Consider the following 92,225-nt stretch of genomic DNA (forward strand, 5'->3'; position numbering starts at 1 on the left):
GGGCCTGCCGCGCGACAAGGTCAACGTCAACGGTGGCGCCTGTGCCCTTGGTCATCCGATCGGTGCCTCAGGTGCACGCATCATGGTGACGCTTCTAAATGCACTCGAGAAGCGTGGCCTGAAGCGCGGAGTGGCCGCGATCTGCATCGGAGGCGGCGAAGGCACCGCAATCGCGATCGAGCGGGTTTGACGCTTTGGCATTTTGCCATTAGCTGAACCGGGCCGCAGAGGTTGCGGCCCGGTTGCACATTGGAAATGACCCCATGAAAGCTGACTACGCGCTCTTGTCCAAAACCATCGAAGCCCTGACGGAAGGTGAAACTGACCAGGTCGCTCTGATGGCCACCGTCGCCTGCGAGGTGCATCACAGCGACGACCGCTTTGACTGGACAGGGTTTTACCGTGTGACCGAGCCGGAGTTGTTGAAGATCGGACCCTATCAAGGCGGGCATGGGTGTTTGGTCATTCCGTTCTCGCGCGGGGTCTGCGGGGCGGCAGCGCGGACCGGAGAGGTTCAGCTGGTCCCGGATGTGGATGCGTTTGAGGGGCACATTGCCTGTGCCTCGTCGACCCGGTCCGAATTGGTTCTGCCGGTGCGGGACTCTGCGGGGCAGGTCATCGGGGTCTTTGATATCGACAGCGATCAGCCCGATGCGTTCGAGCAGGCCGATGCCGATGGGCTGTCGCGTATCCTCGCGCAGGTTTTCGGGCGTCTGTAGAACCTTTATTCCGGTTCGATTCCCGAGGCTTTGAGCTGAGAGTCCGGCTCCACGTGAATGATGGTCCGGGCCTCGGGCAGCTTTTCGGCGATTGCATCTTCGATCGCGTCACAGATGTCGTGGGCGTCACCGACTGTCATGTTGCGATCGACGACCAGATGAAATTCGATGAACACGGCTTTGCCGGCCCGTCGGGTGCGCAGATCGTGGATCTGCAAGGCTCCCTGAGACGAGTTCCGAACGGCGGCCTCGATGATGTCCGTGTCCTCGGTGTGGGCAGCTGAATCCATCAGATCTCCGGCCGAATGGAAAATGACCTTCCAACCTTCGCGCAGAATATTCGCGGCCACCAGAATGGCCAGCAACGGGTCAAGAACGGCCCAGCCTGTGAGCAATACCAGGATCAGTCCCAACAAGACCCCGGCCGAGGTCCAGACGTCGGTCATCAGGTGGCGCCCATTGGCGGTCATGGCCGGCGAGCGCCGTTTCTGACCCGCCGAGATCAAGACGCGGGCCCAGACCAGGTTCAGGACCATGGCCGCTGCGTTCACGGCCAGTCCGATCGGTCCGAGCTGGTCCAGGTGAGGCGCGAACAAGGCGCCCCAGGCTTCCTGAATGATCAGGATTGCGGCGAGAACGATCAGGGTCCCCTCGGCGATGGCCGAGAAGTTCTCGGCCTTGTGATGTCCGAAAGGGTGATTGCTGTCGGCAGGACGCTCTGCCATCCGAATGGCAAACCACGCCAGCAGCGCGCCGACCACGTTGACCAAAGACTCCATTGCGTCGGAATACAGAGCGACCGACCCGGTCAAATGCCATGCCAGGACCTTGAGCAGCAGCACCAGCAGGGACACCGCCACTGACCCGATGGCCAGCGCCTGGGACGAAGTTCTGTCAATCATGTGCAACCATTGCCCGATCGCACTGCCAAATGCCAGTTTCAAACAGAACTGTAGGTGAGGAACAGGTAGATCGCGCCCGCCTGCAGAGCCGCAATGGCATACAGCAGAGTCGTCAGCCGCTTTTTTCGGGTCTTGTGCCCGAATATCCAGCGACCCAACAAAGCTGCGGGGCTGCCGCCCAACAGCGCCAGTCGCAAAAGCCACTTCTCCGGGACACGCCGCCTGCGTCGGATCGCCCGCAGCTTGTCCCAGCCGAACACCAGCAAAGTCAACGCGTTGATGGCCCAGAAATACAGAATGACGATCCACATTCCGCAGCCATAGCGTGGAAGGATCAGGATCGGTAGTGAAAAATCTCTTGGAATTTTCACCGATTCGGGACATCGTGAAAAATGTGACGTAAATTTCATGAATCGGGGGTGGTAGCGTGAACGACCAGGCCCATATCGCTGCGACGCTGGGGGCGGACATTCGCGCGCTGCGCAAGGCGCGCGGGTTGACGCTGACCGATATCGCTTCGCGGTTGGACCGGTCCGTGGGCTGGCTCAGCCAGGTCGAGCGCGATTTGTCTGCTCCGTCGATCTCGGATCTGCGCCTGATCGCGGAATGCCTGGGTGTGCCGATGTCGATGCTGTTCGCCCATACCGGCGTTCTGGCCGAGGAACAGGGCTATGTGGTGCGCGCCGGTTCGCGCCGGCCGATGGGGTCGGGCGAGGAAGGGCTGATCGAGGAATTGCTGTCGCCTGACCTGACCGATGATTTCGAGATGGTGCATTCCACCTTTGAGCCCCACTCCCGGATGCAGACCCCGGCCAACCGTCCGACGCAGGAGGTTGGATACATGATCTCGGGCCGTCTCGACCTTACGATCGGAGGGCGAAATTTCACCGTCGGCGTCGGGGACAGCTTTCGGATCAAGCACGAACCCTATCAATGGGCGAACCCTTACGACGAACCCGCCGTGGCCGTCTGGGTGATCGCTCCGCCGGTGTACTGATGAGCTTTGAGGCCTGGACCATATTCGCGCTGTTCTGGGTGGTGTTCGTGACCACGCCGGGTCCGAATGCGGTGAATTGTATCTCGAACGGGATGAGCCTGCCATTTCCCAAGGCAATGCTTGGGGTTCTGGCGATCCTGACCCAGGCCAGCGCCTTTCTGATCCTGTCGGCTCTGGGGGTGACAGCCCTGATCGCGGCCTCGCCAACCGGGTTTTTTGTGGCCAAGCTGATCGGGGCGGGGTTCCTGATCTGGATGGGACTCCGGGGGTGGATGAACGCCGCGCGTCCCGCGCCGGCCAGCCAGCGCCCGGCCCGCCATGTCTATCTCCATGCCTTGGCCGTCGCCACGATCAATCCAAAGAGCGTCGCAGGTTACCTGGCCGCGTTTTCCCAGTTCGTGCAGCCTGATGTGCCGATCTGGCAGCAAATGGCGATCATCATGCCGACGGCGCTGATCATCACGACGCTCAGCTACACCGGGTTCACACTGTTGGGTGCGGTGATGGGGCGGGCGGCGCTGGGCGCCGTGTTCAACGTCTGGGTGCGCCGCGTCATGGCCACCTGTTTCATCATTTATGGCGTCCTGCTGGGAACCAGCGCGGCACCTGCAGGAAAGGGATAGAGCCATGCAAAAAGGATCGTGCCTTTGCGGTTCGGTGGCCTTCACGATCAACGGAGAGCTGTCACCGCCCTCGGCCTGCCACTGCGGGCAATGCCGTCGGCAGTCTGGGCATTATTGGGCCTCGACCGCGACCCACCAGGACAACCTGACCCTGAACAGCAGCGATACACTGGGATGGTTTCAGGCTTCGGACACGGCCCGGCGTGGTTTCTGCAAGGCATGCGGAAGCTTTCTGTTCTGGCAGCACAAGGACGAAGACACGATTTCGGTTTCGATGGGGGCTCTGGACCAGCCCACTCAGTTGAAACTGGCCCGCCACATCTTCGTGGCGGACAAGGGCGACTACTACGACATCACGGATGAACTGCCCCAAAGGGCACAATGACAGGGATCTAGAAACATGAGCGATTTTCCGACCAAGGCCCGCGTGGTCATCATCGGTGGCGGCGTCGTAGGGGCGTCCTCGCTGTACCATTTGGCCAAAAAGGGCTGGACCGACTGCGTTCTGCTGGAAAAGAACGAGCTGACCGCAGGGTCGACCTGGCACGCGGCGGGCAACGTGCCGACATTCTCGACCTCGTGGGCGATCATGAACATGCAGCGCTATTCGACCGAGCTGTATTCACGTCTTGGCGAAGAGGTCGACTACCCGATGAACTACCACGTGTCCGGCTCGATCCGTCTGGCGCACAGCAAAGAGCGGATGCAGGAGTTCCAGCGGGCCATGTCGATGGGCCGCTACCAGGGAATCCCGATGGAAATGTGGACGCCGGAGCAGGCCAAGGAACGCTATCCGTTCCTGGAAACTCATGATCTTGAGGGCGTTCTGTATGACCCGACCGATGGGGACATCGACCCTGCGCAGCTGACCCAGGCGCTGGCCAAGGGCGCACGCGACATGGGGCAGAAGATCATCCGGTTCTGCCCGGCCACCGGCGTGACCCAGCATGACGACGGCACCTGGACCGTCCACACCGAAAAAGGCGACATCGACTGCGACTACGTCGTCAACGCGGCCGGCTACTACGCGCAGCGCGTGGGCGAATGGTTCAAACCCTTTGGCGGCCGCACCGTGCCCGCGATGGTCATGAGCCACCAGTACCTGCTGACCGACGAGATCCCCGAGGTCGAAGCCTGGTCCAAGGAAAACGGTGGCAAGCTGCCGCTGCTGCGCGACGTGGATATCTCCTACTACCTGCGACAGGAAAAGCACGGCTTCAACCTTGGCCCATACGAGCCCAATTGCAAGGGCCACTGGATGACCGAGGACGACCCGATGCCTGAGGATTTCAGCTTCCAGCTGTGGAACGACGATCTGGACCGGATCGAGGACATCGTCACTGACGCAATGGAGCGGGTGCCGCTGATGGCGACCTCGGGCGTGGGCCGCGTGATCAACGGGCCGATCCCCTATGCGCCCGACGGCCTGCCGCTGATCGGGCCGATGCCCGGCGTCAAGAACGCCTTCGAGGCGCATACCTTCACCTTCGGCATCGCCCAAGGCGGCGGTGCAGGCAAAGTGCTGGCCGAATGGATCGTGGATGGCGCCACCGAATGGGACATGTGGGCCGTCGATCCGCGACGCTACACCGATTACACCGATCAGGACTACTGCAACCAGAAGGGCATGGAGGTCTACGGCAACGAATACGCCATGCACTTCCCCCATCACGAATGGCCCGCCGCGCGCGACAAGAAGCTGTCGCCCGTGCATGCCAAGGTCAAGGAACTGGGCGGCGTCATGGGGGCCTACAACGGCTGGGAGCGCGCCAACTGGTTCGCGCAGCCGGGCGACGACACCTCCGAGGAAAGCACCCACACCTGGGGCCGCTCGGGTCCGTGGGAGCAGCGGATCAAGGAAGAATGCGAGGCCGTGCGCGACCATTGCGGCGTGCTCGACCTGCCGGGTTTCTCGCGCTTTGTCGTCAAGGGCGAAGGCGCGGCCGAGGCGCTGCGCGGGCTGGTCACCGGCGGCCTGCCCAAGGTGGGGCGGATCAACCTCGTCTACATCGCCGACAATCGCGGCCGCATCCTGACCGAGATGTCCTGCATGCGCCTGGGCGAGGATGAGTTCGTGATGATCACCGCCGCCACCGCGCAATGGCACGACTGCGACATCCTGATGAACGCAATGCCCGCGGGCGTCACGGTCGAGGACGTGACCACCACCCGCGACACGCTGATCGTGACCGGTCCGAAATCGCGTGAGATCCTGTCGGGTCTGACCGATGCCGACCTCTCGCTGGGTTGGCTGACCCATCAGGCGGCCACCGTGGCCGGACAGCCCGCCCACCTGATCCGCGTGTCCTTTGCCGGTGAACTGGGCTGGGAGGTGCATGCGCTCAACGAGCACATGCCCGCGATCTATGACGCGATCCTTGCCGCCGGGGCCAAGCCGTTCGGCATGTATGCGCTGAACAGCCTGCGCATCGAAAAGGGATACCGCGCGTGGAAGGGAGATCTCAGCACCGACTACTCGCTGCTCGAAGGCGGGCTGGAGCGCTTCGTCAAGTTCGACAAGCCGCAGGATTTCCCCGGCAAGACCGCGTTGCTGGCGGAAAAGCAGCGTGGAGTGAAGAAGTCTTTCGTCACGCTGGTCGTCGAGGCCGGTGACTGCGATGCGCCTTACATGTCCTGCATCTGGCAGGGCGACCAGATCGTGGGCGAGACCACATCGGGCGCCTGGGGCTATCGTGTCGGCAAGTCCGTCGCGCTGGGTATGATCAAGGCCGATCTGGCCAACCCGGGCACCGAGCTTGAGGTGGAAATCTACGGCGAAAAGTGTCGCGCCGTGGTACAGGAGGATCAGCCGCTGTGGGATCCCGCAAACGAGCGGCTGCGCGCCTGAAACAAGGAGGCCCATATGCGCCCGCGATATTCCAAGCAGGGACCCGGTGAGGGTCCCAACTATGACTGGGAGAATGACCATACCTTCGTGAAGGTTTCGGGTCAGGACACGGGCGGGGCCTACACCCTGATGGAAGACAACTTGAAGGCCAGCTTCGCGCTTGGCCTTCATCGCCACGACAGCCACGCCGAGACTTTCTATTTCCTCGAGGGCGCCGTGGATTTCTACGTCGACGGAGATTGGCACCTGTGCACGCCGGGCACCACCATGCATGTTCCGCCGGGTGTGCCGCATGCCTGCCGCGTCGCCGACAACAAACCGGCACGAATGCTCATGATCTTTCAACCCTCCGGGTTTGACGGTTTCCTTGCGGAACTGGCAACCATGACCCAGGCAGATTTTGAGGACGAGGCCAAGATGGCCGATCTGAATGCCCGCTACGACATCGTGCCGATGGGGCCGGTGCCGCCCCATCCCGACGACCAGACCTGAGAAGCCAGCGAAATGAATGCTCCAAAGACGATGTGCGGTGTCTATCTGACAGGTCACGGTGGTCCAGAAGTTCTGGAATGGCGCGAGGATATTCCGGTTCCAGTACCCGGGCCCGGGCAGGTTCTGGTCCGCGTGGTCGCGGCAGGCGTCAACAACACCGACATCAACACGCGGATCGGATGGTATTCCTCGGACGTCACCGGCGCGACGGACGCGGTTGACCAAGAGGTCGAAGCCGGCGGGTGGGGCGGCGCGCTGTCCTTTCCCCGCATTCAAGGCGGAGATCTTTGCGGCATAGTCGAGCAGATCGGGCCGGGTGCCGGCGTCAAACCGGGGCAACGCGTGACCTGCCCGATCAACCTGCCGCGCCCGCGCCCGGGTAACCCGACAGGCTTCATCGCGCTTGGGTCCGAGATCGACGGGTCTTTTGCGCAATACTGCCTGCTCGAGGCGGATGACCTCTACGACGTGACCGCCTCACCGTTGTCGGACGTGGAAATCGCCGCCATCCCCTGTGCGTTTGGCACGGCCGAGAACCTGTTGACCCGCGCGGGCGTGACTGCCGGGCACAAGGTGCTGATCACCGGCGCCTCGGGCGGCGTCGGGCTGGCGGCCGTGCAATTGGCAGCCTTGCGGGGAGCAACCGTGTGGGGGGTGACCAGTGCCGCCAAGGCCGAAGTGGTACGGGCGCAGGGTGCGGCTGGTACGTTCGAGCGCGACGCGCCGCTGCCTCAGGACAGCTTTGACGTGGTGATCGACGTGGTCGGCGGCCCGGCCTTTCCCGGCCTGATCCTGGCACTGAAGCCGGGCGGCCAATATGCCGTGTCCGGGGCCATCGCCGGCCCGATCGTGCAGGCTGATCTGCGCGAAATCTACCTGCGCGACATCACGATCCACGGCTGCACTCACCAAGCCTTCGAAGTTTTTGGCCGACTGGTCGAGTTGATGAACGCGGGTCGGATCAAGCCGTTGATTTCCAAGACTTACCCGCTGCGCGAGATCGTCCAGGCGCAGACGGACTTTCAATCAAAGACCCTGCCCGGAAAGCTGGTTCTCATACCGTAAGGAGGCACCGAGATGGCAGACATCACGCTGTTGGATGGTTCGATCGGTCAAGAGCTGGTCAAACGTCGTGGCGAACAGCCAACCGCCTTGTGGTCAACCCGCGTAATGATCGACGAGCCGGGGTTGGTCGGAGACATCCATCGGGATTATTTTGACCGCGGGGCAACCGTCGCGACGACAAACACCTACGCCGTGCACCGTTCTCGCCTCGTACGAGCAGGGATCGAGGACCAGCTGGAGCAACTTATTGATGCGGCTCTGACACAGGTCGAACTGGCGCGCTATGGGCGGGCGGGGCGTATCGCCGGTGCGCTGGGCCCCTTGCTGGCCACCTATCGCCCCGATCTGAACCCCGATCCCGACGAGGCCGCGCAGAAATTCGCGGAACTGGTGCGATTGATGCAGAACCGGGTGGACCTGTTTCTGATCGAAACCGTCTCGTCCGTGACCGAGGCCGAAGGCGCGCTGCGTGGAACTGAAGGCTGTGGCAAGCCGGTCTGGCTGGCCCTGTCGGTCATGGACGAGGACGGTACGCGGCTGAGGTCGGGCGAACCGCTGGGCGCGATCGCGCCACTGGTCGAACGCTTCGATCCCCAGGCGGTTCTGATCAATTGCACCCGACCCGAGGCGGTGCCCGCGGCGCTGGAAATCCTTGCGGAACTTGAAAAGCCCTACGGTGCCTACGCGAATGGTTTCACCCGGATTTCCGACGGCTTCCTGAAAGACGCTCCGACAGTCGACGCGCTGGAGGCGCGCCACGATCTGGACCCGTCGGCCTATGCCGTACATGCGATGAGTTGGGTTGACCAAGGGGCCACGATCATCGGTGGATGCTGCGAAGTGGGCCCTGAGCACATCGAAGCTTTGGCCAACGCCCTGCGCTCGGCCGGGCACAGGATCGTGTGAGTGGCGGGTATGGCGGAGAAACCGGACCCTGGAAAACCCGAAGGCGTCAAGGCGCAGTGGCATTTTGACATCATCACCGCGCCGGGCTTCGTTCTGCTGGAACTGGCGTCGGTGGTGGATGTGCTGCGTCTTGCCAATCGGGTTTGCCCGCACCCGCCGTTCACTTATGCCTATCGGTCGCTCAAGGGAGGGACCATCGTCAGTAGCAGCGGCGCCAGCATTCCGACCCAGCCCGTTACGCGCCAACCGGACGCCGACTATCTGTTCGTGATCGGCAACACCGACCCGGACCAGCCCGAGCTGTCGCTGGGCCGGGTTGTGTCCGACTATACCTATCGCGGTGCGCAGGTCTTTTTGCTGGCCGAGGCCGCCAGCCGATACATCGACGAACACGGAACGCCCGACATGGCAACACATTGGGAAAACGCGTCGATCTTCCGCGAACGCGGTGCCCGGTTCGAGGCTAAGCTTTCGATCGCGACCGAGCAGGGCCCGGTCGTGACCTGCGCGGGAATGGGGGCCACGGCCGATATTGCTTTGGCGGTTATCGGGCGTCACATCTCGGGGCCGGCCAAGATGACGGTGGCTGACATCATGCTGCACGAACATATCCGCGACTTTTCGTCGTTGCAGCCGTTTTCGGGCGCCAAGACGACAACGACCGGGGACGCCCGACTGGATCAGTGCATCAAGTTGATGCAGGCCAATATCGAAGATCCATTGCCCATCAATCAACTGGTCGAAGAGCTTGGAATGTCGAACCGCTCGCTGGAGCGCAAATTCAATACATTCTTCGGCACCACGCCGAACGGGTTCTATCGGGAGATGCGGTTGGCCAAGGCCAACAACCTGCTTTTGAATACCACTATGAGCGTGCGCGAAATCGGCCTCGCCTGCGGCTTTCCCAACGGGTTCTCATCCGTCTACAAAAGCTTCTTCGGGATCACGCCATTCGCTCTGCGCCGCCAGAAACGCCAATCGGCGCTGCGGTGATTTTTGTGCTGCAGTTGACGTTTTTGCCGCATTTTTTGTCGCCTGTTCGTGGCACTCTGACGCCGACTCGAGATTGGAGACTTTGGAATGGTTGATCTTCCCAGCAAGGCCCGCGTGGTGATCATCGGCGGCGGTGTGATCGGATGCTCGGTGGCCTATCACCTGACCAAGAAAGGCTGGAGCGACGTTGTTCTGCTGGAGCGCAAGCAGCTGACCAGCGGCACGACCTGGCACGCGGCCGGCCTGATCGCCCAACTGCGCGCCACCGCGAACATGACCAAACTGGCGAAATACAGCCAGGAACTCTATGGCGCGCTCGAGGAGGAAACCGGCGTCGCCACGGGCTTCAAACGCTGTGGCTCGATCACCGTGGCGCTGACGGATGAGCGCAAGGAAGAGATCTACCGGCAGGCCGCCATGGCCCGCGCCTTCGGAGTCGAGGTCGAGGAGATCTCGAACGAGCGGGTGGCCGAGCTTTATCCGCATCTGAATCTGGATGGGGTCAAGGGCGCCGTCTATCTGCCGCTGGACGGCCAGGGCGACCCGGCCAATATCGCGCTGGCGCTGGCCAAGGGTGCCCGTCAGCGCGGCGCCTTCGTCAAGGAACGGGTCAAGGTCACCGAGATGGCAAAGAAGGGCCGCAAAGTTACCGGCGTCGACTGGGTGGCGGATGATGGCAGCGCCTCGGGCCATATCGAGTGTGACATGGTGGTCAACTGCGCCGGCATGTGGGGGCATCAGGTGGGGCGCATGGCGGGCGTGAACGTTCCGCTGCATGCCTGCGAGCATTTCTACATCGTGACAGAGGGCATCGACGGCCTGACCCAGCTTCCGGTTCTGCGGGTGCCGGACGAATGCGCCTATTACAAGGAGGACGCCGGGAAAATCCTGCTGGGCGCCTTCGAGCCCAACGCCAAGCCCTGGGCGATGGACGGCATCCCCGACAGTTTCGAGTTCGACCAACTGCCCGAGGATTTCGACCATTTCGAACCGATCCTCGAGGCCGCCTGCAACCGCATGCCGATGCTGGCCGAGGCGGGCATCCATACCTTCTTCAACGGGCCGGAATCCTTCACTCCCGACGACGCCTATCACCTTGGCCTTGCGCCCGAGATGGACAATGTCTGGGTCGCCGCCGGGTTCAACTCGATCGGGATCCAGTCTGCGGGCGGCGCGGGAATGGCGCTGGCGGAATGGATGGACTCGGGTGAAAAACCCTTTGACCTGGGCGACGTGGACATCAGCCGGATGCAGCCATTCCAGGGCAACAAGCAGTATCTATTCGAGCGGTCCAAGGAAACGCTGGGCCTGCTCTATGCCGACCACTACCCCTATCGGCAAAAGGCCACGGCGCGCGGCGTGCGCCGGACGCCGTTCCACCACCACCTGAAAGAAAACGGGGCCGTCTTTGGCGAGCTGGCCGGCTGGGAGCGCGCGAACTGGTTTGCCAATGAGGGGCAGGAACGCGAATACCGCTACAGCTGGAAGCGCCAGAACTGGTTCGAGAACTCGGCCGCCGAACACCGCGCAGTGCGCGAGAACGTGGGCATGTATGACATGTCTTCCTTCGGCAAGATCCGGGTCGAAGGCCCCGATGCCCAGGCTTTCATGAACTATGTCGGCGGCGGCGACTACGCGGTTCCAAACGGGAAGATCGTCTACACCCAATTCTTGAACCGGCATGGCGGGATCGAGGCAGACGTGACCGTGACCCGCCTTTCCGAGACCGCCTATCTGGTCGTGACCCCGGCGGCGACGCGACTGGCCGACCAGACGTGGATGATGCGTCATTCGGGCAATTTCAACGTGGTCATCACCGATGTCACGGCAGGCGAAGGCGTTCTGGCGGTGATGGGTCCCAACGCGCGGACGTTGCTTGAAAAAGTTTCGCCCAACGACTTCTCGAACACGGCAAACCCATTCGGCACCGCGCAGGAAATCGAGATCGGAATGGGCCTGGCACGGGTTCACCGCGTGACCTATGTGGGCGAACTTGGGTGGGAGGTCTACGTGTCGTCGGATATGGCCGGGCACGTTTTCGAAACACTGCACGAGGCTGGGCAGGACATGGGCCTGAAGCTGTGCGGTATGCACATGATGGACAGCTGCCGGATCGAAAAGGGCTTCCGTCACTTCGGCCATGACATCACCTGCGAAGATCACGTTGTGGACGCCGGTCTCGGCTTTGCCGTCAAGGTGGACAAGGGATGTGATTTCATCGGCCGAGATGCGGTGATTGCCCGCAAGGACAGCGGCCCCCACAGCCGGCTGGTGCAATTCAAGCTGACTGACCCTGAACCGCTGCTGTTCCACAACGAACCGATTATCCGAGATGGCGAATATGTGGGCTACATCAGCTCAGGAAACTATGGCCACACTTTGGGTGGCGCGATCGGCATGGGTTATGTCCCCTGCAAGGGCGAAAGCGCGGCCGACGTGCTGTCCTCGACATACGAGATTGACGTCTGCGGAGTAAAGGTCCGCGCCGAGGCGTCGCTCAAACCCATGTACGATCCGAAATCCGAACGTGTGAAGGTCTGATGGCGGGTTGGGGGCGTTGCTCCTATGCAATTGTATAGCGCCGGATGGAGGTTCTTGACGAGGCCTCCATCTGGCCAAGACTTTACCGGAAAACCAAGCATAGCCGAACATGGTTCTGCCGGTCGCACACCGGACGATAGGGCCGCCGACCCATCACAATTCGTTATGAGCGTCTTCAAGCTTTTCTGAGTTTCAATGGCAAGGGACTTTGCCTAAAGACGGGGGGTATCAGCTGGAGACCATTCATGGCCGAGCGCCCGACCCAAGCCCAGAACACGGATTCGCCAAAAGGCCTTGCGCTGGCTGTTACGGCGTATGTCCTTTGGGGTTTTCTGCCGCTCTACATGAAGGCAATGGCGCATATCGGTCCCGTCGAAATCGTGGCGCATCGCATCATCTGGTCGGTTCCGGTGGCCGGGCTGTTGCTGGTCGCGCTGGGGCGAACCGGTGATCTGAAGGCGGCGCTGCGCGATCCGCGCATGTTGGGAATGGCATGCCTGACGGCGGCCCTGATTTCGGTGAACTGGGCTATCTACGTCTGGGCGATCGCCAGTGGCAACGCTCTGGACGCGGCGCTGGGGTATTATATCAACCCGCTGTTCAGCATAGCGCTGGGAGCGATCCTGCTACGCGAGTCCCTGACCCGAACACAGTTGATTGCCGTGGGGCTTGCCGCCTTGGGCGTTCTGGTTCTGGTGGTCGAGGCCGGCCGTCTGCCATGGGCGGCGCTGGGGTTGATGGTCAGCTGGGGATTTTACGCGTTCTTCAAGCGCTCGTTGCCCATCGGACCAAACCAGGGATTTCTGCTTGAGGTTCTGATTTTGCTGGTTCCCGCGCTGGCTTATGTGACCTGGTTGGGCGCGGAGGGTACCGGACATTTTGGAGGCGCCGCAACAGATACCATGCTGTTGGCCGGGGCAGGTATCGTGACCGCCGTTCCGCTTCTGGTCTATGCCAACGGGGCCAAGCTGGTGCGGCTTTCGACCATGGGTATCCTGCAGTACATCGCGCCGACCATGATATTCATCACGGCGATCACGCTGTTTGGTGAGCAGATCGACCGCGGGCGCATGATTGCCTTTCCGCTGATCTGGGCCGCACTGGTAGTGTATTCAGTGCCCATGATCCGTCAGGTGCGCGGTCAGACCTGATCGAGGATCATTCGCGCGGCCTGCTCTGCCCAAAGCCGATAGGCTTTGGGGCTTGGGTGATAGCCGTCCACAGCCGCCAGGGCCGGATCGTCGGGCAGGTGCAGCGCCAAATGCCGGGCCTTTGGGAAGCTCGCGATCACCTCTCTCTGCCCTTCGTCAAGGCGCGCGGATTGGCGTCCCAAAATCCATGCCAAGGGCTGTGGTAGCGCCGGGAACCGATCCATCTGCGGGACGCCCGTCACGATCACAGTCCGCACGCCCAGATCGACGGAAAGCAAGCGCATCAACTCGGCCTGTTGACGTTTGAACCGGTTGCAGGTCACGGCTCGGGTGACGTCGTTGACGCCCAAGGCCGTAACAGCCGCGTCAAACTGGCCTTCGATCCTGCGCAGGTCTTCGATCGCGTTACCGGTCGTGTGGCCGGTCGTTGCGACAAGGCGCCACTCAACGCTGAACTGGCGGCTGAGCAGTTTCACCAACTGGCCCGACAGCGCCTGTTCCTGAGTGCCAGCCCCAACACCTGCGGCGGAACTGTCGCCGGTGATCAGCAGGCGCAGTCTCGGCCCGCGGCCTTGCCGGCCCTCACGCGCACCAGCAGGTTCGGGCAGCTGCACGGCCCCTCGTCGCACCATCAGAGCCTGTGCCGCCAGCACCGGCAGCAGCGGAACTCTCAGAAGCTGATCGGCGGCAATGGGCACGGGTGGCTCAGCTCAAAGCGTTCCGAAATTCCAGGAACCGGGGATCTTTCATGACGCGCGCCATCATGGCCTCGCGCAGGGCGCCAACGGTCTTGTAGGGACGCATGGCGACTTCGAATGTCTGAATCAACCCGTCATCGTTGAGCTTGATCAGGTCAACGCCAACAGCGTCCAGTTCACCCACCTTGCATTGAAACTCCAATGCCCAGTCTTTGCCATCGCCCATGATCCGGCGGTAGCGAAACTCGGAAAAAACCTGTCCAACATGACCCAATACCGCCGCCACCGGGGCGCGGCCTGTCCAGGTGCTGTAGTAGGTCGGCGGAAGGAACTGCACGTCTTCGGCCAGCAATTCATGGATCAGGCTCTCGTCGCCCTTGGCGACCACTTCCTGCATTCGTTCGATCGTCGGGTGCATGTCATCTCCTCTGCCTGGCGCGAGAGTTGCCGAGAAGCCTTCTCATCGCAAGGACGACGTTGCGAGAGGCGGCGCCCTGCGATAGGCAGCCCGCATGAGCGATACCTATGATCCCCCCAAAACGCCGCTGGACGTGCTGCACGAGGATGCGCAGGTGATCGTGGTGAACAAGCCGGCGGGCCTGCTGTCGGTGCCTGGCCGGGGAGAGCACCTGGCCGATTGTCTGCTGGCCCGTGTGCAGGCCGCATTCCCGCAGGCCTTGCTGGTCCACCGGTTGGACCGCGATACCTCAGGCGTCATGATCTTTGCCCAGACACCGCACGCCCAACGATATCTGGGACAGCAATTCGAAAACCGGCAGACACGAAAAACCTACGTCGCCCGTGTGTGGGGCCGGTTGGAACCAAAGACCGGCACGGTAGACTTGCCGTTGATCGTGGATTGGCCCAACAGGCCGCGCCAGATAGTGTGCCACGAGACTGGAAAGCCGGCGGTCACGGATTGGCGGGTTGTCCGGTACGACGGGGACACCACCCGCGTTCGCCTGTTTCCAAAAACCGGTCGCTCGCACCAGTTGCGGGTCCATATGCAGGCACTGGGCCATCCGATCCTGGGCGACCCGTTCTATGCCGAAGGACCGGCGCGCGATTTCCCCAGGCTGATGCTTCATTCCGAGGAATTGCGCGTCAAACACCCCGAGGATGGCATATCGATGAAATTTCGCGCTCTGCCGGATTTCTGAGCGCCTTGGGGGCGGCGGGTATTCGCCGATCTCACGTTTTTGTCGCTTGAGCCTGTTTGTGTCAGGCGTGCTATAATCACGTCAAACACGTAACCCGGAAAAACGGGTGCAGGAGCAGAAGGTGAACCCATGAAAATTTCCAGATTCTTGCCGCCGGTCGGGCTGAGCGCCGCATTTGTGCTGGGGGCCTGTACCGACCCCGGTACGTTGCGGGTTCAGGACGACCCGAACCAGAACGCCAAGCAGGGAGCGTTGCTGGGCGGTCTGATTGGCGCCGGTGTTGGCGCCATCGCCAATGACTCGAACCCTGGGCTGGGTGCCGTTGCCGGTGCGGCCATCGGTGCTGCCGGCGGCGGGTTGATCGGCAACCAGTTGGACCGGCAGGCAGCCGAACTGCGTCAGCAACTGGCCAATGACGGTATCACGATCGTCAACGCCGGAGACCGGCTAATCGTCACGGTCCCGAATGACATCACCTTCGACACCGACAGCGCCACGGTCCGGCCTGCGCTGAGAGCGGATCTGGTCCGCGTGGGGCAAAACCTGGTGAACTATCCCAACTCGAACGTACAGATCATCGGGCACACCGACAGCGATGGTGAGGCCGGCTACAATCAGATCCTGTCCGAACGCCGCGCCAATGCGGTGGCGGATGTTCTGCAGGCCAATGGCGTCAGCTATGCGCGCATTGCCACGATCGGCCGCGGTGAAAACCAACCGATCGCCTCGAACCTGACGCCCGAGGGCAAGGCGCAGAACCGCCGGGTCGAGATCGTGATCGTGCCAAGCGGCAACGCCTGAGCCGATCATCAGCCAACTGCCGGGGGCCGCCGCGAGCGGCCCCTTTCTTTTTTGCACATTGACTGCGCGTCAGGCGGGCTATGGTTTGCGGTCGGGATGACTAAACTGCAGCCGAAACACATGACGGAGATATCCTGATGTCCGAACCGATCCTTCTGGGCCTGTCCGGCTCGTTGCGGCAGAACGCCACCAATCGACGCCTGATCCGTGAAGCGGCGCGCCTGTTCGGCGCGGGAACGTTCATCGAAGCTGATCTGAATCTGCCACTCTATGATGGAGATGCTGAGGAGGCCGAGGGGATCCCGGCCGAAGTTCAGATCCTGGCGGATCAGATCGCCGGTGCCCATGCGGTGGTCATTTCCACTCCGGAATACAACAAAGGGCCGTCAGGCGTTCTGAAGAACGCGCTGGACTGGGTCAGCCGGACCAAGGGCAATCCCTGGGCCGACAAACCGGTTGCGGTGATGTCCGCAGCGGCGGGCCGGGCCGGAGGCGAACGGGCGCAGATGATCCTGCGGTCTTTCATGGTGCCGTTTCAGCCGCGCATCCTGCAGGGCCCCGAAATTCATCTGGCCGACAGCTCGAACGAGTTCGACGATGCAGGTCGATTGCGCAGCGACCGGTACGAACGGACGCTGGGCCAGTTGATGGAGAAGCTGCGGGCCGAAGCAGGTTTCTGAGCCTTGTCGGGCTGGCCGAGCCTGCTTAGGGTGCGGCCATGACGGATCAAGTTTCCTCGGAAATTCAGCACGACGTGATGGACCCTGCCCGGGCGGCGGCGTTTCAGGTGGCGTTGGGGCAGGCACCTTCGATCGGGATGGGCACGTCGCTGCCGCCGTTCTTTCACCAGCTGTATTTCTGGTCGCCGCGCCCGCCCGAGGGCTTGGGGCGCGACGGCCATCCCGTGGTGGGCGAAGGGCTCGTCCCCGACCTCGGTCTTCCGCGTCGGATGTGGGCCGGTGGGCGATTACGGTTCGCCGCTCCGCTGATTGCTGGCACACCAGCCGAACGCCGCTCGACCTTGAGCAATGTGAGCACCAAAACTGGACGGACCGGGCCCTTGGGGTTTGTGACCCTCAAGCACGAAATCTGGCAGGACGATACGCTGTGCCTGACCGAATGGCAGGACCTTGTCTATCGCGAGGATCCGTCGGCCGATGCACCAAAACCAGAGGCCTCGGTTGCCCGGACGGACGAAACAGACCTGCGCCAGGTCGCGTTCGACACCACGCTGCTGTTTCGGTACTCGGCGCTGACTTTCAATGGCCACCGCATCCACTATGACCTTGACTATGCCCGCGATGTCGAAGGCTATGCCGGGCTGGTGGTTCATGGACCGCTTCTGGCGCAGCATCTGATGCTGCTCGCCACTGATCTCATGGGGCCGCTGGCCGAGTTTTTCTTTCGCGCGGCCTCTCCGCTGATGCATTTCGAGCCTGCCACGCTGTGCCGAAACGGAAACGATTTTTGGGTCCGCGGTTCTGACGGGCGGCAGTGCATGCAGGCCGTGGCCCTTCCACGGTCACAGTGACGCCTCGGGGCGGAAGCCTTCGGGGATCGAATCCTGTCCGTCCAGTACAAGGTCTGCCATGACCTCGGCCATCTTTGGGGCCATGCCGAACCCGATCTTGAAGCCGCCATTGGCAATGAACTGGCCCTTGTGCAGCGGGTGTGCGCCCAGCATTGGCGCTCGGCTCTTGCTGCGGGGGCGGACCCCGGCCCAACGCTCGATCACCTCCGCGCCGTGTAGAACAGGAACCGCCTGCAACGCGCGCTGGATCACATCGTCAAGCGCAGCATCGGTGCCGGTCGGGTCGTCATAGTCCCGCTCGGACGTCGAGCCGATGGCCAGTGTCCCGTCGGCGTGGGGCACGAAATGGATCGACTCCGCAAACAGCTGCGGCACTTGGCCCGCGTCGAACCGCAGCAGTGCCGCCTGTCCCTTGACCCCGTTTCCGACCGCCTTGCCGAAAGCATCGGACAGTTCCAACAGGCCGGACACCCCGGTCGCATGAATGACTGCCCCGGTGTCCGGGGCCTCGGGCACGACCTCAACCCCCATCACGGCCAGCGCGGCCACCAGCGCGGCGCAGGCCCGGCGTGGATGCATGCGTGCACTCAACGTATCGTGGATGACGAATCCCGTTGCGCTGGGCGGGCACCATGATCCGACCGAGCGCGCCTCGACCACGGTCCATTCAGCCCGACCCTGCCAAAGGTCGCGGGCCGAGGCCGCACGCTGATGCGCCAGGTCGAGGCTCTTTGGGTCGTTGATGGGCTGGATCCGCCCCAGACGCGCATAGCCGGGCGAAACGCCGCCGGTGGCCTCCACCTGTCGCCAAAACGGTTCGGCCATCAGCAGGCTTTCAAATTGAAATGCTTTCTTGTCGTTCCAGTTTTCCGGAACGTGCGGGGCAAGGGCACCCACCAGCCCGCCGCTGGACCCTGAACCAGCGCCGTAGGGATCGACGACCCGGACCCTGGCGCCACGTCGCGCACAAGTCCAGGCGATGGACAGGCCAAATATACCAGCCCCGCGGATCGTCACATCGACCATTGCCAATCCCCTTTTCCTTGTTCAGTGTCGCGCCGCTTAGCTACAGGAATTCCCGATGGCAGACCAGCGCGCCAAATTGTCGTGGAGGGATGAGACAGTCCCTGTTTCTGATCGTTTCGACGACCCCTATTTCAGCCTTCAGAACGGGCTGGAGGAGACCCGTCATGTCTTTTTGCAGGGCAACGATCTGCCCGCGCGCTTTGCCCCTGGTTTTCACATCGCCGAGTTGGGGTTCGGAACCGGACTGAACATGCTGACCGCTTGGTCGGAATGGGAGAAGTCCGGGCAATCGGGTCCGCTGACGTTTACCAGTTTCGAAGCCTTTCCGATGGCCCCTGCCGATATGAAACGCGCGCTTGCGGCCTTTCCCGAGCTGGCGCCCTGGGCCGACCGGTTCCTTGACCGATGGCAGGGTGGCGGCTGTGATTTGGACACGCTGCGTCTGACCGTGATCGAAGGTGATGCCCGCCATACCCTGCCTGTTTGGGACGGGCTCGCCGATGCCTGGTTCCTGGATGGGTTCTCGCCCGCCAAGAACCCTGAGCTGTGGCAGCCGGAACTGATGCGGCAAGTGGCGGTCCATACAGCGCCCGAAGGGACGGCTGCCACCTACACCGCAGCCGGGTTCGTGCGGCGTGGGTTGCAGGATGCCGGGTTTTCAGTATCCCGCGCGCCGGGATACGGCCGCAAACGGCACATGACGCGGGCGACCAAGGCATGACCCAGACAAACAACGTGCGGGCGGGTATTGCCCTGATGATCGCGGCCACGATCGTGTTTGCGCTGCAGGACGGCATCTCGCGCCATCTGGCAGGCACGTACAACACCTACATGGTGGTCATGCTGCGATACTGGTTCTTTGCGGCTTTCGTGATTGCCTTGGCGGCGCGTGCACCCGGTGGTCTGGCGGCCGCCGCCCGGACGCGGCAACCGGGCCTGCAGATCCTGCGCGGCCTGCTGCTTGCCGGCGAGATCTGCGTCGCCGTCTACGGCTTTACCATTCTCGGCCTGATCGAGAGCCAGGCGGTGTTCATCTGTTATCCGCTTCTGGTCGCCGCGCTCAGCGGCCCTGTGCTGGGCGAGAAGGTCGGCTGGCGGCGCTGGTCGGCCATCGGGGTCGGATGCGTTGGCGTGCTGATCATTCTGCAGCCCGGCATGGGCGTTTTCAATCCGTGGGCAGTGATCCCCTTGATCTCGGCGCTGATGTTTGCGTTCTACGGTCTGCTGACCCGCTATGCTGCACGTCAGGACAGCACCGCAACCAGCTTCTTCTGGACCGGGATCGTCGGGGCATTGGTCATGACCTGCATCGGCCTGTGGTTCTGGGAGCCGATGGTGCCGCGGGATTGGTTCTGGATGGGGCTGCTGTGCATTACCGGCGTTCTGGGGCATTGGCTGCTGATCAAGTGCTACGAGATGGCAGAGGCCAGCGCGGTACAGCCCTTTGCCTATTTCCACCTGATGTGGAGCGCAATTCTGGGCATCACGATCTTTGACGAGACCCTCCGCCCCGCGGTGGTCGCGGGGGCGGGGCTGGTGGTGGCGGCGGGTCTGTTTACCCTATGGCGCGAACGCCGACAGGGTTGATCCGACCAGCTCCTGCGAGAAGGGGATCGGCAGCGCGGGTTTGCCCAGCCTTGCGCGGTAGACAGGCAGGCTCTCGGTCACCCGCATCACATAGTTGCGGGTCTCGTTGAAGGGGATCGTCTCGATCCAGTCGACGATATCCACCGCGCCGGTTCGCGGGTCGCCGTAGCGGTCCATCCATGAGTTCGGGCGATTGGGGCCGGCATTGTAACCTGCGGCCATCATCACGACGTTGCCGTTGAATTCGGCAGCCAGCCCGGCCAGATAGTTTGCCCCCAGTTTGGCGTTGTATCGCCAATCCGAGGTCAAACGTCCCGTCTGATGACCGCTGAGAATGCCCAGTTCCTGCGCGACCAGCTTGGCGGTCGCAGGCATCACCTGCATTAGGCCGCGCGCGCCGGCACCGCTGATCACGACCGGGTCGAATTCGCTTTCGCGGCGTGCGATGGCCAGGGTCATTTCCTTGGCCATGGGCAATCCGATATCCGCAACGGGATGGACCGGGTAATACGCCGCGGGCAATACGACTCCATTCGTCGCGGCCCGTTTGGCGATCATCACCGCCAGATGCGGCTCCTTCAACTCGACCGCCAGATCACCCAGCTGGCCGGCCTGCACCGGATCCAGGCTTTCGACCAGGTGCGTCAGGAACCGTTCGCCCAATTCCGGCTCGCCAGCTCGTATCAGCAGCAGCCCCGCCTCAAGCACACTGGACTTGGCGAACTCGGCCTGTTTCCAATGGGGCGCCCGGCGCGGGTTGGCCAGGTCGCTGTCAAATGGCCGTCCGATCTGTTCTGCAGCCAACAGGCCATAGAACGAGGTCTGGTAGTCGGCGCCGATTGCATAAGCCTCGTAGGCTTTCTCGGCGTTTCCGGTTGCGGCGTAGGCCCGGCCCAACCAATACCCGCCCCGACCCATCGAGATCGGAGACTTCACAGCCCCCAGGAAGTTCTGGAAATGCCGAACGGCTGTGGCCGGGTCGTTCAGCTTGCGCAAAGCCAGGAAACCCGACAGCCACTCGAGGTCGGCATATCCATACCCCATCTCGGGTGTCATGTGGTGATTGGCGGCGATGGCATAGGCCCGGTTCGCATCACCCTGACGCATTTCCAGCCGAGCCAGCCTGCGTCGCCCTTCGGCCCACTTGTCGGGTTCCCCCAGTGCCTGCGGGCTGGTCGAGCGCGCCAGCATCAGATCAATGGCGCTGTCGTCCAGCTCTTTGCGGTCCCGCCATACGAACCGGTCAAAGGCCAGCCCCGGATCATCGGCAAGCGCCTTCGGAACGGCGGCAACCTTGCCATCCACGCCGGGTTGGCGCTTTTGCAGGGCGATCCGCGCTTCGGCCAGTTTGCGGTAGTCTTCGCTGACCAGCGGCAGCATCTGGGCCGAGCTGATCAGATGACCATCCCACAGCATTCGGTCCAGACGAGCCTCGTGATGCGGTTTCAGCAGTGACCCGAAGTTCTGAACGTAGTCCTGCTGCAAGCCCGAGCCCATCGGCATCGTCCGCCAGGCAGTGACGATATCCGCCTCGGCCTCACCGGTGCGGCCTTTGGCCTTCAGTGCCACGGCATAGTTCAGAGCTCCTTCGGCAGTCTGTGGGGGGGTGTCCTTGTAGAACTTCAGCACCCGGTCCGGGTCCGCGCCGGTAAAGGACGGCTCGCTTTTGCGGCGCAGCCAGGCAAGGCCCGGCCAATCGGGCCGCCGGTCCAGAAAGACCAGAACATCGCCCGAGCTGCCGAACCCTTGGCGCAGCCAGTGCCACACGATGATGTCGCGCGCGACCGAGCCGCGGGTGCCGGCCACGCGCAAGGCGGCGTTCCAGTCGCCTTTGCGCATTTCGGACATTGCGGCCCGAAGATCGGAGACCGCATCGGCCCGCACGGCCTGAGTTTGAAGCGTCAAAGCTAGAATCATCGTCGCGATCAGCGACAGAATCCGTGTCATCCCTTGCATTTCCCGACCAACCGAGGATACAGCCATTCAGGATAAACCTTGCGCCGCCGGGATCAACTCAAGAAACCTAAATTCGTGTCGGCCCGCGACGCACATCACACGATTGAACCTCAAGGAGCGTTCCATGTTCAAAGGCTCGATGCCAGCTCTCGTCACCCCGTTCCGCAACGGCGAGTTGGACCTGGATACGCTCAAACAATTGGTGGAATGGCAGATTGCCGAAGGGTCGACCGGTCTGGTGCCCGTCGGCACGACCGGCGAAAGCCCGACGCTGAGCCACGAGGAACACGAAACCGTAGTGGCCGAGGTGGTCAAGGCCGCCGCGGGGCGCGTGCCGGTCATCGCCGGGGCCGGGTCGAACAATACGGTCGAAGCCATCCGGTTCGTGCGATTCGCACAGAAAGTGGGTGCGGATGCGGCATTGGTCGTCACGCCCTACTACAACAAGCCGACTCAGAAAGGCCTGTTGTCCCATTTTCGGGCGCTGCATGACTGTGCGGATATTCCGATCATCATCTACAACATCCCGGGCCGCTCGGTCATCGACATGAACCCGGACACCATGGGTGCGCTGGCGCAACTGCCTCGGATCATCGGTGTCAAGGACGCCACGGGCGATCTTGCCCGCGTCAGCCAGCAGCGCGCTTCCTGCGGCAAAGACTTCTGCCAGCTTTCTGGTGAGGACGCGACGGCCCTGGGTTTCAACGCTCATGGTGGCGTTGGCTGTATCTCGGTCACCGCGAACGTGGCCCCCAAGCTGTGCGCCGAGTTCCAGCAGGCGACCCTGTCGGGCGACTATGCGACGGCGCTGGAGTATCAGGATCGGTTGATGCCGCTGCACGAGGCCATATTCATCGAACCGGGCCTGGTGGGTGCGAAATACGCGCTCAGCAAACTGGGACGCTGCACCGAAGAAGTGCGGTCGCCGCTGACGACGCTGGAAGACAGCACAAAAGCCGCGATTGATGCCGCGATGGAGCATGCGGGCCTGATCTGATCAGTCGTGTTCCGAAAGAAATCGGGCGGTGTCCGGGAGAACCGGCACCGCCCTTTGCTTGTCTGCAGAGCGACTTAGTGCTTGCCGTAGTACAGCCCGACCACATGTTCGGCCTGGGCAAAGAAAAGCCAGCGCGAAGTGGCGATACCCGCCATATGAGACAGCACCGCCAGCGCTCCGACCAGGTGGTTGAACGGTAGGATCAACAGACCGACGGGAACCACGAAGGCCAAGGCAAAGGAAATGGCTCGCAGCTTGTCTGCGTGTTTGCGTCCGACAACGTGAACGAATTCGCGCAGCAGATAGTTGGTTCCTGTATGCGGCGGTTCAAACGCGCGGACAGAACCCCGGTCGCCAAGACCAGTTGCCGTACCAAGGTTGGTTCCCGAGTTGGCCAAGGCCTGATCGCCCGAACGCCAGTACAGAATTTGAACCAGCGCGGCGATCAACAGCAGCGGGATCGCAAATGCGGTCTGCCCCGCCAAAAGCGCGCCGCCGGCCACGCTGAAGCTCAGAAACATCACAGGCGTCAGTGTCAGGTTCCACCGCGGGATCGTCTTGAGTTGCGTGTAGATCATCGAGGTCGTGAATACGGTCGCCAATGAGAGCAGCGAACCGATCAGACCCAGACCGGACCAGCGCTGGTCCAGAAAGATCGCGCCGATCGCATAGAGCCCCATGACCAACAGGGCCAGAACTGCGCACCAGCCCTCGCGGCTGAGCCAGCTTGTCTTCCATTGGGTGAACGCCTTGAGCGCGCGCTCGGGGTGGCCGAGGTGAAAGGTCGAGGCCATGAGCCCACCCACGGACAGCGCATAGGCGATGGCGAAGAACACGAAGGCCACCCAGCCCGAGACATTCGGAAAGCCGAGGCCCAGGAAAAACAGCAAGCCGAAGCCCAGCCCCGACAGAGTGGTGAACAGGATGACGGAAGGTGCGGGATGCATGTCAGAGCTTCTCCAATGCCTTGTCCAGCCAGCCAAGGAAGCCCTTCGGCTCGTCAGCGACCGGCGCCACCAGGGGCGCCAGGATGTCGATCTGCTCTTCGACCGTATCCTTGGGGCGGGGTGGCAGGTATTTGTTGACCGGTTTGGTGCCCATTTCGGGCATCAGATCCATTCCGCCGCGCTCGGCCACCAGTTGGCTGACCGCGCTGTCGGGGTCGCCCAAGTCACCGAAATGGCGGGCCCCCGCGGGGCAGGTCCGCACGCAGGCGGGAACGCGGTCTTCCTCGGGCAGGTTGTCGTTGTAGATGCGGTCAACGCAAAGGGTGCATTTCTTCATGACACCCTCTGCGGCGTCCAGTTCGCGCGCGCCATAGGGGCAGGCCCAGGCACACAGGCCGCAGCCGATGCAGTCGCTTTCGTTGACCAGCACGATCCCGTCCTCGACCCGCTTGTAACTGGCGCCGGTGGGGCAGACGGTGACGCAGGGCGCATCCTCGCAATGCAGGCAGGATTTCGGGAAATGGATCAGCTGGGCGGCACCTTCGGCCGGCTGCACCTCGTAAGAGTGCACCCGGTTCAGGAATGTGCCCGAGGGGTCCGCGCCATAGGCGTCCTGATCGGACAGGGGGGCGCCGTAGTTCTCGGTGTTCCAGCCCTTGCAGGAGATCACGCAGGCATGACAGCCGACGCAAGTATCCAGGTCAATGACCAGGCCCATTTTTCGCTCGGTGGATTGGGGAAGTTGGGTCATGGCGTCTGCTCTTTGTCGAGGGCCGGGGCCGAAAGGGGGGCAGCCCCCTCTTGAGCCGCTCGGCTCAATCTATCCCGGGGATATTTTGGGCCAAATGGAGTGTGGCGCTGGGTCATTTGCCAACCTTCCATGCAAGATCCTTGGGGCCGGTGCCGACCGGAGATTTGATTGACGGGAATTCCGGCTGGCTTTGGGCGTCTGCCGGTGCTTCGGCTTTTTCGATCTTGACCTTGAGGTCAAACCACGCGGCCTGTCCTGTGATCGGGTCGGAATTGGCCCAGCGCAGACCGTCGCCCTTGGGCGGCAGCAATTCGTGGATCAGGTGGTTGAGCAGGAATCCTTTGGTTGCCTCGGGCGCGTCGGGCTGCAACGCCCATGCCCCTTTGCGTTTGCCGATGGCGTTCCATGTCCAGACGGTGTTGTCGTTCAACGCCGCCATTTCCATCACCGGCACAGTGATTTCTCCGTGCGGAGAACTGACTTTGGCCCAGTCCCCGTCCTTCAGTCCGTGTTCGCACATCAGCTTGGTGGGAACATACAGCGGGTTGCGCCCGTGCAGTTGCCGCAACCAGGCATTCTGGTTGCCCCAGCTGTGATACATCGCCATGGGGCGCTGGGTCAGGGCGTTTACGGTGAAGCCTTCGTTTCCGGTCTGGTCGGTCTCGTACCAGATCGGAAGCGGGTCCATGGTTTCCGTGATGCGGCCGCGCAGGTGGTCGGGGGGCTGGCGGTCACCATGGCCTTCGGCGGCCAGCTGGAACTTGCGCATCGGTTCGGAATAGAGCTGGAACAGGTAGGGTTGCGGGCTGTCATACAGGCCCATTCCCACTGCCCAGTCCTGATAGGCGGCGTTCCAGGGTTTGTAGAACAGGGCCTCGTCCGGGATGTGTTCCAGGTAGAAGCCGCCATTCTCGATATAGCGGTCCAGTTGGTTCGGGTTCACGTCGCCTCGACCCACCTGCGAGCCATCTGCGCCGCGGAATCCAGCCAGTGGGCCGATGCCTGGCTTGCGCTGATGGTTGACCATGTAGTCGGCATAGTCCGTGTATTTGGCCGAGCCGTCCTCATCGGTGAAACCCGGCAGACCCAGCTTGTTGGCCAGCTGGATCAGCACCGTCTGAAATCCGCGCACGTCGCGATCGGGTTCGATCACCGGCCAGCGGATCGCATCTGCGGCACCGTCGGCCTCGCAGATCGGGCGGTCGAGGAGCGAGATGCAGTCATGCCGCTCCAGATAGGTGGTGTCGGGCAGGATCAGGTCGGCATAGGCCACCATTTCCGAGGAATAGGCATCGGAGTAGATGATCCGCGGAATCACGTAGTCTCCATTGTCATCCTTGTCCGTCAGCATCTCGATCACGCCCTTAGTGTTCATGGTCGAGTTCCAGGACATGTTGGCCATGTACATGAACAGCGTGTCGATCTTGTAGGGATCGCCCGCGTGAGCGTTCGAGATCACCATGTGCATCAGCCCGTGGCTGGACATCGGGTTTTCCCAGGTAAAGGCCTTGTCGATGCGCGCCGGGCTGCCATCGGCCTTCAGGGCCAGATCTTCGGGGCCGCGCACGAAACCCAGATGCGGGCCGTCCAGGGGCGAGTTTGGCGTGACCTTGCAATGGGGGGTCGGGTGTGCTTCGACCGGCTTCGGATAGGGCGGCTTGAAGCGGAACCCACCCGGAACTTCGACCGTGCCAAGCAGGATCTGCAGCACGTGCAGCGCGCGGCAGGTCTGGAATCCGTTGGCATGGGCCGAAACGCCGCGCATCGCGTGCATGGCCACCGGCCGGCCGATCATCTTGCTGTGCTTTTCGCCCCGGAAGTCAGTCCATTCCTGGTCCAGCTCGAAGGCCTCGTCAAAGGCGACGCGCGCCAGTTCACCGGCGATGGCGCGGATCCGGCTGGCGGGTATGCCGCATTCTTCGGCCACCGCTTCGGGGGCGTATTCGTCGCTGAGGTATTTTTCCGCCATCAGGTGAAAGACCGGCCGGTGGGTGATGCCGTCCATTTCATAGGTGGCGGTCAGGTCCGGCCGGACGCCCGGTTTGTCGAAGGCCGTCGGTTGCCCCGTGACCCGGTCAATCACCAACGGCTTGCCGTCCGCGTCCCGCAGAAACAGGCCCTTTTCAGGACCTTCGGCGGCATTCATCAGGACAGGGGCGTTGGTATAGCGGCTCAGGTAATCCAGGTCGATCCTGCCGGCTTTCATCAACACATGGATCAGCGACAGGATGAACAGCCCGTCGGTCCCGGGCGTGATGCCGACCCAGTCATCGGCCACTGCGTTGTAGCCGGTGCGGATCGGGTTCACCCCGATCACGCGGGCACCGCGCGCCTTGATCTTGCCGATACCCATCTTGATCGGGTTGCTGTCATGGTCTTCTGCCACGCCGAACAGCATGAACAGCTTGGTGCGGTCCCAATCGGGCTGGCCGAATTCCCAGAACGCGCCGCCCATCGTGTAGATTCCGCCGGCCGCCATGTTGACCGAGCAGAAACCGCCATGGGCCGCATAGTTGCAGGTGCCGAAATTCTGGGCCCAGAAGCTGGTGAAGGATTGCGACTGGTCGCGGCCGGTGAAAAAGGCGAGCTTCTCGGGGTTGTCCTCGCGCAACGGTTTGAGCCAGCCGACGGCGATGTCCAACGCTTCGTCCCAGCTTATTTCCTCGAACTCACCTGACCCGCGCGGACCCACCCGTTTGAGCGGAGCGCGCAGGCGTGACGGGGCGTTGACCTGCATGATGCCCGCGCTGCCTTTGGCGCACAGAACCCCCTTGTTCACCGGGTGGTCACGGTTGCCCTCGATGTAAGCGACCTTGCCATCCTTCATGTGGACGTTGATCCCGCATCGGCAGGCACACATGTAGCAGGTTGTCTTGCGAACCTCGTCCGAGACCTTGGGAGACGTGTCGAGGATTGGCTGCTGATGGGTCATTTGCGGATCCAGTCGTTTGCGTCGGGACGAACTTGTCACTTTCAGCCCGGATTTAGAATACTGTTCTGACGATGGCGCCAGATTTGATGGTCATGTTCCCAATGCCTGCAGCACGGTCACGGCGATCATCTGTTCGACATCCTCGGCGCTGCAGCCGCGGGACAGATCATTCGCCGGTCGGGCCAGACCCTGCAGCACCGGACCGATCGCCATGTATCCACCGATCCTCTGGGTGATCTTGTAGCTGATGTTTCCCGCGTCCAAATTGGGAAAGATCATGACGTTGGCCTTTCCGGCCACTGTCGATCCAGGAGCCTTTTTCTGGCCGACGGGGGGGTGAAAAGCCGCGTCGAATTGCAGCTCGCCGTCGACATGCAGCTCGGGATGCTGTTCGCGCAAAAGACGTGTTGCCTCGGTGACCTTGTCGACACCGGGATGTCTTGCGCTGCCTTTGGTCGAAAAGCTCAGCATCGCCAGCGACGGCTGTTCCCGCAGGATGGCCCGGGCCGACTGGGCCGAGGCGGCTGCGATATGGGCCAGCTCCGATGCGGTCGGATCAATCACGAGCCCGCAATCGGAAAACAGCATCGCGCGCGCATCAGGTCCGCCCGGGTCCGGCGGGTACATCAGGAAAAACGAGGACACCAATCCGGCATCCGGGGCCAGGCCGATCACCTGAATCGCCGTTCGAACTACATCACCGGTCGTGTGGACAGCGCCACCGACCGTTCCCGTGGCGCGCCCTGTCCGGACCAGCATGGCCGCGTAGACCAAGGGCGTTTCGGCGGCGGACCGGGCCGACACCGCATCCACGCCCTTGTGCCGGCGCAGATCGTGGTAGATGGCCGCGAACTCCTCGGTCAGCGGCGACTCGGTCGGGTCATGGATGGAAAGGCCATCGCCCGGTGCGGCGCCCTGCGCCAGCAACTCGGCTTCGATTTCTGCCCGCGGACCGACAAGGATGATGTCGGACAGCCCTGCGGACCGGGCGGCAAGCGCCCCCGCAACGATGCGGGGATCACTGCCTTCGCTCAGAGCAACGACTGGCCGGATTGCCGGAGCTTGCTGACGCAACAACTCGATGGGTGTCAGGGTCATCCGCTCCAGCTCCGTTCCCGCTCAGACCTGCTGCGGCACCATGTCGTCGGCGGAAATGCCGGCCACGGCCACAGGCTTTTTCATCGCGTCGCGGCGGAACGGTTCACCCAGTTCCTGGTTGATCAGGGCTTCGATCAGGGTGGTGATGCCATTCTTCTGGTCTTCGATGGCCTGATTCAGGGCGGCGGTCAGCTCGTCCATGGTGCGGGCGACGACACCCTTCAGGCCGCAGGCTTGGGCGATGCCGGCATAGGACACTTTGGTGTCCAGTTCGGTGCCCACGAAGTTGTCGTCGAACCACAGGGTCGAGTTGCGCTTTTCCGCGCCCCACTGGTAGTTGCGGAACACGATCTGCGTCACGGCAGGCCATTCCTCGCGGCCGATGGCGGTCAGCTCGTTCACCGCGATGCCGAAGGCGCCGTCACCGGCAAAGCCAACTACGGGCACGTCCGGGCAGCCGATCTTGGCGCCGACGATGGCGGGCAGGCCATATCCGCACGGTCCGAACAGGCCGGGGGCCAGATACTTGCGACCTTCCTCAAAGGACGGGTAGGCGTTGCCGATGGCGCAGTTGTTGCCGATGTCCGAGCTGATGATGGCTTCTTTCGGCAGCGCGGCCTGAATGGCGCGCCATGCCATGCGGGGGCTCATCCAGTCGGGTTTGGCCGCGCGCGCGCGCTCGTTCCAGCTGGTACCGGGATCGTCGTCCTCGTGGTCCATGCTGCTGAGCTGCTGGGCCCAACGCGACTTCTTCTCGGCAATCTTGGCCTTGCGCTCGGCGCGGCCTTCGTCTCCGGCCGTGTCGCTCAGCTGCGCCAGGATGCCATTTGCCACCTTGGCCGCGTCGCCGACGATACCGACCGAGACCTTCTTGGTCAGGCCGATCCGGTCGGGGTTGATGTCGACCTGGATGATCTTGGCGTCGGCCGGCCAGTATTCCATGCCATAGCCCGGCAGGGTCGAGAACGGGTTCAGGCGCGTGCCGAGGCACAGGACCACGTCGGCTTCCTTGATCAACTCCATCGCTGCCTTGGACCCGTTGTAGCCCAGCGGGCCGGCAAACAGCGGATGGCTGCCGGGGAAGGCATCGTTGTGTTGGTAGCCGACGCAAACCGGCGCATCCAGACGCTCGGCCAGGGCCTTCGAGGCCTCGATGCCGCCTTTGGCCAGCACCACGCCCGCTCCGTTCAGGATCACGGGGTTCTTGGCGTTCGACAGCAGTTCGGCGGCCTTTGCGACAGCGGTTTCACCGCCTGCGGGACGCTCGAAATCGACGACCGCGGGAAGTTCGACGTCAATGACCTGGGTCCACATGTCACGCGGGATGTTGATCTGGGCCGGGGCGCTGGCGCGCTTGGCCTTCATGATCACGCGGTTCAGAACCTCGGTAACGCGGGATGGATCGCGGACCTCTTCCTGATACGCGACCATGTCTTCGAACAGCTTCATCTGTTCGACTTCCTGAAAGCCGCCCTGTCCGATGGTCTTGTTCGCGGCCTGCGGGGTGACCAGCAGCAGCGGTGTGTGGTTCCAGTAGGCGGTTTTGACGGCAGTGACGAAGTTGGTGATGCCGGGGCCGTTCTGTGCGATCATCATGGACATCTTGCCGGTGGCGCGGGTGTAACCGTCGGCCATCATGCCGGCGCTGCCTTCATGAGCGCAGTCCCAGAACATGATCCCGGCCTTGGGGAACAGGTCCGAGATCGGCATCATGGCCGAGCCGATGATCCCGAACGCGTGTTCGATGCCGTGCATCTGCAGAACCTTAACAAAGGCCTCTTCTGTCGTCATTTTCATTTGGACGCTCTCCAAGCAATGGTGGAAACGGTCAGGCGATACGCCTTGGCTTGCCATTGGTTTTGGCGCAACGGGGGCATCTGGGTTAGGGCCAGACACGGCGCCGGAGTAGGTCCAGTGTGGCCTCAGCAGGCCCGGATTGCGGCCGCAACCCGCTCGATTCCCGCAGGTATCCGGTCAGCCGAGATCGAGGAATACCCCAGGCGGTAGTAGTTCCTGGGCCGATCCGGCCCCGAGAAGAACGCAGCACCGGGCTCGATATGAACACTCTGATTCTGCAGCGTTTTCGCCAGTTCGGCGGTGTCGACGTGGTCCGGTGCCTTCATCCACATCGACGATCCACCAAAGACGCCGCGTCCGGCCACGGTCAACCCGTTCGCCTCGATCGCGTCCTCGATCGTCTTGCGCCGCTGCATCAGAGCCTTGGACATACGCCGTATCTGGGCGTCATAGTGCCCGAGCGACAGGAAATAGGCCGCCGTTCGCTGGATATGGCCGGGTGGGTGTCGGAAAACGAGTGACCGCAGCGCACGAGCCTCGCGGATGAACGGTTCGGATCCGACCATGTACCCCAGCCGCAACCCCGGGAACAACGACTTGGAAAAGCTGCCCACGTAGACCACACGCCCGTCCTTGTCCAAAGACTTGAGCGCCGGGGACGGGGCACCCAGAAAGGCCATCTCGAACTCATAGTCATCTTCGACGATCATCGCGTCCAGTTCGCGGGCGCGTTTCAACAGGTCGTGACGCCGGGCGACGGGCATTGTCGCAGTTGTCGGACATTGGTGGCTGGGCGTGGTGTAGATCACGTCGGTCCCGTCCGGGATGGACTCGGGCGGCAACCCATCCTTGTCCACCCGCAATGGTGTCATCGAGGCATCCGAGCAGCGCATAAGTTCGTGCAGAGCGTAGTAGCTGGGATCCTCGATCGCAGCCATTCGCCCATGGCCCAGAAGAATGCGCGAGGTCAGCCAAAGGGCGTTCTGAGCGCCCAGCGTGATCAGGATTTCCTCGGGCCGAGCGGCGATACCGCGGCGGGGCAAGGTGTGGCGGGCAATGAACTCGATCAGCAACGGATCGTCCTGATCCACGTAGTCGCCGGTCAGCGAGTCGAAATCCTTGTGGCCAAGGGCCCGAACGGCGCAGAGGCGCCAGTTCGCATGATCAAACAGGGTGCGGTCGGCCTGGCCGTAGATGAACGGATAGCTGTATTCCCGCCAATCCGGAGGCTTGGCCAGAAAATCACCGTCAGAAAAGCGGCGGGCCAGTGCCGTGTCCCAGTTGACGGTTTCTTCGCTGCGCTGAACCGGTGTATATTTCGGAGGCACCGGTGCGTTCTGCGACACGTAGTACCCGGACCGGCCTTTGGCCGTCAGATAGTCATTTGCCAGCAGCTCGGTATAGGCCAGCGTCACGGTGATGCGGCTGACACCCAGATGCGCGGCCAGTTTGCGCGACGACGGCAATTTCTCACCGACATGAAAGCGGCCTGACAGGATGCCCTCGGCAATCATCTGCTGGATCTGCGCCTGCAGAGTGCCCTGACCGCCCGGTTTCAAAAAGAAGGTATCGACCGAAATTCCCATGCCTCGTTATATGTTGGACTTAAATGCAGGGCAATCTGGACTTATTCAGGGTCACCGGAATTTTATCCATACGGTTGACACGGGCTTTGCTTATCACTAAAAAACTAGAAATCTAGTTTAATGGAGATAGCCAAATGTGGGAAAAAGCTGCTGCAGGGTTTTCCGCGATGGGATCCGAGGCGCGATTGCAGGTGCTCAAGACCCTTGTGCGGGCCGGACAGGCCGGTCTGACGGTCGGAGAAATCCAAAGTCGGACGGGGATGGCACCGTCCACCCTGGCGCATCACCTGCGATTCTTGGCGGCAGGCGGCGTGGTCGAGCAGGAGAAATCCGGTCGGACCACAATCAACCGAGCATGTTTCGATGAATTGAGATCACTGGCGCAGTTCATCCTCAGCGAATGCTGCGCGGATGAATCCAGAAAGGCCGCAAACGATGGCTGAATTGACCCAATCCCCGAAGGCCGTTGGTCAAACCATGTCCGGTCTGCTGAAGACACCCTGGGCCCTGATCGTAGCGATCCTTGTGCTTGTGGCCATTCTGGACCCAGGCAATTGGGTGAACGTCACGACTTTTGCAGCCAAGGCTCTGGTGCACACCGGTCAGTACATCCTGTTTGCAGTGCTGTTGCTGTCCTACCTCAAGGCCAGCGGGGCCGAGACTATGGTTGCCCGGGCCTTCGAGGGCCGCGAAACCCGGATGATCCTGCTGGCCGCTTTGTTTGGCGGGTTGGCTCCGTTCTGCTCTTGCGAGGTGATCCCGTTCATCGCAGGCCTGCTTGCATTGGGTGCGCCGTTGTCGGCGGTCATGGCCTTCTGGCTGAGCTCGCCGTTGATTGACCCGCCCACGCTGTTGATCACGGCGGGCGCTTTGGGCTGGCCGTTTGCGATCGGCAAAGCGGTTGCCGCCGTGGCACTGGGATTGTTCGGCGGGTTCGCGGTGCGTTTTCTCATGCGTAAGGGTGCCTTTGCCCAACCTCTGCGCCACTATGAACCGGCCGGATGCTGTGGCTGCGGTCCGAAGAAAGACACGCTGCTTTGGCGCTTTTGGGAAGAGCCCGAACGCCGCGTCCGGTTCCGTAGGGAATTCGTGCAGAACGGCCTGTTCCTGCTGAAGTGGCTCGCTCTGGCCTATGTGCTCGAGGCGCTGCTGGTCAGCTATGTTCCGGCTGATCTGATCGCGCGGCTGGTTGGTGGCGACGGTGCGGTGCCGATCGTGATCGCCGCCTTTGTCGGGATGCCGGCCTACCTGAACTCGTACGTCGCGCCGCCGCTTCTGGCCGGCCTGATGGAGCAGGGGATGAGCGCGGGCGCGGCGATGTCCTTCATGATCGCCGGGGCCGTCAGTTCCATTCCGGCCATGGCGGCTGTCTGGTCTCTGGTCAAACCCCGTGTGTTCGCAGCCTATATCGGGCTTGGGATCAGCGGAGCTATTGCAGCCGGGATCCTGTTCCAGCTTTTGTAAGAAGAAAACCGCCCGGAGTATTCTCCGGGCGGTTCTGCATATCAGCTTGCGCCGCAGTTGCTTGGCAATTTGAACCGATACCGCGGTTCGCCGCTGTCCACGAAAACCCGTTTTTCCACACAGGCCGTGGTTCCGACACTGCGCGCGATCGGCGCCTCGGTCGCGGTGATTGAAGTTGCCGATCCGTCCGGCAATCGAACCGACGCGATGACCCCGTTCTTGAGATCACCATTGATTGGCGTAGCCGACAGTACAGGAACGGTCATATACGCTTCGTGTTCGTGTTTCCCATCGCCGCTGAACAGCAGCAGACCGGCAGCTACGGCGATAACGGCCACGCCGCCCAGAATGGCCAGTCCCTTGGTTTTTGCGAAAGCGTAAATCGAAACCGCCCGGTGCGGCCCGAAGATAGACGATAGAATGTTCAGCATGGTCCAGTTCCAAAAAGGCCCCGGTCCATCGGACCGGGGCCAGCACAGTGTCAGTTGCGCAGATCGTCCTCGTCGTCTTCTTCGGCACCGCCCTTGGGCAGGTTGAAGAAGCTGTCGGCATCCACCACTGCTTCGTCTTCTTTTTCCTCGTCGCCGTCATCGGAGAGCGAGAAGGTTTCCAGCCCCTCGATCGCCGTGGGGATCTTGGGAGCGGCATCCATTTCCAGCGACTGTTCGGTCGAGACCAGCTTGCGGCGCTCGTCATCGCTCATGACGCCACCTTCGGCGGCCTTCTTGGCGGCGGCTTTCTGGACGGCGGCATCCAGTTCGGACTGTTTGCACAGGCCCAGCGCGACCGGGTCGATCGGCTGCATGTTGGCGATGTTCCAGTGGGTGCGCTCGCGGATCGACTGGATCGTGGGCTTGGTGGTGCCAACCAGTTTGGCGATCTGGCCATCGCTCAGCTCCGGGTGGAACTTGACCAGCCACAGGATCGAGTTCGGGCGGTCCTGGCGCTTGGACAGCGGCGTGTAGCGCGGACCGCGGCGCTTTTCCTCGCCGGCGGCGGCCGGGTTGAACTTGAGCTTCAGCTTGTGCAGCGGATCTTTCTCGGCCTTGTCGATCTCTTCCTGGGTCAGCTGGTTGTTGGCGATCGGGTCGAACCCTTTGACGCCTGCCGCCACATCGCCATCAGCGATGCCTTGCACTTCCAACTCGTGCATGCCCACGAAATCCGCGATCTGCTTGAAGCTGATCGTGGTATTGTCCACCAGCCAAACGGCGGTTGCCTTGGCCATCAGGGGTTTTGCCATCAGCCCGTCTCCTTTGAATACATCTGTCCCGTCGCCGGAATTCGGCGGCCCCGTGGTCTTGGGGCAGGTTTCCGTTGTCGGGGAACTTGGCCCGTATATAGTCGTGCAGATGCAAGAAGGGAAGAGGCGAATGCGCTGGGCGTTATTGGGGCTGCTGGTGTGGATTTTCGGCGCGATGGCCGCGCTGGCCGATGGCGAGAAGTCAGGCGAGTTCGACTATTACGTCCTGTCGCTGAGCTGGTCGCCCAACTGGTGCGCCCGCGAAGGCGACGCGCGCGGATCCGACCAATGCGATGCGCGCCACGATCACGGCTGGATCCTGCACGGGTTGTGGCCGCAATACCACCAGGGCTGGCCCTCCTATTGCCCGACAGCCAAGGCGCCGCCGTCCCGTGCGATGACCCGACAGATGGAAGATATTCAAGGCAGTTCGGGTCTGGCCTGGCACCAGTGGAAGAAACACGGCACCTGTTCGGGCCTGTCCGCAGCGGACTACTACGCGTTGTCCCGGCAAGCCTATGACCGCATCACCCGACCGCCGGTGTTTCGCAAGTTGGACAAAGCCGTGAAACTGCCGGCGCGCGTGGTCGAGGATGCCTTCCTCGACGCCAATCCGGGGCTCGAGCCGGACATGATCACCGTCACTTGCAAGCACGGTTACATCGAAGAAGTGCGCGTCTGTCTGTCACGTGATCTGGACCCGGTGCCCTGTGGGCGGGACGTGATCCGGGACTGCACCGCTTCGGATGCGTTGTTCGATCCGATTCGCTAGAGCTTCTTGTTCTGGCAGTCCCGCGCATAGTCCAATGCCTTGGCGGTGCCCTTCAGATCGATCGCCAAAACCCGCTCGCCTGCGGGGTTGTAGATCGTCATCGTCTTGTTCTGGGCGATGGCGGCAACAAAGTCGCGGTCGGTGAAGAACACGGTCGCACCAGGCACTCGATCCTGCTTGAACCCGATGGCTGTGGCGTCAAAGCTCTTGCCGTCCAGCTCGAACCGGATCGGATAGGATTTGCCGGGCTCGATGTTGCCCCACCCCTTGTGGAAAACGGTGAAATAGCCCCGATTGTCCAACGCATCGTAGCCCAGGCGCACCACGGACAGGTCCTGATACACCGTCTGGATCAGACAGCCGTTGCCCAGATTGGGGTCCATCATGATGTTCCAGCCTTCGACGAACCCCTTGTCGACCAGTTGCTGTGACCACGCGGAAGTGGCGGTGAAGGCGGCGAAGGTCAGGGCGAGAAGGCGTTTCATGGCGGGTTCCGATATCAAATGGGTCAGGCTAGGGCATAGTACACGGTGCGGGGTCGACGGAAAGATCATTCTAGGCCTCGGCAGCAGTGCATGATGATCTATGTGCATGGAACAACACGGCTTTGCCTTGTGGGGCGGGCGCTTGAAACAAGGACGTTGCAAAATACGTCTTGCCCAATAGACCAAGGAGCAAGCCATGCCTCAACATCCAAGAACATTCTCTCACATCGGGTTGTCCGTCCCGAACGTGGACGAAGCCGTGAAATTCTATTCCGAGGTTTTGGGATTTTACGTGATCATGCCGCCAACCGACGTGGTCGAGGATGACACGGACATCGGCGTGATGTGCACGGACGTGTTTGGCCCGAATTGGAAAAAACTGCGTATCGCGCATCTGGCGACCGCCGATCGTATCGGGATCGAGCTTTTTGAGTTTGATGGAAACTACGCGCCGGAAAACAACATCGACTTTCGCAGGAACGGGACGTTCCATTTCTGCGTCCAGGATCCTGATGTCGAAGGCTTGGTGGAAAAAATCGTGGCGGCCGGCGGGAAACAACGCATGCCTATCCGATACTACTACCCCGGCGAGAAACCCTACCGCATGGTCTATGTCGAGGATCCGTTCGGGATAGTCTTCGAGATCTACAGCCATTCCTATGAATTGACCTACTCGTCGGGTGCCTACACCTGACCGATGGGTAAAGTGGTACCTTGCAATCGGGGAGGGGCGAGAGCGTGCTGCTTGCAGGCAGCACGCGGCGGCTACAGTTCTTTCCGCGCCCGCAGCGCTGCGGTGATGGTCCCGTCATCCAGATAGTCCAACTCGCCCCCGATCGGCACGCCCTGCGCCAGCGAGGTCAGGCGGACCTGTCCTTCCAACTGATCTGCGATGTAATGGGCCGTGGTCTGCCCGTCGACGGTCGCGTTCAGGGCCAGGATTACTTCCGTGATGTTTTCGGCGGTGACGCGGTCGCGCAGGCGGGGGATGCGCAGGTCTTCCGGGCCGACGCCGTCCAGCGCCGAGAGCGTTCCGCCCAGCACATGGTAGCGGCCTTTGAACACGCCCGCGCGTTCCATCGCCCACAGGTCGGCCACGTCTTCGACCACGCACAGCTCACCGGTGGCGCGGTCTTCGGAATTGCAGATGTCGCAGATGTCGGTGGTGCCCACGTTGCCGCAGTTCAGGCATTCGCGTGCGGTGGCGGCGACCTGCTGCATGGCGTCCGACAACGGCGTCAGCAGCAGGGCGCGTTTGCGGATCAGGTGCAGCACCGCCCGCCGGGCCGAGCGCGGTCCCAGCCCCGGCAGCTTGGCCATCAGATCGATCAGGGCGTCGATGTCACTGTTCGAACTCATGGCCTGTCCTGCGTGGCTTTGGCGGCGGGGGTTTGAGGGGCGAAGATCAGAACGGCAGCTTGATGTCCGCCGGCAGGCCCATGCTTTCGGTCAGCTTGGCCATTTCTTCCTGCGACCGCTCGGCGGCTTTGGTCTGCGCGTCCTTGATTGCGGCCAGGATCAGGTCCTCGACCACTTCCTTGTCGTCGCTGTTGAAGATCGAGGGGTCGATGTCCAGACCTTTCAGTTCGCCCTTGGCCGAGGCCGTGGCCTTGACCAGGCCCGCGCCGGATTCGCCGACGACCATGATGGTGTTCAGCTCTTCCTGCATCTGCGCCATCTTGGTCTGCAGTTCCTGCGCGGATTTCATCATCTTGGCCATGTCGCCCAGACCGCCGAGTCCTTTGAGCATCTGTGTGTCTCCTGTCATTCGATTTGCGGCCTAAATACGGGCCGTCTGCGTCCTTCACAAGGGCAGCGCGCCTTCTGCGCGGATGATCAGTCTTCCTCGAACGGGTCCCATTCGTCTTCGACCTCGGGCAGGGCTTCGGTTTCGACCTTGGCCGCGCGGTCCTCGGGTGTTTCAATCCGGGTGATGCGGGCCTTGGGGAACTGTGTCAGAACCGCCTGAACCAAAGGGTGTTCTTCGGCCTTGGCCTTCAGCGCCAGCTCGGCCGCGTCGCGCAGTTCGGCGATGGTGGGCGCGTCCCCGTCCGAGACGATCGAGACCGCCCAGCGATTGCCGGTCCAGCGCTGCAGCGCGGACCCGAGCCGCGCGGCCAGGTCGGTTGGGGCCTTTTCGGTGGGCGTGAACTCGATCCGGCCCGGCTGGTACGAGACGAGGCGGACGCCGTTCTCGACCTCGACCAGCAGCTTCACGTCACGGTTGGAGCGGATCAGCTCGACCACATGCTCAAACGTTGGATAACGCGCCAGCGCGGTCTGCACGTCTTGGGCCAACGCCGCCGTGGGCGCGCCGCCCACACCGCGCGGGGTGGGCGCATGGGCCGAGGCCGTCGCGGTCACGGGCGGGGCGGTGTTGCCGGCAACCGGAACGCCGCCCCCCGGCCCGCCGACGGGCGGCGGAGGGCTGTCCTGAAGGCGTTTGATCAACTCTTCCGGGCTGGGCAGATCGGCCACATGGGTCAGGCGGATCACCGCCATTTCCGCGGCCATCATGGCGTTGGGGGCGGCCGAGACTTCCTCTAGTGCCTTCAGCAGCATCTGCCACATCCGGGTCAGCGCCCGCATCGGCAGCGCCTCGGCCATCTGCTGGCCGCGGGTGCGTTCATCGGACGAGACGGTGGGATCTTCGGCTGCGTCGGGGGTGATCTTCACCACCGAGACCCAATGCGTGATTTCGGCCAGATCGCGCAACACCGCCAGCGGGTCGGCGCCCTCGGCATATTGCGCGCCCAGTTCGGTCAGGGCCCCGGCCGCATCGCCGCGCACGATCATGTCCATCAGGTCCAGCACGCGGCCCCGGTCGGCCAGTCCCAGCATCGCGCGCACCTGGTCGGCGGTGGTTTCGCCGGCACCATGGCTGATTGCCTGATCCAGCAGCGAGGTCGCATCCCGGGCCGAGCCTTCGGCGGCGCGGGTGATCAGTGCCAGCGCGTCATCCGAGATTTCCGCGCCCTCGGCGGTGGCGATCTTGCGCAGCAGGCCGATCATCACTTCGGGCTCGATCCGGCGCAGGTCGAACCGTTGGCAGCGCGACAGCACGGTGACCGGAACCTTGCGGATCTCGGTCGTGGCGAAGATGAATTTCACATGCTCGGGCGGTTCCTCCAGCGTTTTCAACAGCGCGTTGAAGGCGCTGGTCGACAGCATGTGGACTTCGTCGATGATGTAGATCTTGTACCGCGCGCTGGCGGCGCGATAGCGCACGCTGTCGATGATCTCTCGGATGTCGTTCACGCCGGTGCGGCTGGCGGCGTCCATTTCCAGCACGTCCACATGGCGACCTTCCATGATGGCCACGCAATGCTCGCACTGGCCGCAGGGTTCGGTCGTTGGGCCGCCATTGCCGTCGGGTCCGATGCAGTTCATGCCCTTGGCGATGATCCGGGCCGTGGTCGTCTTGCCGGTGCCGCGGATGCCGGTCATGATGAAGGCCTGCGCGATCCGGTCCGCCTCGAACGCGTTTTTCAGCGTGCGCACCATGGCATCCTGACCGACCAGGTCGGCAAAGGTTTCCGGGCGGTATTTTCGGGCGAGAACCTGATAGGCGGGGCTGGACTGTGTGGTCATGTCTGCTCTGACGGATTCGTACTGACGATGCAGGGTAGAGTTCCAGGTGCCCCGCGTCCACAGCACCGGTGCAGGTTTTTCGCTTTGGCGAGCGCGCGGTGTGAGGCATACTGCGCGGATCAAGTTCAATCAGCCAGTTTCGGGGGGAACGTCTGATGACAAATCTTGTGGTTCATGCATTGCAGGTGGGCGGCGGTACGCTGGCCCTGACCTCGGTTCCCGGCGGTGGCGGCGACTATGAGGGAGACCTGGACCTGATTTCAGCCTGGGCGCCGGGGCTGGTGATTTCGATGACAACCCTTGCCGAACTGGTTTCTGTGGGTGCGGGCGAATTGGGCTGTGACATTCATCGGCGCGCTTGTCGGTGGGCGCATCTTCCGGTCGCCGACTTCTCGGCGCCGTCGACCGAGATATCCGGCCGATGGCCCGAAGTCAGCGCCGCCGCCCGCCATGCGCTGTCGGGCGGCGGGCGGGTACTGGTCCACTGCCGGGGCGGTTGTGGGCGGTCTGGCATGGTTGTTCTGCGCTTGATGATCGAGAGCGGCGAGCAGCCGGAACAGGCCCTGAAACGCCTGCGGGCCGTACGCCCCTGCGCGGTTGAGACTGATGCTCAGATGGACTGGGCCGTCGCCCCAGCGCGCGAGGCACTGGCGACCTGACATTCAGGCGGTTGCGCGGAACTCGCGCTCGGCCCTGACCACGGGCATGATCGCCGTGGCCTGCAGCATCGCACAGGGTCGATCACTGATGACCTGCGCAGGCAGGGCGTCGCTCTGGTCGTCAAACAGCATGTCGGCGTAGGTATCAAGGCAGTCGGACGGGATGTCGGCGGCCGCTCCGCAATACACGCGGATCCGTTCGGGACGTGCATCGAACCGCGCCGTGCAGCCATGTTCGCAATGGGCCAGTTCGCTACTGCCTTCCACTTGGAAGTCGGGGGATGTAGCGGCCTGCGCCGTCGCCATTGCCTGCGCGATGGCCCGTGCCATGCGCGCCAATGCCGGGCAGGTCTTTCCGGTGCGCTGGCAGATGGTTGCCGCGAATTCATGGGTATCGGTCTTCCAAATCATGTTGCGCCCTCCGCGCGCTGGGCGAGGTGGATTTGGACAGACGCCGGTTTCAAGGCCAGACCCTGCCCGGACACCCCGTCCGAGTTTCGGTTTCACGTTTGATGGCAGGTCTCCTGACTTGCGGGTCTTTGCTTTGCCGACCTTCCCAACCTTGCGGTCAGTGGTATTTAGGCATCGCTCTCCGCCTACAGTTGCGGGGGCAGTCGCGGCCTTGGTCCGCTCCGGAGTTCCGGGTTGGACCGCACCGTGTTCCCTTTTCATCCCGGACCGAAACGGCACGGGAACCATCCACTCATCGCTAGCGGTGTATCCGGGATCGAGTCAAGACGGTTTCAGCCCGGTTGCCGGAGTGAGTTCCAAGGGAACAGATCAGGCAGTCTGCGCAGCACATTCGAATCCCTGCGGGCACGGGCCAATTGCCAGCCGCCTTGCATCACGATGAACAGGGTGTCCGCAGCATTTTCAGGGTCGGAAACTCCGAACCGCGCGGCGTGGTTTCGAACTTCGATGATCCAGCTTTCATACAGACGGTCGGCATGTTCCCGAAACGCGCGGTTGTCGGGGCTTTCGAACAGGGTGGCGGCGATCGGGCAGGTCTCCCATTGGGCCGAGGTGTCGAACAGCTTCGCGATCTTGTGGCACAGGGTGGTGACCCCGTCGCGAAAATCCGCGGCGTCGTCGAATGCCGCAGCGATCATGCTCAACATCCCGTCCGAGGCCCAACTGGCCGCCGCCAGGGCCAGATCCGGCTTGCCCTTTGGAAAATGGTGATAAAGCGAACCCTTGGGGGCTTGCGCTTCGGCCAGCAATTCCGCCAGACCGACACCGTTATAGCCCGAGCGCTGGAACAGTCGGGCGGCAGTCACGATCAGGCGATCTTTGGTGTTTGGTGGACGTTGGGTCATGCAGGCCAAATATTGACAGGCCTAGACCAATTGGTCCAGACACAAAGTATTAGACCGATCGGTCCAGAGTGTTTGGAGGCAAAGATGTTGGATTCGCAGCACGCGGTTGACGTGGAAGACTTTAAGTTTCCGTCGGGCCAGACCCAGCTGGCGGCGCGGCTTTACACTCCGGCGGTCGAGCCGCAAACCGTTGTTGTGCTGAACGGCGCAACGGGAGTGCCACGTGACTACTATCAGCACTTTGCTCGCTGGCTGGCCGCCGAGCGCGGTATGGCTTGCCTGACATATGATTACCGGGATTTCGAGCATTCGCTGACCGAGCGGCTGAAAGACTCGAAGGCCACGATGGCGGACTGGGCGCTGATCGACATGCCCGCAGCGCGTGCCGAGATGCGCCGTCGATACCCGCAGGCAAAACTGTGGGTGATCGGGCATTCGGTCGGTGGAATGCTGGGTCCGCTGCAACCGGAAATCGAACAGATCGACCGGATGATCTGTGTGTGCGCAGGTTTGGTGACGGTGGCCGATCACCCGTGGCCCTACAAGGGCTTGGCGACTTTGTTCTGGTATGGCCACGTGCCACCTCTGGTGCGTCTTCTGGGGTACCTGCCGGGGAAACTTCTGGGATTCGGAGCCGATTTGCCGGCGGGCGTCTATTGGCAATGGCGCAAGTGGTGTACATCGCCCACCAGCTATCTGCCCGAATTGGGAGACACGCTTCCCCAAGCGGATTGGAGTCGGGCGAACGCCACGGCGGATATCATTGCGTTCGAGGATGACCAGACTGTGCCACCGCCCGCCGTCTGGCGGCTGGCTGAACTCTATGGTCCGACCGCCCGTCGGCATTTGTTGCAGCCGAAGGATTTCGGACTGTCCGAAATCGGTCATATCGGCGCCTTCGCCCGGCGCAGCAGTGCCGTTTGGCCGCGATTGATCGCCTGACCCGCCCGCAAGCGCGGTTTTCAGGAACAACGACGAAATGCAGAGGTTGGATTGACCGGGCCGAATACGCGGCGCGGCGTCAAGTGAGAGGTTGGACATCGACCCAAGCGGGGCTCGTTGTGGCTGCTTCCTTCCGGACCTGACCAGGTTGGCGAGGCGCTTGCCCGCGCCAACCTCTCGACCGCCGATATAGGCATCACGCACCCGCTTGGCAACCCGTCACAAAGACAGGCGTACCCTAAGAAACCCGCGCGCGTCCTGCCCGTCGGTGGTGGCTGCAAAGTGGTCGAGCTCGTGCAGGTAGTTTGCAGCGCGTGGCCCGGTCTTCAGAATCACGGACCGGCCCGCCTGCGGAACAAAGGAAAAGCTTTGGGCGGTGTTTTCCACCGGATCCGGACCCAATCGTCCCGCCAGGTAGTCGCGCAAGATTCCCTGGAGGCTCAGCGGCGGCACCGGGATCAGGCGGGCCGGGTCTGGGACGGGAAAGTTGCCGCCGCCATTGGCTCGGTAGCTGTTTGATGCAACGACGAATTGTTCATCCGGATCGACGGGGCGGCCCTGAAAGGCAAGATCGCGCAGGCGGGAATGGGACGTGTCGATCAACTGGCCGCCTAAATCATATCGCGCGGGCTGGGTCAGATCGAACCTGTAGGTCACCCCATGCAGCACGTCGAAATTGTGCCCGGTGCCCTCGGGGTCGATCAGAACCTGCTCGTCGCTGTTGCCAAGTTGGGAAAACTGGGCAGCCGACATCTCCAGCCACTCGGCGATCTGGCGGCCATCCAGCAGCATGGCGGCCAGTTGGTTTGGAAACACATGCAAGTCCGAGACATGCCTTACGGTGACATCGCCAGCCGGGACTTCGGTGTAATGCCGTGGTCCGGCCCGGCCTCCGAATTTCGAAGGTGCGGCTGCGGACAGAACAGGGAGGGTTTCAAAGGTCGTTCCGGCCAGAACCGGTCGCAGGGCTGCCGCCTGTGCTGCGGCGACCAAGTTCAGCCCCTGATCCACCCCGCAAAAGGTGAAATAGCTGTGCAGGGTACGATTGATCCGGCCCACCGACTGGGCAGCGGCTTTGCGGGTCGCCTTATGGGCGGCGGCAAAAAGTTCGACCATCTCAGGGTCTTCAGGAACGACCCGAGCGCCGGTTTCAGCCCCGCCCGGGCAGATCGCGCGCAGATGCGCGCTGTGACCAGCAATTCTCACTTCTCCCGTGGCGTTCACGGCAAGCGTCAGGTCGATCACCCCCAAATGCGACCCCGCTGATCCGGGCATGACCAAGGGTCTGGCCAGCTGCGGGTTACCATCGCTTGGGTCGGGCAGTGTCAGGTGCGTGTGTCCGGCCACGATTGCATCAATACCGTCCAGAGCAGAAAGCTGTGCGACCACATTTTCCGACATCGGCGCGGCGTCGGGCTCGCCTAGGCCGGAATGTGCAAGAGCCACAATCAGGTCGCAGCCCTGACGACGCAAATTCTCGGCCATCCGGCGCGCCGTGGAGACGGCATCCTCGGCTACGACCTGGCTTTGCAATTGTAGTGCTTCCCACTTCACCGTCTGCGGCGGCAGGATCGAGAAAACGCCAATTCGGACAGCAATGCTTTGGCCGTTGATGTGGACATGACGGGTCAGGATGGCCTGTTTCTGCCAGGGCGCGACCCCGGTCAGACACTGCAGGTTGCTGCACAAAACCGGGCAAGGTGCCCGAGAAACGATTCGGCCCAGAGTTGGCAGACCAAAGCCGAAGTCGTGGTTCCCCAGCGCAATTGTGTCGTAGCCCAGGCGCCCAAAGGCGGACATCAAGGGGTGGGTAGCGTCGGTCTGTTCGGCCGCCCAGTCACCCAGAAGTGTCCCCTGAAGGGAATCGCCGTTGTCGAACAGCAGGACAGTTGCATTCGCCTCTTCCGCCTCTTGACGTGCAGAGCGGATCAAACTGACGGTTCGGGTGAAGCCCACACTTGGTTCCGGCCGGTCCGCATAATAGTCGAAACTGGTCAGATTCATGTGCAGATCGGTCGTCGCAAGAATCCGGATGTGCGCGGTTTTTAGGTGGGGATGTACCTGAAGCAGGGAGGATTTCAGAGCCAATTTTCTTCTTTTAGGTGCTGTTGTGCATACGTTTTCACTGAAAGGTAGAATACAGGTAATCGTCAGGGCTTCCATGCGTCCTTTGCGACAACGATGCTTTTTGCGAGTGTGAATTCCCATTGCACCAGTGCCCAAGTCGTGGCAGCCCTTGTGCAAATTCCAAAGGGACAGGCATGAAACGGGCGGAAAGCGTGACATTTGGCGGCTCTGGACTGGACCGGGCGGCGCAGATCCGTACCGATGCCAGAGCCTTGGAGGCAGCACGGTCCGATACTACGGCGCGGTGCATCCTTATGTGGCGGGGCAAACCGTTGGTCATGGGCGAAGCGCTGGACCAGTTGGCCTTGGTTCCGATAGACCACGATCTGGTTGAGAACGGACCCGGCGGGGCGATTGACCAACCGATCTTGCTGGGGCGCAGTGATGCGGGTGCGCCGCTGTTTGCAATGGACATTTCGAATTGGTCTGCCGACGGGTTGGACCTGTCGGGCGTTGGAGCGTTCGTGGACCGAACCGAACAGCAGCATCCGGGGCTGCCCGTCGGCCACGTGTTCGCCGAGCTTCGTCGGATCATGACCCGGCTGTCGGCCCGGGACGCCGAATTGGCAGCCACCGCCAAAGCCGTGATCGGCTGGCACGAGACGCACAGGTTTTGCGCGCGCTGCGGCAACCCGACCAACATTTCGCAGGCGGGGTGGCAACGACTGTGCCCGGCCTGTGGCGGCCAGCACTTTCCACGGACCGATCCGGTGGTGATCATGTTGGTCACGCAGGGCGATTCCGTCCTGATGGGCAGATCTCCGGGGTGGCCCGACGGCATGTATTCCCTGTTGGCCGGTTTCGTCGAGCCGGGCGAGACCCTTGAAGCCGCCGTGCGGCGTGAGGTCATGGAGGAGGCCGGCGTTCCGGTCGGACACGTCAGCTATCTGGCAAGTCAACCCTGGCCATTTCCGTCGTCGCTGATGTTCGGGTGTGCAGCGCAGGCGCTGTCCCGCGAGATCACGATCGACCCGGTCGAGATCGAGGACGCGATGTGGGTCACCAAGTCCGAGATGATGCAGGCTTTTGCAGGCGAGCACCCCAAGCTTCTGCCGGCGCGAAAGGGGGCAATCGCGCATTTTCTTTTGCGTAACTGGCTTGCAGATACGCTGGACTGACGAAACACTGACACCCTGACTGAGCAGAAAAGGCCGACATGCAGGTTTCAGCACGCGAAGATATCCAGGCGCCGATCGATGCGGTGTTCGACATGGTCGCGGACTTCGAACGGTTCGAGCGCATGGCGATGCGCCGCGGTGTCGAGGTTCGACGCACTGTCGAAATGCCGGGCCACTGGGTCGGGTCGTGCTGGGAAGCCGATATCATGATCCGTGGCAAGCCACGCCACGTCGCGATCGAGGTGGCCGAGTTCGATCGCCCCACAGCCATGCGGTTTCGATCGACCAGCAAGGGGATGAACGGCCTGACCACGATTGATCTTCTGTCGCTGTCGCAAAAGCAGACGCGGCTGAGCATCGAGATGTCACTGGCGGCCAAGACCTTGCCTGCGCGTCTGCTTCTGCAGTCGTTGAAGCTGGGCAAGGCCAGATTCCGGCGCCAGTTCCAGATGCGACTGAGCGATTTTGCGCGCGAAATGGAAGAACGCTATCTGCACGGGGCTTGAGAGCCGGCGTTTGACTGGCGGTGAGCAGTCCCAAGCTGCCTGCGCGTGGGAGCAGACTAACCGCGTGGTCGAGCAGCGGGGTACACGCCCAGCACTTCCACATTCGTGGTGAAATGCTGCAGTTCATCCATCGCGAGCTGCACGTTGCGGTCTTCCGGGTGGCCGACGATGTCGGCGTAGAACTGAGTCGCCGTGAACGAGCCATCAACCATGTAGCTTTCCAGCTTGGTCATGTTGATGCCGTTGGTGGCAAAACCGCCCATGGCCTTGTACAGCGCCGCCGGAATGTTCCGGACCTGGAACACGAAGCTGGTGATCATCCCGTGCTCGCCACGGCGGCTGCGGTCGTCCTCGCGGGACATCACCAGAAAGCGGGTCGTGTTGTCGTCGCTGTCTTCGATGTGGCGCGCCAGCAGTTCAAGGCCATAGATTTCGCCAGCCAGTTCGCTGGCCAGGGCCGCCGAATGTTTCTCACCCGCTTCCGAGACCTCGCGCGCCGCGCGGGCGTTGTCAGGGCTGACGCGCCCGCGGATGCCGTGGGCCTTTAGGAAGTTTGCGCATTGCGGCAACAGCACCAGATGCGAATGGGCTTCGGTGATATCTTCGAGTTTTGCGCCCGGCACGCCCAGCAAGTTGATGTGAACTCGCACAAAGGCCTCGTCCACGATGTGCAGCCCGCTGTGCGGGAGCAGGCGGTGGATATCGGCCACTCGTCCATAGGTGCTGTTCTCGACCGGCAGCATGGCCAGATCGGCCTCGCCCGAGCGCACCGATTCGATCACGTCCTCGAATGTTCGGCAGGGTAGCGCCTCCATATCCGGACGCGCATTGCGACAGGCTTCGTGACTGTAGGCGCCGGGTTCCCCCTGAAAGGCGATGCGTTTGGTCATTTGGTCGATTCCGTGCAACAAGTTCCAGAATTGGGCGTTTCGTCGCGGTGTCTATACCTTGCCTCTTGCAAGGGGAAGCCTTAGACACCCCGAAGACAGCTGAAATGGACTCGCGATCAATGTTCGACACGATGACAGTTACCAAGGCCGCAGCCGGCCTGTTCGGTGCCTTCCTTGTACTCCTCCTGGCAAAATGGGGGGGCGATGTTCTCTACCATGTCGGCGGGCACGGCGAAGCCGCCTATGTTATTGAAACCGAAAGCTCGGGCGAAAGCGCTGACGGCGAAGAAGTGGTCTTTGCCGATCTGCTGGCCGCAGCTGACCCGGAAAAGGGCGCGAAGGTTTTCCGCAAGTGTTCGGCTTGCCACAAGCTGGAAGAAGGCGCCAATGGCACCGGTCCCTACCTGTATGGCGTCGTGGACCGCCCTGTGGCGGCGGCTGCGGGCTTCGGCTACTCGGCGGCGATGCAGTCGCATGGCGGCAACTGGACCCCGGAAGAGCTGGATGCGTTCATTGCAAACCCCAAAGGCTATATCCAAGGCACTTCGATGAGCTTTGCCGGTCTCAAAAAGGCTCAGGAACGCGCAGACCTGATCGCGTACCTGCAGACGATTGGCGGCTGATCTGCCCACCCAGACACCGAAAAGCGAAAGCCGCTGCCATGTGCAGCGGCTTTTTTTGTCTGAGCAAAACTTCACAAAGCGCTCACGCATTCTAAACTTGCAAGTGTCAGTGCTGGGCTTTTAGCTTGCCCACAAGGACATGGACAGAAGACAACATCGAAGGATGACCCGTATGATTTCCCATCTGCCTGGCGCGCGCGAACAAGGTTTTCGTCATTGGGTCGCGGCATTGGGCATTTCGGCGGCGTTGGTTCTGGGGCAGGCGGGGCCAGTCCGGGCCGACGAGGACCAGATCATTCGCAGCCATGGCTACTCGTACTTCGGCAATCTCGACTACCCCGCCGACTACACGCACTTGAACTATGCCAACCCGGATGCACCCAAGGGCGGCGAGCTGTCATTGGCCGCATCGGGCACGTTTGATTCCCTGAATCCATATTCACGCAAAGGTCGCCCCGGAGCGTTGACGACACTGCAATACGATCGGCTGATGGACAGCACCGATGACAGTGTCGGCCAGTACTACGGCGTATTGGCTGAGAGCCTGGAGTATGACGCCGACCGCAACTGGGTCATTTTCCACCTGCGCCCCGAAGCGACGTTCTGGGATGGCACGCCCGTCACCGCCGAGGATGTGGTCTACAGCCACCGCCTGTTCATCGAACAGGGCCTGCCGTCATATGCACAGGCCGTCGGGCGGATGGTGACCGGCGCCGAGGCGCTGGATACGCACACGGTCAAGTTCACGTTCAATCCCGAATTGACGGCCCGCAGCCGGATCGAAACCGTCGGCGCGACGCCCGTATTCTCGAAAGCGTGGTTCGAGGCAGACCCGTCCCGCCGTCTCGACGAGCCGCGCCTGGAAGTCGCCGTTGGATCTGGGCCTTACAAATTGGACAGCTACGATATCAACCGGCGCATCGTCTACAAACGCCGGGACGACTACTGGGGCAAGGACTTGCCGTTCAACAAGGGCCGGCACAACTACGATACCATCCGAGTCGAGTATTTCGCGGACCAGACAGCCGCCTTTGAAGGCTTCAAGGCAGGCGAATACACGCTGCGGATCGAAAGCGACCCCAAACTGTGGGCGACCGGCTATGACTTCCCCAAGTTGAAAGAGGGCTACGTCGTCAAGGACGCGATTGCGAATGGCAGCCCACCGACCCCGTCGGGCTTTGTGTTCAACCTCGCGCGTCCGCAATTCGCGGACAAGAATGTTCGAAAGGCACTGGCGCTGGCATTCAACTTTGAATGGGCCAATGAATCTCTGCTGTTCGGCCTGAACTCACCCCGCGATTCGTTCATCGAAGGCACACCGCTTGAAGCGATGGATACACCGCAGGGGGCTGAGCTGTCATTTCTGCAAGCTTTGGGCGACGTGGTTCCACCCGAGATGTTGACCGAACCGGTGACGACCGTTCACGAATCCAACCCGGCGCGCCTGAACGATCGGCGCAACCTGCGCAAAGCCTCGAAACTGTTGGACGAAGCCGGATGGCCCGTGGGCGACGGCAACTTGCGCCGCAATGCTCAGGGTCAGACCCTGCGGGTGAACATCCCCTATCCGTCCAACCTGCCGACATCGACGGCCACGATGATCGAAACCTTTGTCCAGAACCTTCAGGCGCTGGGCGTGGATGCTTCAGCCGAAAAGGTCGATCCGGCGCAGTACACCCTGCGCAGCCGCGAGCGTGACTATGACATGGTTTATTCGACACGCTATGGCGCGTTCCTGTCGACTGGCGGCGGCCTCAGTCAGATGTATGGCTCGAAAGAGGCCGAGTTCAGCCTGTTCAACCCGGCAGGCCTTGCAAGCCCGTTGGTGGACGCCATCATCGAGGCGTCTTTTGCGACCAACAATCAAACCGATCAGGATGCAGCGCTTATGGCCTTGGATCGCGCCTTGCGCTATGAGTTCTTCATCATACCGGATGGGTATATCGCGGAATACTGGACAGCCTACTACAACATGTACGAATACCCCGATCAGTTGCCGCCCTATGCGCTGGGATACCTTGATCTGTGGTGGATCAATCCCGAGAAGGAAGCGGCCCTGAAAGCAGAAGGCGCGCTGCGTTAACATGGGCGCATATATTCTTCGACGTCTGTTGCTGGTCATCCCGACCCTTCTGGGCATCATGATCGTCAACTTCACGCTGGTGCAGTTCGTACCCGGCGGTCCGGTCGAGCAGATCATCGCCCAGATCGAAGGGCAGGGCGATGTATTTGCGGGTTTTGCGGGGTCCGGTGACGCGGGGGCCGGGGCCGAACCCGGCGGTGGCGTCTTCGATGACAAATACGTGGGCGCCCGCGGGCTGCCGCCGGAATTCATCGCCGAACTGGAGAAGGAATTCGGCTTCGACAAGCCGCCGGTCGAGCGGTTCCTGAACATGATGGGCAACTATCTTACGCTGGATTTCGGCGAAAGCTACTTCCGCTCGGTCTCGGTGATCGACCTGGTGCTGGAAAAGATGCCGGTGTCCATCTCGCTGGGCCTGTGGTCGACGCTGATCGCTTATCTGGTCTCGATCCCGCTGGGCATCCGCAAGGCGGTGAAGGATGGTTCACGCTTTGACACATGGACCAGCGCGACCATCATCGTGGCCTATGCGATTCCCGGCTTCCTGTTCGCGATCCTGCTGCTGGTGCTGTTTGCGGGCGGCTCCTACTGGCAGATCTTCCCGCTGCGCGGGCTGACCTCGGACAATTGGGAAGACCTCAGCCTGCTGGGCAAAGTGGCCGACTATTTCTGGCACATCGCCCTGCCGACCATCGCTCTGACGATTTCCGCTTTTGCCACGCTGACGCTGCTGACCAAGAATTCGTTTCTGGACGAGATCAAGAAACAATACGTCATGACCGCCCGCGCCAAGGGGCTGAGCGAGCAGCGCGTTTTGTACGGCCACGTCTTCCGCAACGCGATGCTGATCGTGATCGCCGGTTTTCCGGCGGTGTTCATCGGCGTGTTCTTCGGCGGGTCGATCATCATCGAGACGATCTTCTCGCTGGATGGTCTGGGTCGTCTGGGCTTTGAGGCCGCAGTGGCGCGCGATTATCCGGTGATCTTCGGGACGCTGTTCATTTTCGGTCTGCTCGGTCTGGTCGTCGGCATCATCAGCGACCTGATGTATGTGCTGGTCGATCCGCGCATCGATTTCGAGAAACGCGAGGGGTAAATGGCACTTTCTCCTCTGAACCAGCGCCGCTGGCGTAATTTCTGCCGCAACCGCAGGGCCTTTTGGTCGCTGATCATCTTCTCAGTGCTGTTCGGCCTGTCGCTGTTCGCGGAATTCATCGCCAATGACAAACCGATCCTGGTGAAGTATCGGGGCGAGTTCTACACGCCCATCTTCAACTTCTACGCCGAGACCGAGTTCGGCGGCGACTTCCAGACCGAGGCGATCTATCGCGACCCCGAGGTCCGTTGCCTGATCGACAGCGGCGGGCTGGAAGACTGTTTCGACGACCCCGAAGGCATCATCGAGCAGATCGAGGCGGGGACGTTCCAGGCCGAAGGATTCGAGCGCGGCTGGGCGATCTGGCCGCCGATCCCCTATTCCTACAACACCAGCGTCGACCGTCCCGGTGCGGCGCCCCTGCCGCCCAACGGGCAGAACCTGCTGGGCACCGACGACACCAAACGCGACGTTCTGGCGCGCGTCATCTACGGATTCCGCCTGTCGATCCTGTTCACCCTGATCGTCACCGGCGCGGCCAGCCTGATCGGTATATTTGCCGGCGCGCTGCAGGGCTTTTTCGGCGGCTGGCTGGACCTGATCTTCCAGCGCATCATCGAGATCTGGTCGGCGACGCCCTCGCTTTACGTCATCATCATCATGTTCGCGGTGCTGGGGCGAAGTTTCTGGCTGCTGGTGTTCCTCATGATCCTGTTCTCTTGGACAGGTCTGGTGGGCGTGGTGCGGGCCGAGTTCCTGCGCGCCCGCAATCTGGAGTACGTGCGCGCGGCCAAGGCGCTGGGCGTGGGCAACCTGACCATCATGTTCCGCCACATGCTGCCCAACGCGATGGTGGCCACGCTGACCTTCATGCCCTTCATCGTGACCGGCACGATCGGGGGGCTGGCCAGCCTCGATTTTCTGGGCTTCGGTCTGCCGTCCTCGGCGCCCTCGCTGGGCGAGTTGACTCTGCAGGCCAAGCAGAACCTGCAGGCGCCATGGCTGGCCTTCACTGCCTTTTTCACCTTTGCCATCATGCTGTCGCTGCTGGTCTTCATCTTCGAAGGCGTGCGTGACGCGTTCGACCCGCGAAAGACCTTCTCATGAGCTTGCTGGATGTGAAAAACCTCAAGGTCTCGTTCCGTCAGGACGGGCAGGTGACCACGGCGGTTCGGGGCGTGTCGTTCCATGTCGATCGCGGGGAAACCGTGGCGCTGGTGGGCGAATCCGGTTCGGGCAAATCGGTCACCGCGCTGTCCACCGTGTCGCTGCTGGGCGACAGCGCGATCGTCGAAGGGTCGGTCACCTATGACGGGCAGGAGATGATTGGCGCATCCGAGCAGCGCCTGATGGAGGTCCGCGGCAACGACATCAGCTTCATCTTCCAGGAGCCGATGACCTCGCTGAACCCGCTGCACACGATCCAGAAGCAGATGGCGGAATCGCTGGCCCTGCACCAGGGTCTGACGGGCGACGCGGCGCGCGCCCGGATCGTCGAATTGTTGAACAAGGTCGGTATCCGCGACCCCGAGGAACGGCTGGACGCCTATCCCCATCAGCTGTCCGGCGGACAGCGGCAGCGGGTGATGATCGCCATGGCGCTGGCCAACAAGCCCGACATCCTGATCGCGGACGAGCCGACCACTGCGCTGGACGTGACGATTCAGGCGCAGATCCTCGAACTGCTGGCCGAACTGCAGAAATCGGAAAACATGGGGATGCTGTTCATCACCCATGATCTGGGCATCGTGCGACGCATCGCCGACCGGGTCTGCGTGATGAAGGATGGCGAGATCGTCGAGACCGGCCCCGTGGCCGAGATCTTCGACAACCCTCAGCACCCCTATACCCGCAAGCTGCTGGCGGCCGAACCCACGGGCATACCCGACCCGATCGACCCCGCCGCCGAAGAAGTGGCCCGGACCGAGCATCTGAAGGTCTGGTTTCCGATCCAGCGCGGGTTCCTGAAGCGCACGGTCGGCTATGTGAAGGCGGTGAACGACGCCACACTCAGCGTGCGGGCGGGCGAAACCGTTGGGATCGTGGGCGAAAGCGGCTCGGGCAAGACCACGCTGGCGCTGGCGATCATGCGGCTGATCGCCTCCGAGGGCGGGATCACCTTCCGCGGGCAGGATGTGCGCCGCTGGTCCACGCGCGAGCTGCGCCGCTTGCGCAAGGACATGCAGATCGTGTTTCAGGACCCGTTCGGCAGCCTCAGCCCGCGGATGACCTGCCAGCAGATCATTGCCGAGGGTCTGGCGATCCACAAGGTCGACCCGCACCGGGCCCCGCGCGAACTGGTGGCCGAGGTGATGACCGAGGTGGGCCTGGACCCGGCGGCCATGGACCGCTATCCGCACGAGTTTTCGGGCGGGCAACGCCAGCGCATCGCGATTGCCCGCGCCATGGTGCTGCGGCCCAAGCTGCTGGTGCTTGATGAACCGACCAGTGCGCTGGACATGACGGTGCAGGTGCAGATCGTCGAATTGCTGCGCGACCTGCAGAAGAAATACGGGCTGGCCTACCTGTTCATCAGCCACGACCTGAAGGTGGTGCGGGCGATGTCACACAAGGTGATCGTCATGCGCAACGGAGACGTGGTCGAGATGGGCGCTGCCGAAGATCTTTTCGTCAACGCCCAGGATGACTATACCCGCGAACTGATCGCTGCGGCAGGCTAGGCGTTGGCCGCTTCGCGCGCCGCCGATTTCGGCACCGGGCCGCGCAGCTCTTCATAGTGGTCGAACTGCAGCTTGACCCAGCCGGTGCCGCGTGTGGCGCTGGCCAGTGTGCGGTGTAGTTCGTCCTCGGCCACGGCGGGCAGTTGGGCGTTGAATATCTCCCAGCCCGGCGCGTTCGGGTTGCCCTCGAACCCGAGTACCTGCCCCTGAAGCGAGCTGATCGTGGGCACCAGATCGCCCACGAAGGCCGACGGAACATGGATCTCGGCGTTCAGGATCGGCTGCAAAACAACCGGCTTGGCCTGTGGCAAGGCTTCGCGCACGGCGTTCTTGCCTGCCGTCCGGAAGGCAAAATCGGAACTGTCTACGTTGTGATGCTTGCCGTCATGCAGGGTGACCTTCACATCCACCACCGGAAAGCCCTCGGGGCCCTGCGCCAATGCATCGACCGCGCCTTGTTCGACCGAGGGGATATAGTTCTTGGGCACGGCGCCGCCCTTGACCACCTCGTCGAATTGAAATCCCGATCCGCGCGGCAGCGGCGCGACCGAGATCACCACATCGGCGAACTGCCCCGCTCCGCCGGATTGCTTGCGGTGGCGGTGTCGGTGTTCGACCGTGGCGCGGATGGTCTCGCGATACGCGGTCTCGACCGGAGAGGTTTCGATCTCGATCCCGAAATCCTCGGCCAGCTTGGCGACCACCCGCCGCATGTGCTGCGGCCCTTGGGAACCGAGAACGGCGTGGCCGCTCAACTCGTCCTGTTCCAGCGTCAGGCCCGGGTCGATCTCGACCAGCCGGGACAGCGCGTTGGACAGGCGCACGTCGTCGCGTTCATGGGCCGGCGACACCACCTGCCGATAGGCGACCGGATGCGCCGTGGCCCAATCCGGCAGCGGCGTGGAGCCGCTGCTGTCATAGATATTGCCGGGGTTGAGGTGATCGGATTTCACCGCCAGCCCGATCTCGCCGGCCTTCAGCCCGTCGATTTGGGTCTTTGCGTCCAGCGCGGTCAGGTTGCCAACAGTTTCGCCGCCCAGCGGGTCATGCGCCTTGATCCCCTCGCCCAGCCCCCGCAGGACGATGATTTTGCCAATGTGCTTTTTGACGTCGGCGAACCCGGCGATGGCGCGGGCGGCCTCGGGCGCCGCGTCCCGGTCGGCGGCGATGTCGAATTCGGGCGCCTCGTGCCGCAGGGCCTTCATCAGGCGGGTCAGCCCGTTGCCATGGCTGGCTGCGCCCAGACAGGCCGGGATCAACTGATGGTTCTGCAGGACCTGCGCGGCCAGGTCATAGACCTCGGCGCTGGGCGGTTGCTTGTCCTCGATCAGCTGCTCAAGCAGGTGGTCGTCGAAATCCGACAAGGTTTCGAGCAGTTCGGTGCGGGCTTCGGCCTCGCGATCGGCCACCGATTGCGGCAGTTCGATCAGCGCCGAGGGCTGACCTTCCTGATATTTCCACGCGCGCTCCGAGATCAGGTCGATGGCGCCGACGATGGTTTCGCCTTCACGGATCGGCACCTGTCGCAGGGTGATGTGATGGCTGCAATAGGTCTGCAGCGCGGCGATGATGTCGCGGATGCGGCCGTTGGGGTTGTCCATCCGGTTGATGAACAGAAAGCAGGGAATGCCCGCCTCCTCGACCAGCCGCAGATAGGGGGCACACAGAACCGCCGCGTCCGGGTCCGGCGGGACCACCACCACGGCCGCGTCGGAAATGGCCATGGCGGGTCCGGCATAGGCCAGCGCATCGCCCCCGCCATCCACGTCGATCGCGCACCACGGTTCGTCCAGATAAGAAAAACCGTGCAGATGCACGGTTCCGGACAGGTCGAATGTGGTGGGCCGGCCATCAAGGCGACTGATGGCCTCGACCAGTGTTGTCTTGCCCGATTGGCTGGGGCCGAGGACGGTAAAAACGCGCATGGGTGCTGTCCCTTCGTCAAGTTGCAGAGTGGTTGCACGAAAGGAGCTGTCGAACGCGGATGCGCCGGCGAGTCTGTCTGAATGATGGCCTGCCTCGGCGTCGGGCGGCCTGCCGCCCGCCTTCCGAGTGTGGGGAAAACCCCCCGCGCGCGTCAACCCCCCGCTTTTTTGCATTGTGGCGACTGGCCGGCTTGCGGCCTGTCGCCCGTCGTCAGATCGCCGAACTGTGGCCTGCCTTGCTCAGGTCATAAGCGTCGAAGGTCCGGGCGATCATCCGAGCCAAGGCGCGCGCTTCGGGCGGGATGAACAGCCCGTCATCGGTGATTTGCAACAACCCGTCGAAGGCGTCATTGGCGCGCTGGTACATCGCCTTCAGCTCGGCCGCCGAGATGTCGTGGTCGCGCAGGATCTCGGCCGTTTCGATGCGGAAGTCGCACATCAGGGCCTCGATCAGGCGGGCGCGCAGAATGTCCTGATCCTTGAACAGATGCCCGCGCGAGGTCGAGAACCGGCCATCGCGCACCGCTTTGGTATGGGCCGACGTGGCCGGTGCATTCTGCGCATAGCCCTGCGGGAAGCGCGAGATCGAGCTGGCGCCGACGCCAATCAGAACCTCGGCCTGGTCGTCGGTATAGCCCTGGAAGTTGCGTTTCAGCCGCCCGGCCTTCAGCGCGTGGGTCAGCCCGTCATCCTTGGTGGCGAAATGATCGATGCCGATTTCTTCGTAATTGTCCCACAGGAACAGACGGCGCGCGGTGTCGAACAGATCAAGCCGCTGTTCCGGCGTCGGAAGGGCGTCGGACGGGATCAGCTGCTGGCGTTTCGCCATCCACGGCACATGCGCGTAGCCATACAGGGCCACCCGGTCGGGGTTGAGGGACAGCAGCTTCTGCACGCTTTCGGTCATCCGCGCCTTGGTCTGGTGCGGCAGTCCGTACAGGATGTCGGCGTTCAGGCTGGGCACACCGCGCTCGCGGATCATGTCGATCGCCTCGCGGGTGGTGTCATAGCTCTGGATGCGCCCGATGGTCTTCTGGATCTCGTCGTCGAAATCCTGAACCCCGATCGAGGCGCGGTTCATCCCGGCTTCGGCCAGCGCATCCAGTCGAGCGGCGTCCACCTCGTTGGGGTCGATCTCGACCGAGAATTCCGCGTTGGGTCCAAGTGGGACGATGCCCAGAATATGCGCAGCCAGTTCACGCATCAGGTCGGGGTTCAGCAGCGTGGGCGTACCCCCGCCCCAGTGCAGGCGCGACAGGGTCACCCCGCTGGGCAGGCGCGCGGCCAGCAAGTCCAGCTCGGCCTTGAGGACATCGACATAGGCGATGACGGGGTTGTCGGTCTGGGTGCCCTGAGTGCGGCAGGCGCAGAACCAGCACAGCCGGCGACAGAACGGCACATGGACATAGAGCGAGATCGAACTGCCCGGCCGGATGGCGGAAATCCAGTCGCTGAACATGTCGGGCCCCACGTCATTGCTGAAGTGGGGGGCGGTCGGATAGCTGGTATAACGCGGTACCTTCGCGTCAAATAGTCCGAGCTTTGCCAATTGAGGTTTTACTATCATGACGACACCGGTATAGGCTCGACGACCAGAAAACCTTGACCGAGATCAAGTGGACGCGCGCATGACACTTAATACCCTCGTTGACCACTCCAATTGCGAAGATTGCCCAATTCGGCATCGAGCCGTCTGCGCGCGCTGCGATGCGGACGAGTTGGTCGCGTTGGAAGAAATCAAGTATTACCGCAGCTTCGAGGCCGGTCAGACGATCATCTGGTCGGGCGATCAGATGAATTTCGTAGGCTCGGTTGTGTCCGGGATCGCGTCTCTGACCCAAACCATGGAGGACGGGCGCACCCAGATGGTGGGCCTGCTGCTGCCCAGCGACTTCGTAGGGCGGCCGGGGCGCGACTCGGCGCCTTATGACGTTCAAGCGACCACTGACGTGGTCATGTGCTGTTTCCGCAAGAAACCGTTCGAGGACCTCATGGGCAGCACACCGCATATTGCCCACCGCTTGCTGCAGATGACGTTGGACGAGTTGGACGCGGCGCGTGAATGGATGCTGGTTCTTGGCCGCAAGACCGCGCGAGAGAAGATCGCCAGCCTGCTGTCGATCATCGCACGCCGGGATGCGTCTGCCAGCCAGAAGGGCTCATCCGGCCCCATCGTCTTCGACCTGCCGCTGACCCGCGAGGCGATGGCCGACTACCTTGGTCTGACACTGGAGACAGTCAGCCGTCAGATTTCTGCGCTTAAAAAGGATGAAGTGATCCTGCTGCAGGGCAAGCGCCACGTGACCGTTCCGGATATCGGCCGCCTGATGGAAGAGGCCGGGGATGATTCGGACGGCGGGTTTCTGGTCTAAGCGGTTTTTCTGAGCCACTCGACGACGCGCCCGACCGGTGTCTGCGATCGGGCGGCACGTGGCGACCACAGCTTGAGCCTGTCGGGAAGAGTGACCACCGTTTCGAACGGAGCCACCAGTCGACCGCTGTCCAGATGCGGCTGAACCAGCGCCTTGTGTCCCATCAACACACCCGCACCGTTCAGCGCTTCTTCGACGGCCAGCGCGTACAAAGAGAAAACCGGCCCGCGGGGTGTGAACGCCCATCCGGGTCGCGCCGCGGCCACCCAGGTTTGCCAATCGTCGAACCAGGTAGAGTCGGACAGGCAGGTCACATTCGCCAAGTCCTCGGGCGTAGTCAGGCGACGCGCCAAGGCCGGCGCGCAAATCGGAAAGATGGCGTCTTCGGCGATGGGGTCCCCCAAGTCACCGCCGAAAAACAGGTAGATGTCGAAGGGCGCGCGCTTGAGGTTGGGCGGGGTTTCCTCGGCCGTGAGCGAAACTTCGATTTCCGGCTCTGCGGCTCGAAGTTCGGGCAACCTTGGCGACAGCCACAGCTGTGCAATCGAGGGCAGCGTCACGATATGCACCACCTGCGGCTGTGCCTGGGCGCGCATGGCCAATGTGGTTTGTCCCAAGGTGTCGAAGGCCTTGGTCAGGTCCGGCAATGCCTTCTGTCCCAGCGCGGTCAGGGCAACGCCTCTTGCGGTGCGCTCGAAAAGGGGCGCACCCAGTTCGTCTTCCAACGTTTTGACATGGGCTGACACCGCGCCTGCGCTGACGCCAAGTTCCGTAGCCGCCGCCGAGAATCCGCCCAGGCGGGCTGCGGCCTCGAACGCCCGCAGCGCGTTCAGAGGTAGGGGTTTGGGGCGCGGTGGAGCAACGGGCATGGATTTAGGCTCAATTTTTCTGACCCTAATTTTTCGCAAAACTGATTTGCGCGCAAGTCAGGATCTTTGCATCGTTGGCCGCAAAGACGGAGGATCAGATGCAGCACCTTGCTCACCGTGCCTGGGTTCCGGGCCACTGCGAAAACCTTGTTCAGGCCATCGCCCGGAAGGTTGCCGACAGCAGCTCGGAGGCGATTGAGGCTCGGATCGGCGCGCTGATCGCGCGAAACTCGGATATTCACGATGCCGAGTGTTTCAATCTGAATCCGGCGACAAATGTCATGAATCCGAGGGCCGAGGCGGCACTGGCCGCGGGTCTGGGCAGTCGTCCATCTTTGGGCTATCCGGGCGACAAATACGAGATGGGTCTTGAGGCCATCGAGGAGATCGAGGTGATCGCGGCCGAGCTTGCGGCCCGCGTGTTCAACGCGCGATACGCCGAAGTCCGGGTGGCATCCGGCGCCTTGGCCAATCTGTATGGCTTCATGGCTCTGACACGGCCGGGCGATACGATCATCGCGCCTCCGGCCGCGATCGGCGGGCACGTGACCCACCATGAGGGTGGCTGCGCGGGGCTTTATTGTCTGCAAACGATCAATGCACCAGTGGATGCGGACGGGTACAGTCTGGATCTGGCCGCGCTGCGCGACATGGCCAGAACGCACCGGCCCCGGTTGATCACCGTTGGTGGCTCGCTGAACCTGTTCCCGCATCCTGTGTCGGCCGTGCGCGAAATTGCCGACGAAATCGGGGCCAAGGTTCTGTTCGATGCCGCCCACCAATGCGGGATCATCGCCAGCGGGGCTTGGGCGAACCCGTTGGATGAAGGCGCGCATCTGATGACGATGAGCACCTACAAAAGCCTGGGCGGCCCGGCGGGTGGGCTGATCGTCACCAACGACGCCGAAATTGCGGAACGGCTGGACGCCATCGCATTTCCCGGAATGACGGCCAATTTCGATGCCGCGAAATCGGCGGCTCTGGCAATCTCGTTGCTCGACTGGGTCGACTTCGGGCCGGCCTATGGGCAGGCGATGATCGATCTTGCTCAGGCAATGGCCAGCAAGATGGAAGATCAGGGATTGCCAGTGTTCAAAGGGGCTGGTGGAGCCACCACCTCGCACCAATTCGCGCTGAAGGCCGCCGACTATGGGGGCGGGCAGGCGGTGTCAAAACACCTGCGGCGGGCTGGATTTTTGGCATGTGGTATCGGTTTGCCGATCGCCTCGGTTGCGGGTGACATGAACGGATTGCGGATCGGAACGCCCGAGTTGGTCCGGCGGGGCGTGACCCCCGAACATGCCGGAGAACTTGTGGCCATGTTCGCCGAGGCGCTGTCGGCCGATGATCCCGCATCGGTCGCGCCCAAGGTGCGGGATCTGCGATCCGGGTTCCAGGGGATGCACTACGTTCGTGCGTGACCCAACGGCCCGGCCGTGTTCTAATGCCTTTGCGTGAAACAATATTCAGGAGCAAGGCATGGAATTCGGTAGCCTATTGGCAATGCTGTTTGTCGGCGCGATCGCGGGCTGGTTGTCGGGCAGGATCATGAAGGGCCGCGGCTTTGGCGTGATCGGGAACATCATCGTCGGGATCGTTGGCGCTTTTCTCGCCGGAACGATTTTTCCCGCACTCGGGTTTTCCGTCGGCGGCGGTATGATGTCGTCGATCTTCTTTGCAACGATCGGAGCCGTCATCCTTCTGTTCCTGATCGGTTTGGTCAAAAAGGTCTGACGAAAAACCGCCCCGGACGGGGCGGTTATTTTTTTTGCCGTGCCCGCGGTTCAGTGGGCCAGGAAAACCGGAACCGAGGACTGTTCCAACATGTTCCGGGTAGCGCCACCCAGAATGGCCTCGCGGAACCGCGAGTGACCATAGGCGCCCATCACGATCATGTCGGCTTCGACGTCTGCGGCGTGACGGTTCAGAATGTCGGACACACGCGTCATCGTCTTGCTCAGCACGTCGATTTCGCATTTCACGCCATGGCGAGACAGCATTTGCGACAGCATACCGCCCGGGTCCGAGCGATCAGGGCCGTGACGCGGCGGATCGATCACAACGATCCGGGTCAGCTCGGCCGCTCGCAGGAACGGCAGCGCGCGCCGAATGGCATTCATCGCCTCGACACTCTCATTCCAGCCGATCAGCACCGTCCGAGGGCTGGCGAACGGTTTCGCGTCATCCGGGACCACCAGAACCGGGGCGTGACCCTCGAACATGGCGGCTTCGATGATCGGTTCGGCCTCGGCGCCGCGATCTTTGCCATAGGGCTGCGGCAAAACGACAAGGTCCGAGAAACGGGCCCGATGCGCGACGTGCCGACCCAGGTCGGCGATCTGCGCCACGCCGTTTTCAGCGGACCAGCGTACGCCTGACTTGCCCAGGAAATCCTCGGCAAAGGCAAGCACTTCATCGGCCTCGGCATTTGCACGCTTCAAGGTCTCCTGAAGGATCAGGGCGTTTGCGCCCGCGTAGTAGTAGCCGGTCTGGCTACGGTCGACACCGAGGCACAGCGCTTCGGCATGGCCGTCCTGCGCTTCGGCCAAGGCGACCAACTGGGCCAGAGCCGGCTTGGCAAATTTGGTTTCCGTCATGACGGTGAGAAGAGATTTATAAGCCATTTCGACCTCGTGTTTCGGGTTCTGAAACCTGTGCGACCAGGTAACCCATTCATTTGCTTATGCCTGTCACAGTTTTCAGGCTATTGTCTTGATGCAGATCAAAGCAGCATTGGTTGTGCATGGATCATACAGCAACCAGTCAACGAAAGCTCTATGCGGCACAAGAATCGCCCGGAGCATGGCAAAGGGACGCAATATGTCGAATTACATCAAGCTGATCGCGCTTGGTCTGGTCGTGCTGTTCGCAGCGATCGGATCCAACTATGCGCGGGATTTGGCGTATCAGGTGCACGCGATACTGGTGATGCTCATCGCCGGTGGCCTGTTCATCTGGACGCTGCGAAACACGGATGAGCCGGATATTCTTGTCGATCGTTCGGGTGAGTACATGGATGGCGTGATCCGCTATGGCGTGATCGCAACCGCTTTTTGGGGTGTCGTAGGGTTCCTGGTGGGAACCTTCATCGCGTTCCAGCTGGCCTTTCCGGTGCTGAACTTCGAATGGGCGCAAGGGCTTCTGAACTTTGGCCGGTTGCGCCCGCTGCACACATCAGCGGTTATTTTCGCGTTTGGCGGCAACGCCCTGATCGCCACATCCTTCTATGTCGTGCAGCGCACGAGCGCCGCGCGTCTGTGGGGCGGCAACCTGGCCTGGTTCGTGTTCTGGGGCTATCAGCTGTTCATCGTTCTTGCCGCGACCGGCTATGTGCTGGGCGGGACCCAGTCCAAGGAATATGCCGAGCCTGAATGGTATGTGGACCTGTGGCTGACCATCGTCTGGGTGGCCTATCTGGCCGTGTTCCTGGGGACGATCGTCAAGCGGAAAGAGCCCCACATCTATGTGGCGAACTGGTTCTACCTGGCGTTCATCGTCACCGTCGCGATGCTGCACCTAGTCAACAACATGACCATTCCGGTCAGCATCTGGGGTTCGAAATCTGTCATCGTCTGGTCTGGTGTGCAGGATGCCATGATCCAGTGGTGGTATGGGCACAACGCCGTGGGCTTCTTCCTGACCGCGGGCTTCCTGGGCATGATGTATTACTTCATTCCCAAGCAGGCCGAACGCCCGGTCTTCAGCTACAAACTGTCGATCATCCACTTCTGGGCGCTGATCTTCCTGTATATCTGGGCTGGTCCGCACCACCTGCACTACACCGCGCTGCCTGACTGGGCCTCGACGCTGGGCATGGTGTTCTCGGTCGTGCTGTGGATGCCTTCGTGGGGTGGCATGATCAACGGCCTGATGACCCTGTCGGGCGCTTGGGACAAGCTGCGTACCGACCCGGTCATCCGCATGATGGTGATCTCGGTCGGCTTCTACGGCATGTCCACCTTCGAAGGTCCGATGATGTCGATCCGCGCGGTGAACTCGCTGTCGCACTACACCGACTGGACCATTGGTCACGTGCATTCCGGCGCGCTGGGCTGGAACGGCATGATCACATTTGGTGCGCTGTACTTCCTGGTGCCGGTTCTTTGGAAGCGCGAGCGTCTGTACTCGCTGCAGATGGTCAGCTGGCACTTCTGGCTCGCCACCATCGGTATCGTGCTCTACGCCGCGTCGATGTGGGTCACCGGTATCATGGAAGGCCTGATGTGGCGCGAAGTGGATGCCAACGGCTTCCTGGTGAACTCGTTCGCCGACACCGTGGCGGCCAAGTTCCCGATGTATGTGGTGCGTGCGCTGGGCGGTGTTCTGTTCGTCGCTGGTGCGCTGATCATGTGCTACAACCTGTGGATGACCGTCCGGCGGGCTCCGGCCAAAGAGGCCAGCCTGACCGTCGCGGTCCCGGCTGAATAAGGAGGGCCGGAGCAATGGCAATTCTCGACAAACACAAGATCCTCGAGACCAACGCGACCCTCCTGCTGATCTTCAGCTTCCTGGTCGTGACCATCGGTGGCATCGTTCAGATCACTCCGCTGTTCTACCTTGAGAATACAATCGAGAAGGTGGAGGGCATGCGCCCCTACACCCCTCTCGAGATGGCGGGGCGTGAGATCTACATCCGCGAAGGCTGTTATGTCTGCCACAGTCAGATGATCCGCCCGATGCGGGACGAGGTCGAGCGCTATGGCCACTACTCGCTGGCGGCTGAGTCGATGTATGACCACCCGTTCCAGTGGGGGTCCAAGCGCACCGGGCCGGATCTGGCCCGTGTGGGTGGCCGCTACTCGGATCAATGGCACGTGGACCATCTGCGTGATCCGCAATCGGTGGTGCCGGAATCCGTGATGCCGAAATACGGCTTCCTGGAAAACCGCAAGATCGACGGCCGGTATATCGGTGACATCATGGCCACCAATGCGGTTTTGGGCACGCCTTACACGGATGAGATGCTGGAAAACGCAGTTGCCGATTTCCGGGCGCAGGCCGATCCGGACAGCGACTATGACGGGCTGCTGGAGCGTTATGGCGAAAACGTCAACGTGCGCAACTTCGATGGTCAGCCGGAACTGACTGAAGCCGATGCGTTGGTTGCATATCTGCAGATGCTGGGAACGCTGGTCGACTTCTCGACCTTCACCCCGGATGCAAGCCGCTAAAGGAGGGTGTGATGGAAGAATACACGATCCTGAGGCAATTCGCGGATAGCTGGATGCTGCTTCTGTTGTTCGCCTTCTTTGTCGGCATCGTCATCTGGGTGTTCCGCCCCGGTGCCAGCAAGGAATACAAGGACACCGCAAACATCCCGTTCCGGCATCAAGACAAACCCGCCACATCCGAGGAGGCGCGGAAATGAGCAAGACACCTGAAAAACAGCCGGGTGATCCCAAGACGACCGGTCACAGCTGGGATGGCATCGAGGAATTCGACAATCCGATGCCGCGTTGGTGGTTGTGGACCTTCTACGCGACCATCTTCTGGGGTGTGATCTACACGATCATGTATCCGGCGTGGCCGCTGGTGCAATCCGCAACCGCCGGTGTGCTTGGCTGGTCCTCGCGTGAGTTGGTGCAGAAGGAGATGGTTTCGTTTGAAGAGGCCAACGCTCCGTGGAACGCCAAGCTGGTCGAGACACCGCTGGATGATATCGTCAAGGATGCCGAGCTGCAGCAATATGCGGTCAACGCCGGTGGCGCCGTGTTCCGCACCTGGTGCGCTCAGTGCCACGGTTCGGGCGCGCAGGGCGCAAAGGGTTTCCCGAACCTTCTGGACGACGCCTGGCTGTGGGGCGGTACCTTGGATGACATCGTCACAACGGTCAGCTACGGCATTCGCAACGAAGAAAGCGACGACGCGCGCTACTCCGAAATGCCGGCGTTCGGCGAGATCCTCGAGCCCGAGGAAATCACCCAGGTCGTGCAATATGTGATGTCGCTGACCAACGCCCAAACCGACGATGCTGCGGCGCAGGCGGGCAAGGTTGTCTACGAGGATAATTGCGCGGCCTGTCACGGTGAAGACGGCAAGGGCGATATCGCGCAGGGCGCACCGAACCTGACGGATGCGATCTGGCTGTATGGCGGCGATGAGAAAACGCTGACCGAAACGGTGACCTACAGCCGGTTTGGCGTCATGCCCCCTTGGGACACGCGTCTGACCGAAGCGCAGATCCGCGCCGTGTCGGCCTATGTCCACCAATTGGGTGGCGGTCAATAAAATCCAGGAACACCTTCGGGCGGCGTGCCGCCCGAAGGCCTAGGTGCCGGCTGTTCCATCTGTTCGCGCGTTTCCTGAACAGCCGGCACCGCATTTTCCGAAAATAGTGCCGACAATGGCCCCGGTCCAGCGCGGGCACGCAAACTGATCCTAAAGGTTGCGCGGATCCAACTCGCGGCTCTTGCTGACCCACCAGTGTCCGGCGGGCAGCCATCTTTTCCTTTTTGGCGCATTCGGTTTGGGCGCGTCGCGCAGCTTGGGTGCGTTCAACCGCGTGGCGGTCATGAAGGAAGCAGCGTAGATGTTCAGCATGGTCTTTCTCCTGATGCGATGAACTCGGGTTCCAGCATCGGCTCTTGACCGGATATTTGCGACTCAATTACCGTGTTCATATGTAAGCAGAGGTTACATATGGACTGGCTGAACCTTCCGCCACTATCGGCGCTACGGGCTTTCGCTGCATTCGCCGAGCACAGAAACATCGTCAAGGCTGGCGATGCGTTGAATGTAAGTCATGCCGCCATAAGCCAGCAGTTGCGCGCGCTTGAGGCGCATATGGGCGTGACCCTGTTGGACCGGTCGGGCAAGACTCTGGTCCTGACGTCGGATGGCGAACACTTGGCCCGCAGCGTTCAACTGGGGTTTGGCGCCATCCATGCGGCGGTCTCGGACCTGGTGCACGCGGGAGAGGATCGGCCGGTACACGTTTCGCTGACCTCCTCATTTGCAGCTTCATGGCTGATGCCGCGGCTGCCGATTTTCCGGTCGGATCACCCGGGGATCGATCTGACCTTGGATCCGTCACCGGAACTGGTCGATCTGCGCCCCGGCGGGGTGGATGTCGCGATTCGATACGGGGCAGGCGGTTGGCCGGGCGTCCGGTCCGAGATGTTGTTGAAAACCCCGATGGTCATCGTTGCCGCGCCCAGTCTCTTAGGGTCCAGATCCGAGTGGTCGCCGGCTGATCTGGCCCGTTTGCCGTGGCTGGAAGAGGTGGGCACGACCGAAGCCAGCACATGGCTGGCACAACATGGGGCGGCCATGGACCCAGGCGCCGGACGGACCAGTCTGCCGGGCAACCTGGTCCTTGAGGGCGTTCGCGCGGGGCAGGGGGTCACGGTGACGGTGCGACATTTCGTCGAACGTGATATCGTGGCCGGAAGACTAGTTGAACTGCATGTCGCACCTGACGCCCGAGGCTACCACATCGTGACGGCGCAAACGCCGCAGAGAAAGGCGGTGAAGACGTTCGTCGGGTGGCTGAAACGCCAAGCGAACCAGGTGTGACAAAAGGTGTCTGCGCGATGCGCTTTTGACCCATGTCAAAGTTGTCCGGTGTATGATCTGGAACAAGTCGCCCGACAAACAGCAAGATCCGGAGCCATGCCGTGAGCGATCACACCCCAGCCCCCAGCCTTTACGCCGCAAGGGAACCGATCTTTCCACGGCGCGTTTCCGGCAAGTTTCGGAACCTCAAGTGGATCATAATGGCCGTCACGCTTGGCATCTACTATGTGACGCCGTGGATCCGGTGGGATCGGGGGCCCAGCCTTCCGGATCAGGCGGTGCTGCTGGATCTTGCGAACCGCCGCTTTTACTTCTTCTGGATCGAGATCTGGCCACACGAATTCTACTTTGTGGCCGGACTGCTGATCATGGCCGGCTTGGGCCTGTTCCTGTTTACGTCGGCCTTGGGGCGGGTGTGGTGCGGCTATGCCTGCCCACAGACGGTTTGGACCGACCTTTTCATTCTGGTCGAGCGCTGGATCGAAGGCGATCGAAACGCCCGCCTGCGCCTTCATCGTCAGAAGAAGCTGGATTTCCGTAAGGCCCGGCTGCGATTGACCAAATGGGTGGTCTGGTTCCTGATCGGTCTGGCGACCGGCGGGGCCTGGGTGTTCTATTTCGCGGATGCGCCGACCCTGGCGCGGGACCTTGTGACCGGCAACGCTCATCCGATCGCCTATACCACCATGCTGGTTCTGACCGGCACGACCTTTTTCTTCGGCGGGTTCGCGCGAGAGCAGATCTGTATCTATGCCTGTCCGTGGCCGCGAATTCAGGCGGCGATGATGGACGAGGACACGCTGGTGGTCGGCTACCGAGAATGGCGGGGCGAGCCGCGCGGCAAGGGCAAACGGACGGCCGACTCTGAACTGGGCGACTGCATCGATTGCATGGCCTGCGTCAATGTCTGCCCGGTCGGGATCGACATCCGTGATGGCCAACAGCTGGAGTGCATAACCTGCGCGCTGTGCATCGATGCCTGCGACGACATGATGGCCAAGATCGGCAAGCCGCGCGGTCTGATCGACTATATGGCGCTCAGCGACGAAACGCGTGAACGCGCGGGCCAGCCTCCCAAGAACGTGTGGAAACACATCCTGCGGCCCCGGACGATCATGTATACCGCGCTTTGGTCGCTGGTGGGATTTGGCCTGCTGTTTGCGTTGTTCATCCGGTCGGATATCGATCTGACGGTTGCGCCGGTGCGCAATCCGACATTCGTGACCATGTCCGACGGTTCGATCCGCAACACCTACGACGTGCGGTTGCGGAACAAACATGGCGAAGACCGCCTGTTCAAACTGTCTCTGGTCGGTGACCCAAGCCTGCAGGTTCAGATTGAAGGAACGGAACTGGATACGGTAAACGTAACTGCGGACACGGCACAGTTGACCCGGGTTTACATCGTCGCCGCGAAAGATACAGCGCCCGCATCGGCGGAAACGACACCGGTCCGGATCTGGGTCGAAGACCTGCAAAGCGGCGAGCGCGCCTACAAGGACACCACGTTCAACGGGCGGGGGAACTGAACCATGGCCGAGCGCAAATTCACCGGAAAGCACGCTCTTGCGGTTTTTGTCGGGGCCTTCGGGGTCATCATCGCCGTCAATCTGGTGCTGGCATACAAAGCAGTCGCGACATTTCCCGGGCTCGAGGTCAAGAACTCCTACGTTGCCAGTCAGGAGTTCAACGAAAAGCTGCAGGAGCAGCAGTCTCTGGGCTGGGATGCAGACGTGGAAACCAAGGGCGGCCTGCTGATCCTTCGCATCACGGATGCGCAAGGCGTGCCTGTGCGGGTGGCCGAGCTGCAAGCCGTGGTCGGCCGCGCAACTCATATGCGCGAGGATTTTTCGCCGGACTTCACCTTTGATGGTGTGGCGTATTCCACCCCGGCGACACTTGGAAAAGGCAACTGGAATGTCCGTATCGTCGCGCGCGATGCGGACGGCGCGGAATTCAGTCGGCGCATTCCGTTGTACATCAAGGGTTAGGCTGATGTCGTCGCAGGTGACATCCGGGACCGCAGCCTGTCCGGGCTGCATCGCGGCTCCGGCGGAACCGGCCAGGCCGGTACCGGTCGACGTTCAGATCGCGCTGTCACTGCCGGGCATTCATTGCTCGGCCTGTATTGCCAATGTCGAACGTGCGTTGAACGCGCACCCCGGCGTACAGGACGCGCGGGTCAACCTGACGCTCAAGCGCGCTCTGATCAAGGCGGGCCCCGAGGTTCGGGCAACGGACCTGATCCCGGTCCTCGATCGGGCCGGGTACGAGGCGCATGAGCTGGATCCGGGTGCCCTGTCAGCCACGCAATCAGACAAGGCCGGACGAGACCTTTTGATGCGGCTCGCGGTCGCCGGCTTTGCATCGATGAACGTGATGCTGCTGTCAGTGTCCGTCTGGTCCGGCGCCACTGACGCGACGCGCGACATGTTTCACTGGATATCGGCGGCCATCGCCCTCCCGGCCATTGCGTTCTCGGCCCAACCGTTTTTTGCCAACGCGTGGAGCGCGCTGCGTGTTCGCCGCCTGAACATGGACGTGCCGATCGTTCTGGCAATCCTGCTGGCCTTGGTCACTTCGCTTTGGGAAACGGCGCTGAGCGGTGAGCACGCCTATTTCGATGCGGCTTTGACGCTGACGTTCTTTCTGCTGGCGGGGCGCTATCTGGATTACCGCACCCGTGCCGCGGCCCGCTCCGCCGCCGAGGAGCTGACAGCCCTCGAGGTGCCGCGCGCCATCCGTCTTGTTGACGGGGCCGAGCGCGAGGTCGCTGTTGCCGAACTGGCCGTCGGTGACCTGATCCTGGTGCGACCAGGGGGGCGGATGCCGGTGGACGGCAAGATCGTGACCGGTGAATCCGAGTTGGACCGGTCGTTGCTGACCGGTGAAACCCTGCCGGTATTTGCCCAGCCGGGAACACAGGTCAGCGCGGGTGAGGTCAACCTGACCGGGCCGCTGACCATTCAGGCAACGGCGGTGGGCGAAGAGACTTCGCTGCACCGCATGGCAGATCTTGTGGCCATCGCGGAATCCGGGCGGTCGCGCTATACGTCCTTGGCGGACAAGGCGGCCAAGCTGTATGCCCCCGGGGTTCATATCCTGTCCGCACTCAGTTTCGTTGGCTGGTACATCTATTCTGGCGATCTGCGCACAGCTCTGAACATCGCCGCCGCTGTGCTGATCATCACCTGCCCCTGTGCGTTGGGGTTGGCGGTTCCTGCGGTCACCACCGCAGCCTCGGGGCGGCTGTTCCGCAAGGGGATGCTGATCAAGGACGCCACCGCGTTGGAGCGGTTGGCCGAGGTCGACACCGTAGTGTTCGACAAGACCGGAACGCTCACATCAGGCGCGCCTCAACTGGTCAACGGTGGCGAACACACAGGCCGTGAGATCGAGATCGCTCTGGCCTTGGCACAGGCTTCGGCGCATCCGCTGGCGGTCGCCCTGACCCGGGCCGCTCGGGCCGAGGGGTATACCCCGGCCGAGGTTGAAAACGTCACCGAGATTCCCGGTCGCGGGACCGAAGGCCAGTTTCAGGGGCAACTCGGGCGGCTGGGCCGAGCCGAATGGGTGGGCGCGACGGAAAGTGATTACACCGCGGCTTGGTTGGCGGTGGGGGACGATCGCCCGGTCGAGTTCCGCTTTGCCGACTCATTGCGCCCCGGCGCCGCCGACGCGGTCGCGGCTTTGCGCGATGCGGGCAAGGACGTCATCCTCATGTCCGGGGACACGACCAACGCCGTGAAAGCTCTGGCCGAGAAGCTTGGGATCGAGACCTGGATCGCGCGGGCACTGCCGCAGGACAAGGCGGGACACATTCAGAAGCTGGCAGACCAAGGCCGCCGGGTTTTGATGGTCGGTGACGGGTTGAACGACACAGCCGCGCTGGCGGCGGCCCATGCCTCGATCTCTCCGGCTTCGGCACTGGATGCGGCCCGTGTGGCTTCGGACATCGTTCTGCTAGGCAATGACCTGTCGCCGATCGCCGATGCCTGCCATACTGCCGCCCGGGCGACGCAGCGCATCCGCGAGAATTTTCAGATTGCGACGATCTACAATGTCATCGCGGTGCCTTTGGCCGTTGCCGGCCTTGCGACGCCCTTGATCGCGGCCTTGGCGATGTCCACATCGTCGATTACCGTATCCCTGAACGCTCTGCGCCTGAGGTGATCGTTATGGAAGTTCTGGCCTATTTGATACCGATTTCGCTGCTGTTGGGCGGTGTTGGGCTGGTGGCGTTCATCTACACGGTCCGCAGCAACCAATATGACGACCCCGAAGGCGATGCCCGACGGATTCTGAGCAACGAGTGGGATGATCGCCCCAAGTCCTGACCGGGTGCAATCGTGATGCCGACGGCCCTTGAAATTGCCGCAATGCCCGGCTATGTCCGGCCCATCCGCTAGAAGAGAGACCAAGCCTAATGGCCACCACAAACCCGATCCAGTTCATTCAGCAAGTCCGTGCCGAAGTTGCGAAGGTCGTCTGGCCGACGCGGCGCGAGGTTCTGCTGACTACGGTCATGGTGTTCATCATGGCGGCTCTGACTGCCGTGTTCTTTGCTCTGGTGGATCTGGGCATTCGCGGCGGTCTGCAACTGATCCTGGGTATGTTCAGCTAAAGCCGACTGCCGGGTCCCGTCGGATCGCGCCGAGGTGCGCCCGCTTCGGGCGCCCGACCGGCACTGCCCCCTTGCACAGCAGGCAATGTCAGAGTAGTTGACGCGGGACCTTTCGGGATGGGCGTGCGGCGATTCGGACTGCGCGCCGCTTTTTATTCCGGAACACGCGGCCGGACCGCGACAAAATTTCAATTCAGGTGCGTCCGCCCGACGCGGCGCGCCAAAGGCAAACAAGGACGACAGGTTCATGGCGAAACGGTGGTACTCGGTCAGCGTTCTTTCGAATTTCGAAAAGAAGATCGCAGAGCAGATCCGCACGTCGGTGGCCGAGCACGGCCTTGAGGACGAGATCGACGAGGTTCTGGTTCCCACCGAAGAGGTCATCGAGGTGCGCCGGGGCAAGAAGGTCACGACTGAACGTCGTTTCATGCCCGGCTACGTTCTGGTGCACATGGAAATGTCGGATCAGGGCTATCACCTGATCAACTCGATCAACCGGGTCACCGGTTTCCTGGGTCCGCAGGGCCGCCCGATGCCGATGCGCGACGCCGAGGTGAACCAGATTCTCAACCGTGTTCAGGAAGGTGAAGAAGCACCCAAGCTGATGATCAGCTTCGAGGTTGGCGAGAAGGTCAAAGTCAACGACGGCCCGTTCGAGGATTTCGACGGTATGGTCGAGGGCGTGGACGACGAGAACCAGAAGCTGAAGGTTACCGTCTCGATCTTCGGGCGCGAAACTCCGGTCGAGCTGGACTTTACGCAGGTCACCAAGCAGAGCTGATCTTTCCTGCAGGAACTGATCGTGCAGAAATCGAACGCGCCGCCGTAACAGGCGGCGCAACTGTTTCTGGTGGTTGCCGGTAAGGTTACGCCACAGCCTTGGCCGCTTGCCCTAACTCCTTGCCTGATGCACACTTGTGCTTGGTACAGGTATGACCGTTGCGCAGCCGGGCTCGTGGGCCAGAGGATTTGCGCGCAGTGATGCTTTGGGAGGACTCTGTCATGACATCCAAGGCTGCAGGCCCCACGCCACCCGACGAGCTGACCCCGCCTCAGCGGACGATGCCTGTGGTCAACACGGTCACCGCCGCCGACATCACCGACTCGCTGAAGGCCGGGTTTTCCGACTTTCTGGCGCGTCCCATAATGAGCGGATTTTTCGGACTGTTCTATGCCGTCTTCGGGTTTCTGCTGGTCTGGAGCCTGGTCTGGCTTGGCAAGATTTGGATGATCATTCCCGCCGTCGTGGGATTTCCGCTGGTCGCCCCTTTCGCAGCTGCAGGCCTCTATGAGATGTCGCGTCGACTTCAGGCCGGAGAGGATTTTGGCTGGTCGGAAATACTGACGGTCATGGCCAATCAGCGTAAGCGGGAGATGGGCTGGATGGCCTTCGTTACGCTGTTCGTTTTCTGGGTATGGATCTACCAGGTTCGGCTTTGGTTGGCGATCATCCTGCAGAATGCCTCGTTTTCGGATTTCGACGGGTTCCTGAACACCGTGTTCTTTACCCCCCAAGGCTGGGCTTTCCTGGCTGTTGGCACCTGCGTCGGTGCGTTTCTGTCCGCCGTTCTGTTTTCGGTGACTGTTGTTGCCATGCCCTTGCTGCTGGATCGCGACACCGATTTCGTAACGGCCATGCTTACATCGCTCCGTGTTGTCGCCGAAAGCCCTGTGGTCATGCTTGGCTGGGCGGCCATCATCTCGGTCACGATGCTGTTGTCGCTGGTGCCGGCGTTCCTTGGGCTTGTCTTTACGTTGCCGATCCTTGGGCATACCACTTGGCACCTCTACCAGCGCGCCGTTCAGCTGGAGGCGTCTGCCGGTCCATAGCGGGGGCGGCGCCTGCATGCCGACGAACGCCTTGGGGCCGCGGCTTCGCCAGCCATCCGGTTTTCAGTGGCATGCCCTTGCCAACCCATTCGTTCCCCTGTAAACGCCGCCCCTATCGTCTTCGGGCGAGATTCTCTCGTGGGAGATCGCAGGGATCGCGATTCCGGATCGGACCACGCAACATAAAATCGGATGGGACGCGTCCCATTCACGTTGAAAGGAAAACCAAATGGCCAAGAAGCTTGCTGGTACGATGAAGCTGCAGGTTCCTGCAGGTCAGGCGAATCCGTCGCCGCCAGTTGGTCCGGCGCTGGGTCAGCGCGGCATCAACATCATGGAATTCTGCAAGGCGTTCAACGCCAAGACCGCAGACATGGAGCCCGGCGCTCCGTGCCCGACCGTGATCACCTACTATCAGGACAAGTCCTTCACCATGGACATCAAGACGCCGCCCGCGTCTTACTACCTGAAGAAGGCGGCCGGTCTGAAGCCGGTCGGCAAGCGTAACCGCCCCCGTGGCGCGGAGAACCCCGGCCGTGAGACCGTGGCAACCGTGACCACCAAGCAGGTGCGCGAGATCGCCGAAGCCAAAATGAAGGATCTCAACGCCAACGACGTCGAAGGCGCAATGAAGATCATCCTGGGCTCGGCCCGTTCCATGGGCATCGAGGTGAAGTAAGATGGCAAAACTCGGTAAACGTACCCGCGCAGCGCGCGAAGCCGTCGCCGGCAAGGAAAACCTGTCGGTCGAAGAGGCAGTTGCACTGGTCAAGGCCAACGCAACGTCGAAGTTTGACGAAACCATCGAAATCGCCATGAACCTGGGCGTCGACACCCGTCACGCAGACCAGATGGTGCGCGGTGTCGTCGGTCTGCCGAACGGCACCGGCAAGGACATGCGCGTTGCTGTCTTCGCGCGCGGCCCCAAGGCTGACGAGGCGAAAGAAGCCGGTGCGGACATCGTCGGCGCCGAGGACCTGATGGAAAGCATCCAGGCCGGCAACATCGACTTTGACCGTTGCATCGCAACCCCGGACATGATGCCGATCGTCGGTCGTCTGGGTAAGGTTCTGGGCCCCCGCAACCTGATGCCGAACCCCAAGGTCGGCACCGTGACCATGGACGTGAAAGCGGCCGTGGAAGCAGCCAAGGGCGGTGAAGTTCAGTTCAAAGCGGAAAAAGGTGGTGTCGTACACGCAGGCGTTGGCAAGGCGTCGTTCGACGAAGCCAAGCTGGCGGAAAACGTCCGTGCCTTCATCTCGGCCGTTGCCAAGGCGAAGCCGTCGGGCGCCAAGGGCACCTATATGAAGAAAATCGCGCTGAGCTCGACCATGGGCCCCGGCGTGACCGTGGATGTGGCGCAAGCTTCGGGCGAATAAGCCGACACGTTCTTTCGGAAATTCGAACCCCGGGCGGTCATCCTGCCCGGGGTTTTCTTTTGCTCTCAAATAGCAGGTTCGACTGTGACCTGATTGGGTATTTCGCGCACGCGTGCCTTGTCGGCCTCCAGCCTGAGGTCGCGCTCGGCAACGGTCAATGCCTGGTTCGCAGCCGCGTGGGCCGCGGTTGTCATTGCACCGTCTTGAGTCTGCGTTAGTCGGGTCAGCGCGCTGAGAATGGCCTCGTGGACTTCGACCTTGTCACCGGCATCCCGGGAAATGGCCGCATAAGCGTCACGTAGGAACGTGTCGATCGCGATCTCCGGGGCATGGATTCTCGGGAATTGCGGGTCGGCGGGCTGGGTGGGCCGCGAGCCAAGTGGGAGGAGAACCCGCAGCAACCTCTCGACCATCTGAATTGCAGTCATCGGGTCGTTGATACCCGGTGAGAGCGCGCGCTGCGCGATTTCCGACAGGGTTTGAATGCCAAAGCGGGGGTCTTGATTGAAGCTGCGCTCGGTCCCGATCACGAAGGCTTCCCGGATGGTTTCACCATCCATTTTCCGGGTCGCTCTGGCCAGGGGTTGGCCTTCGGTCACGAACTGCCCCGGCAGCGCCATGATCCAGATCTCGCAGTCATTCTCTTCGGCGCAGGAATTCAGCATGCCGACATCCACGTGGCGCACGTTCCCAGTCGAACTGGCCCGCACGTCGTGCCCTGTTCGCGGAACATCCGCGGCGGCTTGATATGGAATGGCGCCGAGGCACGGCAGTTCCATGGCTCGGGTCATGGTGTCCCTGGCGTTTTTTTCTATCTTGCGTGCCGTTTCGGAGATGCTGCCATAGCTGGGCAATTGGTCGATCCAGAGCAAGAGCGCCAGTGTCACCAAAAAGATCACCACCAAGGTGAACGCAAGCGCAACGGCGATGGATTGCTGGGTGTAGACCCCGGTTTCGACAAGGATCAGCGATACGAGCGCGAAGATGAATGCGCCGAGAAACGTGGCCAGCACATTTTGCGAGACACTGTCTTCTTCGATCACCTGCTGGGCGCGGGGGGAGGACTGGTTCGAGGCCCATCGCTGTGCCGCGACCATGATCGACAGCGAAAAGGTCGTGACCGCCAGCATGGATGACGCCAGAATGCCGAGGATCTTTGCCACGGCCTCGGTGCTCAGCCGTTGTGCGAGAAAGTCGGGGACGAAGCCGCCGAGGTAGGTGCCAATCCCCGCGCTGACCACGGCGAGAGCAGCAATCAGGCTGGTTCGAACCCATAATTGGCGAGAAATCTGACGAAACAGGAATTGCGGCTTGGAAATGGATTTCAACTTGATCATCCGTTGATCCTGTTCGGGTTTGCGGTCATTGTCTACCGGCTTGGGGTTCGGTCAATTTACCCCTTGGAAACCCCGGCCATCTGCCCTAAAGAGGGCTGCGGAATAAAGCGTGCGATTCGTCGTGCGCTTTATTTCGTTTCGTCCAAGACGGTGGGTGGGTCCTTCCGGCCCCTTAATTCCCTGCCTGAGACGGGTAAGACCAAAGAATTTCGAGGGTCCTGACCCTCGGGCGCATTTTGGCCAATCCCGTAACAACGGACCTGAACGCCGGGGCGCAGCCCTCGGCAAATATGAGCCGGGGTGAAATATCGCCCCTAACTTGGAGAGAACTGTGGATAGAGCCCAGAAAGAGAAAGTGGTCGAGGAACTCGGCCAAATCTTCGAAAGCTCTGGCGTCGTAGTGGTTGCTCACTACGCCGGTCTGACAGTTGCCGAGATGCAGGACCTTCGCGCACGTGCTCGTGACGCGGGCGGCTCCGTGCGTGTTGCTAAGAACAGGCTCGCCAAAATCGCCCTCGACGGTAAGCCATGTGCGAGCATTGCTGACCTGCTGACGGGTATGACTGTTCTGACCTATTCCGAGGACCCCGTGGCAGCAGCCAAGGTGGCCGAGGACTTCGCTAAGGAGAACCAGAAGTTCGAGATCCTTGGCGGTGCAATGGGCGAGAACGCTCTGGACCGGGCTGGTGTCACAGCCGTGTCGAAAATGCCGTCGCGTGAAGAGCTTATTGCTTCGATCGTGGGCTGCATCGGCGCGCCTGCTTCGAACATCGCCGGTGCAATTGGCGCACCTGCAAGCAACATCGCAAGCATCCTTTCCACCATCGAAGAGAAGGCGGAAGCTGCGTAAGCGGTTGGCACTGAATGATCTGCGTGGGGCACATGCCCTGACGTTGGAACACACACTGTAAACGGAAAGAGCTGATACAATGGCTGATCTGAAGAAACTGGCAGAAGAGATCGTTGGTCTGACCCTGCTGGAAGCACAAGAACTGAAAACCATCCTCAAGGACGAGTACGGCATCGAGCCCGCAGCTGGCGGCGCCGTCATGGTCGCAGGCGCAGCTGGCGATGCCGGCGGTGCAGCTGAGGAAGAGAAAACTGAATTCGACGTCGTTCTGAAGAACGCCGGCGCTTCGAAAATCAACGTCATCAAAGAAGTTCGCGGCATCACCGGCCTGGGCCTGAAAGAAGCCAAGGAACTGGTCGAAGCCGGCGGCAAGATCAAAGAAGGCGTGGACAAGGCAGAAGCCGAAGAGATCAAGGGCAAGCTGGAAGCAGCTGGCGCCGAGGTCGAGCTGGCCTAAGCCTGTCTTTCGGTGCATCGCGGATGCGCCGTGGAATTTGGCTGGGCCCGGAGAAATCCGGGTCCAGCCGAACCTGTCTTAGAAAGGGCCTCATGTGCTGGGGCGTTTTCTAAGACGCGGTTCGCGGATCGGGAGGCTACCATTCGGGACGGTGGCCACGAATTGATCCGGACGTGTCGTCTCGTATGTGCAAGGCGCCGGGGCCCGACGGTGTTTTTGCCCGCTGAGAACATCGAAAGGTGACATCTGACATGGCTCAATCGTTCCTTGGCCAGAAACGTCTTCGGAAATACTACGGCAAAATCCGCGAAGTCCTGGAAATGCCGAACCTCATCGAGGTCCAGAAATCCTCCTATGATCTATTCCTGCGCTCTGGCGATGCCGACCAGCCGACCGACGGCGAAGGTATCAACGGCGTGTTCCAATCGGTCTTTCCGATCAAGGATTTCAACGAAACTTCCGTGCTGGAATTCGTGAAATACGAGCTGGAAAAGCCGAAATACGACGTTGAAGAGTGCATGCAGCGCGATATGACCTACAGCGCGCCGCTGAAGGTCACTCTGCGCCTGATCGTGTTTGATGTCGACGAAGACACCGGGGCCAAATCGGTCAAGGACATCAAGGAACAGGACGTGTTCATGGGCGACATGCCCCTGATGACGCCGAACGGCACCTTCATCGTGAACGGCACCGAGCGCGTGATCGTGTCCCAGATGCACCGGTCGCCCGGTGTGTTCTTCGACCACGACAAGGGCAAGACTCACTCCTCGGGCAAGCTGCTGTTTGCCTGCCGCATTATCCCGTACCGCGGCAGCTGGCTGGACTTCGAGTTCGACGCCAAGGACATCGTCTACGCACGCATCGACCGTCGCCGCAAACTGCCGGTGACCACGCTGCTCTATGCCCTGGGCCTGGACCAGGAAGCGATCATGGACGCGTATTACGACACCGTGTCCTACAAGCTGAACAAGAAGAAGGGCTGGGTCACCCCGTTCTTCCCCGAACGTGTGCGCGGCACCCGTCCCACCTATGACCTGATCGACGCAAAAAGCGGTGAAGTGATTGCCGAAGCCGGCAAGAAGGTCACCCCGCGCGCGGTCAAGCAGCTGATCGACGAGGGCAAGGTCACCGACCTACTGGTGCCGTTCGACCACATCGTCGGCAAGTTCGTCGCCAAGGACATCATCAATGAAGAAACCGGTGCGATCTATGTCGAAGCCGGTGATGAGCTGACGCTGGAATATGACAAGGATGGCGAGCTGATCGGCGGCACCGTGAAGGAGCTGATCGATGCCGGCATCACCGATATTCCGGTTCTGGACATCGACAACATCAACGTCGGTCCGTACATCCGCAACACCATGGCGCAGGACAAGAACATGGGCCGCGAAAGCGCGCTGATGGACATCTACCGCGTCATGCGTCCGGGCGAGCCGCCCACCGTCGAGGCCGCGTCGGCTCTGTTCGACACCCTGTTCTTCGACAGCGAGCGCTATGATCTGTCGGCCGTTGGCCGCGTGAAGATGAACATGCGCCTGAACCTGGATGCTCCGGACACCCTGCGGACTCTGCGCCGCGAAGACATCGTGGCCTGCATCAAGGCACTGGTCGAGCTTCGTGACGGCAAAGGCGACGTGGACGACATCGACCACCTAGGCAACCGTCGTGTGCGCTCGGTCGGCGAACTGATGGAAAACCAGTACCGCGTCGGCCTGCTGCGCATGGAACGCGCCATCAAAGAGCGCATGTCGTCGGTCGAGATCGACACCGTCATGCCGCAGGACCTGATCAACGCGAAACCGGCGGCGGCCGCCGTGCGTGAATTCTTCGGCAGCTCGCAGCTGTCGCAGTTCATGGACCAGACCAACCCGCTGTCGGAAGTCACCCACAAACGCCGCCTGTCGGCGCTTGGCCCGGGTGGTCTGACGCGCGAGCGTGCGGGTTTTGAGGTGCGCGACGTGCACCCTACCCACTATGGCCGGATGTGCCCGATTGAAACGCCTGAAGGTCCGAACATCGGTCTGATCAACTCGCTGGCCACCTTTGCCCGCGTGAACAAGTACGGTTTCATCGAAACCCCCTATCGCGTTGTGAAAGGCGGGCAGGTGACCGACGAGGTCCACTACATGTCCGCGACCGAGGAGATGCGTCACACCGTGGCCCAGGCCAACGCGACGCTGGATACGGATGGCAAGTTCATCAACGATCTGGTCTCGACCCGTCAGGCCGGTGACTACACGCTTGCCCCGCGCGAAAATGTGGACCTGATCGACGTGTCGCCGAAACAGCTGGTTTCGGTTGCTGCATCGCTGATCCCGTTCCTTGAAAATGACGACGCCAACCGCGCTCTGATGGGCTCGAACATGCAACGTCAGGCGGTTCCGCTGCTGCGGGCCGAGGCGCCGCTGGTCGGTACAGGGATTGAGGAAAAGGTTGCGATCGACTCGGGTGCTGCGATTCAGGCGAAACGGGCCGGTATCATCGACCAGGTCGATGCCCAGCGTATCGTTATCCGTGCCACCGAAGATCTGGAACTGGGCGACGCTGGCGTTGACATCTATCGTCTGCGCAAATTCCAGCGGTCGAACCAGAACACCTGCATTAACCAGCGTCCGCTGATCAAGGTGGGTGACACCGTCCAGAAGGGCGAAGTCATTGCCGATGGTCCGTCGACCGATATGGGTGAACTGGCCTTGGGTAAGAACGTGGTCGTCGCGTTCATGCCGTGGAACGGTTACAACTACGAAGACTCGATCCTGATCTCGGAACGTATCGCACGTGACGACGTCTTTACCTCGGTCCATATCGAGGAATTCGAAGTCGCCGCCCGTGACACCAAGCTGGGTCCGGAAGAGATCACCCGCGACATCCCGAACGTCGGTGAAGAAGCGCTGCGCAACCTCGACGAGGCGGGCATCGTTTACATCGGTGCGGATGTTGAGCCGGGCGATATTCTGGTAGGCAAGATCACTCCGAAGGGCGAAAGCCCGATGACCCCGGAAGAAAAGCTGCTGCGCGCCATCTTTGGTGAAAAGGCATCTGACGTGCGCGATACCTCGCTGCGCGTGAAACCGGGCGATTACGGTACGGTCGTCGAAGTCCGCGTCTTCAACCGTCACGGCGTCGAGAAAGACGAGCGTGCGCTGCAGATCGAGCGTGAGGAAGTCGAACGTCTGGCCCGTGACCGGGACGACGAACTGGCGATCCTCGACCGCAACATCTATGCGCGTCTCAAGTCGATGATCCTGGGCAAAACCGCCGTCAAGGGGCCGAAAGGCGTCAAGGCGGGCTCGGAGATCACCGAAGAGCTGCTCGAGTCGCTGACCCGCGGTCAGTGGTGGCAGCTGGCGCTGGAAGACGAGAAGGACGCCCAGATCGTCGAGGCTCTGAACGAGCAGTACGAGGTGCAGAAACGCGCCCTGGATGCCCGTTTCGAAGACAAGGTCGAGAAGGTCCGCCGTGGCGACGACCTGCCGCCGGGCGTGATGAAGATGGTCAAGGTCTTCATCGCCGTGAAGCGCAAGCTGCAGCCGGGCGACAAGATGGCCGGCCGTCACGGGAACAAGGGTGTGATCTCGAAGGTCGTGCCGATGGAGGACATGCCGTTCCTTGCGGATGGTACTCCGGTCGACTTCTGTCTGAACCCTCTGGGCGTGCCGTCGCGTATGAACGTCGGTCAGATCCTTGAAACCCACATGGGTTGGGCCGCGCGCGGTCTGGGTCTGAAGATCGACGAGGCGCTGCAGGAATACCGCCGCTCGGGCGACCTGACACCGGTCCGTGACGCGATGAAACACGCCTATGGCGAGGATGTCTACGAAGAGGGCATCAGCGGCATGGACGAAGATCAGCTGATCGAAGCGGCCAGCAACGTGACCCGCGGTGTTCCGATCGCAACTCCGGTCTTTGACGGCGCCAAAGAGGCCGACGTCAACGACGCGCTGATCCGCGCCGGTTTCTCGGAAAGCGGTCAGTCGATCCTGTTCGACGGCCGCACCGGCGAGCAGTTCGCGCGTCCGGTGACCGTGGGCATCAAGTACCTGCTGAAACTGCACCACCTGGTGGACGACAAGATCCACGCGCGTTCGACCGGGCCGTACAGCCTGGTGACCCAGCAGCCGCTGGGCGGCAAGGCGCAGTTCGGTGGTCAGCGCTTTGGTGAGATGGAGGTCTGGGCTCTGGAAGCTTACGGCGCCGCCTACACCCTGCAGGAGATGCTCACCGTGAAATCGGATGACGTCGCCGGCCGGACCAAGGTCTATGAGTCGATCGTCAAGGGCGAGGATAACTTCGAGGCGGGCGTACCGGAATCGTTCAACGTTCTGGTTAAAGAAGTCCGTGGCCTCGGCCTGAATATGGAACTCCTGGATGCGGAGGTTGAGGAGTAAGGGCGCTGCCCTTTCTCCCGTCCCCCCTTCCGCAAGATTTGAGGTAACAAATGAACCAGGAAATCACCAACAACCCGTTCAACCCGCTGACGCCGCCCAAGGTTTTCGACGAGATCAAGGTCTCGCTGGCGTCGCCCGAGCGGATCCTGTCTTGGTCCTATGGCGAGATCAAGAAGCCCGAAACCATTAACTACCGGACGTTCAAGCCCGAGCGTGACGGCCTGTTCTGCGCGCGTATCTTTGGCCCGATCAAAGACTACGAATGCCTGTGCGGCAAATACAAGCGGATGAAGTATCGCGGCGTTGTCTGCGAGAAATGCGGTGTGGAAGTCACCCTGCAGAAGGTTCGCCGCGAGCGTATGGGCCACATCGAACTGGCCGCGCCCGTCGCTCACATCTGGTTCCTGAAATCGCTGCCTTCCCGCATCGGTCTGATGCTGGACATGACGCTGCGCGATCTGGAACGCGTTCTGTACTTTGAAAACTACGTCGTCATCGAGCCCGGTCTGACGGACCTGACCTACGGCCAGATGCTGACCGAAGAAGAGTACATGGACGCGCAGGATGCTTATGGCATGGACGCGTTCACCGCGAATATCGGTGCCGAAGCCATCCGTGAGATGCTGGCCCAGATCGATCTGGAAGCCGAAGCCGAGCAGCTGCGCGCTGATCTGGCCGAAGCAACCGGCGAGTTGAAGCCCAAGAAGATCATCAAGCGTCTGAAGGTTGTTGAATCCTTCCTCGAGTCGGGCAACCGCCCCGAGTGGATGGTGATGACCGTGATTCCGGTCATTCCGCCGGAACTGCGTCCGCTGGTTCCGCTGGATGGTGGCCGTTTTGCGACTTCGGACCTGAATGACCTTTATCGCCGCGTCATCAACCGGAACAACCGTCTGAAGCGTCTGATCGAGCTTCGCGCGCCTGACATCATCGTCCGCAACGAAAAGCGGATGCTGCAGGAATCCGTGGATGCTCTGTTCGACAACGGCCGTCGTGGCCGCGTGATCACCGGCGCCAACAAGCGTCCGCTGAAATCGCTGTCGGACATGCTGAAAGGCAAGCAGGGCCGCTTCCGTCAGAACCTTCTGGGTAAGCGCGTCGACTTTTCGGGCCGTTCGGTCATCGTGACCGGCCCCGAGCTCAAGCTGCACCAGTGTGGTCTGCCCAAGAAGATGGCGCTGGAACTGTTCAAGCCCTTCATCTACTCGCGCCTTGAAGCCAAGGGTCTGTCTTCGACCGTGAAGCAGGCGAAGAAACTGGTCGAGAAAGAGCGTCCCGAAGTGTGGGATATCCTTGACGAGGTGATCCGCGAACACCCTGTCATGCTGAACCGTGCGCCGACGCTGCACCGTCTTGGCATTCAGGCGTTCGAACCGGTTCTGATCGAAGGTAAAGCCATCCAGCTGCACCCGCTGGTCTGTTCGGCCTTCAACGCCGACTTCGACGGTGACCAGATGGCCGTTCACGTCCCGCTGAGCCTTGAGGCGCAGCTGGAAGCGCGTGTTCTGATGATGTCGACGAACAACGTTCTGTCGCCTGCAAACGGCGCTCCGATCATCGTTCCGTCGCAGGACATGATCCTGGGTCTCTACTACGTGACCCTGGAACGCGAAGGCATGCCCGGCGAAGGCAAGGTCTTTGGTTCGATCGACGAAGTCCAGCACGCGCTGGACGCGGGCGAGGTGCACCTGCACTCGAAAATCACCGCGCGGATCACCCAGATCGACGAAGAAGGCAACGAGGTTCAGAAGCGTTTTGAAACCACGCCGGGCCGTGTTCGCTTGGGGGCTCTGCTGCCCAAGAACAACAAGGCACCGTTTGAACTGGTCAACCGCCTGTTGCGGAAGAAAGAAGTGCAACAGGTGATCGACACCGTCTACCGCTACTGCGGCCAGAAAGAGTCGGTGATCTTCTGCGACCAGATCATGTCGATGGGCTTCAAGGAAGCTTTCAAGGCCGGTATTTCGTTCGGCAAGGACGACATGGTGATCCCCGAGGACAAGTGGGGCATCGTGGACGAAACCCGCGAACAGGTGAAAGACTTCGAACAGCAGTACATGGACGGCCTGATCACTCAGGGCGAAAAGTACAACAAGGTTGTCGATGCCTGGTCGAAGTGTAACGACCGCGTAACCGAAGCCATGATGCGCACCATCTCGGCCGTGGCCAAGGATGAGGGCGGCGCCGACAAAGAGCCGAACTCGGTCTACATGATGGCGCACTCCGGTGCGCGTGGCTCGGTGACCCAGATGAAGCAGCTGGGCGGCATGCGCGGCCTGATGGCCAAGCCGAACGGCGACATCATCGAGACGCCGATCATCTCGAACTTCAAGGAAGGTCTGACCGTTCTTGAATACTTCAACTCGACCCACGGTGCCCGTAAGGGTCTGTCGGATACCGCTCTGAAGACGGCGAACTCGGGCTACCTGACCCGTCGTCTTGTTGACGTCGCGCAGGATTGCATCGTGCGCGAGGTTGATTGTGGAACCGACCGTGCGATCACGGCCGAAGCTGCGGTCAATGACGGCGAAGTCGTCGCATCGCTGGCGGAACGCGTTCTGGGCCGTGTGGCCGCAGATGACGTTCTGCGTCCGGGAACCGACGAGGTCATCGTCGCCGCCGGACAGCTGATCGACGAACGCATGGCCGATACGATCGACGAGGCCGGTGTTGCCTCGATGCGCATCCGCTCACCTCTGACCTGTGAGTCCGAGGAAGGTGTCTGTGCAACCTGCTACGGTCGTGACCTTGCGCGCGGGACCATGGTGAACACCGGTGAGGCTGTCGGCATCATCGCCGCGCAGTCGATCGGTGAACCGGGTACGCAGCTGACGATGCGGACCTTCCACATCGGTGGTGTTGCGCAAGGTGGTCAGCAGTCGTTCCAGGAAGCGAACCAGGACGGTGTCGTTGCCTTTGAGAACCCGCAGATTCTGGTCAATGCCGCCGGCGAAAGTCTGGTCATGGGCCGGAACATGAAGCTGGTGATCAAGGATGAGCACGGCGAAGAGCGCGCCAGCTTCAAGCTGGGCTACGGTTCGAAGCTGTTCGTCAAGGAAGGCACCAAGGTCAAGCGCGGCGACAAGCTGTTCGAGTGGGACCCCTACACCCTGCCGATCATTGCCGAGAAAGCCGGTACCGCAAAATACGTCGACCTGGTTTCGGGCATTGCTGTCCGCGACGAGACCGACGATGCAACCGGCATGACCCAGAAGATCGTGATCGACTGGCGCGCCGCCCCCAAAGGCAGCGATCTGAAGCCCGAGATCATTCTGGTGGACGACAACGGCGAGCCGGTCCGCAACGATGCGGGCAACCCGGTTCACTATCCGATGTCTGTGGACGCGATCCTGTCGGTCGAAGACGGTCAGAAGATCGAAGCCGGTGACGTTGTTGCGCGTATCCCGCGTGAAGGCGCCAAGACCAAGGACATCACCGGTGGTCTGCCGCGTGTGGCCGAACTGTTCGAAGCGCGTCGTCCGAAAGATCACGCAATCATCGCGGAAGCCGATGGTTACGTGCGCTTTGGCCGCGACTACAAGAACAAGCGCCGCATCAGCATCGAGCCGGTCGACGAGTCGCTGGAGACGATTGAGTACATGGTGCCCAAAGGCAAGCACATCCCGGTGCAGGAAGGCGACTTCGTGCAGAAGGGTGACTACATCATGGACGGCAACCCGGCTCCGCATGACATCCTGTCGATCATGGGTGTCGAGGCGCTGGCTGACTACATGATCAACGAGGTGCAAGAGGTCTACCGCCTGCAGGGCGTGAAGATCAACGACAAGCACATCGAAGTCATCGTGCGCCAGATGCTGCAGAAGTGGGAGATCCTGGACTCGGGCGACACCACCTTGCTGAAGGGCGAACATGTCGACAAGCAGGAGTTCGACGCGGCCAACGAGAAGACCATCGCCCGCGGTGGTCGTCCGGCCCAGGGCGAGCCGATCCTTCTGGGGATCACCAAGGCTTCGCTGCAAACGCGTTCGTTCATCTCGGCGGCGTCGTTCCAGGAAACCACCCGTGTGCTGACCGAAGCTTCGGTTCAAGGCAAGAAGGACAAGCTGGTTGGCCTGAAAGAGAACGTCATCGTCGGTCGTCTGATCCCGGCCGGTACCGGTGGTGCGACTCAGCGTGTCCGCCAGATCGCGCAGCAGCGTGACAATGTCGTCATCGAGGCACGTCGCGAAGAGGCCGAGGCCGCAGCCGCGCTGGCCGCTCCGATGATGGATGATGACATGGTCGGCGACGAGCTGGACTCGCTGGTGGAAACTCCGGAAAGCCGCGAATAATATCGGCGACGAGAAACTCAGAAAGGCCCTGCGGTTCCGCGGGGCCTTTTTTGTTTCGGCCGGTGCCGGAAGCGGCCAGGGTTCGATCCAAACACTGTGATTTCAAACGGAACTGCTGCATACTCAAAAATCAGAATGTGGTAATGGAATTGCTCCCGTCATCACTGTTTGGAACTCAACACGGGTCTTGATCGGATGCTCATAGTCCTTGGATTGTATTTTGGCGTGATTTGGCTGGTCTTCTCCAAGTTCAGCCTGCTGCCCTGGAATGGCTTCTGGAAGACCGTTTCATACGGTGGGGCCGCCGTCGTCGCGTTGGTTGTCATCGGCGCACTCAACCACACGGCGCCTACGGGGCCTGTGTCGGTTCTGGGTGTTCAGACAAGCATTGTGCCTAATGTCTCCGGAACGGTCGTCGAAGTTGCCGTTGAGCCGAACCAGAAGGTCAACGAAGGCGATCTCTTGTTCAGAATCGATCCCGAGTTCTACGTGCTCGAGGTAGCGCGGCTGGAGGCATCTCTGGAAGCCGCCCGGTCGGCAGCGGACCAATTGACCACGGATCTGGCGGCTGCCGAAGCCGATATCGCTTCATTGACCGCGCAACTTGTTTTTGGGCAGCAGCGGCGGGATGACATCGTTCAACTGGAAGAGCGTGGCGCATCCACCACCTTCAAACTGCAGGAAGCGGTCGCGACGATCGAACAGCTCACCGCAAGCATTCGTGCAGCAGAAGCGCGAAAAGCGGGGCTGGAGCGCCGGATCGCAGCTCAGATCGACGGTGAGGATGTGGCGGTCGTGGAGGCCGAACAGGCGCTTGCGCAGGCCGAATGGAACCTCAAGCAGACGGAAGTCTACGCGCCGGGCGACGGGATCGTCAGTGCGGTCACGCTGCGCCCGGGCAATCGCGCGACAACCTTCCAAGGCGCATTGACCTTCATAGATCCGACGAACCACGCGTTGGTGGCCTCGCTGCCCCAATCCAGCCGTTCCAATGTCGGCCTTGGCGATGAAATACGTGTGGCGCTGCGAACCCAGCCGGGATCCGAGATCACGGGGACTATTTCGGGGTTTCCGCCGGCCCTGTCTGAGGGCGCATTGGATCTCCGCTCCGGTTTACCTTCGATGCGCGAACTTGTCGGGATCACCAGCTTTCCGGTCCTCATCGAACTTCCTGGCGATGTACCTCTGGAAACACTTCAATTCGGGGCGTCGGGCACCGCGCTTGTGATGACCGACAAGGCCGGGCCGATTTCGCCACTTGCAGAGATACTGTTTTGGGTCACCCAGAAGCTGAACTACCTGTAGGCGGCAACGCAGAAACCCACCCCATGGCAGTGATCAGGTACAACTGCGATCGGACCAAACAAAATCGAATTGGCCGTATCACAAGTTGACAATCTGCTCAGGTGAGATGCCAATGCCGGGACCAGATTGAAACCGGGCCATGGCAATGACACCGAACGTCAAAGGCGCCCTGCTGATGATGGGCAGCATGGCCGCATTCACTGTGAACGATACGCTGGTCAAGGCGGCCGGTCAGGAGGTGCCACTGTTCCAGCTGGTGGCTCTGCGTGGGTTGTTGGCGACGATCCTGGTTTTTGCGCTGGCGCGGCATCTGGGGGCATTGCATCTGCGGTTCGGGCGGCACGACCGCTGGTTGGTGGCTTTTCGTTGCGTGGCGGAATTGTCGGCGACGTTCTTCTTCCTCACGGCTTTGATGCACATGCCGCTGGCCAATGTGACCGCGGTTCTGCAAGCCCTGCCGCTGACCGTAACCCTGGGTGCGGCCCTGTTCTTTTCGGAACAGATCGGGTGGCGGCGGATCATGGCCATTGCATTGGGGTTTGCAGGCATGTTGCTGATCGTGCGACCGGGTCCGGACGGATTCAGCATCTATGCCATGTATGCCTTGATTGCCGTCATCTGCGTGACGGCTCGGGATTTGATCACCCGCCGAATGTCGCCCGAGGTGCCGTCGATGGTCGTCACATTGGCAACCTCATTGACGATTACCACCGGTGCGGCAATTGCCTCGGTCTTCCAGGGTTGGGTGCCGATGACGGCCGGGTCGGGGATGTTGATTGCCTCGGCAGCAGTTTTCGTCCTGCTGGGGTATCTCTTCAGCGTCATGGTGATGCGCGTTGGCGAGGTCAGCTTTGTCGCGCCGTTCCGATACTCGAGCCTGATCTGGGCCTTGGGTCTGGGATGGGCGGTATTCGGAGATTGGCCTGACCGGATCACCATGCTGGGTGCCGCACTGGTGGTCACCGCGGGCCTGTTCACCCTCTTTCGCGAGCGGGCACTTCAGGCGTCCGAATAGACGCGTCGGACCACCGCCGGATCAATTGCAAACCGGGTTTCGAACTGCTTTGCCAGAGCGGGGGTCAACGGTTCCAGCTTGGCCTTGCTTGTGCGGGTGTTGGGTGAATCGTTGAACCCGTTGAGAGTGCGCACCCACATCGGCGGTTCGTTCTGGCTGATGACTGGCATGAAGTTGCCGATCTTTTGGTGGGCAAAGTTCATGATCGTCAGCTCACAACCGCCGCGCACATACATCCCAAAACCAACACCCAGCAGGGACCGGTGAACCGGCGTGGCCTGGATTCCGCTGGCGTCGAACCGGGCAAGAAAGCCGTGATTGAAATCGATGGCAACCATCTTGTTGCGCCGCACCAGCCCTTCGGCGTCCTGAACCGCGCGGCGCAGCAATTCGACGAAATCCACCGCAATCGCATCGTCGTCATCATGACGGAATTGCAGGCATGGCAGGTCAGGGTTCAAGCGTGCCCGGTTCAGGACGTCCTTCATGATAGAGCGATGCCGGCCGGGTTCCCGCGAGACGATTTGCACTTGTTTCATGCCCGAAGTCAGGTCGTTCAGACGATCGCGGGCGACCCGAGGCAGACAGGTCCCCGTCACGATCACAAACTGAAACCGCGGATCCGTCTGGGCGCGCAGGGCGGGCAGGGCACAGGCCTCGAACAGGCGGAACCGCTCGTCCAGACGCCGGGGGTCATACAGATAGCGCCGGCGCGCTTCGACCGACTCGTGCATGGTCTGGAACCCGCCGATGGCCGGGTAGGAGAAACGGCACAGACCAATGACTTGCATCTTCACTTCCGGTAGGAATACACCAGTGCAGACTATGCCCCGAGGGATGTGACACCGCAACCGATGTCGCTTCCGCCGCGACGCACGACTGCGAGGCGGGCGGGCATCTGCCGGGGCTGTTGACAGTCGGACCGACTCCCCCTATACGCCCGTCATCTCGGTACCGGGGGCCGCCCCAAAACCGATTTCAGTATTGAACTGGTCAAGGCCCGGACAATTTTGCAGTTCGCGCCCTCTGATAACCAACCGCGACGTTCACCTCGGAATGGGAACGCTCGCGGGTTTTGCGCTTGTGGACGCATTGGCGCAGCGAAGTTAGCCGCACGCAACGCGCGTGCATGTCATGTGTGTTGCAAAACGGGGAAGAAACCGGAATGCCAACTATTCAACAGCTGATCCGCAAACCGCGGCAGCCCAAAGTAAAACGCTCGAAGTCCATGCACCTGGAGCAGTGCCCGCAGAAGCGCGGCGTCTGCACCCGCGTGTACACCACCACGCCGAAGAAGCCGAACTCGGCTATGCGTAAGGTTGCCAAGGTGCGCCTGACCAACGGTTACGAAGTCATTTCGTACATCCCGGGTGAAAGCCACAACCTGCAAGAACACTCGGTTGTTCTGATCCGTGGCGGCCGTGTGAAAGACCTTCCGGGTGTCCGCTACCACATCCTGCGTGGTGTTCTGGATACCCAGGGCGTCAAAGACCGTAAGCAACGTCGTTCGAAATACGGCGCGAAGCGTCCCAAGTAAGAAGGAGAGGCTGATATGTCACGTCGTCACGCCGCCGAAAAACGCGAAGTCCTGCCTGACGCCAAATTTGGCGACAAGGTCCTGACCAAGTTCATGAACAACCTGATGATCGACGGCAAGAAGTCGGTCGCAGAGCGTATCGTCTACAACGCCTTCGACCGCGTTGAGAGCAAGATCAAACGCGCTCCTGTCGAGGTGTTCCACGAAGCACTCGACAACATCAAGCCGTCGGTCGAGGTTCGCTCGCGCCGGGTTGGTGGTGCAACCTACCAGGTTCCGGTCGAAGTGCGCCCCGAGCGCCGCGAAGCTCTGGCCATCCGCTGGCTGATCACCGCCGCGCGCGGCCGCAACGAAAACACCATGGAAGAACGCCTCGCCGGCGAACTGCTGGACGCCGTACAGTCCCGCGGTACTGCCGTTAAGAAGCGCGAAGACACCCACAAGATGGCCGAGGCGAACAAAGCCTTCAGCCACTATCGTTGGTAATCCCAGAGGCTTATCCAAATGGCACGCGAATATCCGCTCGAACTATACCGTAACTTCGGTATCATGGCGCACATCGATGCAGGCAAGACCACCTGCTCGGAGCGTATCCTGTATTACACCGGCAAATCCCACAACATCGGTGAGGTGCACGATGGTGCAGCCACCATGGACTGGATGGAGCAGGAGCAGGAACGCGGCATCACCATCACTTCGGCTGCGACCACCACCTTCTGGGAGCGCACCGAGGACGGTCAGACCGCCGATACCCCCAAGCACCGCCTGAACATCATCGACACCCCCGGCCACGTTGACTTCACCATCGAAGTCGAGCGTTCGCTGGCGGTTCTCGACGGTGCCGTCTGCGTTCTGGACGCAAACGCCGGTGTCGAACCCCAGACCGAAACCGTGTGGCGTCAGGCTGACCGCTACAAAGTTCCGCGCATGGTCTTCGTCAACAAGATGGACAAGATCGGCGCCGACTTCTTCAACTGCGTTCGCATGATCGAAGACCGCACCGGCGCGCGCGCCGTCCCTGTCGGTATCCCGATCGGTGCAGAGAACGAGCTGGAAGGCCTGATCGACCTGGTCACCATGGAAGAATGGCTGTGGCAGGGCGAAGACCTGGGCGCAAGCTGGGTCAAAGCTCCGATCCGCGACAGCCTGAAGGACATGGCTGAAGAATGGCGCGGCAAGATGATCGAAGCGGCCGTCGAAGAAGACGACGACGCGATGATGGAATACCTGGAAGGCAACGAGCCCGACATTCCGACCCTGCGCAAACTGCTGCGCAAGGGCACCCTGGCGCTGCACTTCGTGCCGGTTCTGGGTGGTTCGGCGTTCAAGAACAAAGGTGTTCAGCCGCTGCTCAACGCCGTGATCGACTATCTGCCCAGCCCGCTGGACGTTGTCGACTACATGGGCTTCAAACCCGGTGACGAGGAAGAAGTCCGCAACATCGCGCGTCGCGCTGACGATGACATGGCCTTCTCGGGCCTGGCGTTCAAAATCATGAACGACCCCTTCGTTGGCTCGCTGACCTTCACCCGGATCTACTCGGGCGTTCTGAACAAGGGCGACTCGATCCTGAACTCGACCAAAGGCAAGAAAGAGCGCATCGGTCGTATGATGATGATGCACTCGAACAACCGGGAAGAGATCGAAGAGGCGTTCGCAGGCGACATCATCGCTCTGGCGGGTCTGAAAGACACCACCACCGGTGACACCCTGTGCGATCCGAAGGATCCCGTGGTTCTGGAAACCATGACCTTCCCCGATCCGGTGATCGAGATCGCGGTCGAGCCCAAAACCAAGGGCGACCAGGAAAAGATGTCTCAGGGTCTGGCCCGTCTGGCCGCCGAAGACCCGTCCTTCCGCGTGGAAACCGACCTGGAATCGGGTCAGACCATCATGAAGGGCATGGGCGAACTTCACCTGGACATCCTGGTCGACCGTCTGAAGCGCGAGTTCAAGGTCGAAGCCAACATCGGTGCGCCGCAGGTGGCCTATCGTGAGACCATCTCGATGCCGATCGAACACACCTACACCCACAAGAAACAGTCGGGTGGTTCGGGTCAGTTCGCTGAGGTCAAGCTCGAGATCACTCCGACCGAACCGGGCGAAGGTTATTCGTTCGAAAGCCGCATCGTTGGTGGTGCCGTTCCGAAGGAATACATCCCGGGTGTCGAAAAAGGCATCCAGTCCGTCATGGACAGCGGCCCGCTGGCCGGCTTCCCCGTGATCGACTTCAAGGTTGCCCTGCTGGACGGTAAATTCCACGACGTCGACTCGAGCGTTCTGGCGTTCGAAATCGCGGCGCGGATGTGCATGCGCGAAGGTCTGAAAAAGGCCGGCGCGAAACTGCTGGAACCGATCATGAAGGTCGAAGTGATCACCCCGGAAGAGTACACCGGCGGTATCATCGGCGACCTGACTTCGCGTCGGGGCCAGGTGTCTGGACAAGAGCCGCGCGGCAACGCGATTGCGATCGACGCATTCGTGCCGCTGGCCAACATGTTCGGCTACATCAACACTCTGCGTTCGATGTCGTCGGGCCGCGCCCAGTTCACCATGCAGTTCGACCACTATGATCCGGTTCCGCAGAACATCGCGGAAGAGATTCAGGCAAAATACGCATAACCGAAAAATAGAGGGAGCCTGCTGCCCGGGCTCCCTTCATTTCCGAAAAAGGAGGCCATCATGGCAAAGGAAAAGTTTGAGCGTACAAAACCGCACGTCAACATTGGCACGATTGGCCACGTTGACCACGGCAAGACGACGCTGACCGCAGCAATCACCAAGTATTTCGGCGACTTCAAGGCGTATGACCAGATTGACGGTGCGCCGG

Annotated in this window: 88 protein-coding genes, 1 other RNA gene and 1 riboswitch (1 of these 90 cut by a window edge); of the genes, 59 read left to right on the forward strand and 30 right to left on the reverse strand. The window is 61.6% G+C overall.

From position 1 onward, the window contains the following. Together ACR0LD_RS13080 and ACR0LD_RS13085 are read left to right on the forward strand one after the other, a co-directional pair. Nucleotides 1-190, forward strand: partial view of an acetyl-CoA C-acyltransferase gene (locus ACR0LD_RS13080; protein WP_170341327.1) — the final stretch only. The gene continues 983 nt to the left of window position 1, outside the view; 190 of the gene's 1,173 nt are visible here — the last part of the coding sequence; the start codon falls outside the window, past its left edge; the stop codon is at nucleotides 188-190. Between the two features lie 73 nt (nucleotides 191-263). Further along, a complete protein-coding gene (locus ACR0LD_RS13085; protein ID WP_170342295.1) occupies nucleotides 264-719 on the forward strand; it encodes a GAF domain-containing protein in 456 nt (151 codons plus the stop codon). 5 nt (nucleotides 720-724) lie between these two features. Here ACR0LD_RS13085 and ACR0LD_RS13090 read toward each other — a convergent pair whose 3' ends face one another. Both ACR0LD_RS13090 and ACR0LD_RS13095 read right to left on the reverse strand, forming a co-directional pair. Continuing rightward, nucleotides 725-1,621, reverse strand: coding sequence for a cation diffusion facilitator family transporter (locus tag ACR0LD_RS13090; protein ID WP_170341329.1), 897 nt, complete (start codon nucleotides 1,619-1,621; stop codon nucleotides 725-727). A 38-nt stretch (nucleotides 1,622-1,659) separates the two neighbouring features. After that, the gene (locus ACR0LD_RS13095; protein ID WP_093964277.1) at nucleotides 1,660-1,932 is read right to left on the reverse strand and encodes a DUF1294 domain-containing protein; all 273 of its coding nucleotides are present in this window, start codon (nucleotides 1,930-1,932) and stop codon (nucleotides 1,660-1,662) included. Between the two features lie 116 nt (nucleotides 1,933-2,048). On the opposite strand from ACR0LD_RS13095, the gene ACR0LD_RS13100 reads away from it, so the two are divergent. From ACR0LD_RS13100 to rarD, 10 genes are all read left to right on the forward strand, one after another. Continuing rightward, a complete protein-coding gene (locus ACR0LD_RS13100; RefSeq protein ID WP_093964278.1) occupies nucleotides 2,049-2,618 on the forward strand; it encodes a helix-turn-helix domain-containing protein in 570 nt (189 codons plus the stop codon). Then, complete coding sequence (locus ACR0LD_RS13105; RefSeq protein WP_093964279.1) at nucleotides 2,618-3,241, forward strand: LysE family translocator; 624 nt, start codon at nucleotides 2,618-2,620, stop codon at nucleotides 3,239-3,241. The genes ACR0LD_RS13100 and ACR0LD_RS13105 overlap by 1 nt, the downstream gene beginning before the upstream one ends. A gap of 4 nt (nucleotides 3,242-3,245) precedes the next feature. Further along, nucleotides 3,246-3,626 carry a GFA family protein gene (locus ACR0LD_RS13110; protein ID WP_170342302.1) on the forward strand — a complete coding sequence of 127 codons (381 nt, stop codon included), beginning with the start codon at nucleotides 3,246-3,248 and terminating at the stop codon, nucleotides 3,624-3,626. 15 nt (nucleotides 3,627-3,641) lie between these two features. Then, nucleotides 3,642-6,089: a GcvT family protein gene (locus ACR0LD_RS13115; protein ID WP_480637335.1), complete on the forward strand. Its 2,448-nt coding sequence runs from the start codon at nucleotides 3,642-3,644 to the stop codon at nucleotides 6,087-6,089. Between the two features lie 15 nt (nucleotides 6,090-6,104). Then, nucleotides 6,105-6,581, forward strand: a complete 477-nt coding sequence (locus ACR0LD_RS13120; protein ID WP_093964282.1) for a cupin domain-containing protein — start codon at nucleotides 6,105-6,107, stop codon at nucleotides 6,579-6,581. 12 nt (nucleotides 6,582-6,593) lie between these two features. Next, a complete protein-coding gene (locus ACR0LD_RS13125) occupies nucleotides 6,594-7,646 on the forward strand; it encodes an alcohol dehydrogenase family protein (RefSeq protein WP_480637337.1) in 1,053 nt (350 codons plus the stop codon). Nucleotides 7,647-7,658: 12 nt separating this feature from the next. Then, a complete protein-coding gene (locus ACR0LD_RS13130; RefSeq protein ID WP_480637339.1) occupies nucleotides 7,659-8,552 on the forward strand; it encodes a homocysteine S-methyltransferase family protein in 894 nt (297 codons plus the stop codon). A gap of 9 nt (nucleotides 8,553-8,561) precedes the next feature. Continuing rightward, nucleotides 8,562-9,545 (forward strand): GlxA family transcriptional regulator, encoded by a 984-nt coding sequence (locus ACR0LD_RS13135; RefSeq protein ID WP_480637341.1) that lies wholly within the window; start codon nucleotides 8,562-8,564, stop codon nucleotides 9,543-9,545. Nucleotides 9,546-9,632: 87 nt separating this feature from the next. Beyond that, the gene (locus tag ACR0LD_RS13140; protein WP_480637343.1) at nucleotides 9,633-12,086 is read left to right on the forward strand and encodes a GcvT family protein; all 2,454 of its coding nucleotides are present in this window, start codon (nucleotides 9,633-9,635) and stop codon (nucleotides 12,084-12,086) included. Nucleotides 12,087-12,331: 245 nt separating this feature from the next. Continuing rightward, nucleotides 12,332-13,237 (forward strand): EamA family transporter RarD, encoded by a 906-nt coding sequence (gene rarD / locus ACR0LD_RS13145; RefSeq protein WP_170360854.1) that lies wholly within the window; start codon nucleotides 12,332-12,334, stop codon nucleotides 13,235-13,237. Here rarD and ACR0LD_RS13150 read toward each other — a convergent pair. Together ACR0LD_RS13150 and ACR0LD_RS13155 are read right to left on the reverse strand one after the other, a co-directional pair. Beyond that, nucleotides 13,228-13,935 carry an SGNH/GDSL hydrolase family protein gene (locus ACR0LD_RS13150; RefSeq protein ID WP_480637345.1) on the reverse strand — a complete coding sequence of 236 codons (708 nt, stop codon included), beginning with the start codon at nucleotides 13,933-13,935 and terminating at the stop codon, nucleotides 13,228-13,230. The genes rarD and ACR0LD_RS13150 overlap by 10 nt on opposite strands. A gap of 7 nt (nucleotides 13,936-13,942) precedes the next feature. After that, nucleotides 13,943-14,353 (reverse strand): nuclear transport factor 2 family protein, encoded by a 411-nt coding sequence (locus ACR0LD_RS13155; RefSeq protein WP_170360856.1) that lies wholly within the window; start codon nucleotides 14,351-14,353, stop codon nucleotides 13,943-13,945. Nucleotides 14,354-14,447: 94 nt separating this feature from the next. Between ACR0LD_RS13155 and ACR0LD_RS13160 the strand changes: the two genes are divergently transcribed. The 4 genes from ACR0LD_RS13160 (at nucleotide 14,448) to ACR0LD_RS13175 (ending at nucleotide 17,427) form a co-directional block, all read left to right on the forward strand. After that, entirely contained in the window at nucleotides 14,448-15,095 is a 648-nt protein-coding gene (locus ACR0LD_RS13160; protein ID WP_480637347.1) for an RluA family pseudouridine synthase, read from the forward strand. Between the two features lie 129 nt (nucleotides 15,096-15,224). After that, on the forward strand, nucleotides 15,225-15,896 hold the full coding sequence (locus ACR0LD_RS13165; RefSeq protein ID WP_480637348.1) for a YiaD family glycine zipper/OmpA-like lipoprotein: 672 nt from the start codon (nucleotides 15,225-15,227) through the stop codon (nucleotides 15,894-15,896). Nucleotides 15,897-16,033: 137 nt separating this feature from the next. Next, nucleotides 16,034-16,576 (forward strand): NADPH-dependent FMN reductase, encoded by a 543-nt coding sequence (locus ACR0LD_RS13170; protein ID WP_170360860.1) that lies wholly within the window; start codon nucleotides 16,034-16,036, stop codon nucleotides 16,574-16,576. A gap of 38 nt (nucleotides 16,577-16,614) precedes the next feature. Further along, the gene (locus ACR0LD_RS13175) at nucleotides 16,615-17,427 is read left to right on the forward strand and encodes an HTD2 family dehydratase (RefSeq protein WP_480637350.1); all 813 of its coding nucleotides are present in this window, start codon (nucleotides 16,615-16,617) and stop codon (nucleotides 17,425-17,427) included. Here the strand turns inward: ACR0LD_RS13175 and ACR0LD_RS13180 are convergent. Continuing rightward, nucleotides 17,419-18,453, reverse strand: coding sequence for an NAD(P)/FAD-dependent oxidoreductase (locus ACR0LD_RS13180; RefSeq protein ID WP_480637352.1), 1,035 nt, complete (start codon nucleotides 18,451-18,453; stop codon nucleotides 17,419-17,421). The two genes, ACR0LD_RS13175 and ACR0LD_RS13180, sit on opposite strands and share 9 nt — an antisense overlap. 55 nt (nucleotides 18,454-18,508) lie before the next feature. Between ACR0LD_RS13180 and mnmC2 the strand changes: the two genes are divergently transcribed. Continuing rightward, the gene (gene mnmC2, locus ACR0LD_RS13185) at nucleotides 18,509-19,174 is read left to right on the forward strand and encodes a tRNA (5-methylaminomethyl-2-thiouridine)(34)-methyltransferase MnmC2 (RefSeq protein WP_480637354.1); all 666 of its coding nucleotides are present in this window, start codon (nucleotides 18,509-18,511) and stop codon (nucleotides 19,172-19,174) included. Further along, a complete protein-coding gene (locus ACR0LD_RS13190; RefSeq protein WP_093964295.1) occupies nucleotides 19,171-20,040 on the forward strand; it encodes a DMT family transporter in 870 nt (289 codons plus the stop codon). The genes mnmC2 and ACR0LD_RS13190 overlap by 4 nt, the downstream gene beginning before the upstream one ends. Here the strand turns inward: ACR0LD_RS13190 and ACR0LD_RS13195 are convergent. After that, on the reverse strand, nucleotides 20,014-21,987 hold the full coding sequence (locus ACR0LD_RS13195; RefSeq protein WP_170434017.1) for a lytic transglycosylase domain-containing protein: 1,974 nt from the start codon (nucleotides 21,985-21,987) through the stop codon (nucleotides 20,014-20,016). The two genes, ACR0LD_RS13190 and ACR0LD_RS13195, sit on opposite strands and share 27 nt — an antisense overlap. A gap of 133 nt (nucleotides 21,988-22,120) precedes the next feature. Here ACR0LD_RS13195 and dapA point away from each other — a divergent pair, with 133 nt between their 5' ends. Further along, entirely contained in the window at nucleotides 22,121-22,993 is an 873-nt protein-coding gene (gene dapA, locus ACR0LD_RS13200; RefSeq protein ID WP_170525766.1) for a 4-hydroxy-tetrahydrodipicolinate synthase, read from the forward strand. A gap of 74 nt (nucleotides 22,994-23,067) precedes the next feature. Here the strand turns inward: dapA and ACR0LD_RS13205 are convergent, their stop codons facing one another. The 6 genes from ACR0LD_RS13205 to pdxR all read right to left on the reverse strand — a co-directional run bounded on the left by ACR0LD_RS13205 (nucleotide 23,068) and on the right by pdxR (nucleotide 32,104). Beyond that, on the reverse strand, nucleotides 23,068-23,940 hold the full coding sequence (locus ACR0LD_RS13205; protein WP_480637357.1) for a dimethyl sulfoxide reductase anchor subunit family protein: 873 nt from the start codon (nucleotides 23,938-23,940) through the stop codon (nucleotides 23,068-23,070). A gap of 1 nt (nucleotide 23,941) precedes the next feature. Further along, on the reverse strand, nucleotides 23,942-24,691 hold the full coding sequence (locus ACR0LD_RS13210) for a 4Fe-4S dicluster domain-containing protein (protein WP_480637359.1): 750 nt from the start codon (nucleotides 24,689-24,691) through the stop codon (nucleotides 23,942-23,944). A 112-nt stretch (nucleotides 24,692-24,803) separates the two neighbouring features. After that, entirely contained in the window at nucleotides 24,804-27,623 is a 2,820-nt protein-coding gene (locus tag ACR0LD_RS13215; protein ID WP_480637361.1) for a molybdopterin oxidoreductase family protein, read from the reverse strand. Between the two features lie 90 nt (nucleotides 27,624-27,713). After that, nucleotides 27,714-28,721, reverse strand: a complete 1,008-nt coding sequence (gene pta, locus ACR0LD_RS13220) for a phosphate acetyltransferase (RefSeq protein WP_480637363.1) — start codon at nucleotides 28,719-28,721, stop codon at nucleotides 27,714-27,716. Between the two features lie 21 nt (nucleotides 28,722-28,742). After that, nucleotides 28,743-30,518 (reverse strand): sulfoacetaldehyde acetyltransferase, encoded by a 1,776-nt coding sequence (xsc, locus tag ACR0LD_RS13225; protein WP_093964302.1) that lies wholly within the window; start codon nucleotides 30,516-30,518, stop codon nucleotides 28,743-28,745. Nucleotides 30,519-30,643: 125 nt separating this feature from the next. Then, a complete protein-coding gene (gene pdxR, locus ACR0LD_RS13230; protein WP_480637365.1) occupies nucleotides 30,644-32,104 on the reverse strand; it encodes a MocR-like pyridoxine biosynthesis transcription factor PdxR in 1,461 nt (486 codons plus the stop codon). A 134-nt stretch (nucleotides 32,105-32,238) separates the two neighbouring features. Here pdxR and ACR0LD_RS13235 point away from each other — a divergent pair, with 134 nt between their 5' ends. Together ACR0LD_RS13235 and ACR0LD_RS13240 are read left to right on the forward strand one after the other, a co-directional pair. Further along, entirely contained in the window at nucleotides 32,239-32,547 is a 309-nt protein-coding gene (locus tag ACR0LD_RS13235) for an ArsR/SmtB family transcription factor (protein ID WP_480637367.1), read from the forward strand. Next, on the forward strand, nucleotides 32,540-33,568 hold the full coding sequence (locus ACR0LD_RS13240; RefSeq protein WP_480637368.1) for a permease: 1,029 nt from the start codon (nucleotides 32,540-32,542) through the stop codon (nucleotides 33,566-33,568). The genes ACR0LD_RS13235 and ACR0LD_RS13240 overlap by 8 nt, the downstream gene beginning before the upstream one ends. A 41-nt stretch (nucleotides 33,569-33,609) precedes the next feature. On the opposite strand, the gene ACR0LD_RS13245 is transcribed toward ACR0LD_RS13240, so the two are convergent. Both ACR0LD_RS13245 and ACR0LD_RS13250 read right to left on the reverse strand, forming a co-directional pair. Beyond that, the gene (locus ACR0LD_RS13245) at nucleotides 33,610-33,999 is read right to left on the reverse strand and encodes a hypothetical protein (protein ID WP_170341377.1); all 390 of its coding nucleotides are present in this window, start codon (nucleotides 33,997-33,999) and stop codon (nucleotides 33,610-33,612) included. Nucleotides 34,000-34,049: 50 nt separating this feature from the next. Beyond that, on the reverse strand, nucleotides 34,050-34,811 hold the full coding sequence (locus ACR0LD_RS13250; protein WP_170342353.1) for a DUF1013 domain-containing protein: 762 nt from the start codon (nucleotides 34,809-34,811) through the stop codon (nucleotides 34,050-34,052). Between the two features lie 130 nt (nucleotides 34,812-34,941). Between ACR0LD_RS13250 and ACR0LD_RS13255 the strand changes: the two genes are divergently transcribed. Beyond that, nucleotides 34,942-35,583: a ribonuclease T2 family protein gene (locus ACR0LD_RS13255; protein WP_170342355.1), complete on the forward strand. Its 642-nt coding sequence runs from the start codon at nucleotides 34,942-34,944 to the stop codon at nucleotides 35,581-35,583. Here the strand turns inward: ACR0LD_RS13255 and ACR0LD_RS13260 are convergent. Beyond that, nucleotides 35,580-36,068, reverse strand: coding sequence for a hypothetical protein (locus ACR0LD_RS13260; protein ID WP_480637371.1), 489 nt, complete (start codon nucleotides 36,066-36,068; stop codon nucleotides 35,580-35,582). The genes ACR0LD_RS13255 and ACR0LD_RS13260 overlap by 4 nt on opposite strands. A 196-nt stretch (nucleotides 36,069-36,264) precedes the next feature. On the opposite strand from ACR0LD_RS13260, the gene ACR0LD_RS13265 reads away from it, so the two are divergent. Continuing rightward, nucleotides 36,265-36,762 carry a lactoylglutathione lyase family protein gene (locus ACR0LD_RS13265; protein ID WP_093964418.1) on the forward strand — a complete coding sequence of 166 codons (498 nt, stop codon included), beginning with the start codon at nucleotides 36,265-36,267 and terminating at the stop codon, nucleotides 36,760-36,762. A 71-nt stretch (nucleotides 36,763-36,833) separates the two neighbouring features. On the opposite strand, the gene recR is transcribed toward ACR0LD_RS13265, so the two are convergent. The 3 genes from recR to ACR0LD_RS13280 all read right to left on the reverse strand — a co-directional run bounded on the left by recR (nucleotide 36,834) and on the right by ACR0LD_RS13280 (nucleotide 39,659). After that, on the reverse strand, nucleotides 36,834-37,427 hold the full coding sequence (recR, locus tag ACR0LD_RS13270; protein WP_170341385.1) for a recombination mediator RecR: 594 nt from the start codon (nucleotides 37,425-37,427) through the stop codon (nucleotides 36,834-36,836). 46 nt (nucleotides 37,428-37,473) lie between these two features. After that, entirely contained in the window at nucleotides 37,474-37,818 is a 345-nt protein-coding gene (locus tag ACR0LD_RS13275) for a YbaB/EbfC family nucleoid-associated protein (protein ID WP_005980576.1), read from the reverse strand. Nucleotides 37,819-37,904: 86 nt separating this feature from the next. Further along, entirely contained in the window at nucleotides 37,905-39,659 is a 1,755-nt protein-coding gene (locus ACR0LD_RS13280; protein WP_480637374.1) for a DNA polymerase III subunit gamma/tau, read from the reverse strand. A gap of 155 nt (nucleotides 39,660-39,814) precedes the next feature. Between ACR0LD_RS13280 and ACR0LD_RS13285 the strand changes: the two genes are divergently transcribed. Further along, the gene (locus tag ACR0LD_RS13285) at nucleotides 39,815-40,318 is read left to right on the forward strand and encodes a protein-tyrosine phosphatase family protein (RefSeq protein ID WP_093964312.1); all 504 of its coding nucleotides are present in this window, start codon (nucleotides 39,815-39,817) and stop codon (nucleotides 40,316-40,318) included. Between the two features lie 3 nt (nucleotides 40,319-40,321). Here the strand turns inward: ACR0LD_RS13285 and ACR0LD_RS13290 are convergent, their stop codons facing one another. After that, nucleotides 40,322-40,729, reverse strand: coding sequence for a hypothetical protein (locus ACR0LD_RS13290; protein WP_480637376.1), 408 nt, complete (start codon nucleotides 40,727-40,729; stop codon nucleotides 40,322-40,324). Between the two features lie 86 nt (nucleotides 40,730-40,815). Continuing rightward, nucleotides 40,816-41,033, reverse strand: a riboswitch (cobalamin riboswitch). A gap of 28 nt (nucleotides 41,034-41,061) precedes the next feature. Beyond that, on the reverse strand, nucleotides 41,062-41,595 hold the full coding sequence (locus tag ACR0LD_RS13295) for a TetR/AcrR family transcriptional regulator (protein ID WP_480637378.1): 534 nt from the start codon (nucleotides 41,593-41,595) through the stop codon (nucleotides 41,062-41,064). Between the two features lie 123 nt (nucleotides 41,596-41,718). On the opposite strand from ACR0LD_RS13295, the gene ACR0LD_RS13300 reads away from it, so the two are divergent. Further along, on the forward strand, nucleotides 41,719-42,576 hold the full coding sequence (locus tag ACR0LD_RS13300; protein ID WP_480637380.1) for an alpha/beta hydrolase family protein: 858 nt from the start codon (nucleotides 41,719-41,721) through the stop codon (nucleotides 42,574-42,576). Between the two features lie 81 nt (nucleotides 42,577-42,657). Here the strand turns inward: ACR0LD_RS13300 and ffs are convergent. Then, nucleotides 42,658-42,756, reverse strand: an RNA gene (ffs, locus tag ACR0LD_RS13305) — signal recognition particle sRNA small type. Between the two features lie 39 nt (nucleotides 42,757-42,795). Beyond that, nucleotides 42,796-44,664 (reverse strand): 5'-nucleotidase C-terminal domain-containing protein, encoded by a 1,869-nt coding sequence (locus tag ACR0LD_RS13310; RefSeq protein WP_480637382.1) that lies wholly within the window; start codon nucleotides 44,662-44,664, stop codon nucleotides 42,796-42,798. A 173-nt stretch (nucleotides 44,665-44,837) separates the two neighbouring features. On the opposite strand from ACR0LD_RS13310, the gene nudC reads away from it, so the two are divergent. Both nudC and ACR0LD_RS13320 read left to right on the forward strand, forming a co-directional pair. Continuing rightward, nucleotides 44,838-45,821, forward strand: coding sequence for an NAD(+) diphosphatase (nudC, locus tag ACR0LD_RS13315; RefSeq protein WP_480637384.1), 984 nt, complete (start codon nucleotides 44,838-44,840; stop codon nucleotides 45,819-45,821). Between the two features lie 38 nt (nucleotides 45,822-45,859). Beyond that, nucleotides 45,860-46,327 carry an SRPBCC family protein gene (locus ACR0LD_RS13320; RefSeq protein WP_170360904.1) on the forward strand — a complete coding sequence of 156 codons (468 nt, stop codon included), beginning with the start codon at nucleotides 45,860-45,862 and terminating at the stop codon, nucleotides 46,325-46,327. Between the two features lie 56 nt (nucleotides 46,328-46,383). Here the strand turns inward: ACR0LD_RS13320 and ACR0LD_RS13325 are convergent, their stop codons facing one another. Continuing rightward, nucleotides 46,384-47,217 (reverse strand): prephenate dehydratase, encoded by an 834-nt coding sequence (locus ACR0LD_RS13325; RefSeq protein ID WP_170360906.1) that lies wholly within the window; start codon nucleotides 47,215-47,217, stop codon nucleotides 46,384-46,386. Nucleotides 47,218-47,336: 119 nt separating this feature from the next. Here ACR0LD_RS13325 and ACR0LD_RS13330 point away from each other — a divergent pair, with 119 nt between their 5' ends. The 5 genes from ACR0LD_RS13330 to ACR0LD_RS13350 all read left to right on the forward strand — a co-directional run bounded on the left by ACR0LD_RS13330 (nucleotide 47,337) and on the right by ACR0LD_RS13350 (nucleotide 53,700). Next, nucleotides 47,337-47,840, forward strand: a complete 504-nt coding sequence (locus ACR0LD_RS13330; protein WP_170341467.1) for a c-type cytochrome — start codon at nucleotides 47,337-47,339, stop codon at nucleotides 47,838-47,840. A 172-nt stretch (nucleotides 47,841-48,012) separates the two neighbouring features. After that, nucleotides 48,013-49,923 (forward strand): extracellular solute-binding protein, encoded by a 1,911-nt coding sequence (locus ACR0LD_RS13335; protein WP_170342449.1) that lies wholly within the window; start codon nucleotides 48,013-48,015, stop codon nucleotides 49,921-49,923. A gap of 1 nt (nucleotide 49,924) precedes the next feature. Continuing rightward, nucleotides 49,925-51,019 carry a microcin C ABC transporter permease YejB gene (locus ACR0LD_RS13340; protein ID WP_170341405.1) on the forward strand — a complete coding sequence of 365 codons (1,095 nt, stop codon included), beginning with the start codon at nucleotides 49,925-49,927 and terminating at the stop codon, nucleotides 51,017-51,019. Continuing rightward, on the forward strand, nucleotides 51,020-52,126 hold the full coding sequence (locus ACR0LD_RS13345) for an ABC transporter permease (RefSeq protein ID WP_170342380.1): 1,107 nt from the start codon (nucleotides 51,020-51,022) through the stop codon (nucleotides 52,124-52,126). Beyond that, nucleotides 52,123-53,700 carry an ABC transporter ATP-binding protein gene (locus tag ACR0LD_RS13350; RefSeq protein WP_170342383.1) on the forward strand — a complete coding sequence of 526 codons (1,578 nt, stop codon included), beginning with the start codon at nucleotides 52,123-52,125 and terminating at the stop codon, nucleotides 53,698-53,700. The genes ACR0LD_RS13345 and ACR0LD_RS13350 overlap by 4 nt, the downstream gene beginning before the upstream one ends. On the opposite strand, the gene ACR0LD_RS13355 is transcribed toward ACR0LD_RS13350, so the two are convergent. Both ACR0LD_RS13355 and hemN read right to left on the reverse strand, forming a co-directional pair. After that, nucleotides 53,697-55,625 carry an elongation factor G gene (locus ACR0LD_RS13355; protein WP_480637387.1) on the reverse strand — a complete coding sequence of 643 codons (1,929 nt, stop codon included), beginning with the start codon at nucleotides 55,623-55,625 and terminating at the stop codon, nucleotides 53,697-53,699. The genes ACR0LD_RS13350 and ACR0LD_RS13355 overlap by 4 nt on opposite strands. A gap of 211 nt (nucleotides 55,626-55,836) precedes the next feature. Beyond that, on the reverse strand, nucleotides 55,837-57,192 hold the full coding sequence (gene hemN / locus ACR0LD_RS13360; RefSeq protein ID WP_170434050.1) for an oxygen-independent coproporphyrinogen III oxidase: 1,356 nt from the start codon (nucleotides 57,190-57,192) through the stop codon (nucleotides 55,837-55,839). Between the two features lie 61 nt (nucleotides 57,193-57,253). On the opposite strand from hemN, the gene fnrL reads away from it, so the two are divergent. Beyond that, nucleotides 57,254-57,997, forward strand: coding sequence for a transcriptional regulator FnrL (fnrL, locus tag ACR0LD_RS13365; RefSeq protein ID WP_170360914.1), 744 nt, complete (start codon nucleotides 57,254-57,256; stop codon nucleotides 57,995-57,997). Here the strand turns inward: fnrL and ACR0LD_RS13370 are convergent. Continuing rightward, the gene (locus ACR0LD_RS13370) at nucleotides 57,994-58,866 is read right to left on the reverse strand and encodes a LysR family transcriptional regulator (protein ID WP_170365004.1); all 873 of its coding nucleotides are present in this window, start codon (nucleotides 58,864-58,866) and stop codon (nucleotides 57,994-57,996) included. The genes fnrL and ACR0LD_RS13370 overlap by 4 nt on opposite strands. Before the next feature lie 98 nt (nucleotides 58,867-58,964). Here ACR0LD_RS13370 and ACR0LD_RS13375 point away from each other — a divergent pair, with 98 nt between their 5' ends. Both ACR0LD_RS13375 and ACR0LD_RS13380 read left to right on the forward strand, forming a co-directional pair. Continuing rightward, on the forward strand, nucleotides 58,965-60,287 hold the full coding sequence (locus tag ACR0LD_RS13375; protein ID WP_480637389.1) for an aminotransferase class I/II-fold pyridoxal phosphate-dependent enzyme: 1,323 nt from the start codon (nucleotides 58,965-58,967) through the stop codon (nucleotides 60,285-60,287). Nucleotides 60,288-60,345: 58 nt separating this feature from the next. Next, nucleotides 60,346-60,600 carry a GlsB/YeaQ/YmgE family stress response membrane protein gene (locus ACR0LD_RS13380; protein WP_170365008.1) on the forward strand — a complete coding sequence of 85 codons (255 nt, stop codon included), beginning with the start codon at nucleotides 60,346-60,348 and terminating at the stop codon, nucleotides 60,598-60,600. Nucleotides 60,601-60,650: 50 nt separating this feature from the next. Here ACR0LD_RS13380 and ACR0LD_RS13385 read toward each other — a convergent pair whose 3' ends face one another. Beyond that, nucleotides 60,651-61,490: a universal stress protein gene (locus tag ACR0LD_RS13385; RefSeq protein ID WP_170342393.1), complete on the reverse strand. Its 840-nt coding sequence runs from the start codon at nucleotides 61,488-61,490 to the stop codon at nucleotides 60,651-60,653. A 196-nt stretch (nucleotides 61,491-61,686) separates the two neighbouring features. Here ACR0LD_RS13385 and ccoN point away from each other — a divergent pair, with 196 nt between their 5' ends. Genes ccoN through ccoP form a run of 4 tightly spaced genes read left to right on the forward strand, consistent with a single transcriptional unit; the run spans nucleotide 61,687 to nucleotide 65,094 of the window. Further along, nucleotides 61,687-63,294 (forward strand): cytochrome-c oxidase, cbb3-type subunit I, encoded by a 1,608-nt coding sequence (ccoN, locus tag ACR0LD_RS13390; RefSeq protein WP_093964421.1) that lies wholly within the window; start codon nucleotides 61,687-61,689, stop codon nucleotides 63,292-63,294. 14 nt (nucleotides 63,295-63,308) lie between these two features. Then, nucleotides 63,309-64,037 (forward strand): cytochrome-c oxidase, cbb3-type subunit II, encoded by a 729-nt coding sequence (ccoO, locus tag ACR0LD_RS13395; RefSeq protein ID WP_093964330.1) that lies wholly within the window; start codon nucleotides 63,309-63,311, stop codon nucleotides 64,035-64,037. 11 nt (nucleotides 64,038-64,048) lie between these two features. Next, on the forward strand, nucleotides 64,049-64,234 hold the full coding sequence (locus ACR0LD_RS13400; protein ID WP_093964331.1) for a cbb3-type cytochrome c oxidase subunit 3: 186 nt from the start codon (nucleotides 64,049-64,051) through the stop codon (nucleotides 64,232-64,234). Continuing rightward, nucleotides 64,231-65,094, forward strand: a complete 864-nt coding sequence (ccoP, locus tag ACR0LD_RS13405; RefSeq protein WP_480637392.1) for a cytochrome-c oxidase, cbb3-type subunit III — start codon at nucleotides 64,231-64,233, stop codon at nucleotides 65,092-65,094. The genes ACR0LD_RS13400 and ccoP overlap by 4 nt, the downstream gene beginning before the upstream one ends. A gap of 150 nt (nucleotides 65,095-65,244) precedes the next feature. Here the strand turns inward: ccoP and ACR0LD_RS13410 are convergent, their stop codons facing one another. Continuing rightward, complete coding sequence (locus ACR0LD_RS13410) at nucleotides 65,245-65,406, reverse strand: hypothetical protein (protein WP_170364352.1); 162 nt, start codon at nucleotides 65,404-65,406, stop codon at nucleotides 65,245-65,247. Between the two features lie 99 nt (nucleotides 65,407-65,505). Between ACR0LD_RS13410 and ACR0LD_RS13415 the strand changes: the two genes are divergently transcribed. The 10 genes from ACR0LD_RS13415 to rplA all read left to right on the forward strand — a co-directional run bounded on the left by ACR0LD_RS13415 (nucleotide 65,506) and on the right by rplA (nucleotide 74,214). Next, nucleotides 65,506-66,381, forward strand: a complete 876-nt coding sequence (locus ACR0LD_RS13415) for a LysR family transcriptional regulator (RefSeq protein ID WP_170365010.1) — start codon at nucleotides 65,506-65,508, stop codon at nucleotides 66,379-66,381. Nucleotides 66,382-66,482: 101 nt separating this feature from the next. Further along, nucleotides 66,483-67,910, forward strand: a complete 1,428-nt coding sequence (gene ccoG, locus ACR0LD_RS13420) for a cytochrome c oxidase accessory protein CcoG (protein ID WP_170391110.1) — start codon at nucleotides 66,483-66,485, stop codon at nucleotides 67,908-67,910. Nucleotides 67,911-67,913: 3 nt separating this feature from the next. Continuing rightward, the gene (locus tag ACR0LD_RS13425; protein WP_170364356.1) at nucleotides 67,914-68,372 is read left to right on the forward strand and encodes a FixH family protein; all 459 of its coding nucleotides are present in this window, start codon (nucleotides 67,914-67,916) and stop codon (nucleotides 68,370-68,372) included. Nucleotides 68,373-68,376: 4 nt separating this feature from the next. Further along, on the forward strand, nucleotides 68,377-70,554 hold the full coding sequence (locus tag ACR0LD_RS13430; protein WP_480637395.1) for a heavy metal translocating P-type ATPase: 2,178 nt from the start codon (nucleotides 68,377-68,379) through the stop codon (nucleotides 70,552-70,554). A 5-nt stretch (nucleotides 70,555-70,559) separates the two neighbouring features. After that, a complete protein-coding gene (gene ccoS, locus ACR0LD_RS13435; protein ID WP_093964337.1) occupies nucleotides 70,560-70,718 on the forward strand; it encodes a cbb3-type cytochrome oxidase assembly protein CcoS in 159 nt (52 codons plus the stop codon). 89 nt (nucleotides 70,719-70,807) lie between these two features. Next, nucleotides 70,808-71,005: a preprotein translocase subunit SecE gene (secE, locus tag ACR0LD_RS13440; RefSeq protein ID WP_093964338.1), complete on the forward strand. Its 198-nt coding sequence runs from the start codon at nucleotides 70,808-70,810 to the stop codon at nucleotides 71,003-71,005. A 247-nt stretch (nucleotides 71,006-71,252) separates the two neighbouring features. Further along, nucleotides 71,253-71,786 (forward strand): transcription termination/antitermination protein NusG, encoded by a 534-nt coding sequence (nusG, locus tag ACR0LD_RS13445; protein ID WP_093964422.1) that lies wholly within the window; start codon nucleotides 71,253-71,255, stop codon nucleotides 71,784-71,786. Nucleotides 71,787-72,007: 221 nt separating this feature from the next. Beyond that, entirely contained in the window at nucleotides 72,008-72,835 is an 828-nt protein-coding gene (locus ACR0LD_RS13450; RefSeq protein ID WP_170365018.1) for a DUF2189 domain-containing protein, read from the forward strand. A 229-nt stretch (nucleotides 72,836-73,064) separates the two neighbouring features. Continuing rightward, nucleotides 73,065-73,514, forward strand: a complete 450-nt coding sequence (rplK, locus tag ACR0LD_RS13455) for a 50S ribosomal protein L11 (protein WP_093964340.1) — start codon at nucleotides 73,065-73,067, stop codon at nucleotides 73,512-73,514. Between the two features lies 1 nt (nucleotide 73,515). Further along, on the forward strand, nucleotides 73,516-74,214 hold the full coding sequence (gene rplA, locus ACR0LD_RS13460; protein ID WP_093964341.1) for a 50S ribosomal protein L1: 699 nt from the start codon (nucleotides 73,516-73,518) through the stop codon (nucleotides 74,212-74,214). Between the two features lie 65 nt (nucleotides 74,215-74,279). On the opposite strand, the gene ACR0LD_RS13465 is transcribed toward rplA, so the two are convergent. Next, the gene (locus tag ACR0LD_RS13465) at nucleotides 74,280-75,551 is read right to left on the reverse strand and encodes a DUF2254 domain-containing protein (protein ID WP_170365020.1); all 1,272 of its coding nucleotides are present in this window, start codon (nucleotides 75,549-75,551) and stop codon (nucleotides 74,280-74,282) included. Nucleotides 75,552-75,882: 331 nt separating this feature from the next. Here ACR0LD_RS13465 and rplJ point away from each other — a divergent pair, with 331 nt between their 5' ends. The 6 genes from rplJ to ACR0LD_RS13495 all read left to right on the forward strand — a co-directional run bounded on the left by rplJ (nucleotide 75,883) and on the right by ACR0LD_RS13495 (nucleotide 87,858). Next, complete coding sequence (gene rplJ, locus ACR0LD_RS13470; RefSeq protein WP_093964423.1) at nucleotides 75,883-76,401, forward strand: 50S ribosomal protein L10; 519 nt, start codon at nucleotides 75,883-75,885, stop codon at nucleotides 76,399-76,401. A 79-nt stretch (nucleotides 76,402-76,480) separates the two neighbouring features. Beyond that, nucleotides 76,481-76,858, forward strand: coding sequence for a 50S ribosomal protein L7/L12 (gene rplL, locus ACR0LD_RS13475; RefSeq protein ID WP_093964343.1), 378 nt, complete (start codon nucleotides 76,481-76,483; stop codon nucleotides 76,856-76,858). 251 nt (nucleotides 76,859-77,109) lie between these two features. After that, nucleotides 77,110-81,246, forward strand: coding sequence for a DNA-directed RNA polymerase subunit beta (gene rpoB / locus ACR0LD_RS13480; protein WP_170341436.1), 4,137 nt, complete (start codon nucleotides 77,110-77,112; stop codon nucleotides 81,244-81,246). A 50-nt stretch (nucleotides 81,247-81,296) separates the two neighbouring features. Then, nucleotides 81,297-85,538: a DNA-directed RNA polymerase subunit beta' gene (gene rpoC / locus ACR0LD_RS13485; protein ID WP_170391105.1), complete on the forward strand. Its 4,242-nt coding sequence runs from the start codon at nucleotides 81,297-81,299 to the stop codon at nucleotides 85,536-85,538. Between the two features lie 195 nt (nucleotides 85,539-85,733). Then, entirely contained in the window at nucleotides 85,734-86,843 is a 1,110-nt protein-coding gene (locus ACR0LD_RS13490) for an HlyD family secretion protein (protein ID WP_170364368.1), read from the forward strand. A gap of 145 nt (nucleotides 86,844-86,988) precedes the next feature. Further along, nucleotides 86,989-87,858 (forward strand): DMT family transporter, encoded by an 870-nt coding sequence (locus tag ACR0LD_RS13495; RefSeq protein WP_170342451.1) that lies wholly within the window; start codon nucleotides 86,989-86,991, stop codon nucleotides 87,856-87,858. Here the strand turns inward: ACR0LD_RS13495 and ACR0LD_RS13500 are convergent. Further along, complete coding sequence (locus ACR0LD_RS13500) at nucleotides 87,843-88,649, reverse strand: putative rhamnosyl transferase (protein ID WP_480637399.1); 807 nt, start codon at nucleotides 88,647-88,649, stop codon at nucleotides 87,843-87,845. The two genes, ACR0LD_RS13495 and ACR0LD_RS13500, sit on opposite strands and share 16 nt — an antisense overlap. 374 nt (nucleotides 88,650-89,023) lie before the next feature. Here ACR0LD_RS13500 and rpsL point away from each other — a divergent pair, with 374 nt between their 5' ends. From rpsL to ACR0LD_RS13520, 4 genes are all read left to right on the forward strand, one after another. Then, nucleotides 89,024-89,395 (forward strand): 30S ribosomal protein S12, encoded by a 372-nt coding sequence (gene rpsL / locus ACR0LD_RS13505; protein WP_005980675.1) that lies wholly within the window; start codon nucleotides 89,024-89,026, stop codon nucleotides 89,393-89,395. A 15-nt stretch (nucleotides 89,396-89,410) separates the two neighbouring features. Next, nucleotides 89,411-89,881: a 30S ribosomal protein S7 gene (gene rpsG / locus ACR0LD_RS13510; protein ID WP_093964348.1), complete on the forward strand. Its 471-nt coding sequence runs from the start codon at nucleotides 89,411-89,413 to the stop codon at nucleotides 89,879-89,881. An 18-nt stretch (nucleotides 89,882-89,899) separates the two neighbouring features. Then, complete coding sequence (fusA, locus tag ACR0LD_RS13515) at nucleotides 89,900-92,017, forward strand: elongation factor G (protein WP_170360942.1); 2,118 nt, start codon at nucleotides 89,900-89,902, stop codon at nucleotides 92,015-92,017. 60 nt (nucleotides 92,018-92,077) lie between these two features. Further along, nucleotides 92,078-92,225 (forward strand): GTP-binding protein (locus ACR0LD_RS13520; protein WP_480637420.1); only part of this gene is annotated, 148 nt, incomplete at its 3' end.

The organism is Ruegeria sp. BF8 (assembly GCF_056538625.1).

What these genes read in the sequence shown, in the direction of transcription:
- ACR0LD_RS13085 (WP_170342295.1), top strand. Translation starts at nt 264, where the DNA reads ATGAAAGCTGACTACGCGCTCTTGTCCAAAACCATCGAAGCCCTGACG.
- ACR0LD_RS13090 (WP_170341329.1), bottom strand. Translation starts at nt 1,621, where the DNA reads ATGATTGACAGAACTTCGTCCCAGGCGCTGGCCATCGGGTCAGTGGCG.
- ACR0LD_RS13095 (WP_093964277.1), bottom strand. Translation starts at nt 1,932, where the DNA reads ATGTGGATCGTCATTCTGTATTTCTGGGCCATCAACGCGTTGACTTTG.
- ACR0LD_RS13105 (WP_093964279.1), top strand. Translation starts at nt 2,618, where the DNA reads ATGAGCTTTGAGGCCTGGACCATATTCGCGCTGTTCTGGGTGGTGTTC.
- ACR0LD_RS13110 (WP_170342302.1), top strand. Translation starts at nt 3,246, where the DNA reads ATGCAAAAAGGATCGTGCCTTTGCGGTTCGGTGGCCTTCACGATCAAC.
- ACR0LD_RS13115 (WP_480637335.1), top strand. Translation starts at nt 3,642, where the DNA reads ATGAGCGATTTTCCGACCAAGGCCCGCGTGGTCATCATCGGTGGCGGC.
- ACR0LD_RS13120 (WP_093964282.1), top strand. Translation starts at nt 6,105, where the DNA reads ATGCGCCCGCGATATTCCAAGCAGGGACCCGGTGAGGGTCCCAACTAT.
- ACR0LD_RS13125 (WP_480637337.1), top strand. Translation starts at nt 6,594, where the DNA reads ATGAATGCTCCAAAGACGATGTGCGGTGTCTATCTGACAGGTCACGGT.
- ACR0LD_RS13130 (WP_480637339.1), top strand. Translation starts at nt 7,659, where the DNA reads ATGGCAGACATCACGCTGTTGGATGGTTCGATCGGTCAAGAGCTGGTC.
- ACR0LD_RS13135 (WP_480637341.1), top strand. Translation starts at nt 8,562, where the DNA reads ATGGCGGAGAAACCGGACCCTGGAAAACCCGAAGGCGTCAAGGCGCAG.
- ACR0LD_RS13140 (WP_480637343.1), top strand. Translation starts at nt 9,633, where the DNA reads ATGGTTGATCTTCCCAGCAAGGCCCGCGTGGTGATCATCGGCGGCGGT.
- rarD (WP_170360854.1), top strand. Translation starts at nt 12,332, where the DNA reads ATGGCCGAGCGCCCGACCCAAGCCCAGAACACGGATTCGCCAAAAGGC.
- ACR0LD_RS13155 (WP_170360856.1), bottom strand. Translation starts at nt 14,353, where the DNA reads ATGCACCCGACGATCGAACGAATGCAGGAAGTGGTCGCCAAGGGCGAC.
- ACR0LD_RS13160 (WP_480637347.1), top strand. Translation starts at nt 14,448, where the DNA reads ATGAGCGATACCTATGATCCCCCCAAAACGCCGCTGGACGTGCTGCAC.
- ACR0LD_RS13165 (WP_480637348.1), top strand. Translation starts at nt 15,225, where the DNA reads ATGAAAATTTCCAGATTCTTGCCGCCGGTCGGGCTGAGCGCCGCATTT.
- ACR0LD_RS13170 (WP_170360860.1), top strand. Translation starts at nt 16,034, where the DNA reads ATGTCCGAACCGATCCTTCTGGGCCTGTCCGGCTCGTTGCGGCAGAAC.
- ACR0LD_RS13175 (WP_480637350.1), top strand. Translation starts at nt 16,615, where the DNA reads ATGACGGATCAAGTTTCCTCGGAAATTCAGCACGACGTGATGGACCCT.
- ACR0LD_RS13180 (WP_480637352.1), bottom strand. Translation starts at nt 18,453, where the DNA reads ATGGTCGATGTGACGATCCGCGGGGCTGGTATATTTGGCCTGTCCATC.
- mnmC2 (WP_480637354.1), top strand. Translation starts at nt 18,509, where the DNA reads ATGGCAGACCAGCGCGCCAAATTGTCGTGGAGGGATGAGACAGTCCCT.
- ACR0LD_RS13190 (WP_093964295.1), top strand. Translation starts at nt 19,171, where the DNA reads ATGACCCAGACAAACAACGTGCGGGCGGGTATTGCCCTGATGATCGCG.
- ACR0LD_RS13195 (WP_170434017.1), bottom strand. Translation starts at nt 21,987, where the DNA reads ATGACACGGATTCTGTCGCTGATCGCGACGATGATTCTAGCTTTGACG.
- dapA (WP_170525766.1), top strand. Translation starts at nt 22,121, where the DNA reads ATGTTCAAAGGCTCGATGCCAGCTCTCGTCACCCCGTTCCGCAACGGC.
- ACR0LD_RS13205 (WP_480637357.1), bottom strand. Translation starts at nt 23,940, where the DNA reads ATGCATCCCGCACCTTCCGTCATCCTGTTCACCACTCTGTCGGGGCTG.
- ACR0LD_RS13210 (WP_480637359.1), bottom strand. Translation starts at nt 24,691, where the DNA reads ATGACCCAACTTCCCCAATCCACCGAGCGAAAAATGGGCCTGGTCATT.
- ACR0LD_RS13215 (WP_480637361.1), bottom strand. Translation starts at nt 27,623, where the DNA reads ATGACCCATCAGCAGCCAATCCTCGACACGTCTCCCAAGGTCTCGGAC.
- pta (WP_480637363.1), bottom strand. Translation starts at nt 28,721, where the DNA reads ATGACCCTGACACCCATCGAGTTGTTGCGTCAGCAAGCTCCGGCAATC.
- xsc (WP_093964302.1), bottom strand. Translation starts at nt 30,518, where the DNA reads ATGAAAATGACGACAGAAGAGGCCTTTGTTAAGGTTCTGCAGATGCAC.
- pdxR (WP_480637365.1), bottom strand. Translation starts at nt 32,104, where the DNA reads ATGGGAATTTCGGTCGATACCTTCTTTTTGAAACCGGGCGGTCAGGGC.
- ACR0LD_RS13235 (WP_480637367.1), top strand. Translation starts at nt 32,239, where the DNA reads ATGTGGGAAAAAGCTGCTGCAGGGTTTTCCGCGATGGGATCCGAGGCG.
- ACR0LD_RS13240 (WP_480637368.1), top strand. Translation starts at nt 32,540, where the DNA reads ATGGCTGAATTGACCCAATCCCCGAAGGCCGTTGGTCAAACCATGTCC.
- ACR0LD_RS13245 (WP_170341377.1), bottom strand. Translation starts at nt 33,999, where the DNA reads ATGCTGAACATTCTATCGTCTATCTTCGGGCCGCACCGGGCGGTTTCG.
- ACR0LD_RS13250 (WP_170342353.1), bottom strand. Translation starts at nt 34,811, where the DNA reads ATGGCAAAACCCCTGATGGCCAAGGCAACCGCCGTTTGGCTGGTGGAC.
- ACR0LD_RS13255 (WP_170342355.1), top strand. Translation starts at nt 34,942, where the DNA reads ATGCGCTGGGCGTTATTGGGGCTGCTGGTGTGGATTTTCGGCGCGATG.
- ACR0LD_RS13260 (WP_480637371.1), bottom strand. Translation starts at nt 36,068, where the DNA reads ATGAAACGCCTTCTCGCCCTGACCTTCGCCGCCTTCACCGCCACTTCC.
- ACR0LD_RS13265 (WP_093964418.1), top strand. Translation starts at nt 36,265, where the DNA reads ATGCCTCAACATCCAAGAACATTCTCTCACATCGGGTTGTCCGTCCCG.
- recR (WP_170341385.1), bottom strand. Translation starts at nt 37,427, where the DNA reads ATGAGTTCGAACAGTGACATCGACGCCCTGATCGATCTGATGGCCAAG.
- ACR0LD_RS13275 (WP_005980576.1), bottom strand. Translation starts at nt 37,818, where the DNA reads ATGCTCAAAGGACTCGGCGGTCTGGGCGACATGGCCAAGATGATGAAA.
- ACR0LD_RS13280 (WP_480637374.1), bottom strand. Translation starts at nt 39,659, where the DNA reads ATGACCACACAGTCCAGCCCCGCCTATCAGGTTCTCGCCCGAAAATAC.
- ACR0LD_RS13285 (WP_093964312.1), top strand. Translation starts at nt 39,815, where the DNA reads ATGACAAATCTTGTGGTTCATGCATTGCAGGTGGGCGGCGGTACGCTG.
- ACR0LD_RS13290 (WP_480637376.1), bottom strand. Translation starts at nt 40,729, where the DNA reads ATGATTTGGAAGACCGATACCCATGAATTCGCGGCAACCATCTGCCAG.
- ACR0LD_RS13300 (WP_480637380.1), top strand. Translation starts at nt 41,719, where the DNA reads ATGTTGGATTCGCAGCACGCGGTTGACGTGGAAGACTTTAAGTTTCCG.
- nudC (WP_480637384.1), top strand. Translation starts at nt 44,838, where the DNA reads ATGAAACGGGCGGAAAGCGTGACATTTGGCGGCTCTGGACTGGACCGG.
- ACR0LD_RS13320 (WP_170360904.1), top strand. Translation starts at nt 45,860, where the DNA reads ATGCAGGTTTCAGCACGCGAAGATATCCAGGCGCCGATCGATGCGGTG.
- ACR0LD_RS13325 (WP_170360906.1), bottom strand. Translation starts at nt 47,217, where the DNA reads ATGACCAAACGCATCGCCTTTCAGGGGGAACCCGGCGCCTACAGTCAC.
- ACR0LD_RS13330 (WP_170341467.1), top strand. Translation starts at nt 47,337, where the DNA reads ATGTTCGACACGATGACAGTTACCAAGGCCGCAGCCGGCCTGTTCGGT.
- ACR0LD_RS13335 (WP_170342449.1), top strand. Translation starts at nt 48,013, where the DNA reads ATGATTTCCCATCTGCCTGGCGCGCGCGAACAAGGTTTTCGTCATTGG.
- ACR0LD_RS13340 (WP_170341405.1), top strand. Translation starts at nt 49,925, where the DNA reads ATGGGCGCATATATTCTTCGACGTCTGTTGCTGGTCATCCCGACCCTT.
- ACR0LD_RS13345 (WP_170342380.1), top strand. Translation starts at nt 51,020, where the DNA reads ATGGCACTTTCTCCTCTGAACCAGCGCCGCTGGCGTAATTTCTGCCGC.
- ACR0LD_RS13350 (WP_170342383.1), top strand. Translation starts at nt 52,123, where the DNA reads ATGAGCTTGCTGGATGTGAAAAACCTCAAGGTCTCGTTCCGTCAGGAC.
- ACR0LD_RS13355 (WP_480637387.1), bottom strand. Translation starts at nt 55,625, where the DNA reads ATGCGCGTTTTTACCGTCCTCGGCCCCAGCCAATCGGGCAAGACAACA.
- hemN (WP_170434050.1), bottom strand. Translation starts at nt 57,192, where the DNA reads ATGATAGTAAAACCTCAATTGGCAAAGCTCGGACTATTTGACGCGAAG.
- fnrL (WP_170360914.1), top strand. Translation starts at nt 57,254, where the DNA reads ATGACACTTAATACCCTCGTTGACCACTCCAATTGCGAAGATTGCCCA.
- ACR0LD_RS13370 (WP_170365004.1), bottom strand. Translation starts at nt 58,866, where the DNA reads ATGCCCGTTGCTCCACCGCGCCCCAAACCCCTACCTCTGAACGCGCTG.
- ACR0LD_RS13375 (WP_480637389.1), top strand. Translation starts at nt 58,965, where the DNA reads ATGCAGCACCTTGCTCACCGTGCCTGGGTTCCGGGCCACTGCGAAAAC.
- ACR0LD_RS13380 (WP_170365008.1), top strand. Translation starts at nt 60,346, where the DNA reads ATGGAATTCGGTAGCCTATTGGCAATGCTGTTTGTCGGCGCGATCGCG.
- ACR0LD_RS13385 (WP_170342393.1), bottom strand. Translation starts at nt 61,490, where the DNA reads ATGGCTTATAAATCTCTTCTCACCGTCATGACGGAAACCAAATTTGCC.
- ccoN (WP_093964421.1), top strand. Translation starts at nt 61,687, where the DNA reads ATGTCGAATTACATCAAGCTGATCGCGCTTGGTCTGGTCGTGCTGTTC.
- ccoO (WP_093964330.1), top strand. Translation starts at nt 63,309, where the DNA reads ATGGCAATTCTCGACAAACACAAGATCCTCGAGACCAACGCGACCCTC.
- ACR0LD_RS13400 (WP_093964331.1), top strand. Translation starts at nt 64,049, where the DNA reads ATGGAAGAATACACGATCCTGAGGCAATTCGCGGATAGCTGGATGCTG.
- ccoP (WP_480637392.1), top strand. Translation starts at nt 64,231, where the DNA reads ATGAGCAAGACACCTGAAAAACAGCCGGGTGATCCCAAGACGACCGGT.
- ACR0LD_RS13410 (WP_170364352.1), bottom strand. Translation starts at nt 65,406, where the DNA reads ATGCTGAACATCTACGCTGCTTCCTTCATGACCGCCACGCGGTTGAAC.
- ACR0LD_RS13415 (WP_170365010.1), top strand. Translation starts at nt 65,506, where the DNA reads ATGGACTGGCTGAACCTTCCGCCACTATCGGCGCTACGGGCTTTCGCT.
- ACR0LD_RS13425 (WP_170364356.1), top strand. Translation starts at nt 67,914, where the DNA reads ATGGCCGAGCGCAAATTCACCGGAAAGCACGCTCTTGCGGTTTTTGTC.
- ACR0LD_RS13430 (WP_480637395.1), top strand. Translation starts at nt 68,377, where the DNA reads ATGTCGTCGCAGGTGACATCCGGGACCGCAGCCTGTCCGGGCTGCATC.
- ccoS (WP_093964337.1), top strand. Translation starts at nt 70,560, where the DNA reads ATGGAAGTTCTGGCCTATTTGATACCGATTTCGCTGCTGTTGGGCGGT.
- secE (WP_093964338.1), top strand. Translation starts at nt 70,808, where the DNA reads ATGGCCACCACAAACCCGATCCAGTTCATTCAGCAAGTCCGTGCCGAA.
- nusG (WP_093964422.1), top strand. Translation starts at nt 71,253, where the DNA reads ATGGCGAAACGGTGGTACTCGGTCAGCGTTCTTTCGAATTTCGAAAAG.
- ACR0LD_RS13450 (WP_170365018.1), top strand. Translation starts at nt 72,008, where the DNA reads ATGACATCCAAGGCTGCAGGCCCCACGCCACCCGACGAGCTGACCCCG.
- rplK (WP_093964340.1), top strand. Translation starts at nt 73,065, where the DNA reads ATGGCCAAGAAGCTTGCTGGTACGATGAAGCTGCAGGTTCCTGCAGGT.
- rplA (WP_093964341.1), top strand. Translation starts at nt 73,516, where the DNA reads ATGGCAAAACTCGGTAAACGTACCCGCGCAGCGCGCGAAGCCGTCGCC.
- ACR0LD_RS13465 (WP_170365020.1), bottom strand. Translation starts at nt 75,551, where the DNA reads ATGATCAAGTTGAAATCCATTTCCAAGCCGCAATTCCTGTTTCGTCAG.
- rplL (WP_093964343.1), top strand. Translation starts at nt 76,481, where the DNA reads ATGGCTGATCTGAAGAAACTGGCAGAAGAGATCGTTGGTCTGACCCTG.
- rpoB (WP_170341436.1), top strand. Translation starts at nt 77,110, where the DNA reads ATGGCTCAATCGTTCCTTGGCCAGAAACGTCTTCGGAAATACTACGGC.
- rpoC (WP_170391105.1), top strand. Translation starts at nt 81,297, where the DNA reads ATGAACCAGGAAATCACCAACAACCCGTTCAACCCGCTGACGCCGCCC.
- ACR0LD_RS13490 (WP_170364368.1), top strand. Translation starts at nt 85,734, where the DNA reads ATGCTCATAGTCCTTGGATTGTATTTTGGCGTGATTTGGCTGGTCTTC.
- ACR0LD_RS13495 (WP_170342451.1), top strand. Translation starts at nt 86,989, where the DNA reads ATGACACCGAACGTCAAAGGCGCCCTGCTGATGATGGGCAGCATGGCC.
- ACR0LD_RS13500 (WP_480637399.1), bottom strand. Translation starts at nt 88,649, where the DNA reads ATGCAAGTCATTGGTCTGTGCCGTTTCTCCTACCCGGCCATCGGCGGG.
- rpsL (WP_005980675.1), top strand. Translation starts at nt 89,024, where the DNA reads ATGCCAACTATTCAACAGCTGATCCGCAAACCGCGGCAGCCCAAAGTA.
- rpsG (WP_093964348.1), top strand. Translation starts at nt 89,411, where the DNA reads ATGTCACGTCGTCACGCCGCCGAAAAACGCGAAGTCCTGCCTGACGCC.
- fusA (WP_170360942.1), top strand. Translation starts at nt 89,900, where the DNA reads ATGGCACGCGAATATCCGCTCGAACTATACCGTAACTTCGGTATCATG.